The following is a 115,343-nucleotide window of genomic DNA, read 5'->3' as shown; positions in this document are numbered from 1 at the left end:
CCGGCTGATGCGCACCATGGCCGACAACGGCCGGACCGTGCTGGTGTCCAGCCACCTGCTCGCGGAAATGGCCCAGACCGCCGACGAGTTGATCGTCATCGGCCGCGGGCGTCTGATCGCGCAATGTTCCACCGCCCAATTCATCAGCGAGGCCACCGAGTCCACGGTGCGGGTTCGAACCGCGCAGGTGGAACGATTGCAGACGGCATTGGTCCACAAGGGCGCGACGGTGCGACACGAGCCTGGCGCACTTGTGGTGGTCGGCCTGGACGCCGCCCAGATCGGCGAGCTGGCCGCCGCCCACGGCGTGGTGCTGCACGAGTTGAGCCCGAAACGGGGATCGCTGGAGGACGCCTACCTCCACCATACTGGGGACGCGGTCGAGTACCAGGCCGGCTGATCAGCCATTTGGTCCAGACCATGTCGCGCCCAGTGGTTCGGCCGCGCGAATGGCGTAAGAACTGCATGAAGACCACGTGAACTCCCGCACAGGAAGGTGCGAAAACCCGCAAGAAGTGATCGGATCGAATTAACCCGTCAGGCAGCCCATGGAGGTGAGCGGTGGCGGTGACCGAATCGCACCCACGTCGAAACGTGAAGAAGCAAGTGCGAGTGGAGCCTCTGGCCACGCTGGAGTGGTCACAGGCAGTCGAGTTGGCCGGCGAGCTCTCCGCTGCCGCCGGACCCGAGGACATCCGCCGCGCCTGGATCCATCGAGCCCCGGAACGGCAGGTCGTCGGCCTGTACCGGGTGCTCAGCAAGTTCGAGCCCGACCTGCCCGCGCCCTGGTGGCTGCGCGCGCTGGCCGCCGGCGGACTGCCGACCCGCACGGCCGCCTTCCGGATGGAGGACGAGGTCGCCAAGCTGTTGGCCGACCGGCCGGGCTGGGTCTACGTGCCCTGGGAGGACGGCTACTGGGAATACGTGCCGTCCGAGGTGTACGCGGCCGGCGAGGCGCCGACCGTGCCCACCACCGTCATGTTCACCGCCCGCCACCGCGGCTGGCTGGACGTGCTGCCGGCGCACCGTGGCAGCGCCCCGAAGTTGATCTCCGTCCGCGGTCTGGAAGACCTCCGGAACAGGCTGGACGTGATCGAGGCGACCTGATCTGGAAGAGTCTGTCAACCGTGACACAGCCAGATCAGCGTCCAGCGCACCACCGCTCCATCGTCTCCTACGTCCAGCGCGGCGAGCGGATGACCGTCGGCCAGCAGCGTGCTTGGGACACCCGGTGGCCCGAACTGGGCCAGGACGTGAAGCAGCTGCCGCCCGGTCCGCTCGCGCTGGACGAGTGGTTCGGCCGTCACGCCCCGGTGCTGCTGGAGATCGGGTCGGGCATGGGCGAGACCACCTCGCAGCTGGCCGCCGCCCAGCCGGAGCTGAACTACCTCGCCGTCGAGGTCTACAAGCCGGGTCTGGCCCAGCTCATCCTGCGGGCTGACGCCCTGGAGGTCGACACCCTCCGGCTGCTGCGGGGCGACGCCGTGACCGTGCTGACCGAGCACGTCGAGCCGGACTCGCTGGCCGGCGTGCGGCTGTTCTTCCCGGACCCGTGGCCCAAGGCCCGCCACCACAAGCGGCGGATCGTGCAGCCCGACTTCGTCGCGCTGGTCGCGTCCCGGCTGACACCTGGCGGGGTGTTCCACATGGCCACCGACTGGGAGGAGTACGCGGACCAGATGATGACTGTGTGTAGCGGCGAGACTCGGTTGCGCAACGTGTACGCCGATCAGCCGGGCGGGTGGGCTCCCCGACCCGACTGGCGACCGGTCACCAAGTTCGAGAACCGGGCCGACAACGAGGGCCGCATCAGCCACGACCTGATGTTCGCCAAGGTCGGATAGGTCACCCGACCAGGTACTCAAGTCATCGCGGGACGCGGTCGAGTCGGCCACCCTGCGTCTAACACTCACCCGTTCGGGCGGAGATCCACTAGGCCGAACTGTGCCCCTTCTGGCAGTGACGCGTGAGGCCAGGCGGCGGATACGGTTGCCGACCGTGACGGCTCTGGCAACCCTCCCTGCACTCGACTGCGTGGACCTCGACGCCGCCGAGGAGTTCCTCCGCATGTTCCACGACGCGCACCCGGAGGCCGGGCCGGTGGGCCAACGGCTGACCGAGGTGCGGACCGAAATCGCCGACACCGGAACCTACCGACACACGCCACAGGAACTCGCGTACGGCGCGCGGGTGGCGTTGCGCGACAGCGGCTGGTGCACCAGTGGCGTGCCGTGGCGCCGGCTCAAGGTCCGGGACCTCCGCGGCCTGCGCAACTCGGCCGCGGTCGCCGCCGAATGCGTGCAGCACCTGCGGCTGTCCACCAACGGCGGCCAGATCCGGCCGCTGGTCACCGTGTTCGCGCCGGACACTCCGTCCACGCCCGGCCCGTGCATCTGGAACGAGCAGCTGGTGCGCTACGCCGGCTACCGCGACGCCACCGGCCGGGTCGTCGGCGATCCCCGCTACGCCGACTTCACCGAGGCGGTCATCAAGATGGGCTGGCGGCCGCCGACCCAGCGGGGCCGGTTCGACCACCTGCCGCTGGTGGTGGAGACCACGCACGAGGGGCCGCAGCTGTTCACCGTGCCGCGGGACGTAATCCAGGAGGTGCCGCTGGAGCACCCCGAGCTGCCGTGGTTCGTGGAGCTGGGGCTGCGCTGGCACGCCGTGCCCGTGATCAGCAACATGCGGCTGGCCATCGGCGGCATCACCTATCCGGCGGCCCCGTTCAACAGTTGGTTCGTGGGGGCCGAGATCGGCACCCGCAGCCTGGCCGACGAGGGCGCGTACGCCGTGGCCCGCGAGGTCGCCGTGCGGCTGGGGCTGGACACCCGCACCGAGCGGACCCTGTGGCGGGACCGGGCGACCGTCGAGCTCAACCGGGCCGTGCTGCATTCCTTCGACGCCGCCCAGGTGACCATCACCGACCACCATGCCGAGGCGCTGCACCGGCTGGCGTGGCTGCGGTCGCGGCAGCGGGCCGGCGGCAACCGACCGGCGTTCCGTATCGACTCGTTGACGGCGCAGCGGGCTCGTCAGGGCGCCCCGGCGCGGTTCGCCGACACCGAGCCGACCGAGCCGCACGGCGGGCGGCTGGCCGCCCTGCTGCGCAAGCAGTTGGGCTGAGAACTACCGCTGCTGCTCGCTGTCCACCAGCAGTCCGGTCACCACCATGACCGCCAGCACCAGCATGCCGACCACCGCGCCGCTCCACGTCATCACCATCGCGAACATCTTGTGCCCCTTCCTCCGACGTTGGCTCAAGCCTGGTCGGCGGAAGGGTCATCCGGCGTCGGCCCGGGGCATCGCTGTTGGCTACGCCGCAGGTCTGACAGGGCACCCTTCCACAGGTTGACGGCGGCGGCCGTGACTACGTCCTACGGTGTCCCGCGTGGAGAACGGGTACCTCGGCTGGCGGACGTTGGCCCGCCGGCAGTGGCCACTGGCCGGCGCGCTCGTCCTGATCATCGGGGCGCAGATGGTGTCGTGGCGCGGCCTGGAGCCGGGGCTGTGGTTGCTGCTGCCGGCTGATCTCATCATCGCGGTGCTGGCGGTGGTCTCTCCTCGCCGGCCGTTCGACGCCGCGCTGGCCTCGTCGATCGCCACTGCCGGCAGCTCGCTGGCGCTGCACGGCCTGCACCTGATCAGGATCGGCGGCGACTTCGTCCCCCTGGCCGCCGGCATGGCGATAACCGCGATCCTCGTCCGGCAGGCGCCGCGCGGTCGCGCCGTCATCGGCACCGTCCTGCTGATCGTGGCGTGGTCGACCACGCAGTTCCTCGACCGGCAGAACTACTCGGACGGTCAGGCCAATTTCGGCCTGCCCAACCTGATCTCGATCGCGGTCTTCTTCTTCGGCCTGGCCGTCGGCACCGGCCTGTACTTCCGGGCCCGCGACCGCGACCGACGCAAGAGTGAGGCCGCCTCGGTCGCCGCCGCCCAGCAGGCCGAGCGGCTGGCGCTGGCCCGGGAACTGCACGACGTCGTCGCGCACTACGTCACCGGGATCGTCGTGCACTCGCAGGCCGCGGAGGCCATCGTCGACCAGAACCCGGACGCCGCCCGGCAGGTGCTGCCGATCATCACCGCCAGCGGGCACGAGGCGTTGGCCGCGATGCGGCGGCTCGTCGGCACGCTGCGCGGCACCGAGGCCTCGCCGACCAGCCGGGACAATGACGAGCTTTCCGCGCAGATCAAGCGGACCGTCGAGCAGGTCGGCGGGCCGGTGCGGCTGGACGTGCAGCTTTCCGAGACCGTGCCGCCCGAGTTGGCGCAGTCGGTGATCAGGCTCGTGCAGGAGTCGCTGACCAACTCCCGCAAGCACGCCGCCGGCGTCAACCGGATCGATGTGGACGTCCGGACCATCGACGGTTCGGTGCGTGTGCAGGTCTCCGACGACGGAACCGGTCAGCACACCGCACCGGTCGGCGGGTCCGGCGGCTTCGGGCTCGTCGGCATGCGGGAGCGGGTCGAACTGCTCGGCGGCCAGTTCAGCGCCGGTCCCAACGGGGCCAGCGGCTGGACGGTGGTGGCCGAGCTGCCGCTGGGCGGATGACAGAATCCGGTCATGGATCAGGCTTTCCGGCTACACGCCCCGGTCATGCTGCCCTGCGACGCCAACTGCTCCGTCGTCCGCGACGCCGTGGTCGACGTCGGCGCCGACGGCCGGCTCGGCTACGTCGGGCCCGCCGCCAACGCCCCGGCGCTGTCCGATGGCGTGGCCGTGCGGGAGCTGTCCGGCATCCTGCTGCCCGGCCTGATCAACACGCACGCCCACAGCCCCATGACGGTGCTCCGTGGCATGGGCGGCGACCTGCCGCTGATGTCGTGGCTGCAGGACGTCATCTGGCCGGCCGAGGGCCGTCTGGACGGCGACGACGTGCGGGCCGGCATGCGGCTCGGGGCGTTGGAGATGCTCCGGCACGGCGTCACCACCAGCGTCGAGATGTACTTCTACGGCGAGCCGATGGTCGAGTCGGTGCTGGAAGTCGGCTCCCGCATGGTGCTCACCCCCGCCGTGATCGCCGCGCCCGGCTGGGACCGGCTCGGCAGCTGGCTGCACATGACCGACCAGATCAGCGCCTGGATCGACGCCGACGGGCTGCGGTTCGGGCCCGGGGAACGCATCGAGCTCGGCTACGGGCCGCACTCCGCCTACACCCTGCCGGCCGAAGCGCTGCCGGTCATCGCCGCCGAGGCCAGGCAGCGGTCCGCCCTGCTGCACATCCACGTCGCCGAGTCCCTGGCCGAGGACGCGCACCTGCGTGAGGAGCACGGCTCGGTTCCGCTGCTGCTCAACTCCCTCGGCGTGTTCGGTGGCCGGGTCATCACCGCCCACTCCGTTCATCTGTCCGATGTGGACATCCAGCTCTACGCGGCCAACCGGGTCGGCGTCGGCCACTGCCCTGGCTCCAACGCCAAGCTCGCCTCCGGCATCGCCCGCCTGAACGACCTGCGCCGCCACGGCGTCGCCGTCGGCCTCGGCACCGACGGCCCGGCCAGCAACGACGACCTCGACCTGTGGGAGGAGATCCAGCTCTCCGCCATGCTGGCCCGCCTCTCCTCGATGGACGCCGCCTCCCTCACCGCCGCCCAGGCCCTGTTGATGGCCACCCGCGACGGCGCCGCCGCCATCGGCCGCGACGACCTCGGCACCCTCGCCCCCGGCTACTGGGCCGACCTCGTCCACGTCGACCTGGACGACCCCGCCTTCGCCGCCGGCAGCGACGTGCCCGCTCCCCAGCTGCTGTCCAACCTGGTCTGGGCGGCCGGCTCTCGTCGCGTCCGCGACGTCTGGGTCGCCGGCGACCAGGTTGTCGCCGCCGGCGAGGCCACCCGGGTCGACCGGACCTCGGCCGCGGCCGAGGTTCACAAGGTCACCCACCGGCTACTGGCTGACGCCTGATTCGCAGACCTCAAGCTCGACCTGCTCGGCGGGCGCTTCGACCACCCTGGGCTTACGCCGGCTGATGGCCACGCCGGCCAGGCACAGGGCCCCGCCGAGCAGTCCCAGCGCGGTCGGCACCTCGCCGAGAGTCACCCAGGACACCAGCACGGCAATGCCCGGGACGCACAGCGTCGTGGCCGCCATGCGGCCGGCATCGGTCCGGGCCAGGGCATACGCCCAGGTGGTGAAGGCGATGGCGGTGGGCCCGACCCCCAGGAAAACGACGCCGGCGATCGCACTGCCGGGGGCGTGGGAGAGCTCGACCACCGCCTGCGGGGCGAACGGCAGCGTGGCCACCAGGCCGGCGGCGCAGCCGACCCAGGTCGCGGTGACCGCGTCCACCGAGCGCAGCGCCACCTTCTGCATCAGCACGCCTGCGGCGTAGAGCACGGCGGTGACCAGGCCCAACACGATGCCCAGCGTGTCCGCCACCCCGCCGCCGTCACCGCCGACGGCGATCACGACGACCCCGGCGAAGGCGACGAGCATGCCGATCACCACCGGCCGCGGGAAGCCCTCGCGGAACACGATGCCCGCGACCACAGCGACCAGGATCGGCGCCACGTTGACCAGCAGCGCGGCGGTGCCGGCGTCCAGGTGCCGCTCGGCCCAGTTGAGCACCACGGTGTAGCCGGCGAACCACAACACGCCGTAGCCGATCACGAAGGCGAGCGCCCGCCCGCGGGGCAGGGGCCGCCGGTAGCGAAGGGCTACGAGGGCCAGCGCGATCGTGCCGACGACCAATCGCGCGAAGGCCAGTGATCCGGGGGATAGGACTCCACCGACCGCCCGGATGACCACGAAGGCTGACGCCCAGAGCAGCACCGTTGTCACGACAGCGGCCAAGGCCCGGTATTTGAGTGGCATACCTCCGACGATGACCCGCCCGAAACGTAAGCACAAGCGAGAATCGGACGCCGTATTGTTCAGCCCGACTGTACTGTTGGGGGTGTGGACATTCACCGGCTCCGCGTGCTGCGCGCGGTCGTGGCGGACGGATCGATCCGCGGCGCCGCGACGAACCTCGGCTACACCCCGTCGGCGATCAGCCAGCACATCACCGCGCTCCAGAAGGAAACCGGGCTCACCCTGTTCCAGCGCGCCGGCCGGAGCATCGAGCCGACCGTCGCTGGCCGCACCGTGGCCGCCCATGCCGCGCGGGTCTTCGAACGGCTCGCCGAGCTGGAGTCGGTGGTCTCCGACCTGCGGGCCGGCCGCGTCGGCGCCCTCTCCGTGAGCTACTTCGCCTCCGCCGGGGCCGTCTGGATCCCGCCCGTCGTCGCCGCTCTGGCCCGCGAGTTCCCCGGCCTCCGCCTCGACCTGCGGCTGATCGAGCTCGTCGGCGCCGACGCCGGGCCACCCGACGTCGAGATCTTCGTCGCCGGCGCCGAGTTCGGCGAGACCAGGGGTTATCGGGTGCGCGAGCTGCTCACCGAGCCCTACCTCGCCGTCGTGCCCAGCAGCTCCGCGCTGGCCGCTCGTGACCAGGTGGACCTGGTCGAGCTGCGCGACGAGGCCTGGGTCGACAACGACGTCGCCCGCGGCCCCTGCCGGCAGGCGCTGCTCGACGCCTGCTCGACCGCCGGCTTCAGCCCCGCCTTCCACATCGAGACCCAGGACTACCCGACCGCCATCAGGTTCGTGGCTGAGGGCATGGGCATCACCGTGATCCCCCGTCTCGGCCTCGGCGCCCTGCCCGAGTCGACCGTCGCCGTGCCCATCGTGAACCCCACCCCGCGGCGGACCATCTCCCTCCGCGTCCGCCACGCCGTCGCCGACAACCCCGCCGTGATCAGGCTGCTCGACCTACTCGACACCCACGTCCACCGAACGGCCGCATCCAGGGATGTCGTCGGTTGATCGATCTTCGCCGGCGACGTGGCTGTTCGTCGCTGAATTTCGCGGATCGACAACTGGCGCCAACACGTCCCTCGCGCCAGCCCATTCGCTCGACTTGCCCGGCGACCTACACGCCCCCACCCACCCGGGGGCCGGCCCCGCTGCCAGCCTACTCAGCGGCGGGGGTCCCGAGGTGCGTGAAGATCCAGATGTGGACAAGTCGGGGGCTGTGGACAACTAGCGCGGGCGGGGGCGCACGTTGATCTCGTTGACGTGGGCGTCGGCCGGCGCGAGCAGGGCGAAGGCGACGGCCTGGGCCACCGTCTCGGGGGTCAGGTAGTCGTTCGGGGAGTAGGCGCTGCCCTCGCTCTCCCGGATCTCGCGCTGCATGTCGGTGGCGGTCCGGCCGGGGTAGACGCTGGTGACCCGCAGCGCGGGCTCCTCCGCACGCAGGACGTCGGCGAAGGCGCGGAGGGCGAACTTGCTGGCGGCGTAGGCGCCCCAGTTCGGGTTGGCGTTCAGGCCGGCGCCGGAGTTGATCAGGACGACCTGGCCGCCGGCGGCGCGCAGGGCGGGGAGCAGGTGGCGGGTGAGTTCGGCGACGGCGACGACGTTGATCTCCAGGGTGGACCGCCACACCTCGACGGGGGTCTCGGCCAGGGAGCCGAGAGTGGCCACGCCGGCGCTGTGCACGAGCACGTCCAGGCGGTCGACGGCGGAGGTGGCCTCGGCGAGGGCGTCGGGGTCGGTGAGCTCGACCGGCCAGGGGCTGGCCGACGGGAGCTGCGCGGCGACGGCCTTGAGCGCCTCGACGTCGCGGCCGCCGAGCAGCAGATGGTGGGTGGGGGCCAGGGCAGCGGCGACGGCGGCGCCGATGCCACGGGACGCGCCGGTGATCAGGGCGGTCGGTCGAGAGGTCATGATCCCCAAGCTAACTCGTTCGGGCGAACGGCTCTGCTTCGGATGGTCGTGCACAGGTGCGCATATGAGCATCTCTACATGACTACGGTGACCGAGCACAGGCAGGCTGAGCAGCACAGACACACTCACGGCCCGGGCTGCGGACACGAGGCCGTGGTCCACGCCGATCACGTGGACTACCTGCACGACGGCCACGTGCACCGCGAGCACAACGCCGGCGACGGCGTGCACTACGACGAGTGCACGACCTGCGCCTGCGCCAACTGCAGCGATTCCTGCGCGAACTGCACGTGCGCGGACTGCACCTGCGCCACGTGCAACCACGCCAGCTGCCAGTGCGGGAACTGCGCCGACTCGTGCGCGAACTGCACCTGCGCCGACTGCACCTGTTCCACCTGCGATCACGCGGCCTAACCAGCGCAAACCCACCCGAAGCGGTGAAATCGGCGGCCGTGCGCCGGTGGAATCCCGGCGGCGGTGCGAGGCTCGACAGAGAGCACAGGCGCGACCGGACGGGGGGTTTCCGTCATGGGCACCCGGACACTGGTCGTCGCGGCGGTCATCCTGCTCGCCACGACGTCGGCCGTCCCGGCCTGGGCCGATCCGGTCGCACCGCCGCCGGCCGTCTCCGGCGGCTCCAACTACGACTACTACTACCTCGACGGCTGCTACCGGCAGCCGTACCAGGTGGTCGACGCGTTCAACAAGGCACCGACGATCATCGCCTACCAGCTGGCCGGCATGAAGCACGCCGGCCAGAACCGGCTGTCCATCGGCATCTACCACCACCACGGCCCGGACGACGGCACCGCCATGGACTCGACCGACGGACGCCTGCCGCCGCAGGGCCAGGAGAACCTCGCCGGGCTGCTGGCCGACGTCAAGCAGGCCGGCTTCGCCGAGGTCACCGTCGTGCTGCATCCCTCCGACGGCAACGATCCGCGCACCTGGTCGTCCTGGCAGGAGTCGCTGTACGAGGAGAACTGGCAGCTGATCCAGTCGCTGCACCCGATCGTCGCGGCCGCCGGGCTGCCGTTCCACCTCGACCTCGGCGGCAAACTGACCGCCTCCGGCAACGAGCCCCTGGTGCTGCGCTACGACCAGCAGCTGTGGCAGGCGTACACGACGAAGTTCGGCCGCGCCGACACCGTCGGTTTCTCCATCGACGGCAACGATCCGGGCCAGGTGCTCAACGTGGGCAAGATGTACGGCGACAAGCCACCGTCCATTGTGGACCTGCACATCTACGGCGACGAGGCCAACCTGTTCACCTACAACGACCAGCAGCTGCGGCAGCAGGGTCTCACCACCCAGCCGGTCATCATCGGCGAGGCGTACTACAACGACCAGGACGCCGCCCGTGGCTTCGCCCAGGCGGCCCGCAAGACCGGCCGGCAGATCTACTACCTGACGCAGTGGCCCAAGACCCGGGCCGGCAACACCGAGTGCAGCCGGGTCGACGTCGCCCCGCCGACCGCCTACGCCGAGTACGCCTCCGCCGGCTTCTGACCCAGTTCCGCCGTCAGCAGCGGGGAGATCCGCTCGGCCAGCGACTGGTAGCCGTCCGGGCCGAGATGCAGGCCGTCCACCACCAGATCGGCGTAGACCAGGTCGCGCCCGTCGATCACGCTCACGCCGCTGGCCGCTTCGGCGACCAGGCCGCGAATGTCGGCCAGGGTCAGGCCGACCGCGTTGACCACCTGCTCGCGGGCCGGGGCCAGCGGTGGGGTGATCACCACGATCGGCTGGTCGGCCAGCACGTCCAGGAACGCCTCCAGCGCCGGGCCGAGCGTGCGCCGGCTGAAGCTCGCCGCGTGGTGGATGTCCAGGCCGACGCCCAGCGTGACCAGGTCGGGATGCTGTTCACGGATCGTGTGCGCGACGACCGGGTCGAGGTGGCATTCCCCGGAGAAGCCCAGGCAGGTCAGCCGCCAGCCGTGCCGGCGCGCCACCTCCGCGGTCCAGGTCTGGCTCGGGCCGTCCACCAGCCGGCACTGCGTGATCGCGCTGCCGTAGGCCACCCAGTGCGGGCCGGTGCGGCTGACCGGCCGGACCATGCTGTGCGCCGCCAGCCGCAGGCGGCCCACCCGGGTGCGGCCGTAGTTGGGCAGCCACACGTCGACGTTCGCCGGCTGGCCCGGCAACGCCACCGTCAGCACCTGCTCGCCCGGCTTGACCGCCATCCGGTGCGCCAACTGGCCGTCAACCAGCACGTCGACCGGCGAGGAGTAGTCCGGGTCGCCGAACAGCGGCATCGATAACAGGCGGGCGTCGGTGCGCATGCCCACCCGCACGCCCGCCGGCATCCGGGCCAGCTCGGCCAGCCGCGCCGTCGGGATCCGGCCGGCCCGCAGCCGCCACGGCTGCCACCACTCGCCGGCACGTCGAAGTTCGACCAGGCCGTCCCAGCTCAACTGGGCATCGTCCGGGTCGAGCCAGACCTCTCGCACGTCAGGTCGTCAACAGCTGATCGAACCGGCGCGCGAACAGGTAAGCGTCCCCCGGCCAGCGGGCCGAGAGGTAGTTACCGTCCTGCACGATGAAGGCCGGGCCGTCGTCGGTCGCCGTGCCTCTCGCCGTCGTGACCGGGCCTTTCTCGAACGTCGCGCCGGTCTCGCGCACCTCGTCCTCGACGTACGCCGGGTACGTCCGGTAGTAGCGGCCCAGCCGCCACGCCGTGGAGAAGTAGGCCATGCGCTCCATGTACTTCGGCAGGCACGTCGTGCGCCGGCCGGCCAGCACACCCGCCCGGGCCAGCACGATCACGCCGTGACAGATCGCCCCGACCGGCCGCTCCAGCCCCCAGAACTCCGCCACCTTCGCCTGCAGCAGCTCGCTGCCCAGGTACTGGCGCATGCCCGGGGCATGCCCCCCGGCCAGGATCAGCCCGTCGTAGTCCGCCGGCTCGATCGCCTCCCACGCGATCGGCGCCGCGAACCCCGGATCAGCCGTCAGCTCCTGGTAGAACCGCTTCGGCTCCGGCTCCGCCCCCAGCTGCCCGAAGATCACCCCGGTCAGCAGCCGCGGATCCGCCTCCGGTCTCACGCCGGCCCGCTCCGTGCTGAACACCACTTGGTGGCCCGCGTCGGTCAGCAGCCGCCACGGCACCGCCACCTCGGTGACGTCGAAGTCGTGATCCGGCAGGGGCATCAGGATCCGCACACGCCCATCCTGCCAGCACCCGATTGGGCGACACTAGTTACTGTGTACGGACGTCCGCACGAGCGGATCGAACTCGCGTTCGACTAGGATGAGCTGGTGGCGGACAACCTCGAGCAGGCGGCATTGCTGCTCGCACTACGGCACAGCGATCGTGGCTGGGCGGCAGTGACGGCTGCCGTCGAAGAAGCCGGTTCGGCGCTGGAAATCCTGGACGATCTCGTCGCCCCCGGCACCCCGACCCTGGACCATGTCGACCGTGACCTGGACGCGGGTTTGAGGCAAACGGCCGACGAGATCGACAGTTGGCTGGCAGAGGGCATCCGCGTGGCCACCGTCCTGGACCAGGACTACCCAGTGCAGTTGATGCTGGTGCACCAGCGCCCTCCGTTCCTGACCTACCACGGCATGCTCGATGCCGAGGACGTCACAGCGGTCTCGGTGGTCGGCAGCCGGCAGGCCAGCGCCGCCGGCCTGCGCCGTGCGAGGGCCGTGGCCAGCATCCTGGCGAACAACGGCTTCACGGTGATGAGCGGCCTCGCCGCCGGCATCGACACCGCTGCGCACCGCGCCGCGATCGACGCCGGCACCCGCACGGTCGCCGTCGTCGGTACCGGCCTGCGGCAGTGCTACCCAGCGGAGAACCGAGAACTCCAGAACGAGATCGCCCGGACCGGTGCGGTGCTGTCCCAGTTCTGGCCGGACGCCGGCCCGGCGAAACACCAGTTCCCGATGCGCAACGCGGTGATGAGTGGATGCAGCATCGCCACCGTCGTCGTCGAGGCCGGGGAGCACAGCGGCGCGCGGATCCAGGCCCGAATCGCCGTCGAGCACGGCCGGCATGTCTTCCTGCTGCCCGAGGTGCTGGTCAACGAGTGGGCGGTCGACCTGGCCAACCGGCCGAACACGACCGTGCTGGAAGGTCCTGAGCACCTGCTCCGTGTGCTCGGCGAACTGACCGCGGAGATGGTCCAGGTCTGAGTCCGTTGTCCTGGTTGGCTGAGAGTTACCGAAACATCCTTGTGCCCGTGCCGCCATCCAGCCCTGGCGTGTGCGCGACCTGCCATCGCGACGTGTCCGGGCCACACCGGCGGTGCTATCGATGCAACTCGCACCGCGAGACGACGGCCGATCCGCTGGCCGACATCGTCGTGCCGATATCGATGGCCTTCGCCGGCGAGCAGTTCGCCGATGACCTCCACCAGTACAAGCGCTCTCCCCGCGAGGCGGTGCGGAAAGAGAAGCAGCGCCGACTGGCTGCGGTGTTGGCGAACTACCTCCGCACCCATGAGCGGTGTGTCGCCGCAGCCTGCGGTGTGCCGCATTTCGACGTCGTGACCTCGGTGCCCAGCACCAGAGGACTCGATCCGCATCCACTGAGCACGATGCTCAGCCGGACCATCGGGCAAACCAGTCAGCGCTACCGCGATCTGCTTCGCGTCGGTGCGAACCGCGGGAACCGAGTTCTCGACCCGGACCGCTTCGACACCGACGACGACCTGACCGGTCTACAGGTGCTCTTGGTAGACGACACCTGGACAACCGGGGCGAACGCCCAGTCCGCGGCCGCCCGGCTACGGCTGGCCGGCGCCGAACGCGTCGCCGTGATCGTGCTCGGGCGATGGTTCGACGCCGACCATCCACCGGCGTCGTCGTACGTGTCCGAGGCACGCAGCGAACTGTTCGACTGGCTCACCTGCTGCCTGGACCGGTCACCGCATGGCGGCTTCTAGCGCTCCAGTTCGCCGCGGATGAACTTCTCCACGGCGTCGTGCGCCTCGGAGTCGGAGTACTGCTCCGGCGGCGACTTCATGAAGTAGGAGGAGGCGGACAGGATCGGGCCGCCGATGCCGCGGTCCATGGCGATCTTGGCGGCGCGGACGGCGTCGATGATGATGCCGGCGGAGTTGGGGGAGTCCCAGACCTCCAGCTTGTACTCCAGGTTGAGCGGCACGTCGCCGAAGGCCCGACCCTCCAGGCGGACGTAGGCCCACTTGCGGTCGTCCAGCCACTGCACGTAGTCGGAGGGGCCGATGTGCACGTTGCGGGCTCCCAGGTCGCGGTCGACCTGGGAGGTCACCGACTGGGTCTTGGAGATCTTCTTCGACTCCAGCCGGTCCCGCTCCAGCATGTTCTTGAAGTCCATGTTGCCGCCGACGTTGAGCTGCATGGTGCGGTCCAGCAGCACGCCCCGGTCCTCGAACAGCTTGGCCAGCACCCGGTGGGTGATGGTGGCCCCGACCTGGGACTTGATGTCGTCACCGACGATCGGCACGCCGGCCTCGGCGAACTTGGCCGCCCAGGCCGGGTCGGAGGCGATGAACACCGGCAGGGCGTTGACGAAGGCGACGCGGGCGTCGATGGCGCACTGCGCGTAGAAGCGGTCGGCCTCCTCGGAGCCCACCGGCAGGTAGGACACCAGCACGTCGACCTGGGCGTCCCGCAGCGCCTTGACCACGTCGACCGGCTCCAGGTCGGACTCGTCGATGGTCTCCCGGTAGTAGCGGCCCAGGCCGTCCAGGGTGTGCCCGCGCTGCACGGTCACCCCGAGCGGCGGCACGTCAGCGATCTTGATGGTGTTGTTCTCGCTGGTCACGATGGCCTCGGACAGGTCGAGGCCGACCTTCTTGGCGTCCACGTCGAAAGCCGCGACGAACTCCACGTCCCGCACGTGGTAGTCGCCGAACTGGACGTGCATCAGGCCGGGCACCCGGGTCCCCGGCTCGGCGTCCCGGTAGTAGTGCACCCCCTGAACCAGGGATGCCGCGCAGTTGCCGACACCCACGATGGCTACCCGCACACTCATCCGGACTCCTCCTCGGTGTGATTGGCAGTACCAGTGCCAACCGGTGCTGCGCGCGTGCTGTTCCATCGCTGGTCAGCCCGGCTTTTCACCTTCTCACGGCGACCTGTCGCGGACCTGCTCCTGTGGTGTGCGTGACACAGCGTGGCCGCCCGCTGCCCTGAACGGCCCATTGGGGCCTGGCAGGGGGCACGTACCCTGTTGCGTGTGCGGACCCAGAGGCAGGTGGTGGACTACGCGTTGCAGCGCCGTGCGCTGCTCGCGGAGGTCTACTCGGGCCGGGTCGGCACCATGGAGGTCTGTGACGCCAGTCCGTACCTGGTGCGGGCCGCCAAGTTCCACGGGCAGCCGACGGAGACGAGCTGCCCGGTGTGCCGCAAGGAGCAGCTGACCCTGGTGTCCTGGGTCTACGGCGACGAGCTCAAGCACGTGGCCGGCTCGGCGCGCACACCGGACGAACTGGACCGGATGAGCTCCCTGTACGAGGAGTTCACCGTCTACGTCGTCGAAGTTTGCCGCACATGTAGTTGGAACCACCTGGTGCAGTCATACGTCCTGGGAACGGGTGGCCTGCGCTCGCGCAAGCCACGTCGGCGTACCGCGGCGGAGTGAACAGGCTCCCGAGCAGCGGCGTCTAGATGTAGAGACGATGGACGAGCATGACTGGTTGCCTACCTGGTGGGTACCGATCTGGAAGGCCGTTTGGTGAGTGACGAGCGTGGTGACGAGGCCCAGTGGCCGAGCTTCGACGAGTCGGAGCAAGCCGGCCGCCGGGGCGGCGGTCAGCCGGCTTGGCCCGGTGAACAGCCGACGACCCGGGGGCCCGGCGGTCGACCGCCGGTGCCGCCTTCGCAGCAGCCGACCATGCGGGGTCCCAACACCCCGCCGCGGGGCTATCCGCCGCAGCCACCCCGCCGCCCGATGGGCCCCGGCGGACCGCCGCCGGGTGGTCGGGGCGGCCCTCCGGGACCGAACGGCATGGGCGGCCGGCCGCCCGGCCCCGGCCAGCGCGGCGGCCCGAACCAGCCGACCCAGCGCAGCCCGTTCAACCAGCCCACGGACATGCTGCCGCCGGTGCACGAGGAGTACCAGCGTGAACCGGAGCTGATGACGCACCGCGAGCACGACCTGCCGCCGGGCGCCCGGGACTACCTCGAGCCCGACGAGTACCTGGAGAACGAGGCCGACGAGGCGACGCTGCGCAAGAAGCGCATCTGGCGCCGGGTCCGCCGCAGCGCCTACGTGCTGTGCGCGGTCGGCTTCGTCGGCCCGATCGTCGCGTTCATCATCACCTACTTCATGGTCACGCCGCCGGACCCGCTGACGGTCCTCCATCAGCAGCAGACCATGACGATCTTCTATGCCGACGGCAGTGTGATGGCCACGCTCGGCCCGTCCGGCGGCGGCGACAAGACCATCCTGACCATCGACAAGATCCCGAAGGTGGTCCAGCACGCGGTCGAGGCGGCCGAGGACGAGACCTTCGAGACCAACAGCGGCTTCGATATCAAGGGCATCGGCCGAGCCGTGCTGTCCCAGCTGCGCGGCAACGGCGGCGGTGGCTCCGGCATCACGCAGCAGTACGTGAAGAAGGCCACCGGCAACGAGGACCACACGCTCACGCGTAAGTGGACCGAGCTGGTGCAGGCCATCAAGATGAGCCAGGTGCAGTCCAAGGACCAGATCCTGGACGCCTACCTGAACACCGTCTACTTCGGCCGCGGCGCCTACGGCATCCAGGCCGCCTCGCAGGCGTACTTCGGCAAGAACATCGACCAGCTCAACCCGTCCGAGGCCGCGTTCCTCGCCGGCTGTATCAACGTGCCGGCGTACAACGAGGATCCGACCTGGACCAATGGGCGCTGGACCTACACGATGGGCCGGATGGTCGCCAACGGCTGGCTCAGCCAGACCGACCGCGACCAGTACAAGGAGCAGCCCAAGCCGGTCGCGAACTCGAGCGACGGCGGCGGCGCCCTTGACGGCAAGACGACCTTCGCGGTGCGGCAGATCCTGGCCGAGGCTGGCGACCCCAACTTCGGCATCGGCAAGGGTCGCGACGACCTCCAGCAGCTCGGCGCGCAGATCCACACCACCATCGACAAGAAGGCGATGCAGCAGGCCGAGGACGCGGCCAACGCGGTGATGTCCAAGGACACTCCGCACAACCCGAACATCGCCAGCTCACTGGTGTCGATCGATCCGAAGACCGGTGGCATCGTCGCCTGGTACGGCGGCAGTGACACGAAGGCCTGGTCGCTGGACATGGCCGACACCGCCCAACAGCCGGGCTCGTCGTTCAAGCCCCTGGTCTTCCTGGCCGGTATGCGCGCGAACTCGCAGATCGGGCTCCAGTCGCTCTACAACGGCACCAGCGGCCAGACGATCGGCGGCCGCAAGGTGAACAACGCCGACGAGGAGAGCTGCGGCCAGCAGTGCACGGTGTGGAACGCCATGACGCAGTCCGTGAACACCGTGTTCTACAAGATGACCGACGACATCGGCCCGTCCGCGGTGCGCAAGGCCGCGTTCGACGCCGGCATCGCCACGACCCAGGTGCTGGTCGGCCAGCGCCAGCCGGCACTGCAGAACGCCGACGGCACCACCGCCGACGGTATCGGCATCGGCCAGTACGAGGTGCGTCCGCGCGACATGGCGCAGGCCTACGCCACGCTGGCCAACAACGGCGTGTACATCCCGTCGCACTTCATCACGTCGATCAAGGACAGCAGCGGCGGCAACGTGTACGACGCCTCGGCCAACGGGAAGCTGGTGCCGACGCAGGCGTTCGACAAGACCGACTCCCTCAAGAACGCCCAGCTGGCCCGCAACGTCACAGAGTCGATGACGAAGGTGGCGGCCTCGTCGTGCGCCGACCGGGCCAAGACCATCTGCGCCAATCTGCAGGGCAACCGGCCGGTGGCGGCCAAGACCGGCACCGCGCAGTACGAGGACACCGGGCACAACTCCAACGCGTGGATGGTGGGCTACACCCCGCAGGTCGTCACCGCGGTGTGGACCGGCACCCGCAACGGCCTGGCCCCGATCTACGGCTACTACCAGAACCACATCGGTCCCTCTCAGGACTACGACATCTACGGCCGTGAGGAACCGTCCTACATCTGGCAGAAGTTCATGAACACCTACTTGCAGGGCAAGCCGGTCGAGAACTTCACGCCGTTCAAGGACCTCGGCGGCAAGGGCAACTTCAGCGGGTTCACCACCACGACCACGCCCACCGACACCACGACGACGGGCAGCAGCACCACCACCGACACCACGACCCCGTCGGACGACCCGACATCGACCAACAAGCACCACCCGCCGACGAGCAGCACGTGTGCGCCGTTCATCGGCTGCCAGCCGACGGACACGTCGACAACAACCAAGACCAACGGCAACAGCGGCGGTCCACCGGGCGGCTTCGGCGGCAACGGCTGAGCAACTCCTTCGCCACGGTGGGCGTCTGACCTGATGTGGCGGAGGAGCAGCGGGACAACAAGCGGGACAACAGAAAACGGATATGGCGGCGGATCCGACGCACGTGCTACGTGCTCGTGTCCGCCGCCATTTTCGTGCCCGCGATCGCGTTCGTGATCACCTATTTCGTGGTCGACGTGCCCGATCCGGACGCGATCGCCGCGAAGGAGACGCAGACCGTCACGCTGTACTACGCCGACGGGTCGAAGATGGTGGACATCGCCCAGAACGGCATCCGGTCGAAGGTCAGCTACGCCCAACTCCCGGACGTGGTCAAGCACGCCGTTTTCGCCGCCGAGGACGCCACGTTCGAGGAGAACGCCGGCTTCGACGTGAAGTCGATCGTGCGGGCGGTGTGGATCCAGCTGTCCGGCGGGCACAGCGGCGGCTCCGGCATCACCCAGCAGTACGTCAAGCAGGCCACCGGCGACGACGCGCCGACGCTGTCCCGCAAGTGGCTGGAACTGGTGTCGGCGTTCAAGATGAACAACGAGACGTCCAAACAGGACATTCTCACCGCCTACCTGAACACCGTCTACTTCGGACGCGGAGCCTACGGGATCAAGGCCGGCGCACAGGCCTACTTCGGCAAGGATCTCGACCAGCTCGACCCGTCCGAGGCGGCGCAGCTGGCCGGCATGATCCAGGGGCCGAGCAAGAGCGAGGACGCGACCTACCGGACGTGGCGCTGGACCAACGTGATCGCGCAGATGGTCGACAAGGGCTGGATGACGGCCAGTGAGCGGGCCAAGTACACCGCCCCGCCGGCGCTGATCGACCGGGACAAGGCCCGGCCGACCACGCTGACCGGCGCCCGGCAGGCGATCGAGGACCAGGTGCTCGACGAGCTGACCCAGCAGCCGTTCGGCATCACCGTGGACCAGGCCGAACGCCAGGGCGTGAAGATCTACACGACCATCGACCCCAAGGCCCAGGACGCCGCCGAGCAGGCCGTCACGAGCGTGATGAACGGGCAGCCGCGTTCCTTGCGGCAGGCGCTGGTCGCGGTGAATCCCAAGACCGGCGGCGTCACCGCGTACTGGGGCAATGCCGACGCCGGCGTCCCGGACAACGCGCAGACCCTGCAACAGCCCGGCACCGCGTTCGAGCCGTTCGACCTCGTCGCCGCGCTCCAGCAGGGCATCAGCCCGACGTCGGTGTTCAACTCCGCCTCGCCGCAGACCTTCGACGCCCGGCAGATCGCCAACGCAGAGGACCACTACCCGTGCAAGGCGCAGTGCACGCTGGCCCAGGCGTTGCAGTACTCGATCAGCACCGAGCTGGCCAACCTGGTCTACAACCGGGTCAGCACCAAGTCGGTGGCCGACGCCGCGCACCAGGCCGGCGTGCCCGACCAGGTCGACGGGACCAAGCTGCTGGTCGGGGAGAACGGCGGCACCCCGGACATCAACATCGCCAACGGCGGCGGCTCCACCCAGGTGCGGCCCATCGACCTGGCCGCCGCCTACGCCACGCTGGCCGGCGACGGGCAGCGGCGGGCCCCGCACTTCATCAGCAAGATCACCTTCTCCGACGGCCGCAGCTTCGCCCGACCCGACGACGCCGTGGCCGCCTTCGGGCCCAACAGCCAACAGATCGCCGACGAGGTCACCTCGGCCCTGAGCGGCGGCGCCCAGCAGAACAACCTCGGCCTGACCGGGCCGTGGCCGACCGCCGTGAAGACCGGGGTCCAGCCGCTCGACGGCGGCAACAACGCCAAGGCCTGGACCATCGGCTACACCCGCTCGGTCGCCGCCTCGGTCTGGGTCGGCTCCGACAAGTACGAACCGATCCTCGACAAGGACTTCAACCCCATCGCCGGCAACGGCCTGCCCGGCAAGATCTGGCAGGCCTTCATGAACGGCTACCTCAAGGCCGTGAACGCGCAGCCGGAGTCGTTCCCGAGGTGACGGCAAAATAATGTGGCCCGGTTGGACAAATAGCCCAACCAGGCCATATTAGAAACGATTATCAACACGAAGGAGCGGAACCCGTGTTCCAGTCGACCAAATCATTCGACGCCCACCCGGTGACGCCGGTAGTATTGTCCGTCAAGTAGTCCCAGTTGCTCACATCACCACAGTAGACAGTTACGTTGTGCCCAATGTAACCAAGGCCCTTAGATGTGCAATCCGTGCCAGGCCCGGAGCGAATGTTCACACCGTTAGCAGCAAAGGTTTGGTTGGGCGAATCAAACGGCGTCGACGGAACCCAGCCGCAAGATGAAGCCGGTGTGGCGACCGTCGCAGAAGCTGGCACCGCCGCCGAAACAACTATCGCACCAGCCGCCGCAGCCACGGAAATGCCACGCAACAAGTACCGACCGATAGTCACGAATCCCCCTAGTCATCCCAGGTCACGCTGACAGAAATCGTCACCGCGACTTTCAGACTCGAAGCTACGACAGCAGCCAGCGGCACACATCCGCCGATCGCGTTAATTCCCCCCAACAATGATCACAATAAGTAATTGGTTGACAGTGCTGGTACTGACTCCACCAAGCGCTTCTCTGGGCGGACCACAGTCGGTTCGACGAACTCGCCGCGACCCGCCGCTGACTCCGCGCACACGCGGGTGCCCGTAGCATGCCCCGGGTGTCAGGTGAACCGGATGGGAACCAGTCCGTGCAGCCGACCGGCACCTCCCTGCTGGAGGACACCGAGTCGCTGGGGCCGGACGAGCGTGTCGCGCCCACCTGGACGGAGTCGCTGGTCAGGTCACTGAGCCGGCCGTTCGGGGGGCCGCTGGGGCGGCACGCGTCGGTGGGGCGGCAGTGGTTCTGGACCTCGGCCCGGGTGATCCTGCTGCTGGCGGTGGTGGTGCTGGCCCTGGGCTGGCTGCAGAAGTCGCCGTGCGTCCAGACGGTCAAGGACGACAAGGGCGTGCTGCAGCTGGACTGGAGCGGCAACCGGCAGTACGTGGCGATGTGCTACTCGGACGTGGTGCCGCTGTACACGGCGGAGCGGCTGGACCAGCCGGGCACGTTCCCGTACCGGACCTCGTGGATCGATGGGGAGGGCACGCCGCAGGCGCACATCCGGTACATGGAGTACCCGGTGTTGACGGGCCTGTTCCAGTGGTTCAACGCCAAGCTGGCGCAGGGCTACATCTCCATCGCGGCGAGCGGGATATTGCCGTTCACGATGACGGTGGTGGCCTACTTCGACTTCATCGCCTTCTTCCTGTCACTGGCCTGGCTGGTGGTGGTGTGGGCGGTGATGCGCATCGCCGGCAAGCGGATGTGGGACGCGGCCCTGGTGGCGGTGTCGCCGCTGGTCATCGTGCAGGCGTTCACCAACTTCGACACGATCGCGGTGGCGTTCGCGACGGCGGCGCTGCTGGCCTGGGCCCGTAAGAAGCCGATCCTGGCCGGCGTGCTGCTGGGCCTGGGCGGGGCGGCGAAGCTGTATCCGTTGTTCCTGCTGGGACCACTGCTCCTGCTGTGTTGGCGGGGCGGGCGGATGAAGCAGGGCCTGACCACGACGGCGTCGGCGCTGATCACCTGGGTGGTGGTGAACGCGCCGATCTACCTCCTGTACCGGCCGGGCTGGTGGGAGTTCTTCCGCCTGAACACCGAGCGCGGCGCGGACCCGGACTCGCTCTACAACGTGGTCTCGTACTTCACGGGCTGGCTCGGGTTCGACGGGGTGCTGGCCCAGAACCAGGTGCCGACGATCCTGAACACGGTCAGCGCGACGCTGTTCCTGCTGTGCTGCGCCGGCATCGCCTGGGTGACGATGTCCGCGCCGACCCGGCCGCGGCTGGCCCAGGTGTGCCTGCTGGTGATCGCGGCGTTCCTGCTGACCAACAAGGTGTGGAGCCCGCAGTACTCGCTGTGGCTGGTGCCGCTGGCCGTGCTGGCGATTCCCCGCTGGAAGCCGCTGCTGGCCTGGATGACCATCGACGCCCTGGTCTGGGTGCCCCGCATGTTCTTCTATCTGGGCACGGACAAGAAGGGCCTGCCGGCGGGCCCGTTCCTGACCTTCGTCTGCATTCGCGACCTCGCGGTCATCGGCCTGTGCGTGCTGGTGATCCGCGAGATCTACCGGCCGGAGCTGGACCTGGTGCGCCGAACCGGCGACGACGATCCGATGGGCGGCTTCCTGGATGGCGCCGCCGACAAGTTCACGTTCCGCCGGCGTCAGCGCTTGATGACGGCGTCAGTGAGCTGACCGGCGCCGACCGGGTCCAGCACGCGGTGCAGTGCGTCGAGGAAGTTCTCGGTGCGCAGCCACCACGTGTACAGCAGCACCGCCGTGACCAGACCGGCCAGCAGGGGCGTCTGGTTGTAGGTGGCCATCCCGACCACCAGGCCGACGATCACCGCCACCTCGCCGGTGAGCAGCCGGGCGAAGAACATGGACCGGGCCAGCTGCACCACCGCGGCCTTGTCCGGGCGCTTGGCCGGGGTCTTGCGCGGGTCCAGCACCTTCAGCACGAGCACCACGCCCAGCGCGCCGACCACCGGCGGGATCAGCCCGTACGGGGTGAGCGTCACCGGCGCGGACGGCAGCACGATCAGCAGCCCGACCACGACGAACAGCAGACAGGGCCAGAACACGGTCAGGGCCAGCCGCCGGAACGCGCCGAACGCCGAGGGCATCGGTTGGAACATGCCCTGATCCTCGCACCCGGCGGATTCCGGCGGCCGAACCGGGGCGTCAGAGCGAGTTGAGGTCGATGGCGGTGGCCATGGCCTGGTAGCCGGCGTCGCCGGGGTGCAGGTGGTCGCCGCAGTCGTAGGCCGGCAGCATGCGCTGCGGGTCGGCGGGGTCGCGGACGACCTGGTCGAAGTCGACGACGGCGTCGTAGACGTGGCTGGTGCGGATCCACTGGTTGACGGCCGCCCGCACGGTCTCCAGCTGCGGGGTCCACACGCCCCAGCCCTTGAACGGCAGGATGGTCGAGGCGATGGTGCGGATGCCCTTGGCCTTGGCCCGGGTGGCGATGTCCTGGAGCGCGCCCTCGATCTTGGTGGGGTCGAGCTGGTGCGGGTCCTGCTGGATGTCGTTGACGCCGAGCAGCACGATCATGCTGTGCACGTTGGTGCGGGACAGCACGTCCTCGTCGAGCCGTTTGACCGCGGCCTCGCCGCCGGCGCCGCCGTCGAGCAGCAGGCGGTTGGCGCTGATGCCGGCGTCGCTCACGCCGTAGCGCTGGCCGAGCCGTTCGGCCAGGTAGTTGGGCCAGCGGTGGTTGGCGTCGGGCGTGGAGCCGTAGCCGTCGGTGATGGAGTCGCCCAACGTGACGACGGTGCCCTTGGCCGGGCCGAGCACGTCGACGCCGGTCACGTAGTGCCACACGGTGGTGGTCTCGGTGAAGGCGGTGCCCCAGGTATCGGCGGTGTGGTCGCCGTTGCGGGTGAAGAACGAGGTCTGCATGGCCAGCGGGTGGTAGGTGACCGGCCCGGACGGTGTCGGCACGAAGGTGGTGACCAGCAGGTTGGAGTTGGACGGCACCTTCAGCGGCACCGCGTCGCTGACGATGTCGGCCCCGGCCGGCACGGTGGTGGAGGTGGCCCCGTGGAACTTCACGGTGGCCAGGGCGGCGGCGTCGGCGGTGCCGACCCGGGCCTGCACGCCGACGGTGACGTGACCGAAGGTGACGGGCGAGGTGCCGTAGCGGTTGCTGAGCCGGATCCGGGCCTCGCTGCCGCCGACGCTGGTGTGCACGACGTTGCGGATCGAGTAGTTGGGGTAGCCGTTGGGAGTGTTGTCGACCCCGCTGGCGGGGGCGGCCTCCCAGGTTCCGACCCAAGCGCTGCCGGCTCTGTCTAAAGTCCCCGCGGCGGCCAGGCCGCTCGTGAGGCCGGCTGCGAGCACGGCAACCAGGGCGATACGTCCGACTCGGGTTCGCATGGCACGCTCTCCCCTCCGCGGCGGCGGATCTCCACCTTCACTCGGGGAAAGGATCTCGGGTATCGCCCACTGGGGTGGTGCTGATCACAGCGAGCCCGGCGACGATCAGCTCGGCCGCGAACACCCACTGGTTCAGGAACGTCTGCTTGTTGACCAGGTTGAACGCCACGAGCACGACGCCGGCGCCGAGCAGGAAACCGGTCCTCGACCGGATGACGAGCCAGTAGGCCAGCGCGAGCACCGCCACCACGACCAGGGTGCCCAGCGGCGCCGGAATCAGCTGGTAGAACGACACCGAGCGGTTCTGCATCGGCGCGAACAGGAAGAAGTCGACGGTGCAGGTGCGGAAGCGGCCTGGGTCGGCGATCACCCATGGCAGACAGACGGCGGCCGCCGCGCCGAACGTGACCAGCACGCGCCGCCAGCCGAACTTCGGCCAGAACGCCAGCAGCGGCACCAGCACGACCATGTGCTGCTTGGTGGCCAGGGCCAGCGCGATGGGCACGATCGCCCAGTTGGCCCGGCCCCGCTCGATCAGCACGTAGCCGGCGACCAGCCCCAGCAGCAGCATCGGCTCGGTCCACGCCTGCTGCACCACATACAACGTCCCGGGCAGCGCGCCGACCAGCAGGGCCAGCGGCCAGCGGCGGGTGTGCCAGCCGAGCAGGGCGACCGCGCCGAACAGATACCCGGTCTCCAGCCACCGCACGTCGCCGAACAGCCACTGCGAGGGCGCGGTCAGCAGAAAGGTGGCCGGCAGGTAGTTGAAGCAGTTGCTGGTCTGCACGGGCGGCTCGGCCGGCACGTCCGGGAAGTGCATCTCGTACGGATTGAGTCCTCTCAGCAAGCCGAGGGCGGAGTCGTGCAGGATGACCCACACGTCGATCAGCGGCGGCCCGCCCAGGATGACCAGCACGTATCCGGCGGCGAGGACCAGCAGCACGACCCACCACCAGCGCTGCGGCACCCATGGCAGCATGGCGACCGCGGCGGCGGTCACGGCCCCGACGGCGATGCCGACGTTCAACCACGGCGTCGTGACGACGTTGCTCACGGGCGGTTCCCACACCAGCGCCACCAGCGCCAGCCCGCCGGCGACGCTGATCGCCCACCGCGGCACGTGGCCGTCACCGGGCAGGAAAGCCAGCAGCACCACCACAAGCGACGCCAAGGCCAGCACGGCGGTGAAGACGTAGGTCAGGTGCGTGACCGCCAGGTACGCGACCACCACCGCGCCGAGCAACACGACCGGGGCCCGCTCAGAGGACAGCCGCACTGGTCCGCTCCGTCGTCGAAGGCTTCAAGAACACAACGAACAGCGAGGTCAGCAGCGCGGCCCGCCCCCACACCCCGGCGACGACGGCCTGCGCGGCCACCGAATGGTAGATGTCGTCGGGCAGCCGGTTCTCGATGGCGTAGTACCAACGAAAAAGACCGAGGCCCAGCACGATGTCGAGGACGAAGTAACCGACCAGCCAGCCCCAGCGGACCGGCAGCAGCACCAGGAACGGCAGCAGCCACAACGTGTACTGCGGCGAATCCACCTTGTACAGCAACAGAAGTCCGCACAGCATGGCCGCGGAGACCTGGAGCAGCGGGTAATCGCCCTTGCGCCGCCAGCCGATCCACAGCGCCACCGCGAACGACAGCAGGACCAGCACCGGCGACAGCACGCCGACCACCGACTGGAACGCGGCGTTCGAAGGATCGGACAGCGGCCGGAACCACCAGAACCAGATCGAGTTGGCCGTGATGTCCACCGGCCTGGTCAGCTGGAACGTGATCGACGCGGCCCAGCCGTCCGGACCGGCCAGCACGAACGGCAGGTTCACCAGCAGCGCCACCACCGCCGCGACCAGCACCACCCGGGCCGCGTCCAGGGCGCCTCGCCGACGCAGCACGAACAGGGCCAGCGGCAGCACGAAGATCGCCGGATAGAACTTGACCGCGAAGCCCAGACCCAGCAGCGCCGCGGCGACCAGCGGACGGTCCTTGCGCAGCGCGAAGAAGAAGGCGGCGACGGTGCAGGCCACCGCCGGCAGATCCCAGTTGTGGAACGCGTACAGCACCAGCGGCGGGCCCAGCGCCCACAGCAGCGCCCGCCATCGGGCCAGCTTGCCGAGCAGGAACCCGGTCAGCAGCCCGAAGGGAGCCAGCAGCAACGCGGAGAAGAGCAGGTACTGGCCGTCGTTGTCGGCGAACCACGCGCCGGCCCACATCAGCAGCCCGGTCAGCACCGGGTACTCGACCGCGCCGCCGGTCAGGTCGCCGCGCTGGTCGATGCCGCCGGACACGTAGGGGAAGACATGGAGGTTGATGTCCCGCCCCAGCCACAGGTGCTGGATGTCGGAGTAGCAGACGTCCCGGTAGCGCCGCACCTCATAAGACGGGGTGGTGCGGCCGGCGGCGTCGTAGGTCGGCCCGGTGCAGCGCGCCTTGTCGGCGTAGCCGAGCACGAGGGTGGCGCCGCACAGCAGGACCAGCAGGGCCAGTCCGGCCCGCCTCACCCGCCGAGCTTGGCGCGCAGGAACTCGATGTCGGCGGCCTGGCCCTCGTCCGGCGTCTCGACCACGGCCGGCGCCCCGGCGGTGGCCAGCACCGCGACCAGTTGCTCCGGCTCGATGGTGCCGTCGGCGATGTTGGCGTGCCGGTCGCGGGCCGAGTTGAACTCGTCGCGCGAGCTGTTCAGGTGGACCAGGTCGATCCGGCCGGTGATCGCCTTGACCCGCTCGACGATGCCGACCAGGTCCTCGCCGGCGGCGAAGGCGTGGCAGGTGTCCAGGCAGAAGCCCGCGCCGAACTCGCCGACGGCGTCCCACAGCCGGGCCAGCGCGTCGAACCGGCGGGCCATCGCGTTGTCGCCGCCGGCGGTGTTCTCGATCAGGATCGGCACGTCGAAGCCGCCGGACTCGGCCTGCCGCTCGAACAGCTTGCGCCAGTTCTCGAAGCCGACGGCCGCGTCCTCACCCTTGGTCACGTGCCCGCCGTGCACGATCAGGCCCTGCGCGCCGACCTGCTTGGCCGCGGTGGCGTGCTGCTGGACCAGCTTGCGGGAGGGGATGCGGATCCGGTTGTTGGTCGACGCCACGTTGATGATGTACGGCGAGTGCACGAACACCGTGATGTCGCAAGCCTGCAGCTCAGCGGTCTGCGGATGCGGCTTCGGCGCCTTCCAGCCCTGCGGGTCGGCCAGGAAGAACTGCACCACCTCGGCGCCGCGCTCCTGGGCGGCGCCGATCGGGTCGTCGTCGCGGACGTGGGCTCCGATGCGCATGACCGGCAAGGGTAGTCCAAGATCGAACACGAATTGGGTATGGCACCGCGTCACCAATTGGACGTACCGTCGTTGTCTCTACATAAGTTACCGACGGGTTCACGGCTGGACGGGGTGGGCATGCGACGGCGAATCGGCACGCTGGGAACGGCCGCTGCGCTTGTGTTCGCCACCAGTTCACTGGGCCTGGTCGCGTCCGCCGGCACGGCCAGCGCCGCCGCGACCCCGATCGTCATCGGCAGCTGCGCCACCTCCGTGCAGGGCGAACCCGGCCAACCGGTGTCGCTGAGCCCGGGCGCGGTCGTGCAGCCGGTCACCAACGTGCTCAACGCCATCCCGCTGCTCGGCCCGCCGCTGGCCCAGCCGTTCCAGAAGGCGTTCACCGCGCTGCCGCCGATCCCGATCGGCGCGCTGCCCACCGGCAACGGCTACATCAGCGGCGGCACCATCGCCACCCAGGTGGTCGCCCAGCTCAAGAACATCCCGCTGCTCGGCCCGGTGCTCGGGCTGCTGGTCGGCGGCGTGCAGCAGGCCCTGACCAGCGGCTGCGGCGTTGTCGTCAACGGCGTGAACGCGGTCGCCGCGCCCATCCAGACCGGCACCGGCGCGCTCGGCGGCGGTAACGGCGGCGGTGGTTCGACCGGCGGCGGCACCACGGGCGGCGGCGGTTCCACCGGCGGGACCGGTGGCGGCACGACCGGCGGCGGTGGCTCCACCGGCGGCGGCACCAGCACCGGCGGCTCCGGCGGCGGCGTGAACTTCCCCACCTCCGGCGGCGTGTCCAACAGCGGCGTGCAGCTCTACCAGTTCGACGGCGGCAACAACTACGACTACGGCCGGGTGCCGCTGTTCTCGTACACCAACCTGCCGTTCGCGGTGCCCGGCGACTTCGCCCCGTCGCCCGGCGTGCTCTACGGCGGCAACGTCTCCGGCTACGCCCCGCAGGTCGGCACGCTCAGCGGCATCAGCTCGGAGGCCGACGGCGTGCAGACCGCCGGCCGCGCGCAGGCCCTGCCCGGCAGCGGCACCGGCTCCGGCGTGGCCGCCCCGGTGCTGATCGCCGTGCTGGCGCTGGCCGGCGTGACCGCCGCCCTGGTGCGCACCTGGGTGCTGCGCCGGCTCTCCGCCATCTGAGGCGATTTCGGCCGACCGGACCCAGGCTGTTACCCTCTTCGGGTTGCTGACGCAACAGGCCCTCCTGCCACGGAACGACCGTGGCCGCCGAGTCCACAGGAGGTGAGTGGTCTTCATGCGTCATTACGAAGTGATGGTCATCCTGGACCCCAGTCTCGACGAGCGCACCGTCGCCCCGACCCTGGACACCTTTCTCAACGTGATCCGCACGTCCGGCGGCAACGTGGAGAAGGTCGACGTCTGGGGCCGTCGCCGGCTCTCGTACGAGATCAAGAAGCAGCCCGAGGGCATCTACGCCCTGCTCGACGTGAACGCCGAGCCGGCCGCCGTCAAGGAGCTGGACCGCCAGCTGTCGCTCCAGGACACGGTGCTGCGCACCAAGGTCCTGCGTCGCGACGCCGCCAGGGCCTGATCCCATGGCGGGCGAGACGACGATCACCGTGGTCGGGAACCTGACCGCCGATCCCGAGCTCCGCTTCACCCCGTCCGGCGCGGCCGTGGCCAGCTTCACCGTGGCCGCCACGCCCCGCACGCTCGACCGGCAGTCGGGCGAGTGGAAGGACGGCGACGCGCTGTTCATGCGCTGCAACATCTGGCGCCAGGCCGCCGAGAACGTTGCCGAGTCCCTCACCCGGGGCGCTCGCGTGATCGTGACCGGCCGGCTGCGCCAGCGGTCCTACGAGACCAAGGAAGGCGAGAAGCGCACGGTTGTCGAGCTCGAGGTCGACGAGGTCGGCCCGTCTCTGCGCTACGCCAACGCCAAGGTCAACAAGGTCCAGCGCGCGGGCGGTGGCGGTGGCGGCGGTGGAGGGTTCGGCGGCGGTGGGGGCGGCAACAGCGCCCCGGTCGACGACCCGTGGGGCTCCGCGCCCCCGGCGAGCTCCGGCGGTTTCGCCGACGAGCCGCCGTTCTAGATCGCGGCCCTCAGACCTCATTTCACGTAGAAGTATCCAGGAGAAGACCTCATGGCGAAGCCGCCTGTGCGCAAGCCCAAGAAGAAGGTTTGCGTTTTCTGCAAGGACAAGGCCAGCGCGAACCTGATCGACTACAAGGACACCACGCTGCTGCGCAAGTACATCTCCGACCGCGGCAAGATCCGCGCGCGTCGGGTGACCGGCAACTGCTCGCAGCACCAGCGTGACATCGCCATCGCCGTGAAGAACTCGCGCGAGATGGCGCTGCTGCCCTACACCTCGACCGCTCGCTGACGAAGGGAGTCAGGCGATGAAGCTCATCCTCACCACCGATGTCAGCGGCCTCGGCGCCCCCGGGGACCTGGTCGAGGTCAAGGACGGCTACGGCCGCAACTACCTGCTGCCCCGTGGCTTCGCGATCCTCGCGACCCGCGGCGCGCAGAAGCAGGTGGCCACGATCCGCCGGGCCCAGGAGACGCGCCGCGTGCGCGACCTGGACCACGCCAAGGAGATCAAGTCCGCGATCGACAACCTCGGTCCGATCACCTTGACCGCCAAGGCCGCCGCCAACGCCAAGAAGCTGTTCGGCTCGGTCACCACCGCCGACATCGTCGCCGCCGTGAAGTCCGCGGGCGGCCCGGTGCTCGACAAGCGGTCCGTGGACACCGCCGGTCACATCAAGACCACCGGCAAGCACACGGTCAACGTCCGGCTGCACCCGGACGTGACGGTCGCGCTGACCCTCTCGGTCGTGCCGACCGCCTGATTCACCCGAAAGCTCCGCCCGGGTCGCCTCGGGCGGAGCTTTCGCTCGTTTGCAGCAACGTCGACCCGAACGGCTGTGGACAGTCCCCGCCGGCCCGAGCGCCGCGACACGCCGAACACCCGGTCGATCGCGACACGCCGTGTCGGCCCGAGGTGAGTTTTTCCACAACTTACCCACAGCCTCTGACCTGCGGTTCTTTCGGCACCCCGGCCGGTTGTCCACAACTTGTCCCCAGCCGCTCGACGGCCTGTGCCCCATGCCCGCGCGACGGTCCACAAGTTGTCCACAGCTGCGTGCACAGGCTGGTTTGCCTGCTCCGGTCGGGGGACCTAGCGTGCACGCCCGGAACTGTCAGGGGTGCCAGGTACAAACGAGCACGACAACCTTCGACTTGGGGAGTTCGCGGTGGCGTTGGTGGACGACCGTGGCATGAGCGAGCCCGGGTTCGAACGGCAGCCGCCGCAGGATCTCGCCGCCGAACAGTCCGTGCTCGGCGGCATGCTGCTGAGCAAGGACGCCATCGCCGACGTCGTCGAGGTGCTCGCCCCCAACGACTTCTACCGGCCTGCGCACCAGGCCGTGTACGACTGCGTGCTCGACCTCTACGGCCGGGGCGAGCCCGCCGACCCCATCACCGTCTCCGCCGAGCTCGAACGTCGCGGCGAGCTGATGCGCGTCGGCGGCGCACCGTACCTGCACACCCTCATCGCCACCGTGCCCACCGCGGCCAACGCCTCGTACTACGCCGAGATCGTCGCCGAGAAGGCCGTCCTGCGCCGCCTGGTCGAGGCCGGCACCCGCGTCGTGCAGCTCGGCTACAACGGCGCCGACGGGGCCGACGTCGACGAGGTGGTCGACCGCGCCCAGGCCGCCATCTACGAGGTGACCGAGCGCCGCACGTCCGAGGACTACTCCGTGCTGGAGGACATGCTCCAGCCGACCATGGACGAGATCGACGCCATCGCCTCCCGCGGCGGCCAGTCCCTGGGCATCCCCACCGGCTTCACCGACCTCGACGCCGTCACCAACGGCCTGCACCCGGGCCAGATGATCATCGTCGCGGCCCGACCTGGCGTTGGCAAGGCGTTGGCCCTTGACACCCCGCTGCCCACCCCGACCGGCTGGACCACCATGGGCGAGGTCCGCGTCGGTGACCAGCTGGTCGACGCCGATGGCCAGCCGACCCTGGTCGTCGCGGCGACCGAGGTGATGCGCGGCCGGCCGTGCTACGAGGTCGAGTTCTCCGACGGCAGCGTGCTCGTCGCGGACGCCCAGCACCAGTGGCTGACCGAGACCAGGGCGTCCCGCCGGTCGGCCCAGCAGGCCGCGACTGGCTACAACCGCTACCGCAGCCAGCAGACCTTTGCCGCGATCCGGACGACCGAGGAGATCGCCGCCACGCTGCGGTGCGCCACCGCGGACAACCGGCTGAACCACTCGGTGACCAACGCGAAGCCGCTCGACCTCGCCGAGCGGGAGTTGCTACTGCCCCCGTACACGCTGGGCGTCTGGCTCGGCGACGGTCATTCGGGCTCGTCCCGGTTCACCACCGCTGACCCGGAGATCGCGTGGCACGTCGAGGCCGAGGGCATCGACGTGATCCCGCGTGAAAACCTCCTGCACAGCTTGCGCCTGCCAGCACGTGAGGGCATCCCGGCTCGGGCGTGCGTGGTGTGCGGCGACGTGTTTCAGCCGCAGACCAGCCAGGTCCGCACCTGCGGCCGGTCGTGCGGCGGCAAGGCCAGGTTCGTCTCGGCCCCAGTTCCGTCGCCGATCTGCGTGGACTGCGGCGCTCCGTCATGCGGCCTTGCGCAGTGCCAGCAGTGCCGCAACCACCACGGCACCGTCCAGGCGATTCTCCGCACGCTCGGAGTCCTTGGCGACAAGCACATCCCCGCCGAGTACCTGCGGTCCTCGGTGGCGCAGCGACGGGCACTGCTGGCCGGCCTGCTCGACACGGACGGCACCGTGACGGCCGGCGGCAGCGTCCAGTTCGCCGTCACCAACAAGCGGCTGGCCGAAGACGTCCGCGAGCTGATCACGAGCCTCGGCTACCGCAGCACCATGACCACGAAGCAGGTGCGCGGGCGGAGCGTCGAGTCGTCGATCTCGTACGCGATCACCTTCGGCACCGAGGACGACGTGTTCCGGCTGGAGCGCAAGCGGCTGGCGCACAAGGAACGACGTCGGGCGACGAGCACGGTCCGGACCGGTTCCCGGTACATCGTCGACGTGCGGCCGGTGGCGAGTGTGCCGGTGCGGTGTGTCGAGGTGGACAACCCGGAGCACCTGTACCTGGCCAGCCGGTCGATGATCCCGACCCACAATTCGACGTTGGGACTGGACTTCGCCCGGTCATGCTCGATTCGGCACGGGTTGACCAGCTGCATCTTCTCGCTGGAAATGAGCAAGACCGAGATCGTCATGCGTATGTTGTCGGCCGAGGCGAAGATCCGGCTGGGGGACATGCGCGGTGGGCGGATGACCGATGACGACTGGACGCGGCTGGCCCGGCGAATGAGTGAGATCAGCGAGGCGCCGCTGTTCGTGGACGACTCGCCGAACCTGACGATGATGGAGATCCGGGCCAAGGCGCGGCGGTTGAAGCAACGCAACGACCTGCGGCTGATCGTGGTGGACTACCTGCAGCTGATGACCTCGGGCAAGCGGACCGAGTCCCGGCAGCAGGAAGTCTCGGAGTTCTCCCGGCACCTGAAGCTGATGGCCAAGGAGCTGGAGGTGCCGGTGATCGCGATCAGTCAGCTCAACCGTGGTCCCGAACAGCGAACCGACAAGCGGCCGATGCTGTCCGACCTGCGTGAGTCCGGCTCGCTGGAGCAGGACGCGGACGCGGTCATCCTGATCAACCGGCCGGACGCCTGGGAGCGGGACGACCCGCGGGCCGGCGAGGCGGACCTGATCCTGGCCAAGCACCGTGCCGGCCCGACGGCGACGATCACGGTGGCTCACCAGCTGCACTACAGCCGCTTCGCCGACCTGGCCCAGGGCTGAGCCGATGGCCGACGCCGTCTACCTCGTGTGCTGCCCCGAGCACTGTCATCCGGCCGCGGCCTGGCCGATGCAGAACTAGCGGCTGGCGGCGAGGACCGCGGCGGCGACGTCCGCGGCCGGCAGTCGGCCGTCGATCATCGTCGCGCCGAGACGGCGGTAGGTGGACTCGACACGGGTGTTGTGGTCGAGGGCCGCGGCCAGCTCCTCCGGGTGCTGGCCGAAGGCGTTGGTCGTGCGGTTCAGCAGACGGTCGCGAAGCGTCTCGTTGTCGACGACAACACAGACCACGAGGTCGAACAGATCCCGCACGTCCGCCTCGTTCTCGACAGTTCCGCACAGGAACGCGGTCTGGTCATGCGTTCTCGCCACCAGGCCCTCGACCTCCGCACGGCTGATCCGCCACCCGAAGCGATCGAGCCAGCCGGCCGGCGCCGGATAGGGCGGGTCGACGACGACCTGGCCGCTCGTCCGGTCCACCCAGTGGTTGTAGCCCTCCCAGTCGGCGTCGACCGCCAGCTCTCCCCGGTCCTTCAGGAGTGCGCAGACCGTCGACTTGCCGACCCCCGAGGTGCCGGTCACCCACACCAGTGGCACCGGCGAAGCATCTCACGGACTAATCCGTTCCCAGAAAGGCTTTCAGGACCTGGACCATCTCGGTCGGGGCTTCGAAGGGCCAGAAGTGGCCGGCGTCGAACAGGTGGACGTCGCTGCCGGCGGGAAGCCGGGCCAGCACGTCGGGGTCGGTGTAGAACTCGTGCGGCTGGTTGGGGTCGTCGCGGCCCTGGAGCAGCAGCACCGGGCACTGCCAGGCGTCGATCAGCGTGGTGCGGCGGTCGATCCACTCCTGCCGGAACGACGACGAGTGGAAGTAGCGCGGCACGGCCGAGGCGATGCCCTCGTGCGAGAACTCGGTGACGGTGCGGACGAGGTCGGCGTCGGTGACGGGCCGGCTGGTCAACATCGTGTAGCCCAGGGCGACGAAAACGCGCGGGTCGGCCAGCAGGACGGGCGCGGTCGGCGCGGTGAACATCTGTTCCTGCGGGTGCAGCGACGGGTGCAGATGCCACAGGTGCTGCTGCCCGCGCCCGTACCGGATGACACGTTCGCCGAGCGCGGCGACGAGGTGGTCGCCGGGCGGGGTGCCGCGGTCGTGGGTGACGAGACTGAAGCGGTCGACGCCGAGCTGGTCGAGCAGGGCCCGCAGCTGCTCTGCGACGCCCTGCTGTCGGTAGTCGCCGGTCCGCTTGTCGGACTGGCCGTACCCCTTCAGGTCGATGGCGATGCACCGGTGTGTCGTGGCCAGCGCCTCGATCGCGTAGTGCCACTGGAACCAGGAGTCCGGGACACCGTGCAGAAACACCACGACTTCGCCGTCGGCGGGCCCGCTCTCGACCAGGTGCCAGCGGACCAGCTCGCTGTCGCCCGGCGCCTCGACGAACCGGTGCGTGACCTGGACGCCGCCCAGCTGCTCGACTTCGCCGTCGACCGACGGGACGGCCGGCGGCGCCGCCGGCAGGGTGCACAGCCGCTCGGCCAGCGCCCCGACCGGCCCTTCCTCGTAGCGGTAGGTGGCCGGATCAGTCATCAGACCGGGAAGCGCCTCCGGCAGCCGCGCCCAGGTCGGTGCCAGGTCACGCGGCCGGGGCGGGTTCGTGTAGGTGTTCATGACGAAATCGTCACTCACGAGTTAATCGTCAGTCAAGGGCTGACTGACGAAAAACTCAGGACTGAGGACCGGCGCTAGACTGGCCGGGCCGGGGAAGGGGAGGCGTGCCTGAGCGGACCGCGGAACGACCGAACCGGGTGGACCGACCGAAGGCGAGAGGCGTGCCCGAGCAGACCACAGAGCAGCCGAACCGGTTGGACCGGCGGAAGGCCCGCACCCGCGCGGCGCTGATCCGAGCGGCGCGGGCCTGCATCGCCGCCGGTCGGACGAACGTGCCGATCCTGGAGATCACCCAGTCCGCCGACGTGGGCATGGGGTCGTTCTACAACCACTTCGACACCAAGGAAGACCTGTTCCACGCGGCCGTGGAGGACGCGCTCGACGCCATCGGCGACATGCTCGACGCGCTCACGGCGACCATGGACGACCCGGCGGAGGTCGTCGCGCAGAGCTTCCGGCTACTCGGCCGGATCCACCGCCGCGAGCCGGAACTCAGCAAGGTCCTGCTGCACCACGGCCTGTCGCTGACCGGATTCGACCGGGGCGTCGCCCGGCGGGCCCGCCGCGACCTCGAAGCCGCGGCCCACGCCGGTCGCTTCCCCCGCGTCACCGACGCGGAGGCGACCACGGCCATCGTGGCCGGCGCGGTCCTGGCCATCGGCCAACTGCTGCACGACCAGCCCGAACGCGACGACGCCGAGACCACCGACCAGATCACCGAAGATCTGCTGCGCATGTTCGGTGTCCCGGCCGACGAAGCGCGTGACATCAGCCGCCGACCGCTGCCCGACCTCGACGAGTTGCCGCGGAGCGCCCCATGACGGAGCTGATCACCGATCGGCTCGTGCTGCGACCGTGGACCCCGGCTGAGGTCGCCGCGGTCGTCGGCGACACCAGGTCGGCCGAGTGGGCGGACGACTTCCCCGCGGAGGGCGACCGTGTCATCGCCGGCCTGCTGGACCAGAACCGGGCCTGGCTCGGTGAGCACGGCCATCGCCTGATCATCGAACGCGACGGCGGACGGGTGGTGGGGGCGATCGGCCTGTTCTGGCCGCCCCATGAGGGAATCCTGGAAATCGGCTACGGCGTCGTGGCCTCCCGCCGGGGCCGGGGCTACGCCACCGAGGCGGCCCGGGCTCTCGCCGCGTTCGCCCTGGCTGCCCCCGGCGTCGACACCGTGTTCGCCGACGTGGAGCTGTCGAACCCGGCTTCCATGCGCGTGCTGGAGAAGGCCGGCTTCCAGCAGTGGAGCACCGTGGAGAACCGGGCCCGCTTCCGGATGAGGGGCGGCGATCCGCTGGGAGCGGGACTGCGTTCCTGATGTCACCGCCGAGTAGACTGGTAGTCGTTAGTCGGAACGCACGAAAAATCTGCCGGTGAATGGTGTTTCCCGGCGGGGCACGCGCAGGCGTGCCTCATCCCGATGGGGATCCGGTGCTTCCTTCGTGACCGAGGCGAAGGCAGTGGACCGTGGATTTTCGTGTGGTGGTCATCGGCGCGGGCCTGAGTGGGCTGGCGTGTGCGCAGGGCCTGTCCCGGCTGGGCGCGGAAGTTGTTGTCTACGAACGTGATCAGGCGGTGGACGCGCGGCCGCAGGGCTATCGCATCCAGCTCGACCCGCCGGGGTTGACGGGCCTGCGGCAGTGCCTGCCGGCGGAGCTGTTCGAGTTGTGTCTGGCCACGGCCGGCGGACCGCTGGCGCCGCCGCGGGTGGTGGACGAAGGTCTGTGCCCGAGGGCCGAGCAAGCGTATATGCCGCAGGCATATACGCCGTGGACGCAGGCGTATCCGTTCAACCGGGGCACGTTGCGGGAGATCCTGCTCACGGGCCTGAATGTCTGTTACGGCAAGGAGTTCACGGCGTTCGAGCGGATCGACGGCCGGGTCGGGGTGCGCTTCGCCGACGGCCATTGGGACAGCGCGGACCTGGTGGTCGGGGCCGATGGCGTGGGCTCGGCGGTGCGCCGCCAGCTGCTGCCACAGGCCAAGGTCGGCGACGCCGGTCTGCGCCTGATCTACGGGAAGATCCCGCTGCGGCAACGGGAATCGCTGCCGGAGTGGGTCTTCGAGCACATCTTCACCGTGGCCACCGGGACGAATCGGGCCCACGTGGGTCTGGGGCCGGTGGTGCTGCGCAACCGCCCGTCGGGCCGGATCTCGCCGGTGGACGACTACATCGCCTGCATGGTGGGCGCGCCGGCCGATCTCCTGCCGCCGTTCGAGGAGCTGCGAAAGTACGGCCGGCGGGATCTGCGCAGCCTGGCCGGCGACCTGATCGGCGACGGCTGGCATCCGGACATCCACCGCCTGCTCGACCACTGGGACACCAAGTCGCTGTTCCCGCTGCGCATCTCCAGTGCGAGCGCGGTCGAGCCGTGGAGCACTCCGGGCGTCACCCTGCTCGGGGACGCGGTGCACGCGATGAGCCCGGTGCTGGCGATGGGCGTCAACACGGCCCTGCGCGACAGCGGCGAACTGATCAGAGCCATCACGACCGGTGCCACCCTGCCTGACGCGGTCGCCACCTATCAGGAGCGGATGCTCGGCTACGCCCTGCCGCTGGTGGAGGCGTCGCGACGGATCGGGCAGCACCGAGTCGGCCAGCACTGATGGCACCGGATGGCACCACCTGAGCCAAGGCTGACACACGCCTCTGAGCAGCTGGTTTACCCAGCGAGACACCACCGGCGATAGAAGCTGAGCCAACTTGGCATTGCAGTGGTGCCATCTGCGTGTCATAGTTGTGCCATGGACTTGACCTCGTATGTGAGCAACCTCGGCCGCGAGTTCGCCACGCTGGCCGAAGCCGGCGGCGAGGAGTCGCGTGCGCTGGTCGAGCGCCTCACCGGCCCACTCGAGTCGGCGATTCGCATGACGCTGCTGGACGCGCTCTCCGCCGCTACCGACGAGATCACCCGGGACCTGGCCCCGGGGTCGGTGGAGCTGCGGCTGCGTGGGCGTGACCCGCAGTTCGTGGTGACGACGCCGCCGGCCGACCGGGCCCCGGACGCCGCCGCTGAGGAGCCGTCGGAGATCGGCACACCGGAGGGGAGCGTGCCGATCTCCGACGACGGCCCCAGCTCGCGCATCAACGTGCGGCTGCCGGAAGCGCTCAAGACGCAGATCGAGGAAGCGGCCGCCAAGGAGGGCCGCTCGGTCAACGCCTGGCTGGTCCGGGCGGCCGCGACGACGCTGAACCGCGGCGATCGGGACAAGCGCCCGGAGCCGCCGAGCGGCACCCGCAAGAGCAAGCAGAGCCTCACCGGCTGGGTCCGCTGACCCAGCTCCGCTCTCCACCCACACGTCCCTGACCTGCGGGGACGCCTCACCTACCCATTCTGAGGGGACAGCCATGCCTTCTTTCGAGACCTCCGAGCCCATCTCCGTCATCGTCGAGCTCGGCGTCGGCAACGTGCGGGTGGTCGCGAGCGACCGCGCCGACACCGTCGTCGACGTCCGGCCGACCGACCCGACCGACGAGTCGGACGCGCAGGCCGCGCAGAAGATCACCGTGGACTACGCCAACGGCGTGCTCAACGTGACCGGCCAGAAGATCCGCATGTTCGACTTCTCCAAGAAGACCCGGTCGGTGGACGTGTCCATCGAGCTGCCGAGCGGGTCGAAGGTGTCGGTCGAGAACCAGATCGGCGACTTCCAGACCGCGGGCCGGCTCGGCGAGTGCGGCTTCAAGTCCTCGACCGGCAACGCCCGGCTGGAGCGGACCGCCGCGCTGCGGCTGCACACCTCGGCCGGCCACGTGACCGTGGAGGACGTGGAGGGCAACGCCGAGATCCACACCAGCACGGGCCGGGTGCACGTCGGCGCGGTCGAGGGCTCGCTGGTGGTGAAGAACTCCAACGGCGAGACCGAGATCGGCTCGGTCGGCGGCGACACCCGGGTGCGCGCGGCCAACGGCGGCATCGCGGTGGAGCGGGCCGGCGCGAGCGTGGACGCGAAGACCTCCAACGGCAGCATCCGGCTCGGCGAGGTGGCCCGCGGCTCGGTGACGGCGGCCACGTCGATGGGTGACCTGGAGATCGGCATCGCGGCCGGCACGGCAGCCTGGCTGGAGGTGCACACCGGCTTCGGCCAGGTGCGCAACGAGCTGACCGACGCCGCCCGGCCCGAGCAGTCCGACGAGACCGTCGAGGTGCGGGCCAACACCTCCTTCGGCGCCATCACGATCCGCCGGGCCTGAGCCATGTCGGCGATCACTGTCTCCGGCCTGCGCAAGGCGTACGGCGACCACGTCGTGCTCGACGGCCTCGACCTGGACGTGCCCAGCGGCACCGTGTTCTCGCTGCTGGGCGCGAACGGCGCCGGCAAGACCACCACGGTCCGGATCCTGTCCACGCTGATCAGCGCCGACGGCGGCGAGGCCCGGGTGGACGGCCACGACATCCGCCGCGAGCCGGACGCGGTGCGGGCCGCCATCGGCGTCACCGGTCAGTTCTCGGCGGTGGACAACCTGCTCACCGGCGAGGAGAACCTGCGGCTGATGGCCGACCTGCACCATCTGCCCCGGCGGGCCGGCCGGCAGCGGGCGGCCGAGCTGCTGGAGCAGTTCGACCTGGTCGAGGCGGCCGGCAAGCCCGCCTCGACGTACTCCGGGGGCATGCGCCGCCGGCTGGACCTGGCCATGACGCTGGTCGGCAGCCCGCGGGTGATCTTCCTGGACGAGCCGACCACCGGCCTGGACCCGCGCAGCCGCCGAGGCATGTGGCAGATCGTGCGGGACCTGGTGGCCGGCGGCGTGACGATCTTCCTGACCACGCAGTACCTGGAGGAGGCCGACGAGCTGGCCGACCGGATCGGCGTGCTCGACCAGGGTCGGCTGGTGGCCGAGGGGACCGCGGACGAGCTCAAGCGCCGCATCCCCGGCGGGCACGTGCGGCTGCGCTTCGCCGACGCGAGCGGCCTGGACGCGGCGATGAACCTGCTGGTCGACGCCGCCCGCGACAACGACGCCCTGGCCCTGCGGGTGCCCAGCGACGGCAGCCTGCACTCGTTGAAGGCGCTCATCGACCGGCTCGACGGCCGGGTCCACGTCGAGGAGCTGTCCGTGCACACCCCCGATCTCGACGACGTCTTCCTGGCCCTGACCGGGCCGGACAAGGTGAGTGCCCGATGAGCACCGTGGACCTGCGGTTCCATCCGCTGCGCGACTCGGCGACGATGCTGCGCCGCAACCTCAAGCACATGCTTCGGTACCCGTCGATGACGTTCATGCTGGTCGGGATGCCGATCGTGTTCATGCTGCTGTTCGTCTACGTGCTCGGCGGCACGCTCGGGGCGGGCATGGGCGGGGACCGCTCCGTGTACGCCAACTACATCACGCCGGCGATCATCCTGATGACCATCACCTCGGCCGTGCAGGGGACCGCGATCTCCATCGCGATGGACATGACCGAGGGCGTGATCGCCCGGTTCCGGACCATGCACATCGCCCGCGTCTCGGTGCTGACCGGGCACGTGCTGGGCAGCGTGATCCAGACGGCGATCAGCCTGGTCATCGTGATCGGCGTGGCCCTGCTGGTCGGTTTCCGGCCGGCCGCGAGCTTCGGCGGCTGGCTGGCCCTGGCCGGTTTCCTGCTGCTGGTGACGTTCGCGCTGGTCTGGCTGGCCGTCGCGCTCGGCCAGGTGTCCAAGAGCGTGGAGACAGCCAGCAACCTGCCGATGCCGTTGGTGCTGCTGCCGTTCCTGGGCAGTGGTTTCGTGCCCACCGACTCGATGCCGGCCGGGCTGCGCTGGTTCGCCGAGTACCAGCCGTTCACGCCGATCATCGAGACGATGCGCGGCCTGGTGACGGACAAGCCGATCGGCGACAACGGCTGGATCGCGCTGGCCTGGTGCGCCGTCATCGCGCTCGGCGGCTACCTGTGGTCCAAGCGCCTGTTCAACCGCGAATACGCCCACTGAGAGGAACTGAGAATGTCTCACCTCGACAAGCTGCCGCTGGCCCGGGCGACGGGCTGCCCGTTCGACCCGCCCGCCGAGTTGGGGGCGATCCGGGAGCAGAACCCGCTGGTGCGCATGACTTATCCCGACGGGCACCGGGGCTGGCTGGCCACCGGTTACGCCGAGACCCGCGCGGTGCTGGCCGACCAGCGCTTCAGCTCCCGGTACGAGCTGGCCCACTTCCCGATGCCCGGTGCGGAGGACATGGGCGAGTTCCCGCCGGCGCCGCCCGGCGACATGACCGGGATCGACGCCCCGGAGCACACCCGCTACCGCAAGCAGCTCGTCGGCAAGTTCACGGTGCGCCGGATGCAGCAGCTGACCGATCGGGTCGAGCAGGTCACCGCCGAGCACCTGGCGGCCATGGCCCAGCGCGGTCCGGAGGCGGATCTGGTGCGGGACTTCGCCTACCCCGTGCCGGCGGTGATGATCTGCGAGCTGTTGGGCGTGCCGTACGAGGACCGGGAAACCTTCCAGCGGCTCGTCGAGGGGGTCCTCAACTCGAACGGCACGCCGGAGGACGTGTACACCGCGTACGGCGCGGTGATGGAGTACATCGGCACTCTGATCGAGGCCAAGCGTTCCGCGCCGACCGACGACCTGCTCAGCGACCTGACCACCGGCAGCGACTTCAATGCCGAGGAGCTGGCCGGCATCGGCGCGTTCCTGCTGGGCGCCGGCCTGGACACCACCGCCAACCAGCTCGCGCTGGGAACCTTTGCCCTGCTGCGGAATCCGGACCAGGTCGCGGGATTGCTGGCCGATCCGGACAGGGCCGTCGAGGAGCTGATGCGCTACCTGACCATCACCCCCATCGGGGTGCGGGCCGCGCTGGAGGACGTCGAGCTGGGCGGGCAGCTGATCAAGGCCGGGGAGTCGGTCACGTTCTCGATGGCGGCCGCCAACCGCGATCCCGAGCGGTTCCCCGACCCGGACCGGCTCGACCTGAGCCGGGACGCCGTCGGACATCTCGGCTTCGGGCACGGCATCCACCAGTGCCTCGGCCAACAGCTGGCCCGGGTCGAGATGCGGGTCGCCTTCCCGGCGCTGTTCCGGAAGTTCCCGACGCTGCGGCTGGCCGGCGAGGTCGAGCTGCGGCCCGACCACCAGAACATCTACGGCGTGCGGCGGCTGCCGGTCTCCTGGGACCGTGACTAGCCGGGAAAATCGTTGGGCCACAATGACGGTGGAGCCGGACACTGCCGCGTGTGACCACTAGCGAGGGGTTCGCCGACGACCGCTTTGCCGCGGTGCGTCAGGCGTTTGAGGACAACGATGAAGTAGGCGCCTCGGTCTGCGTGACGGTCGAGGGTGAGACGGTTGTCGATCTGTGGGGCGGATTCGCCGACGAGGCCCGCACCCGGCCGTGGCAGCGGGACACGATCGTCAACGTCTATTCGGTGACCAAGACCATGACCGCGCTGACCGCCCTGTTGCTGGCCGACCGCGGTGAGCTGGAGTTCGAGGCGCCGGTGGCGCGCTACTGGCCGGAGTTCGCGGCGGCCGGCAAGGAATCGATCACGGTGGCGCAGCTGATGAGCCACTCGTCGGGCCTGTCCGGCTGGCGGGAGCCGATCACCGTCGAAGACCTGTACGACTGGGAGAAGGCGACTTCCCTGCTGGCTGCCCAGGAACCGTTCTGGGAACCGGGCACGGCCGGCGGGTACCACGCGGTGACCCAGGGATATCTGGTCGGCGAGGTGGTTCGCCGGATCACCGGGCGCTCGCTGGGCACGGTGTTCCGGGAGGAGATCGCCGAGCCGCTGGACGCGGATTTCCACATCGGGTTGCCGGCCTCGGAGGACGGCCGGGTGGCGGACCTGATCCCGCCGCCGGAGGGCTCGCCGTTCGGCCCGGACAGCAGCGAACTTCAGCTCAACGCGGCCAACAATCCCGAGGTGCACCCGTCGGTCACCCGGACCAGGGCCTGGCGGGGCGCGGAGATCCCGGCCGGTGGCGGCACGGGCAATGCCCGGTCGGTGGCGGAGATCCACGCCCTGCTGGCCAACGGCGGCGTGGCCAAGGGCAAGCGGCTGCTGTCCGAGGCCGGTTGCCGGCGGGCGTTGGAGGTGCAGGTCGAGGGCAAGGACCTGGTGCTGGGCATGTCGATCCGCTGGGGCCTGGGCTTCGCCGTGAACGGCGGCATGATGCCCAACCCGAACACCATCTACTGGGGTGGCGCCGGCGGTTCGCTGGCCCTGATCGACATGGACGCCCGGCTCACGATCGCCTACACGATGAACAGGATGGGCGGCGGGACCACCGGCGACGAAAGGGGACTCGGCCTGGTGATGGCTACTATGCTAGCATCCTAGCGTGGGCGAGGACGTCAAGCAGTTCAACGTGTACCTGCCGATCGAACTGATCAAGCAGGTCAAGCACCACGCGGTCGAGGAGGGCCTGTCGCTCTCGGCGCTGGTCGCCGACGCGCTGCGGGCCTACCTCGACTCCCACGGCCAGCACGAGCAAGGGGAGGGACCGGCATGACGACGGACGGCATCGGGGCGGTCTACCTGACCACCCACAACTGGGGCAGGACCGCGAAGTTCTTCCAGGCCCTGGGGTTCCGGCTCGACTTCGAGACCGACCACAGCTCGGGGCAGCTGGTGGCCGACGACGGGCCGCCGCTGTTCGTGGCCGAGGTGCCCGACCAGGAGCCGAGCCTGCAACTCGTGCTCAAGGTGGCCGACGAGAGCAAGGTCCAGCTGGACCCGAGTGTCGAGGTCGTCACGCCGTTCGAGGACACCCATTACGGCACCAGGGAAATGGTCGTCCGCGACCCGGACGGCCGGACCTGGACGCTCCAGGCTCCGGCGAAATGACCGGGCCCGACAGCACGGCGCTGCGGGTGGCGCTGTGGCGTGCCATGCACGTGGACGTCGACCAGGCGCCGCACGTCTTCGTGGACCGGATCGGCCTCGAACTGGTCGACCCGGACGACGGCTGGCGGCACCGGCCGGACATGGATCCCCAGGCCACTGCCGGATTCCGGGGCTCGATCATCGGACGGGCCCGGTTCGTGGAGGACCTGGTCGCCGGCCATCCGGCCGACCAGTACGTGATCCTCGGCGCCGGCTTGGACACCTTCGCCCAGCGCCGGCCGGGAAAACGGCAGGTGTTCGAGATCGACCAGCCAGCGACGCAGGCGTGGAAGCGCCAGCGGCTGCTGGACACCGGCCATCCGCTGCCGATCCTGGTCCCGGTGGACTTCGAGGCCGGCGACGACTGGCTGCAACAGTTGGTGGCCAGCGGTTTCGACCCGAGCAAGCCGGCCGTCGTGGCGTCCACGGGCGTGTCGATGTACCTGACGAAGGAGGCGACCGCGGCCACCCTGGCCAAGGTCGCCACCCTCGCGCCGGGGTCGACGCTGGTGATGACCTACCTGCTGGAGGCCGACCTGATCGACGAGCAGGACCAGCCGGGGCGGGCCATGTCGTTCAACGGCGCGCGGTCCTCCAATACCCCGTTCGTCAGCTTCTACCGGCCGACGGAGATGCTGGCCATGGCCCGGGACGCCGGCTTCGCCGAGGTCGAGAACGTGTCCGGCCCGCAGCTCGTCGACCGCTACTTCGCCGGCCGGACCGACGGATTCAGGCCGTCGACTGGAGAAGATATTTTGGTTGCCACCACCGGTTAGAGTGAACACGTGATCACCGGACCGGCCTCGCGCCACTCACGGAAGGGCGATCCGGTGGATCGCTGACCGGGCGCTCGCGTGGACCTCCGGATCGGGGACGACAACCCCGATCCGTTGAGACCACAACCGAAAGCGAGCATCCGCAATGCCAGTCACGTTCAACCACACCATCATCCCGTGCAAGGACCGCGAGGAGTCGGCGCGGTTCTACCGGGAGCTGTTCGAGCTGCCCGAGGCGCCGTCCTGGGGCCCGTTCACCAACATCCAGATGAGCGACGGGGTGCTGATCCAGTTCGCCGCCCCGCCGCTGGACGAGATCCAGATGCACCACTACGCCTTCCTCGTCGATGACGAGCTGTTCGACCGGGCCTACCAACGGCTGGTCGACGGCGGCATCGAGCACTGGGCCGACCACGCCGGCAAGCGGCCCGGTGAGACCAACACCGAGCACGGCGGGCGTGGGGTGTACTTCCGCGACCCGGCCGGGCACGGCCTGGAGATGATCACCCGGCCGTACCTGTAAACCGGTAGACGACGCTGGTCAGGCGCTCCGACTTCTCCCAGAGTCGGCGCGCCGCCCCAGCGTCCAGGGCCCGGGGTGACGCGGCGGTGCGCACGGGATGGCCCTTGAAGCCGTTCAGGCCGTCGGGTCCGTAGTAGTCGCCGCCGCGCACCGCCGGATCGGTCGCGGCCCGCAGCGTGGGCAGCGCCGCCTGCTCGCTGTCCTGCACCATCCACGACATCAGCGGCGAACCCAGCAGCCACCGCACCACGCGGGGGCTGTCCCGCGCGAGGTCGGTCCGGGCCGAGCCGGGGTGCACGCCCACCGAGATGGGCTGGGCCTTGGCGGCGGCCAGCCGGCGCTGCAACTCGTACGCGAACAGCAGGTTGGCCAGCTTGGACTGGGCATAGGCGGCGATCGGCCGGTAGCGGTCGCGGGAGTTCAGGTCGTCGAAGTTGATCTCGCCGGTGCGGTGCGCGTTGCTGGACACGGTGACGATCCGCGAGCCGGTGACCGGCAGCATCGCCGGCAGCAGCAGGCCGGTGAGGGCGAAGTGGCCGAGGTGGTTGATGCCGATCTGGAGCTCGAACCCGTCCTGGGTGCGGCCGCGCGGCGTCATCATCACGCCGGCGTTGTTGATCAGCAGGTCGATCCGCGGGTGCTCGGCGACGATGCGTTCCGCACCGGCCCGCACCGAGGCCAGCGAGCCCAGGTCCAGCAGCACCGGCTCGCCGCCGACCTCGGCCGCCGCGGCGTCGGCCCGGTCCTGGTCCCGGCAGGCCAGCACCACGGTGGCGCCGGCCTTGGCCAGGGCCCGGGCAGTGGCCAGCCCGACCCCGGTGTTGGCCCCGGTGACCACGGCGACCCGGCCCGTCTGATCGGGCAGGTCAGCCGTGGTCCATTTGCGCATGCCCCAACACTACGAGCCGATCAGCTCGCCCAGCAGCTTCGGATGATCGGCGAGTCCCGCCGCCAGCCACTCGTCGACCATCGGCTTGCGGCCGACGATGTCCACCTCGTCCCACTCGATGCCGCCCAGCGGCGGCTGCGGGTCGTACTCGATGACCAGCTGCACCTGGCGGGCGACGTCCTCGCCGGCCAGCTCCTGCACCAGGTAGAGGGCCATGTCGATGCCGGCCGCGACGCCGGCGGCGGTCAGCATCTTGCCGTCGCGCACCCAGCGCTGGGCGACCGGCGCGGCCCCGAACTTGGGCAGCAGGTGCCGGCACATCCAGTGCGTGGTGGCGCGATGGCCTTCGAGCAGGCCGGCGGCGCCGAGGATGAGCGAGCCGGTGCACACCGAGCCGACGATCTCCGCCTGCTCGGCCATCGAGCGGACGTGCCCGAGCAGCTTCTCGTCGCCCAGCGCCCGCATGGTCGGCACGCCACCGCCGGGCACGAACACGGCGTAGGGAGTGGGCACCTCGTCGAAGGTGTGGCTGGCGGCCACGCTCAGCGGGGTGTCGGTGGCCACCGGCTGCTTGTCCGCGCCGACCACCACGACCCGGTACTCCGGGACGAACGCGGGCAGCGCGCTGAGCACCTGGAGCGGTCCGACCATGTCCAGGATCGTCAGGCCCGGGTACAGCACAAAGGCGATGTCCTTCATCGCCTTCGACGGTCTTCCGCCCGGCCGCCGCGGGCAACGAAGCCAGGCGTCGATGTCCTGAATCCTGGCATACCTGTCTTTCGGACAGGTATCGTCCGTCCCATGAGGCGGGTGGTGATCGTCGGCTATCCGGACGTGGAGCTGCTGGACGTGGCCTGTGTCTCGGACACCTTCGACGCGGCCAACCGGCACGGCGCGAATCCGCCGTACTCCATCGAGTTCGCGACCCTCGGCGCGCGGCCGGCGGCCAGCGGCTCCGGGCTGGTGCTGGCCGGGCAGCACGCGCTGGAACGCATCACCGGCCCGCTGGACACGCTGGTCGTGTCCGGTGGCCCCGGGCACGAGCAGGCCGCCGCCGACCCGGTGCTGGTGGCCCACGTCCGCCGGCTGGCCCGGGAGACCCGCCGGGTGTCATCGGTGTGCACGGGCACCAGCGTGCTGGCCGCCGCCGGCCTGCTCGACGGCCGCCGCTGCACCACGCACTGGTTCGTCGCGGCGAGCCTGGCGCAGCGGTATCCACACATCGAGGTGGACGCGAAACCCTTGTACATCAAGGACGGCAACGTCTACACGGCCGCCGGCGTGACCAGCGCGCTGGACCTGTCGCTGGCGTTCGTGGAGGAGGACAGCGGCGCCGAGATGGCCCGCGCCGTCGCCCGCGGGCTGGTGACCTACCTGCAACGGCCGGGAAACCAGGCCCAGGTGAGCATGTACCTGCGGGCCCCTGCGCCGGAGAACTCGGTGGTGCGCAAGCTGGTCACGCACATCGCCGCCAATCTCGGCGAGGACCTCGGCACCGTCGCGCTGGCCGATCGGGCCGGCGTCAGCGAACGCCACCTGACCCGGCTGTTCCTCGACCACATCGGCCGGCCGCCGGCGAAGTACGTGCGGGAGACCAGGACCGAGGCCGCGGCCCAGCTGCTGACCTCGACCCCGCTGCCGCTGTCGGCGATCGCCCGCCGCTGCGGTTTCGGCTCGGCGGAGACGATGCGCCAGGCCTTCGTCGGCCAGTACGGAATTCCGCCGTCCCGCTACCGGAACCTGACATGATCTGTCAGGTATGGCTGGCACTGTACGGGCCATGAGCACGTTCCGATACACCCGGTGGGATGAGAAGACCGTCGCCGAGGCCGAGGGCGGACCCAAGGTCGCGCACGCCGACGTGGACTTCGTCTACGAGGGACCGCTGACCGGCGAGAGCCGGGCCCAGCTACTGCTGCACTACCGGCCCGACGGCACCGGCACGTTCGTCGGCTACGAGCTGCTGACCGGCTCCTTCGACGGCGAACCGGGCAGCTTCGTGTTGGCGCACAACGGAACCTTCGACGCCGACGGCATCGAATCGACCTTCGAGATCCGTTCCGGCACCGAGGTCAGGGGCGCCGGCGGCTACAAGTCCGGCCCCAGCCAGGAGGTGCCGTACACCATCACTTCCCGGTGAGCAGGTGCACGATCACGATGCCGATCACCGGTCCGGTGGCCAGCGCGCCGATGCTGAACAGCACCCGGGTGACGATGTGGTTCTGCTCGCGGACCAGGTCCCGACCGCAGTTGCCGCAGGCCTTCAGCCCGTTCCACGGCGTGCCGCAGTAGGGGCAGCCCTTGCTCTCCAGGGCGGCCCTCTCACGGGAGCGGATCAGCAGGAACTCGAAGAGCCCGGCCGCCACCCATGCCACGATCACCGCGATCAGCCACGGCGTGGACGCTTCGAGCCACCTCACGCGGGCCATCGTGGCACAGCTTGTAACTTTCAGGTGTGTCGGATGGCTATGCGGTCGTTGATGTCGAGACGACGGGATTCGCGGCCGCCGGCCGTGATCGGGTGGTCGAGGTGGCCGTGGTGGGGGTCGACCGGACCGGCGTGATCACCGACGAGTGGTGCACCCTGGTCAATCCCGGCCGTGATCTCGGACCGCAGCACATCCACCGGATCAGCGCCGGCGACGCCCGCCGCGCTCCGTCGTTCGCGCAGGTGGCGGGGGCGTTGGCGGCACGGCTGGCCGGACGGGTGCTGGTGGCCCACAACCTGGCCTTCGACGCCCGCTTCCTGGCCGCCGAGTTCGACCGGCTCGGACTGCCGGTGCCGGTGTCGGCGGAGGCGGGCCTGTGCACGATGGCGCTCGGCTCGGCGTACCTGCCGCACCGAAGTAGCCGTTCGCTCAAGGCAAGTTGCGACGCGGCCGGCGTCGTATTGCGGGATGCACACTCGGCACTGGACGACGCGCATGCCGCGGCCGGACTGCTGACCCACTACCTGGCCCGCGCCGGCCGACCCGAGCCGTGGACGGATCTGCTTGCCGCGGCGTCGACCTGGGCCTGGCCGCCGCTGCCGACGGACGAGGTCGCCGAGTACCGGCGGGGCAGCTACGTGCCGCCGGCGCCCACAGGTGAGGTTCCCTCACTGCGCATCGGGGACCTCGTCGTGTTCACCGGACAGGCCGAACTTCCCCGCTCCGAGCTGGTCGAACGGGCACTCGCGGCGGGCCTGCGGGTCAATGCGGGCTATGTCACAAGGCAGACCGCGCTGCTGGTCGCCGCCGACCCGGAAACCATGTCCACCAAGGCCCGCGCGGCCCGGCGGTACGGCGTGCCCATCGTGTCGGCGACCCAGTTCGAGTCCCTGATCACCTGAAACACGGCAAAGATCACCGGTACGGGTGGACCGGGCCCCTTGTTATTCACGCCGCCTCGGGGGCAGGCTCGACAACGCGAAGCCTCCCCGCTGAGGAAGGTGCCAACTCCGATGAGTGCCGTGGACACGGCGGCACCGGTCACCACCGGGACGGTCTGGGACGAGCTGGTGTCCGAGCTGCCCGTTGGGGTGCTGCTGCAAGACGAACATGGGGCAGTGCTGGCGGCCAACAGTCTGGCCGGGCACCTGCTCGGGCTCAGCCGGGCCGATCTGCTGCGCAACCACCAGCCGGTCGGCTGGCAGTTGTGCGACGACTCCGGCGCTGCGCTGCCCCAGGGCGCGGAACTGGCCGCGCAGGTGTTGCGGGGCAACGGCCGGCTCGCCGTGCCGATGGTGGTGGTGCGCGACGGCATCGCCAGCTCGCGGCTGTGGGCCGACTTCCACGCCGTCAGCCATCGGGGCCGGCCGAGCGTGCTGACCGTGCTGCAACCGGTGCAGACCGACGTCCCGCACAGCCGGGGTCTGATCGATCCGCTGACCACGCTGCCCAGCCGCGCGCTGCTGCTGGACCGCCTGGAGCAGTCGCTGACCCGGTCCCGGACCAACGGCTCGCTGAGCACGTTCGTGCTGGTCGACGTGCGGAAGCTGGGCGAGGTCAACGCCGAGCACGGCTTCGCCGTCGGCGACGGGCTGCTCACCGTGCTGGCCGGTCGGCTGCGGGCGGGGCTGCGTGACGACCACACCGTCGCCCGGTACGGCGGCGACGAGTTCGCGGTGGTGGCCGAGCATCCGTGCGGCACCGGCGAGCCGATCGCCGCCCGGGTCCGGGAGCTGTGCGAGCGGACGGTGTCGGTGGGCAAGGTGCGGCTGCATCCCAAGGTCCGGGTGTGCTGGGCGACCAGCGACGGCTCCGCCCCCGTGCACACCGTGATCGGGCACGTCGAGAAGAGACTGCGAGCAACCTAGACGAGTCCCCGCACAGCAGATTCGCGAGGTCGCGCCGGTGCCTGGAGCCGCAGGCTGGGAAAATCGCGTCTTTCCAGCGATTTTCCCAGACAAGGCGAAGGCATCGGCTTAGGAGCGACCTCGCCCGCCGCGGAACGCGGCGGAAAAGCACAGAACCCCCGAGGCTGGCTGCCCCGGGGGTTCTTCGTCAGCTACTCAACCTCAGGCGATGTGCAGGCCCTCGGTCATCGAGCCCAGGTCGCCCAGCAGCTCCTGACCCGGCAGGTCGCGGGCGCCACCGGCCACGTTCGGCGTCACGCGGACGCCGTCCAGGGTCGGCAGCTGCGCCAGGTGCGCACCCGGAACCAGGTTGTCGGTCGGCAGCACGCCGGACAGCGACGGCAGGTCGCGCTCCTGAGCCGGCATGCCCGGCAGCGCACCGGCGGGCAGCAGCTTCAGCAGGCCCATGACGCTGTCCACGCCCAGGCCGGCCAGCGGCAGGCTGGCGGCGGAGGGCAGGTCGCGCTGCGTCGGCAGCTCGGCCGCGCCCAGCAGGCGGCTGCTGACCGGCAGGTCCAGCAGCGGGTGCTCCTCGCCGACCACGGCCGAGGTGATGTTCTGGCCGTTGGCCAGCGCGGTGCCGAAGACCTCCAGCGGCACGTCGAAGACCTGCACCAGCGCGCCGACGGGCAGGTGCCCGTTCAGGCCGGACAGGGTCTTCATCGCGCCGGCCGTGGCCTGGCTGCCGCCCGAGGCGAAGTCGGTGACGTTCGTGCCCTTGGTGGCCGAGATGCCGCCGACGGTCGCGGCGTCGGTGAACACGCCGGCCACCGCGCCGGCCGGGACCTGCAGCAGGTCGCCGGAGATGGAGCCGCCCGTGCCGTTGGTGGCGACGTCGCCACCGGCCAGGTCGACGACCTTGTTCGCGCCGGCGTGGAACGCCTGGCCGGCCGCGGACAGGGCGTCCTGGTTGACCTGGCCGTCGGCGCCGACCGGCACCGAGAGCAGGTTGCCGGCCACCGAGCCGAGCACACCCGAGGTGGTGGACTCGCCGCCGGCGGTGTTGATCGCCGAGGTCGAGCTCTTGTCGAACGCCAGGCCGCCGGCGCCGACGGCGTCGTCCAGCACCTGGGCGTTGCCCACGAGCGGCGCCTGGGCCAGGTTGCCCGAGATGGCGCCGAACATGCCGGAGGTGTGCGTGTTGCCGCCGGCGAAGTTGCCGGTCCACGCCGTGGTGTCGTTGGCGGCGTTGCCGAGCGCGCCCACCGAGTCGCTGAGCACCTGCGCGTTGGCGGCGGCGGGCACCTGCGCGACGTTGCCGGCCACCGAGCCCAGCTTGCCGGTCGTGGTGGTGTCGCCACCGGCCGACGGGTCGGTGTAGCTGTGCGCGAGGGCGTTGGCGATGCCACCCGCGGTCACCGCGTCGCCGAGCACGTCGGCGGTCGCGGCGGCGGGCACCTTGGCCACGTTGCCGGAGATGGCGCCGGCCAGGCCGTCGGTCACCACGTCCTTGCCGGCGGTGTCGAACACCTTGTTGTCGGCGGCCGAGTTGCCCACGCCGGCGGCGGTGACGGTGTCACCGAGCACGCCGACGACCGGGGCCAGCGGCACCTGCGCGACGTTGCCGGCCACCGAGCCGGCGGTGCCGCTGGTGGTGTCGCTGCCACCGGCCATCGAGCTGGTCAGGTTGGTGGCGGTGGCGTTGTCCACGCCGGCGCCGGCGATGGCCGCGCCGAAGCCCTGGATCGCGCCGGCCACCGGCACGTCCGCGATGTTGCCCGTGATCGAGCCGCCCTTGCCGGACGCGTCGACGTCGCCGCCCGCGGTGGAGCTGGTGACGCCCTTGGCGATGGCGTCGCCGTTGCCGACCAGGGTGGCGGTGTCGCCGAACAGCTGCGTGGGCAGCGCGACCGGGACCTGCGCGGCGTTGCCGGACGCGCTGCCCTTGTCGCCGTTGGCCTGCACGTCGTGGCCGGCCGTGGTGGTGGTCGTGGACTGCGAGCCGCCGGTGACGTTGGCGACCAGGCCGGCCGCGTCGCCGAACAGCTGCACCGGCGCGGTGACCGGCACCGACGCGACGTTGCTGCTGACCGTGCCGCGGTCGTCGTTGGTGTTGGCCTTGTCGCCGGCCTCGACGTCCTTGACCTCCTTGGCCAGACCGTCGGCGTTGCCGGTCAGCGACGCGCCCGCGCCGAAGACCTCGGCCGGCAGGGCCACCGGCACGGAGGCGATGTTGCCGCCGCCGACCGCGCCGTTGCCCAGCGTGCCGTTGTAGCCGCCGTCGTTGACCGAGGAGATGTTGCCCGCGGTGCCGCTGGCGTTGCCGATCCACGACGCGGCCGAGCCGAACACGTCGACCGCGCCGGCGACCGGCGCGACCACGTCGTTGCCGCCCAGCGTGGACTTGTCGCCGTCGGTGTAGGTGTTGCCGCCGGCCAGCGCGGTGACCTTGTTCAGGTCGGCCGCCTCGGCGGTGCCGATCCAGGTGACGCCGTCGCCGAAGACCTCGACGGGCAGCGCGACCTCGGGGTCGATGATGTTGCCGGAGCCGGTCGACTTCACGCCGTTGGTGCCGGCCTTGCCGCCGGAGACCAGCTCGTTCTCGGTGACGCCCAGCGCGTTGGCGTTGCCGATCCAGGACACCGCGTTCCCGGCCACCAGCGCCTTGCTGACGATCGGGGCCTGCACGATGTTGCCGGACACGGTGCTCGGGTCACCGGCGGTGAGGGCGTAGAAGCCGTCCTCGTTGATGTCGCCGGCCTGGACCGCGCCCTCGCTGTGGTTCTTGGCGTCGGCGTTGCCGACCCAGGAGATCGAGTTGCCGTTGGCCTCGACCGGCAGGCCCAGCGGCACGCCGATCAGGTTGCCGGCCAGCGTGCCGCCGTTGCCGCTGCTCTGCAGCAGGCCGCCGGTGACGACGTTCGTGGTCGCCTTGGAGGCGGTCTCCGAGTTGCCGCCGACGCCGATGGCGTTGCCGGTCACCTGGACCGGGGTGCCCAGGGCGGCGTCGACGATGTTGCCGGCCAGCGTGCCCTTGTCGCCGTTGGTGAGGAACGGCGTGGTGCCGGTGGCGGTGGCCGCGTCGGCGGTGCCCGCGGCGGCCGCGTTGCCGGCGGCGGCGATCGCGTTGTTGTCCAGCTGGATCGGCAGGCCGTAGTCGACGCCGATGATGTTGCCGGCGATCGAGCCCTTGTAGCCGTCGGTCGCGGTGACCGACTGCGCGTCGCAGCCGACCTTCGAGTGGTTGACCGTGGCCGCGTCGCCGGTGGCGCCGATGGCGTTGCCGGAGATGTCGACGGGCACGCACAGGTCGACCGGGATGGTGTTGCCGCGGCTGATGTTCTGCGGCACGGCGACGGGGATGTTCTTGCCCTGCGGCGTGGCCAGCGGGTGCGGGGCCAGCTTGCCGGTGAGCTCACGCGTGCTCACGGTGTGGCTCACGGCGGGCAGGTTCGTCTTGCCCAGCACGGTGCCCAGCTGGTTGTTCTGCTCGCTGAGCGGCACCTTGACGTTGACGTCGACCAGGTCCGTGGCGGGGACACCCAGCGGGTGGGCCGGCTGGGCCTCGGAGGCGTTGGCGACGCCGGTGCCGACGGCAATCAAGCCACCGGTGAGGAGCGCGGCCTGTAGTCCGCGCTTCGCCCACGTCTGCATTACTTCTCCTTCGGGTTAGTCCCTTGCGGGGCTGACGGGTGACCGGGGGCAACGGCCACCCGGGGGAAGTGGGATGCACCTAGCTGAGGGGGGTGGGTGCATCCCGGGTCGTCAGCGCGGCTGGAACGGCGCAGAAGAATGCGCACGGACCGGAAAACGGTGCGGGCTCGAGCCCTGCGACCGCCAGCCGCGCGCAGAAATCAGTCGGGCGTGATACCGGCTTGCTTGCCGGTCAGCATCGACACCGACTGCGAGGTGGCCACAACGGACCGGTACGCGGCGGCGCCGAAGGTGTTGCCGAACGGAAGCTGCTCGGGGTTGGGGACGCCGGCAGCGCCGACTCCACCGTTTCCGAAGCAGCACGGGGCCGACGGCGCCTGGGCGGGCGCGGCCGGCGTCGGCATGGAGTTCCTCGGGCCGGACGGGTCCGAGCTCCGGTGCGGCGGCAGCGAGTGCCGCGCAGTGGGCGCGGTGGCGGCGGGCGCGTCGGCGACGGCCTCGGACATGGCGCCGGCGGTCGCGTCGGCCGGGTTCGACCCGGTCGACGAGACGGACTGGGGCGTGCCGTCGGTCGTCGTGGACACGCCGGAGAGCTCGCCGATCACCGGGATCGGCAGCCGCACCGGCAGCGTGGCCAGCGGGAACTGGGCCACGTGGCGCACCAGGGTGACCGAGTCCCCCACCAGAGCGGCCGGGGCCGGAGTGGCCACGTGCCGCCCGACCTGGACGAAGTCGTCCTGGACCTGGTGGGCGAACCGGTCGAAGTCGGCGGCCGAGGGCAGGTTCGCCCCGGTCGCCAGGGTCTGGTGCTCGTCGACGAGCGAGCTCACGGTCGGCTTGCTCGCGGTCGCGACCGCGCGGGCCATCTCGTGCACCCCGTCGTCCGCTGATGCGGTTTCCGGCGAGTGGCCCTGCGTCACGACCGCGTGGCTGCCGTGATCGACCACCTGGAGGTGGTCGCCGAGCGTGCCCGCGGACGCGCAGGCGGTGGAGAGGCACCACGCGGCGGCCGTCAGGCCCGCCGCGCCGCCGACGGTCAGCAGCGCACGGGTGAGCGCGCGGCGCAGCCGCCGGCCCCCCGTGATCACGTGCCCGTCCGTCGACAAAACGAAGATCCTCTTCCACTCGCCCTGGGGAAACGCCGACATCCAAGATCGCCACGGTGATGGCGGCGATGTCGACGCCGAGAGATTGTCAGTTTCCGAGGGGCGGCGCAGCCTTCACACCACAAGATCCCCTGAAGGTGTGAACAGTGCGGATAGGATTTTCGACGACTACGGTGATCGTGTGACTTCGCCCCGGCCCGGCCGTCCCGAGGACGTCAGCCAGTCCGTTCCCAAGGTCCTGCGGGTCAGCGCCGCGCTGAGTTGGCGGCTGCTGGCCGTCGCCGGCGCGGTCTGGCTCATCTCGTGGGTCGTCGGCTACCTGGCGGTGGTGATCATCCCGGTCGCCATCGCGATGCTGCTCTCGGCGCTACTCGCGCCGGCGGTCGGCCAGCTGGTGCGCTGGCGGGTGCCGCGCGGGCTGGCCACCGCGATCGTGCTGATCGGCGGCATCGCGCTGGTCGGCGGCGTGCTCTACGGCGTGATCACCGCGTTCATCGGCGGCCTGCCCGACCTGCAGAAGCAGGTGGTCAGCTCGGTCAACCAGATCACCGACTGGCTGGAGGGGCCGCCGCTGCACCTGGCCCGGAGCCAGCTGCTGGACCTGCCCAACCAGATCATCAAGCTGATCCAGGACAACCAGCTGACCATCACCAGCAGCGCGCTGAGCACCGCCGCCACCCTCGGCGAGCTGCTCACCGGCCTGCTGCTGATGCTGTTCACCACCATCTTCTTCCTGCACGACGGCGGCGGTATCTGGTCGTTCCTGATCAAGATCATCCCGGCCGACGTGCGGCCCCGGGTGGACGTGGCCGGCCGCCGCGGCTTCGCCTCGCTGGTCCGCTACGTGCGGGCCACCGCCGCGGTGGCGGTGGTGGACGCGGTCGGCATCGGCGTCGGCATCGGGATCGTCGGCGTGCCGCTGGCCGTGCCGCTGGCCGCCCTGGTGTTCCTCGGCGCGTTCATCCCGATCATCGGCGCGGTGATCGCCGGCACCGTTGCGGTGCTGGTGGCGCTGGTGGCCAACGGCTTCGTGTCGGCGCTGATCGTGCTGGCCATCGTGATCGCCGTGATGCAGCTGGAGAGCCACATCCTGCAGCCGCTGCTGCTGGGCCGGGCGGTGCAGCTGCACCCGCTCTCGGTGGTGCTGGTCATCGCGGCCGGCTTCACCTTCGGCGGCATCGCCGGCGCGCTGATGTCGGTGCCGATCCTGGCCGTGCTCAACTCCGGCATCCGGTCGCTGCTGCACGACCAGGGCGTCGATCCGTCCGAAGTGGACCCGACCCGGCCGCCAAAGGTCGAACCCGGACACAACGGCAAGTAGCTACGCCATGGCCACGACGTTGCGGCCGTAGCCCTTGGCCGACAACAGGGCCGAGTCGGCGGCCACCAGCAACGCCGAGACGTCGTAGCCGTAGCGGTCCGAAGTGGACACTCCGATGCTGACCGTGAGCCCGGTCAGCAGGTGCGCGTGGCCGTCGGCGGCGGTGGTCGCCACCCGCAGCAGCGAGATGGCCAGCCGGACCCGCTCGGCCACCGACTCGGCCACGCCGGGGCCGGTGTCGGGCAGCAGCACCACGAACTCCTCGCCGCCGAACCGCCCGACCACGTCACCGTGCCGAACCGCGCCGCGCAGCTCGCGGGCCACCGCGGCCAGCGCGGCGTCCCCAGCGAGGTGGCCGACCTTGTCGTTGACCCGCTTGAAGTGGTCGAGGTCCAGCAGCAGCATCGCCACCGGCCGCTGCCGGGAGGACGCCTTGGCCAGCTCGTCGCGGGCCCGCAGGTCCCAGTGCACCGCGTTGGACAGCCCGGTCTTGGCGTCCCGCTGCGCCGAGCGCCGCCACTGCGGCAGCTGCGCGGCCCGTTCCAGCAGGAACATCGGCGGGCCGGCCAGCAGCGCCTTGACCGGGTCGGTGAGCACCGCGATCGCCACCAGGCCGCCGGTGCTCGCCGCCACGATGCCCAGCACCACGTCGATCGGCTCGCCGAACACCTCGTCCGCGCCGGCGGCCGGGGCCCGCAGCCGCAGGCCGATCGCCACCAGCACGGCCCGGGTCATCAACAGCACCAGGCCGCCGAGCACCAGCACGCCGAAGTCCCAGCTCGGGTGCTCCCAGCCGACCGTGAGGCGGGCGGCGAACACCGACAGCGTGGTGGCGGCCAGGGTGAACAGCCAGCGGTGGGCCTGCGGGCCGGCGCCGAGCACGCCGTAGAGGGCGGGTCCGAGCAGGAGCAGCAGCACCAGGTTCGGCGGCAGCGCGAGCAGGCCGGCCGCCAGGTAGCAGATGTGCAGCGCCCACGGGTTGCGCCGGGTCTCGTTGGACAGCTGGGTGGCGACCGCCGTGATCACGATGACCACCAGGCCCGTGCAGGCGATCACGCCGAACCGCCCGAGCTCTTCCAGGTTGGGCGGGGCGGTCGCGGCCAGGACGTAGCCGCCGACGGCCAGCGCGGCCAGGTCCACAACGAGCCAGTAGACCAGCGCGGGCCTCGGCAGGGTCCACATCGACCAGTCGCGCACGAGGAAGTCCGTTCCCGACAACGTCACCCGACGCCCGCAAGGCTCGCATACTCCGTGACGTGTGCATAAGTCCACCGGTCAGGGATACCGGGAACCACCCGGTCACGGCAGGATGACCGCGGGGAGGGAGCACGTGGTGAACCGCAGGCCAACCATTCCGGGGATCAGGCCCGACGACGATCCGGCCACGCCGTACTGGCGGGGGTTGATCGTGCTACGCATCGTGACCTGGGTCTTCGCCCTGGTCAGTATCTGGCTCAACGTGCACACGTTCCAGCTGGAGTGGGCCGGCTGGGTTGTCGCCGGCGTGATGACCGTGTGGACCGCGGTGCTCACCTACTTCTACCTGACACCCGCCGGCCGGCGGCCCCAGCTCGTGATCGCCGACCTGGTGCTGAACACCGTGCTGATGCTGAGCTCGGTGCCGATCGTTGGCGCGCCGTTGATGCAGTCCGGGGCGCAGACGGTCACCACGCTGTGGTCCAGCGGTCCGCCGGTCGGCGGCGCGATCTACGGCGGCCGGTACTGGGGGCTGCTGTTCGGCGGCATCACCGCCGTGGCCAACGTGCTGCCGCGCGGCTACTTCAACATCTACCTGGCCGAGGACACGGTCCTGCTGATCGGCGTGAGCTTCGTGGTCGGTGTGGCCTCGGAGACGACCCGCAACTCGGTCGAGCGGGTGCGGCAGGCGCTGCGCACCGAGGCGGCGACCGCCGAGCGCGAGCGGCTGGCCCGGTCCATCCACGACGGCGTGCTCCAGGTGCTGGCCCGGGTGCGCCGACGCGGGCTGGAGGTCGGCGGTGAGGCCGCGGAGATCGCCGAGCTGGCCGGTCAGCAGGAGATCGCCCTGCGGTCGCTGATCGCCTCGGGCCCACTTGAGTCCACTGTGGACGGTGACACCGATCTGCGGCAGTGGGTGCAGCTGATGGCCACCCCCACCATCACCGTGGCCGCGCCGGCGACTCCGGTGCTGGTGCCGCAGGTGACCGCCGGCGAGCTGACCGCGGCCGCCCGCGAGGCACTGTCCAATGTGGATAAACATGCCGGCGCGGAGGCGCGGGCCTGGGTGCTGCTGGAGGACCTCGGCGGCGAGGTGGTGCTCAGCATCCGTGACGACGGCGTGGGCATCGCCGAGGGCCGGCTGGCCGTCGCCGAGGCCGAGGGCCACCTGGGCGTTTCGCAGTCGATCCGGGGACGCATCGCCGACCTGGGTGGGACCGTGGTGCTGACGACGGCGCCCGGTGAGGGCACCGAGTGGGAGATGCACGTGCCGACAGGGGGAGCAGCGTGAGCGTGTCGGTGATGGTTGTCGACGACCATCCGATGTGGCGGGCCGGCGTGGCCCGCGACCTGGAGGAACGCGGCTTCGAGGTGGTCGCGACGGCCAGCGACGCGGCCTCCGCGGTGCGCATCGCCGGCACCGTCCGGCCGGACGTCGTGCTGATGGACCTCAACCTGGGCAAGCAGACCGGGGTGGAGGCGACCCAGCAGATCGTCGCCGCGCTGCCCGAGACCCGGGTGCTGGTGTTGTCGGCCAGCGGTGAGCACAGCGACGTGCTGGAGGCGGTGAAGGCCGGCGCGTCCGGCTACCTGCTGAAGTCGGCGTCCGCCGAGGAGTTGGTCGCAGCGGTCAACCGCACTGCCGAGGGCGCGGCCGTGTTCACCGCCGGGCTGGCCGGGCTGGTGCTCGGCGAGTACCGGCGGATGGCCGCGGAGCCGGCCGGCCCGGCGCCCGCGCCGGAGCTGACCGGGCGGGAGACCGAGGTGCTGCGGCTGGTGGCCAAGGGCCTGAAGTCCAAGCAGATCGCCGACCGGCTGCACATCTCACCGCGGACCGTGGAGAACCACGTGCAGTCCACGCTGCGCAAACTCCAGCTGCACAACCGCGTCGAACTGGCCCGCTACGCCATCGAGCACGGCCTCGACGCCGACCACCACTGAGGTATGCGTGTCTCCAAGACCTACAAACCCCTCTCCGGCACATCGCTGACCGCCCCAAACCCGGGCGGGTTTGGGGCGGTCAGCGGTGCCGAATTCGGGGGTTTGGTGGTCTTGGAGACACCCAAACGTTGTCAGTGTTGGCGGCGGGGGGTGAGTGCGGCGCGGGCCGCCAACCGAGCGTGCTCGGGGTCGTGCGTGGCCAGCGCCGCCTTGGCGGCCAGCTGGCACTGGTCGAAGTGCACCTCGGCCAGGCCGGCGCCGACCCGGTTGAGCGCGCCGGCGTTCATCGAGAGGCTGGTCACGCCCAGGCCGACCAGCACCGCCGCCAGGTGCGGGTCCGCCGCCGCCTCGCCGCACACGCCGGCCGGCTTGCCGGTCTCCCCGGCGGCCTTGCCGACCAGGGCGATCAGCCGCAGCAGGGCCGGCTGCCACGGGTCGTTGAGCGCGGCGACCGCGCCGACCTGCCGGTCCGCGGCGAAGGTGTACTGGGCCAGGTCGTTGGTGCCGAGGCTGACGAAGTCGACGACGTCGAAGATCTCCCGGGCGGTCAGCGCGGCCGCCGGCACCTCGATCATCACGCCGACCTTGCCGATGCCGGCGGCGCGGGCTCGCTCGGCGAACCAGTGCGCCTCCTCAGCGGTGGCCACCATCGGGGCCATCACCTGCACCAGCGCGCCGGTCTCGGCCGCCGCTGCGGCGATCGCCGCCAGCTGCCGGTCCAGCACGCCGGTGTTGGTGAACGCGACCCGCAGGCCGCGCACGCCCAGCGCCGGGTTGGGCTCCGGCTCGGGAGCGAGGAAGGCCAGCGGCTTGTCCGCGCCGGCGTCCAGCGTGCGGACGGTGACCGGCTTGCCGGCGAACGGCTTGAGCACCGCGCTGTAGGCGGCGGTCTGCTCGGCCACGGTCGGCTCGTCGGTCGCCGACAGGTAACAGAACTCGGTGCGGAACAGGCCGACGCCCTCGGCCCCGTTGGCCGCCGCGGTGGTCGCGTCGGCGGCCGAGCCGACGTTGGCCAGCACCTTGATCCGGTTGCCGTCGAACGTGATGCCGACGCCGTCCCAGTGCACTTCCTTGGCCGCGGACGCGGCCTTGGTCTCGACCCGGCCGGCCGGCACCTCGACCACGCCGGTGTCGCCGTCGACGATCAGGCCGTGGATCTCGCCCAGGGCCAGCAGGCCGGTGGTGGCCACCACCGCCGGGATGCCCAGCGAGCGGGCCAGGATGGCGGTGTGGCTGGTCGGGCCGCCCTCCTCGGTGACCAGGGCCAGCACCTTGCTCGGGTCGAGGCCGGCGGTGTCGGCCGGGGCCAGGTCGCGGGCGACCAGCACCGACGGCTCGGTCAGGGTCGGCACGCCGGGCGGCTCGACGCCCATCAGCTCGGCCACGATGCGGTCGCGCACGTCCCGGATGTCCCGGACCCGCTCGGCCATGTAGCCGCCGGCCGCGGCCAGCGCCGACGCGAAGGTCTCGGCCGCCTCGAACACGGCCCGGGTCGCGGGCAGCGACTTGGCCGTCACCAGCTTCTCAGCCGAGCTGGCCAGCGACGGGTCGGCGGCCATCGCCGCGGTCGTCTCCAGCACCGCCTGGGCCTCGCCGGTCGCCGCCTCGGCGCGCTCGTTCAGCCGGGCCGCGACCGCCTGGGCCGCCGGCTTGATCCGGGCCGCCTCGGCCGCCGCATCGGCGGGGGCCGGTGTCGCCGCCGGCTCCGGCAGCGGGTCCGCGACCCGCACGACCGGGCCGGAGGACCGGCCCGCACTCACCCCGACACCCTTGAGTCGCGCGCTCGACATGGTCTAGACCATACCCCTCACTGAATCGACTTCACCACGGGTCGGGTAGGAAGCCTGCGCGCCCGGACGAGTCACCGACACCGCCGCCACCCGCGCCGCCCGCCGCGCCGCAGCGGCCAGGTCGTCCCCGGCAGCCAACTGCGTGACCAGCGCACCCACGAAGGCGTCCCCGGCCCCGGTCGTGTCCACCGCCGTCACCTCTGGCGAGCTCACCTCGCTCGTCCCAGACGACTCGATGACCAGCGCACCCTTGCTGCCCAGCGTCACCACCGCCGACTTCGGGCCCAGCTCCAGCAGCTTGTTCAGGTCGGTCTCGCCGTCCATCAGCCACTGCGCCTCATGCTCGTTGACCACCAGCGGGTCCAGCGCCGCAAGCGTTTGCGACGACAGCTTCGCCACCGGCGACAGGTTCAGGACCGCCCGGGTGCCGGCCTCCTCGGCCAGCGCCACCGCCCGCTCCACCGCCGGCAGCGGCACCTCCAGCGAAGCCAGCAGCACCTTGGCGTCGGCGATCGTTCGGCGGGCCGCCTCCACCTGCTCGACGTCCACCGCCGCGTTCGCGCCGGGGGATACCACGATCGTGTTCTCCCCGTCCGGCGTGACCGTGATGTAGGCGGCTCCGGTCGGGCGGTTCGTGGTCCGGACCAGGTCGAGTCCGACCCCCGCCCGGCTCATCGAGTCCCTCAGCAGCTCCCCGTGCTGGTCGTCGCCCAATGCCCCCAGCAGCGCCACCCGGGCTTCCTGCAAGGCCGCCGCCACCGCCGCGTTCGCCCCCTTGCCGCCCGCCGCCAGCACCGTGTCCGACCCCAGCACCGTCTCTCCCGGCCCCGGCCGCCGCTCCACCCGCACCACCACGTCGGCGTTGGCCGACCCGATCACCACCACCTCAACAGTCACATCACAACCCTGCCACGTGAGTAGTGCTACGGATCCCTTCGCCGAGCTCAGACCCCATCCTGACGCCATGACCACCTCGGAACCGCTGGCCCGACTGGCCGCCGAGCTGGACTTCATCGGCCGGCGGCTCCAGGTCGTCAGCCAGGAGTTGCAGCACGCCCAGGCCGCGCCGGTGCTCGCCCCGCCGCCGATACACCCACCAATGCCGGCACCAGTGCTGCCCCATATGCAGCCACCCGTCCAGCTGCCGCCGCCGATGCCCGCCTACACACCTCCGCCTCCCATCCCCGAACGCCTCAGCCGGGAGGGCGCCGGCAGCAAGGTCGTGGCCTGGGTCGGCGGCTCCGTCACCCTGCTCGGGATCGTGCTGCTGATGGTGCTGGCCGTGCAGCGCGGCTGGCTCGGGCCGATGCCACGGGTGTTCGTCGGCGGCGGGCTCGGGCTGGCCCTGATCGCCGGCGGGCTGTGGGTGCACCGCAACCCGGCTGGCCGCAGCGGCGCCTACGCGTTGGCTGCGACCGGCGTCGCGGTGCTCTACCTCGACGTCGCCGCCGCGACCTCGCTGTACCAGCTGATGCCGCAGTGGGCCGGTCTGTTGGTGGCCTTGCTGGTCGCGGGCGGCGGGCTGCTGCTGGCCGCCCGCTGGAACGCCCAGTTCATCGCCATCTGGGTGATCCTCGGCTGTGCCCTGTGCGACCCGTTCCTCACCGGCGGCTTCACGCCGCTGCTGGTGTCGTTCCTGGTCGTGCTCCAGATCGGCGCGATGCCGGTGCAGCTGCTGCGGAGTTGGCCGTCCCTGGCCCTGGTCGCCGGCGTGCCGCCGGTGCTGGCCAGCCTCGCGGCCACGGTGTTCGCCCTGCGGTTCGGCGATCCGCACCAAGCCGCGGGCGCGGCGCTGGCGGCCACGGTGGTCGGCATCGCTGTCGCCGTGGTCGTGACGCTGCGGGGCCGTTCCGACGACCCCACCCCGGTGATCCTGCTGGCCAGTTCGCCGGCTGCCGCGCTGGTCGCCGGCATCGGACTGACCCGGCCCGAGGCGGCGTGGCTGGCGGCGATCGTGGCGGCGCTGATGCTCGGGGTCGCGGTGTGCGACCGCTGGCTGAGCACTCCGCTCACCGTGACCGCCGCCGTCGTCGGCGTGATCGCCATCGTCGACGCCACCGTGAACACTCTGACCGGCCCCACCCAGGCGATCACCCTTCTGGGTGAAACTCTGATATTGGTTCTGGCCGCCGACCTCGTTCGACACCGGGCCGCGCTGCTCGCCTCGCTGCTCTCGGCCGTGGTTGGGCTGGTGCGGGGGCTGACCGTGGTGACGCGGGGGCCGCTGTTCGACTACCGACCGGGCATCGAGTCCAGCGTCAGCGTGTTGCTGACCGCGCTGCTCATGACCGCCGTGGCGATCGCAATTCCGCTGGTCGCGTACCGGATGCGGGTCATCGGCCCGCCCACCCGCAACGCCGCGCCGTGGGTCGTCGCCGGCGTCGTGACGCTCTATGGCGCCGCTGCCACCGTGATGTCCGCGGCCCTGCTCGTCTCGCCCGACCGGTCCGGATTCCTGTTCGGACACACCGTGATCACGGTTTCGTGGACCGTCGCCGCCATCGCCCTGCTGCTGCGCGGGATCCACTCCGCGGTGCTGCGCTCGATCGGGTTGGTGCTGGTCGGGGCGGCCGTGGTGAAGCTGATCCTGTTCGACCTGGCCACCCTGGACGGGCTGGCTCGGGTGATCGCCTTCCTGGCCGCTGGCCTGTTACTGCTCCTGGCCGGCACCCGATACGCCCGTCTGGTCGCACGTGAAGGAGTCATAACGGATGAGTCGCGAGGTGTAACGAATCAGGTGCCGGACTGATACACAGGGATGTACCGGCTGACTCGTCCGCCGGAAAGGTGCCCTGGCGCCGGTCGCGTAGCCCCCCGAGCGACCCGGCACCAGGGCACTTACGTTTTCCCGGCCGGGCGGAAACGTTCACCCGTACCGGGTGCTTGAGTGGCCGGGGGCATGGTCAAAATGCTCCCATGCGGCTTGTGACCACCACGCGCTGCCAGCGTCACTTCGGCGCTCGGCGACTGCGAGCACTGGTGGCGGCCGGAGTCGCGACGGCGCTGCTGGCCGCCGGGGTGGTTGCCGAGCAACCCTTGGTGATCCGGCCAGCGGTGAACGTCGCCGCCGTGCACGCCTTTGTCGCCGGGGACTCCGGCGAGCTCCGGATTGTCGACGTCGCCGCCGCCGCGGTCACCGACGTCGTCGACACCGGCGCCACCGTCACCGGCCTGGCCGTCAGCCCCGACGGCCGGACCGTGTTCGTCGTCAACGGCTGGTCCGGCTCCGTCGCCGTGGTCGATGTGGCCACCGCCAGGGTGGTCCGGCGCATCCGGGTCAAAGCCGAGCTCGACTCGGCCGTGGTGCGGCCCGACGGTCAGCGGCTCTACCTCACCGGCACTGCCAACGGGCAGGGCGTCGTCCTCGGCTTCGACCTCGCCAGCGACTCGCTGGCCGCCGTCATCCAGGTCGGCAGCACTCCCACCGGTCTCGCCGTCAGTCCCGACGGCAGCCGCCTCTACGTCGCCAACAACCAGGGCGCCAGCGTCAGCGTGATCGACACCCGGGACGCCAGCGTCACCCGGACCGTGCCCGTCGACGTGCTTCCGCAGTACGTCGCCGTCAGTCCCGACGGCGCCACCACCTACGTCAGCCACACCAGCCGGCTGGCCAACACCAATGGTTCGGTCACCGTCATCGACAACCGGACCGGCAAGGTCGTCGCCCACATCCCGGTCGGCGTCGGCGCCTCCGAGCTCGCCGCCGGCGGGGATCGGCTCTATGTCGCCAATCTCCAGGACGGCACCGTGTCCGTTGTGGACACTGCCACCCGCCGGCTGGTCTCAACGCTCGTGCTGGCCGCCCGGGGCATCACCTTCTCGCCTCGGGACCACAGCGCCTACCTGGCCACCGGCCGCACCGCCACCATCGTCGACGACGGCACCGGCCAGGTCATCTCCACCATCGACCTCGCCAGCAACCACGGGCCCGCGACCGTCATCGCCGTCACCGGCTAGGTCACTTCTGCGGCAGCAACTCCGGCGCCTCCGCCTTGACCGCCGCCAGCACCTGGTGGATCGAGGGATTCACCATCCACGTGTTGCCCACGTTCACCGTCGGCACCGTCTCGTTGCCGTTGGCTGCCTTCCGCACCGCCGCCGCCGCATCCGGGTCCTGCCAAATGTCCAGCTCCCGGTACTTCAGGCCGCTCCGCTTGAGGTTCGAGCGCAGCATGTCGCAGAACGGGCACCCCGGCCGCACGTGCACGAGCACTTCAGTGGTCACCTGACGGCCAACCTCTCGCTCAACGGCGGTATTCCCGCGCCCACACACACCCCCACCCAACCCGGGGGGTCGTCCCAGGCCCAGCCTACCCAGCGAGGGACGGCGCGGAGGTGGCGGAGATCCAGCTGTGGACAACTCCGCCCCCTGTGGACAAGTCAGTGCACGAGCTCGGGTTCCCGGGCCAGCTCCACGTCCTCGTCGGGCTCGTCGGTTTCCTGGATGCCGACGCGCTCCTGGAGGCGGCGCAGGGGACCTGGGGCCCACCACGCCGCGTTGCCCAGCAGGCGGAGGACCGCGGGCACGAGGAGGAGGCGGACAACGGTGGCGTCGAGAATGAGGGCGATGATCATGCCCACGCCGATGAACCGCATGATGACGATGCTGGACAGGCCGAAGGCGCCGGTGACCAGGATCAGAAGCAGGGCGGCGGCGCTGATCATGCGGCCGGTGCGGACGAGGCCGGTGCGGACGGCCTCCTGGGTGGACAGGCCCCGGTTGCGGGCCTCCACCATGCGGGACAGCAGAAACGTCTCGTAGTCGGTGGACAGGCCGAACACCACGGCGCCGATGAGGACCATGACGCCGACCTGCATGGGCTGGGGTGTCACGTCGAGCCAGCCGGCGCCGTGGCCCTCCTGGAACACGAAGGTCAGCACGCCGAAGGTGGCGGACAGGCTCAGGGCGCTCATCAGCACGGCCTTGACCGGCAGCAACACGGAGCCGAAGGCCAGGAACATCAGCAGCAGGGTGGCGCCGACGAGGATCAGGGCCATCCACGGCAGCCGGTCGAAGATGGCCTGGGTGCTGTCGGCGAGCTTGGCGGTAAAGCCGCCGACGAGGATCTCGGTGCCGGCGGGGTGGGGCAGCGCCCGCAGCGAATCGACCGCGTTCTTGGCCTGGTCGCCGAGGGGGTCGCCGGGCAGGTTGCCGTTGAAGACGTACACGTCGCCCTTGGCGCCGACGGGATGCACGTCGGAGGCGATCTTGCCGGCGTCCGAGACGAAGGCGCCGATGGCGGCCTGGTCCAGGGTCTTGCCGCGAAGGACGATGGCGGCCACAGAGTTGCCGGTGGAGGGGAACGCGGCGGTGATGGCCTCGATGGCCTGCCGGCCGGGGTCGCTGGGCGGCAGCTGCTTCTCGTCGGCGGCGCCGAACCGGACGTTGAGGAACGGCCCGCCGAGCACGAGCAGCACGGCGACGATGGGCACGACGAACAGGGCGGGCCGCTTCATCACGGTGCCGGCGACGCGGTTGAGCCACCGCGGCTCGGGGTTGGCGGTCTTGCCCCGCCGCCACGGCACGGCCAGCCGGTCGATACGGGGACCGAGCACAGCCAGCAGCGCTGGCAGCAGGGTCAGCGACACGATGGCGGCGATGGCGACGGCGGACATGCCGCCGTAGGCGACGGCCTTGAGGAAGTCGAGCGGGAACACCATCAGCCCGGCCAGGGCGATCACCAGCAGCGTCGCCGAGAAGGCCACGGTGCGGCCGGCGGTGGCGACGGTGCGGCGCACGGCGTCGGCGGTGTCCCGGCCGGCGGCGAGCTCCTCACGGAAGCGGCCGACGGTGAACAGGCCGTAGTCGATGGCCAGCCCGAGTCCCAGCAGCGAGGCCACGTTCACGGCGAAGGTGTTCACGTCGAGGCCGAGGGAGATCAGCCGCAGCACGCCCAGGGCGCCGAGAATGGACAGGCCGCCGACCAGCACGGGCATCAGCGCGGCGACAACGCTGCCGAAGATCACCACGAGCAGCAGGAGCACGATCGGCAGCGACACCAGCTCGGCGAACTCGACGTCGGCCATGGACTTGTCGGTGATGGTCTTCTGCAGCGGGGCCTGGCCGCCGATCTGGGTCTGCACGCCGTCGACCGCGAGCTTGTCGGCGATGGCCGCGTACTGCGCGCTCTGCTTGGTCTGGTCGGCGGAGGCCAGCGTGATGGTGGCCAGGCCGTGGGTCTTGCTCGCGTCGGCCAGCGCCGGCACGTGGGTGTTCCAGTAGGAGACGACCTTGCTGACGTCCGAGGACGGCAGGGCGGCCAGCTTGTCGTTGATCTTGCGAGCCAGCGCGGGGTCGTCGACGGTGGTGCCGGCCGGCGCGGTGTACAGCACGACAACGTCGCCGCCCTGCTTGCCGATGGAGTCCTCGATGATCTTGTCGACCTGCGCGGCCTGGCTGCCGGGGTCGTCGTAGCCGCCCTGGGTGAGCTTGTCGCTCACGCCGGCCCCCCACGCCCCGCCGATCACGGTCAGCAACAGCACCGCGATGATCACGATCCAGCGGCGTCGGAACGCCACCCTTCCCCAGGACGCGAACATCCACCCCTCCGTCGTTGTACCGTTCCCCTAGGACAGCCACCTGTAAACACTGTTAACGCGGTCGCCGGCACCGCGAAGTTAACAGTGTTTACAACACGATGGGGTGAACTATGACGGAGACCACGCGACGTGATCGGCCCCGGGCCGACACCGAGCGGGAAATCCGCCAGCAGGCGCGCAGGCTACTGGTGGAGCAGGGCCGCGAGGCCGTCACGCTGCGCGCGATCGCCCGGGAACTGGGCATCACCGCGCCGGCGCTGTACCGGTACTACGACTCGCGCGAGGACCTGCTGCGCCGCGTGATCGACGACATCTGCGTCGACCTGGGAGCCGAGCTGACCGCCGACCTCAGCCAGATCGACGAGCAGGACGCGGTCGGCGGCGTGCTGGCGGTCTGCCGCGGCTTCCGGCGCTGGGCGCTGAACCACCCGCAGGAGTTCACCCTGGTGTTCGCCTCCCCGGCCGACTCCGCCGCCTGCGAGTTCGACGCGTCCGGCGGCCCCACGATGCGCCCGGCCAAGGACCAGTTCGGCCGGATCTTCCTGAACATGGCCGGCAAGCTGCTGGCCACCCACAAGCTGCTGGTGCCGGACGAGGAGCGGGTGCCGGAGGAGCTGCGCCGCGACCTGGTCGCCTTCCGCACCCACCTGCTGGCCCAGATCGAGCAGGAGGGCATCGCGCTGCCCGAGGAGTCGCTCAACCTGTCCGTGGTCTACACGATGCTCCAGTTCTGGGTCCGCCTGTACGGCCAGGTGGCGCTGGAGGTGTTCGAGCGCTTCCCGTTCGCGGTGTCCAACGCGGAGCCGCTGTTCGAGTCCATGCTGACCGAGCTCTTCGAGGACATCGGCCTGGCCAACGCCTCTTGAGGGGTTCCCCGGCGGGGAACCCCTCAAGAGGTCACGCCACGATGTTGACCAGCCGGCCCGGCACCACGATGACCTTGCGCGGCTCCTTGCCGCCCAGCAGCTCGGCCACCTTCGCGTCGGCCAGCGCGACCGCCTTGACCTGCTCCTGGTCGGCGTCGGCGGGCACGGTGACCCGGGCCTTCACCTTGCCGTTGACCTGGATCGGGTACTCGACGGTGTCGGCGACCAGGTAGCGCTCGTCGGCCACCGGGAACGGCCCGTGGGCCAGCGACGCGCCGTGGCCCAGCCGCTGCCACAGCTCCTCGGCGATGTGCGGGCACAGCGGCGCCAGCATCAGCACCAGCGGCTCGGCCACCGACCGCGGCGTGGCCCCGGCCTTGGTCAGGAAGTTGTTCAGCTCGATCAGCTTCGCGCCGGCGGTGTTGTAGCGCATCTCCGCGTAGTCCTCGCGGACGCCGGCGATGGCCTTGTGCAGCGCCCGCAGGGTGTCCTCGTCCGGCTCGGCCTCGGTGACCCGCAGCTGCCCGGTCTCCTCGTCGACCAGGTTGCGCCACAGCCGCTGCAGGAAGCGCTGCGCGCCGACGACGTCCTTGGTCGCCCACGGCCGGGAGACCTCCATCGGCCCCATGGACATCTCGTACAGCCGGAAGGTGTCGGCCCCGTAGGTGTCGCACATCTCGTCCGGGGTGACGACGTTCTTCAGGCTCTTGCCCATCTTGCCGTACTCGCGGTTGACCTCCTGGTCCTGCCAGAAGTACTTGCCGTCCCGCTCGACCACCTCGTCGGCCGGCACGTACACGCCGCGCGCGTCGGTGTAGGCGTAGGCCTGGATGTAGCCCTGGTTGAACAGCCGGCGGTACGGCTCGTCCGAGCTGACCTCGCCCAGGTCGAACAGGACCTTCTGCCAGAACCGGGAGTACAGCAGGTGCAGCACGGCGTGCTCGACGCCGCCGATGTACAGGTCGACGCCGCCCGGGTCGGCCGCGCCGTGGATCTCCGGGCGCGGGCCCAGCCAGTACCGCTCGTTCTCCGCGTCGACGAACCGCTCGCTGTTGTCCGGGTCCACGTAGCGCAGCTGATACCAGCAGGAGCCGGCCCAGTTGGGCATGGTGTTGGCGTCGCGGCGGTACATCTTCGGGCCGTCGCCCAGGTCCAGCTCGACGTTGATCCAGTCGGTGGCCCGGGACAGCGGCGGCGACGGCTCGGTGTTCGGGTCGTCCGGGTCGAAGGTCCGCGGCGAGTAGTCGTCCACCTCGGGCAGCTCGACCGGCAGCTGGTCGACCGGGATGTCGTGGGCCACGCCGTGCTCGTCGTAGACGATCGGGAACGGCTCGCCCCAGTAGCGCTGCCGGGAGAACAGCCAGTCGCGCAGCTTGTACTGCACGGTGCCCTCGCCGGAGCCCTGCTCGGTCAGCCACTCGGTGATGGTCTTCTTGGCCTCGACGACGTCCATGCCGTCCAGGAACCCGGAATTGATGGCGGGCCCGTCGCCGGTGAACGCCTTGCCGTCGAAGCCTTCCGTCGGCTGCACGGTCCGGATGATCGGCAGCCCGAACACCTCGGCGAAGTCCCAGTCACGGGTGTCCTGGCCGGGCACCGCCATGATCGCGCCGGTGCCGTAGCCCATCAGCACGTAGTCGGCGACGAACACCGGGATGCTGGTGCCGTTGACCGGGTTGACCGCGTACGCGCCGGTGAACACACCGGTCTTGTCCTTGTTCTCCTGGCGGTCCAGTTCGGACTTGCGGGAGGCGGCCAGCCGGTACGCCGCAACGGCTTCCGCCGGCGTCGCCGCACCGCCGGTCCAGCGGGAGTCCACATCGGACGGCCAGGCGTCGGTGGTCAGCGAGTCGACCAGCGGGTGCTCCGGGGCCAGCACCAGGTACGTCGCGCCGAACAGGGTGTCCGGCCGCGTGGTGAAGACCTCGATCGACTCCGAGCCGGCGGCGAACCGGACCCGGGCGCCGTAGGAGCGGCCGATCCAGTTGCGCTGCATGGACTTGACCTTCTCCGGCCAGTCCAGCCGCTCCAGGTCGTCGACCAGGCGGTCCGAGTACGCGGTGATGCGCATCATCCACTGGCGCAGGTTGCGCCGGAACACCGGGAAGTTGCCGCGCTCGCTGCGGCCGTCGGCGGTGACCTCCTCGTTGGACAGCACGGTGCCCAGACCCGGACACCAGTTCACCGGCGCCTCGGACAGGTAGGCCAGCCGGCGGGAGTCGATCTTCGCGCGGCGCTCGCCGGCCGACAGCGTCGCCCAGGAGGGGTCCTTGGCGTACTCGGCCGCCAGCTCGGCGATCGGGCGGGCCTTGCCGGCCGTCTCGTCGTACCAGGAGTTGTAGATGCGCAGGAAGATCCACTGCGTCCAGCGGTAGTAGCCCGGGTCGATGGTGGAGATCCGGCGGCGCTCGTCGTGGCCCAGCCCCACCCGGCGGATCTGCCGCAGGTAGGTGGCGATGTTGTCCTCGGTGGTCTTGCGCGGGTGCTGCCCGGTCTGCACGGCGTACTGCTCGGCCGGCAGGCCGAACGCGTCGAAACCCATGGTGTGCAGCACGTTGCGGCCGTTCATCCGGTGGAACCGGGCGAACACGTCGGTGCCGATGAAACCCAGGGGGTGGCCGACGTGCAGGCCCGCGCCCGACGGGTACGGGAACATGTCCTGCACGAACATCTTGTCGGCGGGCAGCGGCGCGTCGGAGCTCAGCTCGCCGACCGGGTTGGGCGCGTGGAAGGTGCCGTGCTCCTCCCAGTACTGCTGCCAGCGTCGCTCGAACTCGCCGGCCATCGTCGCGGTGTAGCGGTGGGCCGGCGCCGCCTCAGCGGTCTGCTCGGTCATCGAAGTCCCTCTCGTCATACCTGCCCCTGACAACACAAAACCCTCCAGCCCCGATGGGCATGGAGGGCTAGCCGCGTCGGCCGCTTCGTCAGAAGGCCAACGCGGCTAAATAAGGAGCAGGCGGACCGTGCTCATGACGTGCAGTTTAGCGCACACTCTGTAGGTCATGCGCTGGGTTTGGATCGGCCTGGTTCTGCTGGTCGCGGCCTGTACCGCGACGCCTCCGCCCCCTGCCCCGACCACCACGAGCAGCACCGTGTTGGCCCCGGTGTCGGCCGGCGACTGGCCCACCTTCCACCTCAACAACGAGCGGACCGGGGCGCAGCCCGATCTCGCCCCGCCGGGCCCGCTGTCACTGGCCTGGCACGCCAAGCTGGACGGCGCGGTCTACGGCCAGCCGCTGGTCGTCGGCGACCGGATCCTGGCCGCCACCGAGAACAACACCGTCTACGACCTGGACCGGGCCACCGGGAACGTCCGCTGGCAGACGCGTCTGGGCACGCCGCAGCCGCAGAAGGGCTTGCCCTGCGGCGACATCGACCCGCTGGGCGTCACCAGCACGATGGCCTACGACCGGTTCACCAACCGGCTGTTCGCGGTGGCCGAGACCGCCGGCGGCAGCCACACGCTGATCGGCATGGACCTGGACACCGGCACCGTCGAGGTGCAGACCATGGTGGATCCGCCGAAGGGGGACGCGATCGCGCACCAGCAGCGCGCCGCCCTGTCGATCGTCGACAACCGGGTCTACATCGCCTACGGCGGCTTGTTCGGCGACTGCGGCAACTACCGGGGCACCGTCCTGTCGGTACGCACCGACGGCACCGATCCGCACAGCTATGTGGTCCCGACCAGGCGGGAGGCCGGCATCTGGGCCCCGGGCGGCGCCGCCCTGGACGGCACGCGGCTGCTGTACGCGGTGGGCAACGGCGACGCGACCGGCGGCCAGTACGACGACAGCGACTCGGTGGTCGCGCTGACCACGGACAACCTGAGCCGGGTCGACATCTTCACGCCGGAGACCTGGGCCGACGACAACGCGCACGATCTGGATCTCGGCTCGTCGAACCCGGTGTCGCTCGGGGCGCACGTGCTGGTGACGGGCAAGCGCGGCATCAGCTACGTGCTGGACCGCAATGACCTGTCCCACGCGTCCTCGCAGCTGGCCACCTGCCCGTCGCTGGGCTCGCCGGCCGTGCAGGACAACATCGTGGTGATCCCGTGCCAGGCCGGCCCGAAGGCGATGAGCTTCGACAACAGCGGCCAGCTGACGCCGCTGTGGAGCTCCTCAGCCCCAGCCGCCGGCTCGCCGGCCATCGGCGGCGGCGCGGTCTGGGTCGTCGATGTCGGCGGCGGCGTGCTCTACGCCCTGGATCTCAGGACCGGGGCGGTGCGGGGCCAGCTCCAGATCGGCCCCGCACCGCACTTCGCGTCCCCGACGCTGTCCGTCGACCACGCCTACGTCGGCACGATGGACGGCGTCGTGTCGGTGGCCGGCGCCTAGCGCACCGCGAGGGCGACCACCTGGGTGATCTGGCCGGAGCTGAAGTTGTTGTCGCTGACCAGCAACAGCGTCCGCTCACCGGTGGACAGCGTCGGCCCCCAGGTGATCCCCTCGATGTTGTCGACCTTGGGCAGCCCAAGCGTGTCCAGGTCGACCAGCAGCTTCTTGCTCACCGGCTTGATCTTCTGGCCGGCCAGCGAGGCCACGTCCTTGACGTTGGTCGCGCCCTTGGTGTCGATCTCGTACACCCGCACCTTGTTGCCGACACCGGTGACGAAGGCCCGCTCCACCATCAGGTAGCGGGTCGGGTCGATCGGGTTGTAGGCCACCATGCTGGACACGCCGTTGGTGTCGTTGGCGCTGGGGGAGGGCGCGAACAGCGGGTCGATCGGGTACGCATACTGGGCCAGCACCGGGCCGAACCGGCTCTGCACGGTGATCCGGGTCAGCGCGCCGGCGGTGGCCGTCGGGTTCGGGCCGTCCTGCAGCAGCGGGTCCTCCAGCTCGCTGACCAGCAGCGTGCCGGCGGCCGCGTAGGTGATGCCCTCCAGCGTCTGGTTCTGCCGCGGGCCGGTGTTGCCGGTGGTCATCCGCTCGTCGGCCGGCAGCGGGTACTGGCCGGCGTAGCTGCCGTCCGGTCGGGCCTGGCGGATCGACGGGTCGAGCAGGGTGGTCTGCGGGGTCAGGATCCGCTCGCCCTCCTGGCTCCAGGTGACATCCCCGGTCCACGGGTCGACCCGGGCCTCCTCCGGGTCGACGGTGCCGTCGCGGTCGCAGACCTGCTGCGCGGCGGTGCACGGCGTCGCGGTCCAGTCCTTGATCGTCGGGTACGTCTTGCCGTCCGGCCGCAGGAACGGGTGCGTGCCGGTGAAGTCGACGGAGTGGATGCCCTTGGCGTCCACGTCGATCTTGGCGGTGTAGAACCGGGCCGGGTTGACCGCCGACCGGTCGTCGCTGATGAACACGTACTGGCCGGTGCGCGGGTCGCGGTCGATGGAGGACAGGCCGCCCACCGTGGTGCCCTGGAACGGCAGGTTGAGCGGCACGATCTGCTCGCCGAGCAGGCGGACCCGGGACGGGCTCGCGGCGGCGGCGCCCGCGGTCAGTCCGGTCGCCAGCAGGGCCACGGAGGCGATGGTGAGGCTGCGTCTGAACATGGCGTGCAGCACATACGACCGGGGTGAAGTCCTGGTGGACATCGGATAACGCCTACCCTCCACGGTGTGAACCTCGCAGTCACGACGGTATCGGTGGTTGTCCTGCTCGTCGGCGTGTCCTTCGGCGTGATCGGCGGGCTCGGCCTGCGCGGCACGCTGCGCCGCAACCGGTTCTTCGGCGTGCGCACCGAAGCGGCCATGCGCAGCGACGAGGCGTTCACCCTGGCCAACAAGGTCGCCGGGCTGCCGACCGCGGTCGCCGGCCTGGTGGGCCTGGTCGGCGCGGTCACCTCGCTGGCCATGCACGACTCGATCGTGCCGCTGGGTGTCGGCATCGTCGGCATGCTGGCGATCGTGGTCGCCGGCGCGGCCACCGGCACCAAGGCCGCCGAGGCCATGCCGGAACCGGAGCCGACGCTACCGGCGGGCTGCGCCGGCTGCGCCTGCGGCGGCTGCAGCCTGGTCAAGCGCTGACCAGGTCTGCCTGATCGGTCAGTTCCGCAGCACGTCGCCCGGGTGGCTGGCCTGCAGCGCCAGCGGCATGCCCTGCCGGCGCAGCACCCGACCCCACAGGTCGACGCCCGGCGGAGTGAGCACGTCACCGGGCAGCCCGGCCACCACGAACCAGTCGCCGCGCTCGATCTCGCCGGCGAGCTGGTTGACGTCCCAGCCTGCGTAGCCGGCGAACACTCGTAATCCGCGCACCTTCGAGACCAGGGACTCCGGGTCGGAGTCCAGGTCCACCATGGCCACCGGGCCGCGCACCGCGATCACCCCGTCGGTGCTGCCGACGTCCTCGCCGGTGTTCAGCGCGGCCAGGCACAGGGCGGTCTTCTGGTCGACCGGGCCGCCGACGAACACGGCCTGCGGGCGGCTGACGTACGGGCCCCAGGCCGGCAGCACGTCGTGCACGGCGACCTCGCTCGGCCGGTTCAGCACCACGCCCAGCGTGCCCTCGCCCCGGTGGTCGATGATGTAGACCACGGTGCGGCGGAAGTTCGAGTCGAGCAGTTTCGGCGAGGCCACCAGGAGTGACCCGGGCTCGACGTCGCGGTCGGGGCGCACCTGGCCATGATCCCACTAAGCGGGAGTGCGATACCGGGGACCGGGCCGATGTCGGGCACGTAGTCTGCTGCCGTGGTCGCAGACGGACACGCCGTGCGCAGAATGCTGGGTGATCCGGGCTTCCGGCGGCTGCTGTTCTGCCGGCTGGCCTCGCAGTGGGCTGACGGCCTGTTCCAGGCCGGCCTGGCCGGCGCGGTGTTGTTCAACCCCGAACGACAGGCCGATCCGCTGGCCATCGCCGGCGGCTTCGCGGTGATCCTCATCCCGTACTCGGTGGTCGGCCCGTTCGCCGGCGCGCTGCTGGACCGGTGGGACCGCCGGCGGCTGCTGATCGTGGCCAACTTCGTCCGGGTCGCGCTGGTGCTGCTGACCGCCGTGGCCGACGGCTTCGGCCTGAGCAACGGGCCGCTGTACGCCGCCGCGCTGCTGGTGATGGGCGCGAGCCGGTTCATCGGCGCCGGCCTGTCGGCGGCCCTGCCACACGTGGTGGAGTCCCGCGACCTGGTCACCGGCAACTCGATGGTGGCCACGCTGGCCTCGGCGGCCGCGGCGATCGGCGGCGCGACCGCGTTCGGGCTGCGCGACGTGCTCGGCTCGGGCAACGTCGGCTCGGCCCAGGTGACCTCGGTGGCCATCGTCGGCGCCCTGGTCTCGGCCCTGTTCGCGGCTCAGTTCGCCGCCGGAGTGCTCGGCCCGGACGAGGTGGACGAGCCTCATGCGGCGTTCGTCGCCGTGGCCAAGGGCATGGTCGACGGCGGCCGGGCGGCGCTGCGGGTGCCGAGCGTGGCCGCCGGTTTCATCGCCCTGACCGCGCACCGCATCGCGTACGGCGCGTCCCTGCTGGTGATCGTGCTGCTGATGAAGTACACGCTGCACAGCGACGGCGTCTTCCGGGCCGGCGCGGGCGGCCTCACCGAGGCGGTCGCGGCCGGCGCGGCCGGACTGGTCCTGTCCGGCGTCGTGACGCCGGGGCTGGTTCGCCGCCTCGGCCGGCCGCTCGCGGTGTCCGGGGCCCTGGTCGTGGCGGCCGTCGGCCTGGTCGCGCTCGGCCTGCCGATGACCGTGCCGACGCTGCTCGGCGCCGCGTTCGTGGTCTCGTTCTGCGGGCAGACCGTGAAGCTGAACGTGGACGCGGCGATCCAGCGCGACGTGCCCGACCAGTCCCGGGGCCGGGTGTTCTCGGTCTCCGACACGGTGTTCAACGTGGCGATGGTGCTCGGTGTCACGGTGGTGGCCACCATCGTGCCGATGAACGGCCAGTCGCCGAGTGTGGTGCTCGGCACCGCCGCGGTCTACCTGATCGGCCTGGTCGGCTACGTCCTCGTGCTGCGGGCGCACCCCAACAGCCCACGCTGACGTTTCACATGAAACATCAGCCGATGCCCTGGTCCCGGGCCCACTGGCGCAGTTCCGCGACCGCCTCGTCGTGCTCCAGCGGGCCGCGGTCCAGCCGCAGGTCCTTGAGGAACTTCCAGGCCTGGCCGACGATCGGGCCCGGCGGCACGTCGAGCAGCCGCATGATCTCGTTGCCGTCCAGGTCCGGCCGCACGCGGGCCAGATCCTCCTCGGCGGCGATGCGGGTGATGCGTTCCTCGAGCTCGTCGTAGGTGCGCTGCAGGTTCTGCGCCTTGCGCTTGTTCCGGGTCGTGCAGTCGGCCCGGACCAGCTTGTGCAGCCGGCTCAGCAGGGGACCGGCGTCGGTGACGTAGCGGCGCACCGCCGAGTCGGTCCACTCGCCCTTGCCGTAGCCGTGGAAGCGCAGGTGCAGGAACACCAGCTGGGCCACGTCGCTGACGATCTCCTTGCTGTACTTCAGCTCCCGCAACCGCTTGCGGACCATCTTCGCGCCGACCACCTCGTGGTGGTGGAAGCTGACGCCGCCGCCCTCCTCGAACCGACGGGTCGCCGGCTTGCCGATGTCGTGCAGCAGCGCGGCCAGCCGCAGGATCAGGTCCGGGCCGTCCTCCTCCTGGGCGATCGCCTGGTCCAGCACCACCAGCGAGTGGTGGTAGACGTCCTTGTGCTGGTGGTGCTCGTCGATCTCCAGCCGCATCGCCGGCAGCTCCGGCAGCACGTGCGCGGCCAGGCCGGTGTCGACCAGCAGCTCGATGCCCAGCTTGGGGTACGCCCCGCAGAGCAGCTTGGACAGCTCGGCCTGCACCCGCTCGGCGGTGATCCGGGTGATCTCGCCGGCCATCGACGTCATGGCCTCGACCACGCGCGGCGCGGGCGTGAAGCCGAGTTGGCTGACGAACCGGGCCGCGCGCAGCATGCGCAGCGGGTCGTCAGCGAAGGACTCCTGCGGAGTGGCCGGCGTGTCCAGCACCTTGTCGGCCAGCGCCTGCATGCCGCCGTAGGGGTCGACGAAGCGCCGCTGGCTGACCTCCACCGCCATCGCGTTCACGGTGAAGTCGCGGCGCAGCAGGTCGGCCTCGATGGAGTCGCCGAAGGTCACCTCGGGGTTGCGGGTGACCCGGTCGTAGCTGTCGGCCCGGAAGGTGGTGATCTCCAGCTGCTGGCCGTGCTTGGCCAGACCGACCGTGCCGAAGGCGATGCCGGTCTCCCAGACCGCGTCGGCCCACGGCCGGACCAGGGCCAACACCTGCTGCGGCCGGGCGTCGGTGGTGAAGTCCAGGTCGTTGCCCAGCCGCCCCAGCATGGTGTCCCTGACTGGTCCCCCGACCAGGTAGAGCTGATGGCCGGCGGCCGCGAAGCGGGCGGCCAGCTCCTCGGCCACGGGGGCGACGCGCAGCAGTTCCACCACGGCATTCTCACGCACAGCTTCGGACAGGACGGGTGATTTCGAACCGGGCACGGCAAGGCAGCGTATCGGTATCGGCCGACGGTGCCGGAGTGCGATCGCCCTGCAACGGCCAGCACACGGGACTGACCACTACCATCACGTGCATGTCCCCGTCGACCGGTCGTTCCGGCGGAACCAGGCCGGGGCGCCGCAACCGGCGCCGGGGCCGGCGGCTGCGAACCGTCGACGAGACCTCGGCCGGTGGCCTGGTCCTCGACGAGGCGCACGGGGCCGCTGCGATCATTGGCCGGCTGGACCGACGGGGCCGGCTGCTGTGGTCGCTGCCCAAGGGACACATCGAGGCCGGGGAGACCTCCGAGCAGACCGCGATTCGCGAGGTCAGCGAGGAGACCGGCATCGAGAGCAAGGTCCTGCGCACCCTCGGCACGATCGACTACTGGTTCGTGGCCGAGGACCGCCGGGTGCACAAGACGGTCCACCACTTCCTGCTCGAAGCGGTGGGCGGAGAACTGTCAGACGAGGACGTGGAGGTCACCGAGGTGGCATGGGTGCCGCTGGGCGAGTTGGACGACTTGCTCGCCTACGCCGACGAGCGCCGCCTGGTGCGGCTGGCGCTCGACCTGCTCTCCGACGGGTCAGCCTCCAGCGAGCGTTCCGGGGCGGAGTCAGCGTGAGCGAGCTTGCGAGCTCACCATTGAGCACAGGGAATCTCTTCATGTGCCGGCCGAGCGCTAGCGAGGCAGGGTCATGAACAAGGTGCTGGCCGTGTTCGCGGCCGCCGGCATCGCGGTGCTGACGCTCGCCCCGTCGAACGCCACCGCACAGGAGTCCGACCAGCAGAACCGCATCAAGGTCGACATCACCCAGGTGACACCGGAACCCGTCACCTCCAACCAGCCGGACACGGTCACCGTGCACGGCCACCTGACCAATGTCGGCGACCGCCGGGTGTCCAAGCCCGAGATCCGCCTGGAGCGCGGGGACAAGCTGGACGAGAACGGCCTGCGCGCCGCGCTGGCCAAGCCGCAGACCGGCGTGAAGTTCAGCGACTTCCAGCCGGCCGCACCGGCCCTGGCCCCCGGCCAGGGGGTGGACTTCGTGATCAACGTGACGCTGCACGGGGCCAGCGCGAACAGCCTGGAGATCAACGATCCGGGCGTGTACCCGCTGATGGTCAACGTCAACGGCGTGCCGGACTTCGGCGGGCTGGCCAAGGTCGGCCAGGCCACCACCGTGCTGCCGGTGCTGTCGCTGCCCGGCGGCGCCACGCTGACCAGGCCGGCGACCCCGGCCAAGGTCACCGTGCTGTGGCCGCTGTCCGACCAGCCGCGGCTGGTCACCGCCGACACCAAGGGCAAAGCCGTGCTCGGCGACGACACCCTGGCCACCTCGCTGGCCCAGGGCGGCCGGCTGGACGCGCTGCTCAGCGCCTACGAGATGGCGCCGCCCGGGTTGTCCCAGTCCCTCTGCCTGGCCATCGACCCGGACCTGGTCGAGACCGTGCAGTCAATGGCCGCCGGCTACAGCGTGCAGACCCCAGGCGCGACGGTGGCCGGCAACGGGCAGGGCTCGGCCCAGGCCTGGCTGGACCGGCTCAAGCGGGATGTCACTGGTCGCTGTGTGTTCGCACTGCCCGCCGCCGACGCCGACCTGAACGCGCTGGCCCGCGCCGGAGCCACCCCGCTCGTGCAGTACGCGGTGGCCGGCACCGTGTTGCAGCAGGTGCTGGGGGCGGCCCCGCTGACCGGCCTGACCTGGCCGATCGACGGCCAGCTGGACCCGAAGACGCTGGCCGCCTTCACCGACAACTCCCAGCAGACGCTGGACACCGGCCTGCTGCGTGGCACCAAGGTGAGCAGTGTGCTGCTGTCGGCGGCGACCGTGCCCGGCTCGGATCCGACGCAGCTGGGGGACAAGGGCCCCCGGGTGATCCGCCTGGACGACCTGGTGTCGGCCGCGCTGGCCAACGGCTCGGCGGCGGCGCTGTCCGCGTTGCAGCTGCACGCCGGCTCGGCGATCCCGCTGGTCGTGGCCCCGCCGCACCAGTGGAGCCCGTCCGAGCAGGATGCCACCGCGCTGCTCAACGGCGTGCAGACGCTGGCCGACCAGCAGTATCTGGCCCCGGCCGGGCTGGCCACGCTGGCCTCCGGCCCGACTCCGACCCGCAACGTCGCCCCCGGCTACTCCGAGCAGGGCGCGGAGCTGTCGCCCGAGGCCGCCGGCCGGCTGGCCGAGACCAGCGCTCGCGCCTGGGACTTCTACACCTCCATGGAGCAGGACCTGACCTCGCCGGTGACGCCCGCGCAGGTGATGTCGCCGGTGTTCGACGGCCTGCTGCGCGCCGGCTCCGGCGTGTGGCGTGGCGACGACCGCGGCGCGGCCGGCGCGCTGGTCCCACCCCACGCGGCGCTCACCGACCTGGAGAACCAGGTCGGGGTGAAGCAGCCGGGCAGCCCGATCACGCTGGCCTCCGAGGACAGCCCGCTGCCAGTGCGCGTCTACAACAACCTGCCGGTCGTGGTGAAGGTCGGCGTCAAGCTCCAGTCGTTGAGCGGGGTCACCGCCCAGCCGACGATCCAGCGCATCCCCGCCGGCATCCCGCGGGACGTGCTGATCACCTCGACCGTGGTGCGCAGCGGCCGGTTCACCGTGACCGTCTCGCTGACCACCACCTCCGGCCGGACCTCGCTGGGCGCGCCGGCTCGGATCGAGCTGTCGTCCACCGCGTTCGGCACCGTCAACCTGGTGATCACCGGCGTCGCCGCCGCGGCGCTGTTCGGCCTGTCCGGCCGGCGCGTCTACCGCCGGATCACCGCGTCCCGCAAGCGCAAGAGGGAGCAGCAGCAGGCGCAGGAGACCACCGCCGAGGTCACCGCGCCGATGCACGCTCCGGTCCCCGAGAAGCTGACCGCCGGCGTGCCCGGCGACGAGAGGTCGAGCGAGAGTTGAGCGAGCCGGCGACGATCGTCATCAGAGCGGCGGACTTACAGGCGGCCGAGCAGACGCCGTCGCTGGCCAAGGCGAGCGGCTCGATGGCCATCGCCACGCTGATCAGCCGGGTCACCGGCTTCGGCTGGCGACTGGCCCTGACCGTGCTGCTGGGCATCACCGCCACCCAGGACGCCTACAACGCGGCCAACACCTTCCCGAACATGATCTACGAGCTGTTCGTCGGCAACGTGCTGACCAGCGTGATGATCCCGGTGCTGATCAAGGCGCGGCACGACGACGAGGACAAGGGCGTCGCCTACACCCAGCGCCTGGTCACCATGGGCACCGTCATGCTGCTGGCCGTCACCGTGCTCGCGGTGGCCTGCGCACCCCTGCTGACCAGCATCTTCGTCGACAGCTCGACCGGCCAGTCGCGGCCGGAGGTGGTCACCGCGTTCGGCTATCTGGTGCTGCCGGAGATCCTGTTCTACGGCATCAGCGCCCTGTTCAGCGCGATCCTCAACGCGCAGAACATCTTCAAGGCGCCGGCCTGGGCCCCGGTGGCCAACAACCTGATCATGTTCGCCACCTTGGCCGCGTACATGATCGTGCCGGGTGACCAGGACCTGAACCCGTTCCACATCACCGACGCGAAGTTCCTGGTCCTGGGCATCGGCAGCTCGCTGGGCGTGGCCGCGCAGGCCGCCGTGCTGGTGCCGGCGCTGCTGCGCAGCGGCTTCAAGCTGCGCCCGCGGTGGGGCTGGGACAAGCGGATCGGCCAGTTCGGCGGCCTGATGGGCTGGGCCTTCGGCTACGTGCTGGTCAGCCAGGTGACGGTGTGGGCGATCACCCGGGTCGCCACCGGCGCGGCCGGCGGCGGGCTGTCGATCTACCTGCAGTCCTGGAACCTGCTCCAGGTGCCCTACGGCGTGCTCGGTGTGTCGCTGCTCACGGCGATCATGCCGAAGATGAGCCAGGCCGCCGCCGAGGGCGACGTCCCCGGGGTGCTGGACTACCTGTCGCAGGGCAGCCGGCTGACCGCCGTGATGCTGGTGCCGATCAGCGCCCTGATGACCGTGCTCGGGCCGGCCATGGGCGTGGCCCTGTTCTCCATCAAGTCCTCGGAGTCGTCGGGCGCATTCGAGCTCGGTCTGGGCGTGACGGCCTCGGCCTTCCTGCTGCTGCCCTACTCCGTCACCCTGCTCCAGTTGCGGGTGTTCTACGCCTTCAACGACTCGCGCACGCCGACCGTGCTGCGCGCGCTGATGGTGGCCTTCCAGGTGCCGCTCACCTTCGCCTGCCCGTTCGTGCTGCCCAGCCAGGACGTGGTCTACGGCATCGCCTTCGTCAACGGCCTGACCTTCGTGGTCGGCATGGCGATGGGCGAGATCTGGCTGCGCCGGCGGTTCGGCAAGCTGGGCAGCCGCCGGGTGGTCCGGACCTACGTCAAGACCGGGGTCAGCGCGGTGTGGGGCGCGGCCGCCGCGCTGGCCGTGGCTCTGCTGGTTACCCGCTACATTCCCGGGGGTATCCACCGTGCGGGCGGGGCGTGGCTGACTCTGGTCGGCGGCGGGCTGCTCGGCCTGGTCTGCGCATTCGGCATGATGACATTGCTCAGAGTGCACGAGCTCACGCCGGCACTGAGCCGAATCACCCGATTCGTGCGACGGACCTGAGGGTTCACCCAGGGCCCGACCGACCGGTTTCACGTACCCTCGACCCCAGCGGGACGGGAGAGAGCACGCGGTGAGCAGCTGGCCGACCGAGATGGCCCCGCCTGGCAGAGGCACTGCCGGGCCGCCCAGCCATGCCCTCCTACCGGGCGGCATGGTCGGCCAGGGCCGCTACCGGCTGCTGAGCTACGCCGGCGCCGACGCCCGGTGCAACGCCCAGCTGTGGCGGGCCCGCGACGGCCAGCTCGGCCGGGACGTGGCGCTGACTCTTCTCCTCGGCAATCAAACTGACGCACGCGCGGCGGCAAGGGTTCGACGGACCGTCGAACGGGCCATGCACGGCGCCAGCTACGCCCACCCCGGCGTGGCCCGGATCCTGGACGTGCTCAGCCCCGGCAACGGCATCGCGCCGCAGGAGCAGATCCTGGGCATCGTCGTGGCCGAGTGGACCAACGGCACCGACCTGATCGACCTCATCGCCGACGGACCGCTGCCCGCCGCCACCGCGTCCCGGCTGCTGGAGCCGCTGGCCGCCGCCGTCGAGGGCGCGCACCACGCCGGCCTGGTGCTCGGCACCGAGCACCCGCAGCGGATCCGCGTCACGCCCGAGGGCCAGCTGCGGCTGGCCTTCCCCGGGCCGCGGGCCGAAGCGGCCTCCCGCGACGACGTGAAGGGCCTCGGCGCGATCCTGTACCTGCTGCTGACCGGCCGTTGGGCGCTGCCCGGCGGGCCGGAGGGGCTGCCGGTCGCGCCGGTCGGCCCCAACGGCAGCGTGGTCGCCCCGCGCAGCCTGCACCCGATGGTGCCGCACTCGCTGTCCACGGTGGCCGTGCGCAGCCTGGAGGACACCAGCGTCGGCGGCATCCGCACCGGCGCCGCCATCCTCCAGGTGCTCGACGAGATCGCCGAGGCGGAGGCCGAGACCGGGCTGATCCCGGCGGTGGCCGAGGAGCCCGAGGACGACGTCGTCTGGACGACACAGCGGCCGGTCAAGGACTCCAAGCGCAGCCGCAAGCTGGCCATCGGCGTGACCGCGCTGGCCGTGGCCACGCTGCTGGTGCTGGGCTGGATCGCCATGCAGGTGGTCGGCTTCTTCAACGAGAACAACACCAAGGGCGACAGCGGCCCGCCGCTGGTGATCAGCCAGGTGGCGCCGACCAGCGACAACAAGCAGTCGGCCAACAACGCGCCCACCCAGACCACCGGCCCGGTCAAGCCGGCCAGCATCAGCGTGTTCAACGTGGCCAGCGACCCGGACAGCCCCAAGAACGGCGGGCTGGCCATCGACGGCGACCCGAACACCTCCTGGCGCACCGACAAGTACCTGTCCAACTTCCCGGCCCTCAAGCCCGGCATCGGGCTGATGGCCAGCTTCGGCCAGCCGGTGAAGCTGGCCCAGGTCGTGATCACCTCGCCCAGCGCCGGCACGAAGATCGAGATCCGCACCGCCCCCAGCGACAACCCGCAGCTGCAGCAGACGCTGGTGGTCGGCAGCGCCACGCTGGCCGCCGGCGACACCACCATCCCGGTGAAGATGACCTCGCCCAGCCAGCGCGTCATCGTGTGGATCACCAGCATGAGCCCGAGCGGCAAGCTGTTCGCCTCCCAGCTGTCCGAGCTGAAGTTCATCGGCGCGCGGTGAGTGGATCACCCGTTCGGCCGCGTCAAGGGGCCTGAAAGCAGGACCGATATCCTCATCGGGTGACCGCAGCCGCCAGCTCGGACGCCGACCTGATAGCGGCTCATGCCGCCGGCGATCCGCACGCTTTCGGGGAGCTGGTCAGGCGACATCGGGACCGGATGTGGGCGGTGGCCCTTCGCACCCTGCGGGACCCCGACGAGGCGGCTGACGCGCTCCAAGAGGCCTTCATCTCCGCGTTCCGCGCCGCGGGATCGTTTCGGGCCGAGTCCCAGGTGACCACCTGGATGCACCGCATCGTGGTGAACGCCTGCCTGGACCGGATCCGCCGCCGGCAGGCCCGGCCGACCGTGCCACTGCCCGAGACCGGCGGCCAGGAGCCGAGCGTGCCCCGCGACGCCGTGTCCGAGCTGCAGACCCGGATGGTCGTCCAGGAGGCGTTGCACGAGCTGCCCGACGAGCAGCGCGTGCCGATCGTGATGGTCGACGTCGAGGGATACTCGGTGGCGGAGACCGCCAAGATGCTGGGCATCGCCGAGGGCACCGTGAAGAGCCGCTGCGCACGCGGTCGTACGAAGCTGGCGAAACTTCTCGGGCACCTGCGGAACCCAAGTGCAGATGCGAACGTCCCAGGTAGTGCACCGGGTTCGCATCCGCAACGCCACTGGGAGGGCCGATGAACGGGGATTCGCCCCACGGGCAGCCGTGGTCCGTTGACCTGCTCGCCGACCTGCACGCCGACGGTGGCGACCGGTCCCGGCTCGACGCCGACGCCCTGGCCGTGCTGGCCGCTCTCGACGCCACCCAGGCCGAGCTGGCCGACCTGCCGCCGATGCGGATGCCCGACAACGTCGCCGCCCGCCTCGACGCCGTCATCGCCGCGGAGGCCGCCGCCCGCGCGGCTGTGCCGCCGCAGCAGCGCCCGGTTCCGACAGTCGGCACGCCCGCCGCCGGCCGGCCCACCGTGAGCCCACCGCCGGTGATCCCCGCCGCGCCGCCACCGCCGTCCGCCCCGGTGGTCGATCTGGCCGAGGCCCGACGCCGCCGCAACCGTCGGCTCGGCATCGCCGGCGGCCTGCTCGCCGCCGCTGCCGTCGCCGTGGGCGTGGTCTTCGTGACCCTGCCGTCCAACACCACCGGCGGCATGCCGCAGGCCGTCCCCGGCTCCACCAGCATCCAGACCGACCCGCCGAACGGCGGCGTGCTGGCCCTCAAACGCGGCGACCTGCCCGGGGCCGGCTTCAAGGCCTACGGCAGCACCAACTACGGCCCGTACGCCGACACCGCCAAGCTCAAGGCCTGCCTGGCCGCCAACAACCTCAGCGGCAAGCCCATGGCCGGCCGGCTGGTCACCGTGGACGGCCAGCCCGGCGTGATGATGCTGCTGCCCGGTGGGGCGCTGGGCAAGGTCCGGCTGCTGGTGGTCGGCGACAACTGCGCCGCCGGCAACCCCGACACGATCATCAACACCACAATCGGCGGCTGACGGCAGTGTCGTCTTTGTTTGGGTGAACGGCTGGCCTGGTGCCGGCCGTCACCCTCCGGTGTGGAATGCCGGCCACCTACCATCGCGTTCAACGGTATGTCTGGCGAGCGCGATACGGAGGTCGTGTCAGTGGCGGCGGAATCAGAAGTCCGGAACCTGATCATCGTCGGGTCCGGCCCCGCGGGCTACACCGCGGCGGTGTACGCGGCCAGGGCGCAGTTGGAGCCGCTGGTGTTCGAGGGCACCCAGTTCGGCGGCGCCCTGATGACCACCACCGAGGTCGAGAACTACCCCGGTTTCCGCGACGGCATCATGGGCCCCGAGCTGATGGAGCAGATGCGGGCGCAGGCCGAGCGGTTCGGCGCGCAGCTGCGCACCGAGGACGTGGAGCAGGTCGAGCTGGCCGGGGACATCAAGTACGTCACCGCCAACGGCGTGCGCTACGCGGCCCGCGCGGTCATCCTCGCGATGGGCGCGGCGGCCCGCTACCTGGACATCCCCGGTGAGCAGAAGCTGCTCGGCCGCGGCGTGTCGGCCTGTGCGACCTGTGACGGCTTCTTCTTCCGCGACCAGGACATCGCGGTGGTCGGCGGCGGCGACTCGGCGATGGAGGAGGCCACCTTCCTCACCCGCTTCGCCCGCAGCGTCACGATCATCCACCGGCGCGAGGAGTTCCGCGCCTCCCGGATCATGCTGGAGCGGGCCCGGGCCAACGAGAAGATCAAGTGGCAGCTGAACACCGAGGTCCTCGAGGTGCTCGGCGACACCACCGTGGCCGGCGTCAGGGTCCGGGACACGCGCACCGGCGAGGAGTCGGAGCTGGCCGTGACGGGCCTGTTCATGGCCATCGGCCACGACCCGCGCAGCGAGCTGGTCAAGGGCCAGGTCGACCTGGACGAGGACGGTTACGTGCGGGTGCTCGCGCCGTCCACCTACACCAAGCTCGACGGCGTGTTCGCGGCCGGCGACCTGGTGGACCACACCTACCGGCAGGCGATCACCGCGTCCGGCTCCGGTTGCGCGGCGGCCATCGACGCAGAACGCTGGCTGGCCGAGCACGCCGAGGCTGCCCCCGAACCCGAGGCGACGGCCGTCCCCGTCAACTGACCTCGTCCCTTCCACCCACGTAGGAGAGAAATCATGGCCGGCAACACCGTGATCGTCACGGACAAGTCCTTCGACCAGGACGTGCTCAAGAGCGACAAGCCCGTGCTGGTCGACTTCTGGGCGACCTGGTGCGGCCCGTGCAAGATGGTCGCGCCGGTGCTGGAGGAGATCGCCGCCGAGCACGCCGACAAGATCACCATTGCCAAGCTGGACATCGACGCCAACCCGGCGATCGCCCGGCAGTACCAGATCATGTCGGTGCCGACCATGATGCTGTTCCAGGGCGGCGAGAAGGTGAAGGAGATCATCGGCGCCAAGCCCAAGGCGGCGATGCTCTCGGAGCTGTCCGAGGTGCTGTGACACGCCGCGAGGCAACCCTTTGACATGGCCCGTGCGTCTTACTCTTCGACGCACGGGCCACTGCCTGTTCTGGGCCGTTCGGACCAGTTCCGTAGTGGGCCGAATGCTCTGCGTAGGCCCGTTCTGAGCATTGTCACGGGCAGGGCACAATAAGGCGTCACACACCGCGCCGGAGGTATCCGGCGCCCTAGACGAGCGAGGGTGTATGCAGGTTCTCCGTCGCGGTGACGTCGGGCCGGCTGTTGCCGAGATCAGGTCGACTCTCATCGCGCTGGGGCTGCTGTCGGGAAACCCGCAGGACGGCGAGGTCGTCTTCGACGCCGATGTGGAGCACGCGGTGCGTGCCTTCCAGCAGCAGCGCGGCCTGATCACCGACGGTCTGGTCGGCCCGGCCACCTACGCGTCCCTGCGTGCCGCCACCTACCAGCTCGGCGACCGACCACTGACCTACCTGGTCTCGCACCCCATGACCGGCGACGACGTGGCCGCCTTGCAGGAGCGCCTGCTGGAGCTGGGCTTCGACGCCGGCCGCCACACCGGTGTGTTCGACCACATGACCGAGCAGGCGCTGCGCAGCTTCCAGCGCGAGTACGGCCTGATCGCCGACGGCATCTGCGGCGCCGAGACCGTGCGGGCGCTGCGCCAGCTGACGCCCAAGGTCCGCGGTGGCCGTCCGGTGCTGCTGCGTGAGCAGGAGCAGGTTCGCCGGGCCGGGCCCCGGCTGCGCGGCAAGCGCATCGTGATCGACCCGGGCCACGGCGGCCGGGACCGGGGCGTGGTCGTCGGCACGAACAGCGAGGCCGACCTCGTGTGGGACCTGGCCCGCCGGCTGGAGGGCCGCATGCAGGCCACCGGCATGGAGGCGCTGCTGTCCCGGGGCACCGACCAGTGCCCACCGGAGCGGGAGCGGGCCCGGTTCGCCAACGAGGCGGGCGCGGACCTGATCCTCTCGCTGCACGTCGACGCCAACGCGTCCCCGCAGGCCACCGGCGTCGCCACGTTCCACTACGGCACCGGCAACGGCACCACGACCTCCACCGTCGGCGAGACCCTGGCCGGCTTCATCCAGCGCGAGCTGGTGGCCCGCACCGGGTTGTCGGACTGCCGCACGCACGGCCGCACCTGGGACATCCTGGTCGGCACCCGCTGCCCGGCGGTGCGGGTCGAGGTGGGCTACCTGACCAACGCCTCGGACCGGGCCAAGCTGACCGATCCGGCGTTCCGCGACACGGTGGCCGAGGGCATCCTGGTCGCGGTGAAGCGGCTCTACCTGCTGGGCGAGAACGACCAGCCGACCGGCACCTTCACCTTCGCCGACCTGATCCGGCACGAGCTGGCCAAGGCCGAGTAAGCGCTTAATCGACAAATCGCCCCGTGCTCTGCGCACGGGGCGATTTGTCGTGCTGGGATCTTGCGGCCGGTCAGGCCGGTCGCAGGCTGGGCTCGGCGCTGCCGACACCGGCGATCGTCACGGTGCCCAGCAGGCGCTCCAGCGCCGCCTCCACGTCTTCCTTCCATGACAGCGCCGTCCGCAGCTCCAGCCGCAGCCGGGGCCAGCGGGGATGTGGCCGGACCGTCTTGAAGCCGACGGAGAGCAAGAAGTTGGCCGGGATGACACAGCTGGACTCGTCGTCGATGGACGCGTCGCTGAACGCCTCGATCGCCTTCACACCGCGGCGGGTGAGGTCCTTGGCCACCGCCTGCACCAGCACCCGGCCCAGGCCGCCCCGCTCGAACTCGGGCAGCACCCGCAGCGCGGTCAGCAGCACCGCGTCGGCCGACACCGGGGCGGTGGGGAAGGCGACAGCCCTGGGCACCGCGCTCGGCGGCGCGTAGAGCGCGTAGCCGGCCGGCACGTTGTCCACGTAGATGATCCGACCGCAGGAGCCCCACTCCAGCAGCACGCTGGAGACCCAGGCCTCCTTCTCGAAGTCGGTCTGGCCGTACTCCTCGGCCTGCTCCTTCAAGTGCGGGGCGAGCTCCCAGAACACGCATTTGCGGCACCGCTTAGGAAGGTGCTCCAGGTTGTCCAGAGTGACGCCCACAACGCGCCGCGACACCCGACCTCCCACGCGCAGACCTGAACCCCGCGTGACCCACGGGAACCCGAACCAGCATAGGCCGGTGTGACGAGCGTCGGAAGGACTCAGCCCCGATCGGGACGCCCGTTACACTCGACCGATCTACCCACGCCGCATTGGACGTCAGGGAGGCAGGCGTGAGCGAAACCGGATCTCAGCCGGCGCACCAGGCCGGACGCAGTCTCGACCCGCACCTGGGGCGCTACGCAGCGCGCACGGCGGGCATGACCGCATCTGAGATCCGAGCTCTCTTCGCGGTGGCGAGCCGCCCCGAAGTTGTCTCCCTCGCCGGCGGCATGCCCTATCTTTCCGCACTTCCGCTGGAGTCGCTGGCCGCCGACGTCGGCCAGATGGTGGCCACTGAGGGGCTGACCGCCCTCCAGTACGGCTCGGCCCAGGGCACCGTCGAACTGCGCGAGCAGATCTGCGAGGTGATGGCGCTCGAGGGCATCAGCGCGCACCCCGACGACGTGGTGGTCACAGTCGGCTCCCAGATGGGGCTGGACATGGTCACCCGGGTCTTCTGCGACCCGGGTGACGTCGTTCTGGCCGAGGCCCCGTCCTACGTGGGCGCGCTGGGCACCTTCTCCGCCTACCAGGCCCAGGTCGTGCACGTGGAGATGGACGACGCCGGCCTGGTGCCCGAGGCGCTGCGCCAGGCGCTGGCCGCCGTGCGGGCCAGCGGCCGCCGGGTGAAGTTCCTCTACACCATTCCGAACTTCCAGAACCCGGCCGGCGTGACCCTGGCCGTGCAGCGGCGCGGCGAGATCCTGGACATCTGCGCCCAGCACGACGTGCTCGTGGTCGAGGACAACCCGTACGGCCTGCTCGGCTTCGACGGCCAGACCTATCCGGCGCTGCGCTCCGCCGACGCCACCAACGTCGTCTACCTCGGCTCGTTCTCCAAGACCTTCGCCCCCGGCCTGCGGGTCGGCTGGGTGCTGGCGCCACACGCCGTGCGGGAGAAGCTGGTGCTGGCCGCCGAGTCGGCCACCCTGTGCCCGCCGGCCTTCACCCAGGCCGTGGTCAGCCGGTACCTGTCCCAGCACGACTGGAAGGGCCAGATCAAGACGTATCGGGAGGAGTACCGGGAGCGCCGGGACGCCACCCTGGCCGCCATGGACCAGTACCTGCCGGCCGGCTGCGCCTGGACCAAGCCCGCCGGTGGGTTCTACGTGTGGCTGACCGTGCCGGAGGGGCTGGACACCAAGGCGATGCTGCCTCGGGCCGTCACCCAGCGCGTGGCCTACGTGCCCGGCACCGCCTTCTACGCCGACAGCTTCGGCAGCCGTCAGATGCGCCTCTCGTACTGCTATCCGACCCCGGAGCGCATCCGCGAGGGCGTTCGGCGGCTGGCGGCCGTGCTGGAGGGGGAGATGGACCTCCTGCACACCTTCGGCACCGTGCGGCGGCGGACCCTGTCCGGCGCCCAGACGCCGACTCCGGACACTGCCTGACCGTCAACTACGGTTGCTGCCATGTCGGATCGTTGGGTGGCCGTGCTGTCGGGTGGGTTGTCGCACGAGCGGGACATTTCGTTGCGCTCGGGCCGCCGGTTGTCGGCCGCTCTCCGGTCGGTCGGGTTGACCGTCGACGAGTGGGACACCGACAGCGGGCTGCTCGAGCGCCTTCGCTCCAGCGCCAACCGCCCCGAGGCCGTTGTTGTCGCCCTGCACGGCGGTGAGGGCGAGAACGGCTCCATCCAGTCAATCCTGGAGATGTTCGGCGTGCCCTACGTCGGCACCGACTCGCGGGCCTGCCGGTGGGCCTGGGACCGGCCCATCGCCAAGGCCGAGCTCGCCCGGGTCGGCCTGGCCACCCCCGACTGGGTCGTGCTGCCGCACAGCACCTTCCGCGACCTCGGTGCCCAGGCCGTCCTGGACGCCCTCGTCGACCGCATCGGGCTGCCTCTCGTGCTCAAGCCGGAGCAGGGCGGCTCCGCCCTCGGCACCCAGGTCGTCCGGGAGGCTTCCGAGCTGCCCTCCGCCATGGTCGGCTGTCTCGCCTACGGCGACACCGTCATGGCCGAGCAGTACGTCGACGGCGTCGAGGTCGCCATCGGCGTCCTGGAGGGCCCCTTCGGGCCCGAGGCCCTGCCCGCTGTGGAGATCAGCCCCACCACCGGCATCTACGACTACACCGCCCGGTACACCGCCGGCCTCACGGAGTTCCACACTCCCGCGCGCCTCACCCCCGCCGCCACCACCGAGGTCGCCGAGCTGGCCGTCGCCGCGCACCGCCTGCTCGGCCTCCGGGACGTCTCCCGCACCACCGCCATCGTCACCCCCGACGGCACCGTGAACTTCCTCCAGGTCAACGTCTCGCCCGGCCTCACCGAGACCTCCCTGCTCCCCATGGCCATCGAGGCCGCCGGCCGCTCCCTGGGCGACACCTTCGCCGCCCTCATCGAGCAAGCTGTGGCCCGCGGCCCCCGCTGACCACAGCGCCCTCCTCAGCGGCCCCGCGTCCGCCTCGCCCGCCCTCCGGGCACAGCGCTCATCTCAGCCACCGGCCCAACCCAACAGCCTGTCGTTTCCGGCCTGTCGGCGAGGCTCGCCTTCGCCAAGCAGTCACCCGTCCCGACTGCTTGCCTCCGCCGGCTGACATCTATCGGCCGCGCGTTGATCGCATCTCACCCGGCCGCCTGATCCGCTCGCGCTACCCGCTTCGTCTTCCGCTTGGTCGTTCCACGTGAAACGTCGCTCGGCTGTCACTGCTGACTGCCGAACCACTCCATCCGTCCGGCGGAGGCGGGGAATCGCCGCCCCGGGTGGTCGGTCGCCGCCGCGCGCCTTGTCACCACCCGGAGCCGCACATCATGCCGCCGAACCACTTCGTCACCGTGACGTAAGTGGTCAAGGTGACGGGATGTCCCCGATCTGTGTCCGATTTGCCGCATCTGGCGAGATGAGTCCGACGATGCGTTCGAGGTCGTCGACCGAGCCGAACTCGACGACGATGCGGCCCTTGCGGCGACCGAGTTCGACCTTGACGCGGGTGTCGAAGGAGTCGGACAGGCGGTCGGCGAGGTCCTGGAGACCGGGGGCGTGGATGGGCTTGCGGGGAGCGGGCTTCGGCTTGGCCGGGGCCTCGTTCTTGGCCAGCGTGACCATTTCCTCGGTGGCCCGGACGGACAGCCCCTCGGCGACGATGCGCGCGGCGAGGTCCTCCTGAGCGCCGTTGTCCTCCAGCCCGAGCAGCGCCCGGGCGTGGCCGGCGGAGAGCACGCCGGCGGCGACGCGGCGCTGCACGGGCAGGGGGAGCTTCAGCAGCCGGATGGTGTTGGTGATGACCGGCCGGCTGCGGCCGATTCGGGCGGCCAACTCCTCGTGGGTGACCTCGAACTCGTCCAGCAGCTGCTGGTAGGCCGCCGCCTCTTCGAGCGGGTTCAGCTGGGCCCGGTGGATGTTCTCCAGCAGCGCGTCACGGAGCATGGCGGCGTCCGCGGTCTGGCGCACGATGGCCGGGATGGCGTCCAGGCCGGCCCGCTGGGAGGCACGCCAGCGGCGCTCGCCCATCACCAGCTCGTAGGAGCCACGGCCGAGCTCGCGGACGACGATCGGCTGCATCAAGCCGAACTCGCGGATGGAGTGCTCCAGTTCCGCGAGCGCCTCCTCGTCGAACACCTGCCGGGGCTGCTTCGGGTTCGGCGTGATCTCGGTGATCGGCACCTCGCGGTAGACCGCGCCGGCCACTGTGTTGCCGCCGACCACCGCCGGGGGAGCGCTGTCCGGCAGGGTGGCGACCGGGCCGGCAGCGCCGTTCGTGCCGCTGGTCTCGCCGGCGGGCGGTCCCTGGGGGATCAGCGCCGCGAGGCCGCGGCCGAGGCCGCCCTTGCGTTCCGGCGGTGTCATGCGTGCTCCATCTCAGTGCCGCGGTCGGCGATCTCACGGGCGGCGTCCAGGTAGCTCATCGCACCGCGCGAGCCCGGGTCGTAGGCGAGCACCGTCTGGCCGTAGCCGGGTGCCTCGGAGACCTTCACGCTCCGGGGGATGACCGTCTGCAGGCAGGTGTCGCCGAAGTGGCCGCGCACCTCGCTGGTCACCTGGTCGGCCAGCTTGGTACGGCCGTCGTACATGGTGAGCAGGATGGTGGAGACGTCCAGCGCCGGGTTCAGGTGCGCCTTGACGAGGTCGATGTTGCGGAGCAGCTGACCCAGTCCCTCCAGGGCGTAGTACTCGCACTGGATGGGGATCAGCACCTCCTTGGCTGCGACGAGGGCGTTGACCGTGAGCAGGCCGAGCGAGGGCGGGCAGTCGATGAAGACGTAGTCGATGCCGAGCGCGTCGAGCGCCTCGCTGGACAGCGCCTCCTTGAGGCGGGACTCGCGGGCAACCATCGAGACGAGCTCGATCTCGGCGCCAGCCAGGTCGATGGTGGCGGGCACGCAATAGAGGTTCTCGGACTGCTCGCTCACCGCCGCCGCGTCGGCGATGGAGATCTCACCGATCAGCACCTCGTACACCGACGGCGTCCCGGACCGGTGCTCGATGGCCAAGGCGGTGCTGGCGTTGCCCTGGGGGTCGAGGTCGATCACGAGCGTCTTCAGGCCGTGCAGGGCGAGGGCGGCGGCCAGGTTGACCGTGCTGGTCGTCTTGCCGACGCCGCCCTTCTGATTGGCCACCGTCAGGATGCGACGCTGGGCCGGGCGGGGAAGCTTCAACGAATCCGGGTGCAGCACCTTGGCGGCGCGCTGAGCCTCGGCTTCGATCGGAGTCCAGGTCGCGCCTTCGCCGGCCATGACCGACTCGCTCATTGCTGGATTCATCGGGCGTAGTACCTCTCCGGCTCCGACGGGCCCGTCGTGTGCCTCTGCGAGTCTCGCTGTTTCACGTGGAACATGCGGTGCTCCGATCTGAGGATCCGAGTACACGCTCACCCATCCTTCCGTCTCCGACGCCCGCCGTCACGACGCCCCACCTGTTCGTCTCGCTCCACCACGACGACGGTCGTAGGCACCTCAAGGACCTCGGCCCCACAGCTGGCCACCCGCTGCCGGGAGCCACCCATCTTTGCCACCGCTGCCGTATCGCGTTGCAGTTCCTCGGCCGCACTGGCGCCCTTGAGCGCCAGCATCTGGCCGCCGGGACGTAGGAGCGGCAGGCACCACTTCGCCAGTCGCTCCAGTGGGGCGACCGCGCGGGCGGTGACGATGTCGCTGCCACCGAGCCGACGCCGAACCTCGGGCTCCTCTGCCCGGCCACGCACCACCTCGACGTCGAGGCCGAGGGTGTCCACGACTTCCTGCAACCAGGCGACGCGGCGGGCCATCGGTTCCAACAAGGTGAGCCGGAGGTCCGGTCGAGCGATCGCCAGTGGGATGCCGGGAAGTCCTGCCCCCGAGCCTACGTCCACCGCCCGGCAATTCTGCGGCACCAACTCGGCGAGTACACCCGAGTTGAACACATGCCGGTCCCAGAGGCGTTCGACTTCCCGCGGACCGATCAGTCCGCGCTCCACTCCATGGTCGGCCAGGAGCGCGGCGAACTTGATGGCCACCGATGCCCCGTCGCCGAATACCCGCTCCACGACGTCCCCTGGCGGCGACAACAACTCGCTCATACGCTCCCGATCCGTCCGCGCGTTTCACGTGAAACCATGACCGACCCATCTTCCCCGACGATCCCGTTTCACGTGAAACACGGCGGCCAACAAACACCCCGCGTCGCCGACCGGCACCCGTTCGCAGGGCATGCCACCCACCGACCGTCACTCCGACCGCTCGCCGTCACCCGGAGGAGCGGCAGTCACGCCCGTCCGATCCCGGGCACAAAAAAGCGCGGCCCGTTTCACGTGAAACGGGCCGCGCTGGTCGGGGCGTCCGACTTACTGCTCCTTGAACACCACCACGCGACGCTGGGGCTCCTCGCCCTCGCTCTCGCTGTAGGTGCCCTTCACCGCGGCCACGGCGTCGTGCACCACCTTGCGCTCGAACGGGGTCATCGGCTGGAGCCGAACCTTCTCGCCGGTGGAGAGCGCCTTCTCCGCCGCCGAGCGACCAAGCTCGCGAAGCTCGCTCCGCCGGCCCTCCCGCCACTGGGCGATGTCCAGCATCAGCCGGCTGCGCACGCCGGTCTCCTGCTGCACGGCCAACCGGGTCAGCTCCTGCAGCGCCTCCAACACGGTGCCGCGGGGACCGACCAGCTTCTCCAGTTCCTCGCCGCCGTCGATGCTCACGATCGCGCGGCCGGCCTCCACGTCCAGGTCGATGTCGCCGTCGTAGTCGAGCACGTCCAGCAGCTGCTCCAGGTAGTCACCGGCGATGTCGCCCTCCTGGACGAGCAGATCCTCGGTGCTGCCCGACGACCGCTCCTCGGTCGCGGGCTCCTGGTCGGCGTCGGCCGCCTGCAACGTCTCCGACACGTTCTCTCCTCTCCAGAACAGTTCGGCGTCAGCGACGCTTACGGCTCTGCTTCTTTCGGGCTTGGGTCGGCGCCAGGCCGGGCACCTTGGTGGCATCGCTGGTGCCGTTGACGGCGCTACCGTTGGACGGCGAGCTCGATCCGTTGGCACTCGACGACGCGCTCTTGTCCGCCGCCTTCTCGCTCGCCGGCTCCGCGGCCTTCTCGGCGGCGTCGGTGGCGTCGGCCGCGTCGCCCGGCTTCACCGGCTTGCGCACCTGCTGCATCGGCTTCTGCCCGGGCTTGGGCGCGAGGTTGTTGCGCTGCTCGACCTTCTTCGCCTTGGCCTCGGCCTCTTCCCGGTCGATCCGGTGATAGACGAAGTACTGCTGTCCGAGCGTCCAGGCGTTGTTGCTCAGCCAGTAGAAGAGCAGACCGATCTGCAGGAAGGCGCCGAAGGCGAGCACACCGAGCGGGAACAAGTAGAGGGTCAGCTTGTTCATCATCGCGGTCTGCGGGTTCGCGGTCACCGCTGCGGTCTGCCGGGCCACGTTGTGCCGGGCGGTCAGGTGCGTCGCGATGCTGGCCACGATCATCAGCGGGATCGACACCAGGATCACGTCGAGCCGGCCAACGTGCGGCACGAACGCGTTCAGCTCGTTGTCGGCCATCGCGATGTACGAGGACAGCGGGGCGCCGAACAGACGGGCCTGCAGGAAGGACTGGACGTCCTCGGTGGGGATCCAGTAGTTCGGGATCTTGATGTTCTGCTCGTAGCTGAGCCCAGGGCGGTTGAACGACCGCAGCACGTGGTTGAGGCCGATGAAGACGGGCGCCTGGAGCAGGATCGGCAGACAGCCGGCCAACGGGTTCACGCCGTGCTCGGACTGGAGTTTCTGCATCTCCGCCGCGAGCTTCTGCTTGTCGTTGGCGTACTTCTTCTGCAGCTTCTTGATCTCGGGCTGGAACTCGGCCATCTTGCGCATCGACTTGACCTGCGCGACGAACGGCTTGAACAGAATCACTCGCAGGGTGAACACCAGGAACACCACCGAGAGCGCCCAGCTGGCCGCGCCGCCGAAGGACCCGTCACCGAAGATGAAGCCGAAGACCTTGTGCCATACCCACAAGATCCCCGACACGGGGTAGTAAATGAAGTTGAGCACTGAGCTACTCCTCGGCAGCCGTGTTGGAACTGGCGCCGGCCCGCGGCTGCCGTGGCGGCACCGGGTCCAAGCCTCCAGGATGCCAGGGCCCGCAGCGCAGCAGCCGACGAATTGTCAGCCAGCTGCCACGCACCGCGCCATGGACGGTCAGCGCCTCCACCGCGTAAGCACTGCAGCTCGGGTAGAAGCGACAGCTCGGGGGGAACAGAGGGGAGATCCACCTCTGGTACACCCTGATCGGCGCCACCAGCACCTTCGCGGCCGCGGTCACGGGGCGCCGCCCGTCAGGCCGAGGCGACGCAGCGCGGCGTCCAGGTCGCGACCGAGCTCGGCGCTGGACGAGGCCGCGGCGGGCGGCAGCGCCCGGACGACGATCGCCGTGCCGGCCGGCAGCGACCCGAGCCGCTCCGCCATCTGGTGCCGCAAGCGCCGGCTCACCCCGTGGCGAACCACCGAGTTGCCGACGGCCTTGCTCACGACGAAACCCACCCTGGTCCGAGCGGGCTCGGTCCGGGTGGGCGACGTCGGTGCTGATGTGTCCGCCGAGCTCGTCAGGGCATGCATGACGAGCCGGGGTCTGCCGGCTCGGCGACCCCGGCGGACGACCAGGCCGAAGTCCTGGCTACTGGTCAGCCGGGCGGCCGCGGGGAGCACGGCGCGTCAGGGTCAGGCCGAGAGGCGGGCGCGGCCCTTGCCCCGGCGGGCAGCCAGGATCGCGCGGCCCGCGCGAGTCCGCATCCGCAGCCGGAACCCGTGGGTCTTGGCGCGACGACGGTTGTTGGGCTGGAAGGTGCGCTTTCCCTTGCTCACTTCTGGGTCTCCCGGTGCTCACTGCAAGCAGGTCTGGTGGTGTCCCCAGCCGCACTCACACGGTTACCGCACTACACGGCCGCACCGGACGAGAGTCGTGGGCGCCGGTCATGTTCCGGCGCTCATTGGCACAGGCGCGCGAAGACGCCCGCTACCAGCGGGAGACCATTCGAGAGTACGCAGCCGAGCGCCGGTTCTCAAATCGGCTGCGCAGCGCAGCCGACCAGCACCCCATCAGGCGACAGACGGGCCACTGTGGGGGAGTGACCGGCCGGTTCGGCTTGTGGCGGCTGCCACGCCTTGTTAGCGTGCTCCCCCGCGGTTTCACCTCGGGACCGGCCCGAGGCTCCCCACACGTGGCGCCGAACCGTTCGCGCGGAACCCGGACTTCGCCGCTGGCCGACCCAGTGCGAGGCGCCGATGTGTCCCGGCGTACCTTCGTGCACAGTTGTGGACAACCTGTGGACTACGTGTCCCGTTGTCCACAGCACCACCGGACGTGACGAACTGGGGTTGGAGCGCATCCGCGCGTCGACCCCGGCGTCGGCGAATCAGGCGAGGGGAGGGGAGCAGGGACGTGTCCGACGACCAGACCAACCTCGGTCAGGTATGGGACCAGGTCGTCCAGGAACTGCTCGCCGCGGGGGCCCTGTCCTCGTTGCAGCGCGCCTGGATGCGGGTGACCCGGCCGATCGGGCTGCTGGACGGCACGGTCCTGCTCGGCGCGCCGAGCGACTTCGCCAAGGAGGCGATCGAGCGCGCCCTGCGCGATCCGATCACCGCCGCGCTCTCCCGCCGGCTCGGCCGCCCGGTGTCGCTGGCCGTCAAGGTCGACACCGTCGTGCCGCGGGCCACCCCTGGTCCGCCGCCCGTGCCGACGCCCCCGCCGCTGATCACCACGCCCGCCCCGCGCCCGCCGGCCGTCGCGCCCGCGGAGCAGACCGCGCCGATGCCGGCGATCACCCTGTCCGACGACGGCGACTCGGCCGAGGACGAGGTGGACGAGGAGCGCGAGGCGCTGGCCACCGTGCACGAGATCTGGCCGACCTTCAGCGGGCCGCCGGCCGCGGCCACCCAGCCGAGCCAGGGCACCAACTCGCAGACCAGGCTGAACGAGAAGTACACCTTCGACACCTTTGTCATCGGCGCGTCCAACCGGTTCGCGCACGCAGCCGCGGTCGCGGTGGCCGAGGCGCCGGCCCGGGCGTACAACCCGCTGTTCATCTGGGGCGAGTCCGGCCTGGGCAAGACCCACCTGCTGCACGCCGTCGGGCACTACGCCCAGCGGCTGTTCCCGGGGATGCGCGTGCGCTACGTGTCCACCGAGGAGTTCACCAACGACTTCATCAACTCCCTGCGGGACGACCGCAAGATCGCCTTCCAGCGCCGCTACCGGGACATCGACGTGCTGCTCGTCGACGACATCCAGTTCCTGGAGGGCAAGGAAGGCACGCAGGAGGAGTTCTTCCACACGTTCAACACGCTGCACAACTCGAACAAGCAGATCGTGGTGTCCTCGGACCGGCCGCCCAAGCGGCTGGAGACCCTGGAGGACCGGCTGCGCACGCGGTTCGAGTGGGGCCTGATCACCGACATCCAGCCGCCCGAGCTGGAGACCCGGATCGCCATCCTGCGCAAGAAGGCCGCCCAGGACCGGCTGGCCGCGCCGGCCGAGGTGCTGGAGTTCATCGCCGCCCGCATCGAGCGCAACATCCGGGAGCTGGAGGGCGCGCTGATCCGGGTCACCGCGTTCGCCTCGCTCAACCGGCAGCCGGTGGACGTGCAGCTGGCCGAGATCGTGTTGCGGGACCTGATCCCCGACTCGCACGCCCCGGAGATCACCGCTCCGACGATCATGGCCGTGACCGCGGAGTTCTTCGGCGTCTCCATCGACGACCTGTGCGGTCCCGGCAAGACCAAGGCGCTGGCCCAGGCCCGGCAGATCTCCATGTATCTGTGCCGGGAGCTCACCGACCTGTCGCTGCCCAAGATCGGCCAGACCTTCGGCGGCCGTGACCACACCACGGTCATGCACGCCGACAAGAAGATCCGCAAGGAGATGGCCGAGCGCCGGCGGATCTACGACCAGGTGCAGGAGCTCACCTCCCGCATCAAGCAGCGCGCCCGCGCCTGACCCCGTTTCGCCCCTGAGCGGCCCCCCGATCCCGGCGGGCCGCTCTCCACTGTCCTGCCCAGGGCCGCTGACGCCCACACCTTTCTCGCCGACCACCTCGGTCGGCCGCCGGCCTCAGTGAGAAAGGTGCCACCAACTGCCCAACCTTTCTCACCGCGAGCTCGGCTCGACCAGCCACCCCAGTGAGAAAGGGCCTGCCGACATGAGTGGGTGCCCGGCCCACCGCAGCGCGGAAGCTCCGCCCCAGCGGGCGGCTGGGTGGCTCGCAAGCGCATCGGGACCACTGGGCACCGCGCCTTCTTTCTGGCCGGCCGACCGCCAGCGGCCCACAGGTCGGTGAGAAACCGCCCGCCGACTCCGCCGTACAGCCGCCACCCCTGCCGCCCGACGCACCAGCCACTCGACCGCTCGCCAAAATCTTTCTGACCGACGTGCTGGTCGCGGCCGGTGGTGGTCATCAGAAAGGTCCGGACTGCCCGGTCCCCGCACTCCATCTTTCTGGTCAGCCCCTCGGCCCAACCAGCAGCCGCCGGGGAACGGCTCCGCCCACACCCGGGTCGGCCGCACCTTTCCGAGCGGCCGCTCAGGCTCGGCCAAGCCACCTCGTGGAAAAGTCGCCGGCCGGTCCGGCCACCCGCCAAGCGAAGGGCGTTCGCCCTGGTCCGGCCCGTGTCTGCGGCGCACCCCATGGATCCACCAGCGGGCTCCGACCAGCGGAACCGCAACCGGCGGCTGGTGGCTCGGCTGGGCCAGGTCTCGGGCATAGGCGGGCTGGCCGCCACTGACCAGGGAAAACGCGTCCGACTGCTGGCTGCCTGGCGCGAACCAGGTCGCCATCCTCACGCGTGTCGAGGCACCGACCAGGGAAAACGTCGCCGCCGTCGGCCATCCACAGCCGGCCCATGTGGTCCGACCAGCGGATACGTGCCCGGCCAGCAGTTGCACGGCCCGGTCGCCGGCTGCGGCCGCGCCGGCCTGGTCCACCGGCGAACGAGCCGCCGGCCCGCCGCCCAGGCCGGACACGCCGGGAACCTTTCTGCTCGCCCCCTTGGCCGGACCGGCTGCCGCGTGGAAAAGGTGCTGGTCGCACCTGGGTCGGACGGCCGCCGCCGGCCGAGTCCAGAGTCTTATTGGGCGGGGGCCTGGGCCGGTCGGCACGGCGGTGAGAAACTCTGCGCCGGCGGCTCTGCGCCCGCCCGCCGCGCCGGCCCAATCCCGGCCGCGCCCCGGATCCGCCTGTCCACCTGGGCTGAGATCCGTGATCTTTCTGACGAGCGCCCCCGGTCGCGGCCCGGCCGCCCCCAGAAATCCGGCCGCCCGCAACCCCCGCCCGGTGAACTTTTCTGGCGAGTCGGAGGGGTCGGCGGGCCCCCGATCCCAGAAAAGTTGTCCACAGTCACCCACATCGGGGAGACCTGGGCCACTTTCACCCTGTGCAACACCTGGGGACGGACCAGCCCACATCTGGGGATGGAAGTGTGGACAACTCGACCGATCTGTGGACCGTTCGGAGCAGTCGAGAAGTTGTCCACGGGGTGCCCGAGTTGTCCACCGGTCACCCGGGGTACTTGCCCACACCCCCAGCCATCACCTGAACAGCGCAAACCCCGGTTGTCCACACAATCCACAACCCTTACTGCTGTTACTGGTGATCTCTTTGAAGAGATGAAAAGAAGAAAAACAGGGGGTGGCCGAAGCTGGGGACACCTCGCCTCGGGCGGACCTCGCGTCGAGCCGCCCCGACATGACGAAGCGACCTCGCACGCTCTACCGTTGGGCTCCCCTAGGACCCGGTCGTGTGCCGAGCCCGGACGACACGGGGACGATCACGGTCGTGCCGAAGGAAAGGACGCCCTCATGAAGATCCGCGTCGAGCGCGACGGTCTAGCCGACGCCGTGGCCTGGGTCGCACGGAGCCTGCCGTCGCGGCCGCCGGTCCCGGTCCTCGGCGGTGTCCTGCTGGACGCCGGCTCCGACGAGGGCGACACCGGCGACGCGCTGACCGTCTCCGGCTTCGACTACGAGGTCTCGGCCCAGGTGGGTGTCCCGGCGACGATCGCGGCCGGCGGCAAGACCCTGGTCTCCGGCCGGCTACTCGCCGACATCACCAAGGCGCTGCCCAACCACCCGGTGGAGATCGCCGTGGACGGGGCCCGCGTCTCGATCACGTGCGGCAGCGCCAAGTTCAGCCTGCCGACCATGCCGGTCGAGGACTACCCGGCACTGCCGGCGATGCCGCAGCGGGCGGGTGCGCTGGCCGGCGAGGTGTTCGCCGAGGCGGTCGGCCAGGTCGCGGTCGCGGCCGGCAAGGACGACACGCTGCCGATGCTCACCGGCGTCCGGGTCGAGTTCAACGGCGGCAAGCTGACCCTGGTCGCCACCGACCGGTTCCGGCTGGCCATGCGCGAGTTCGACTGGGAGCCGGCCGACGAGGTCGAGACCGCAGTGCTGGTCCCGGCCCGCAACCTGGCCGACGCGGCCAAGACGCTCGGCGGCGCCGGCTCCACGGTCGAGCTGTCGCTGGCCTCCGGCGACGGCCTGCTCGGCCTGTCCGGCACCGGGCGGCGGACCACCAGCCGACTGCTGGACGCCGAGTTCCCGAAGTACCGGCAGCTGCTGCCGGCCGAGCACAACGCCGCCGCGATCATCGAGGTGTCCTCGCTGCAGGACGCGATCAAGCGAGTGTCGCTGGTCGCCGAGCGCGGCACCCAGGTCCGGCTGGAGTTCAGCGAGGGCGGCCTGCGGCTGACCGCCGGCGGCGACGACGAGGGCAGCGCCGAGGAGGAGCTGCCGGTCGAGTTCACCGGCGACCCGGTGACCATCGCGTTCAACCCGGGATACCTGCTCGACGGCCTGGCCGCGGTGCGCACCGATCGTGCCCACTTGTCGTTCACCACACCCAGCAGGCCCGCGTTGATCAAGCCGGTGGGCGAGGATGGAAGCGTGGTGGAGGGCTACCTCTACCTGCTGATGCCGGTGCGTCTGCCCGGCTGACCAGCTGGCTGCCTGTAACACGGAGAGGACCGCGATCGTGCAGCTCGGACTCATCGGCCTTGGCAAGATGGGCTTCAACATGCGGGAGCGGTTGCGCAAGGCCGGCCACGAGGTGGTGGGCTACGACCGCAACCCGGACGTCACCGACGTCGCCAGCCTGGCCGACCTGGTCGGCGCGCTGGCGGCGCCGCGGACTGTGTGGATCATGGTTCCGGCGGGCGACCCGACCCGCCAGACCGTGCAGGAGCTGGGCGAGCTGCTGTCCGAGGGCGACCTCGTGATCGACGGCGGCAACTCGCGGTTCACCGACGACTCCGCCAACGCCACGCACCTGGACAGCAAGGGCATCGGCTACCTGGACTGCGGCGTCTCCGGCGGCGTGTGGGGTCTGGACGTCGGCTACGGCCTGATGGTCGGCGGCGACAAGAAGCACGTCGAGCAGGCGATGCCGATCTTCGACGCGCTGCGTCCGGAGGGTCCGCGCGAGGAGGGCTTCGCGCACGCCGGCCCGGTCGGCGCCGGCCACTTCTCCAAGATGGTGCACAACGGCATCGAGTACGGCCTGATGCAGGCCTACGCCGAGGGCTTCGAGCTGCTCGAGGCGTCCGAGCTGGTCACGGACGTGCCGGCGACGATCAAGGCCTGGCAGCGTGGCACCGTGGTCCGGTCCTGGCTGCTGGACCTGCTGGTCCGGGCCCTGGACTCGGACCCCGAGCTGGACGACCTGCGTGGCTACGTCGAGGACTCCGGCGAGGGCCGGTGGACCGTGGAGGAGGCGATCAACCACTCGGTGCCGGCGCCGGTGATCTCCGCCGCGCTGTTCGCCCGGTTCGCCTCCCGCCAGGACGACTCGCCGGCGATGCGCGCCGTCGCGGCGCTGCGCAACCAGTTCGGCGGCCACGCGGTCCAGAAAGCCTGATGTACGTCAGACACCTCCAGGTCGTCGACTTCCGCTCCTGGGCGCACGCCGACCTGGCGTTCGACCCCGGCGTGAGCGTGTTCGTCGGCTCCAACGGCCAGGGCAAGACCAACCTGGTCGAGGCGATCGGCTACGTGGCCACCCTGGGTTCGCACCGGGTGGCCTCGGATGCCCCGCTCGTGCGGTCCGGCAGCCCACGGGCGGTGATCCGGACCGCCGTGGTCAACGCCGGCCGCGAGCTGCTGGTCGAACTGGAGATCACGCCGGGCAAGGCCAACCGGGCGCGGATCAACCGCGGCCCGGTGCCTCGCCCGCGCGAGGTGCTGGGCATCCTGCGCACTGTGTTGTTCGCGCCGGAGGACCTGGCGCTGGTCCGCGGCGATCCCGGCGAGCGCCGCAAGTTCATGGACGACCTGCTGGTCGCGCGGGCACCTCGGTATGCCGGCATCCGCTCCGACTACGAGCGTGTGCTCAAGCAGCGCAGTGCTCTGTTGAAGTCGGCGGGTGCGGCGCGCCGGGCCGGCGGTCGTGGCGACCTCAGCACGTTGGAGGTGTGGGACGGCCACCTGGCCGCGCAGGGCGCGCAGCTGCTGGCCGGCCGGCTCGACCTGATCGACGACCTCGCGCCGCTGGTCGCGGCCAACTACGCGGGGGTCGCGCCGGAGTCGCGGCCGGTCTCCATCCGGTACCGGTCGACGTTGGGCGACGCGCTGCCGCAGCGGGAACGGGCGGATGTCGCGGAGCTGGAGGCGGCGCTGCTCACGGAGATCGCCCGGGTCCGTCCGCAGGAGGTGGAGCGGGGCGTCTGCCTGGTCGGCCCGCACCGGGACGAGTTGGAGCTGGCTCTCGGCGACAACCCGGCCAAGGGCTACGCGAGTCACGGAGAGTCATGGTCCTTCGCGCTGGCGTTGCGGCTGGGCGCGTACGACCTGCTGCGCGATGATGGGGCCGAGCCGGTGCTGGTGCTCGACGACGTGTTCGCCGAGCTGGACCGCAGGCGGCGGCAGCAGCTGGCGAAGGTGGCGGCGAACGCGGAGCAGGTGCTCGTGACCGCGGCGGTCGCCGAGGACGTGCCGGAGGAGTTGGCCGGCGCCCGGTACGAGGTCCGCGACGGCGAGGTGAACCGTGTCTGATGAGCTCGCGGGCAATCCGCCACTAGGGGTACGCATGGATGGCTCGGCGTACCCCACATCTGGGGATAAACCTGTGGATGGTGTGGATAACTCGGTGACTCGGGGGCATCGATCGCCAGCCACACCGGCCGAAAATGCGGCAAATGGAGCAAACCGGGCGGTATCTACCCCCAACCCGTCACCTGATGGTGGACAACCCGAACGAGTGAACGACCGGCTGCCCGAGGGACTGAAGGGGTCGGATCTGGCCCGTGCGGCGCTGGCCGCGGCCCGCGAGGCGTCGAAGGCCCGCAAGCCGTCGAAGCGCACGATGCCCGCGGTCAAGCGCGGCCGCCGGCGGCGCTGGTCGGGGTCCGGGGCCGACGACCGGGACCCGCAGCCGCTCGGCCGGCTGGTGTCCCGGTTGGCCATGGACCGCGGCTGGAGCGATCAGCTCTCCGGCGGCCAGGTGTTCGCCAAGTGGCCGCACCTGGTCGGCGCCGAGGTGGCCCAGCACGCGAAGCCGGTGACGTTGCGTGAGGGGGAGCTGGTGGTGCAGGCCGAGTCGACGGCCTGGGCGACCCAGCTCCGGCTGCTCCAGCGCCAGCTGCTGCAGCAGATCGCCAAGGGCGTCGGCCCGAACGTGGTCAAGCGGCTCAAGGTGCAGGGCCCGTCGGCCCCCAACTGGCGATTCGGCCCGCTACATGCCCCAGGTCGCGGACCACGCGACACCTACGGCTGACACACCATGTTTCACGGGAAACACGGCAGCGGGGAAATCACGGCTCACGGAGACGAACGTAGCCGGACCGAGTGACATCCGCAGCCCCGCGGACCTTCGTTCACTCACTTCCGGGCTTCTGTGACGTTCTCAGGCGGGTCCTAGCGGCCTTTTCGGCAGGCTCTCCCGGTATACTTTCGGGAGGATGTGAGCACGGCAGCGCTGGACGGTCGTCCGCGCAGGCTCGCAAACCAGTCCTGCGTGGCGTCCCAGAGGGAGACAGCAAAACTCGTGGCTGCCAACACCAACGCTGAGTACAGCGCCAAGTCCATCACCGTCCTCGAGGGTCTCGAGGCGGTCCGCAAGCGGCCGGGCATGTACATCGGCTCCACCGGCGAGCGCGGCCTGCACCACCTCATCTGGGAGGTCGTCGACAACTCGGTCGACGAGGCCATGGCCGGCTACGCCACCAAGGTCGTGCTGGTGCTGCGGGCCGACGGCGGCATCGAGTGCATCGACGACGGCCGTGGCATCCCGGTCGACGAGCACCCGGTGGAGAAGAAGCCGGCCGTCGAGCTGGTGCTGACCACGCTGCACGCCGGCGGCAAGTTCGACAGCGACTCCTACGCGGTCTCCGGCGGTCTGCACGGCGTCGGCGTCTCCGTGGTCAACGCGCTGGCCACCCGGCTCGAGGTGAAGATCAAGCGCGACGGCTTCGTGTGGACCCAGTCCTATCTGAACTCGGTGCCGACCGGCCCGCTGAACAAGGGCGAGGCGACCACCGAGACCGGCACCACCATCACCTACTGGGCCGACCCGGAGATCTTCGAGACCACCGAGTACAACCTGGAGACGGTGGCCCGCCGCCTGCAGGAGATGGCCTTCCTGAACAAGGGCCTGACCATCGTGCTGCGCGACGAGCGGGTCTCCGAGGAGGAGGCCGAGGCCGACGCGGACGGCCAGGTGGCGCGGGTCAAGGAGCAGACCTTCCACTACCCGGGCGGTCTCGAGGACTTCGTCCGGCACATCAACCGGTCCCGCGAGGCGCTGCACGAGAAGGTCGTGGCCTTCGACGCCAAGGGCGACGACCTCGAGGTCGAGATCGCCATGCAGTGGAACACCGGCTACTCGGAGTCGGTCTACACCTTCGCCAACACGATCAACACCCACGAGGGCGGCACCCACGAGGAGGGCTTCCGAGCCGCGCTCACCCGAGTGGTGAACGAGTACGCCAAGGACAAGAAGCTGGTCAAGGAGAAGGACGGCAACCTCTCCGGCGAGGACATTCGCGAGGGCCTGGCCGCCATCGTCTCGGTCAAGCTCAAGGAGCCCCAGTTCGAGGGCCAGACCAAGACCAAGCTCGGCAACACCTCGGCCAAGTCCTTCGTGCAGAAGGCCTGCAACGAGTGGATCGCCGACTGGTTCGACCGGCACCCGGCCGAGGCCAAGATCATCATCAACAAGGCGGTGTCCTCGGCGCAGGCCCGGCTGGCCGCCCGCAAGGCCCGCGAGCTGGTCCGCCGCAAGGGCGCGCTGGACATCGGCGGCCTGCCCGGCAAGCTCAAGGACTGCCGGTCCACCGACCCGGAAGAGTGCGAGATCTACATCGTCGAGGGTGACTCGGCGGGCGGCTCGGCCAAGGAGGGCCGGGACTCCATGTACCAGGCGATCCTGCCGATCCGGGGCAAGATCATCAACGTGGAGAAGGCGCGCATCGACCGTGTGCTGAAGAACACCGAGGTGCAGAGCATGATCACTGCCTTCGGCACCGGCATCCACGACGACTTCGACCTGACCAAGCTCAAGTACCACAAGATCGTGCTGATGGCCGACGCCGACGTCGACGGCCAGCACATTCGGACCCTGCTGCTCACGCTGCTGTTCCGGTTCATGCGGCCGCTCATCGAGCACGGGCACGTCTACCTGGCCCAGCCGCCGCTCTACAAGATCAAGTGGCAGCGCGGCGTGGAGCCGGAGTACGCCTACTCCGACCGCGAGCGCGACGGCCTGATCGAGGCCGGGCTGGCCGCCGGCAAGAGGATCGGCAAGGACGACAGCGTCCAGCGCTACAAGGGCCTCGGCGAGATGAACGCCCAGGAGCTGTGGGAGACCACCATGGACCCGGGCAACCGCGTGCTGCTCCAGGTCACCATGGACGACGCGGCCACCGCCGACGAGCTGTTCAGCGTGCTGATGGGCGAGGACGTCGAGGCCCGGCGGTCCTTCATCACCCGCAACGCCAAGGACGTCAAGTTCCTCGACGTGTGACGTCCCGGCCCCACCGCCTCCTCCTCGCCTTGTGTGAAAGGAACTCCCAGTCGTGACCGAAACCTTGCCGCCCGACAACCACGGGCGGACCGAGCCGGTCGACATCCAGCAGGAGATGCAGAACTCCTACATCGCGTACGCGATGAGCGTGATCGTCGGTCGCGCGCTGCCCAACGTGTACGACGGCCTCAAGCCGGTGCACGTGCGGGTGCTGTACTCGATGTACGACTCGGGCTTCCGGCCGGACCGCGGCTACAACAAGTGCGCCCGCGTCGTCGGCGACGTGATGGGCAACTACCACCCGCACGGCGACTCGTCGATCTACGACGCGCTGGTGCGCCTGGCCCAGCCGTGGGCGTTGCGCTACCCGCTGGTCGACGGCCAGGGCAACTTCGGCTCGCCCGGCAACGACCCGGCCGCCGCCATGCGGTACACCGAGTGCCGGCTCACCCCGTTGGCCATGCACATGCTGCAGGACATCGAGGAAGAGACCGTCGACTTCCGGGACAACTACGACGGTCGCATCCAGGAGCCGATCGTCCTGCCCTCCCGGGTGCCCAACCTGCTGATCAACGGCAGCGCCGGCATCGCGGTCGGCATGGCCACCAACATCCCGCCGCACAACCTGCGCGAGGTCGCGGACGCGGTGGTGTGGGCGCTGGAGAACCCGGACGCGCCGGACGAGGAGACGCTGGAAGCGGTGATGGCCCGGATCAAGGGCCCCGACTTCCCGACCCACGGCCTGATCCTGGGCACCCGCGGCATCGAGGACGCCTACCGCACCGGCCGCGGCTCGGTGCGCATGCGCGCCGTCGTCGAGGTGGAGGAGGACAGCAAGGGGCGCGTCATCCTGGTCGCCACCGAGCTGCCCTTCCAGGTCAACCCGGACAACCTGGTGGAGAACATCGCCACCCTGGTCCGTGACGGCAAGCTCACCGGCATCGCCAACATCGCCGACGAGTCCAACAGCCGGACCGGCATGCGCATCGTCGTCACGCTCAAACGGGACGCGGTGGCCAAGGTCGTGCTGAACAACCTCTACAAGCACACCCAGCTGCAGTACACGTTCGGCGTGAACATGGTGTCCCTGGTCGACGGCGTGCCGCGCACGCTGCGCCTGGACCAGATGATCCGGCTCTACGTGAAGCACCAGATCGAGGTCATCGTCCGGCGGACCCGGTTCCGGCTGCGCAAGGCCGAGGAACGGGCCCACATCCTGCGCGGCCTGGTCAAGGCGCTGGACCAGCTGGACGCGGTGATCGCGTTGATCCGCCGGTCACCCACCGTCGAGGACGCCCGGGTCGGCCTGATCGAGCTGCTCACCGTCGACGAGATCCAGGCCAACGCCATCCTCGAGATGCAGCTGCGCCGGCTGGCCGCCCTGGAGCGGCAGAAGATCGTCGACCAGCTGGCCGAGATCGAGATCGAGATCGCTGACCTGCAGGACATCCTGGCCAAGCCGGAGCGGCAGCGCGCCATCGTCCGCGACGAGCTGATGGAGATCGTCGGCAAGTACGGCGACGACCGGCGCACCCGGATCCTGCCGTTCGACGGCGAGGTCTCCATGGAGGACCTCATCGCCGTCGAGGACGTGGTTGTCACGATCACTCGAACGGGTTATGCGAAGCGGACGAAGACCGACCTGTACCGCTCGCAGAAGCGCGGCGGCAAGGGCGTCCAGGGTGCGGCGCTGAAGCAGGACGACATCATCGCCCACTTCTTCGTCTGCTCCACCCACGACTGGATCCTGTTCTTCACCAACATGGGCCGGGTCTACCGGGCCAAGGCGTACGAGCTGCCCGAGGCCAACCGCAACGCCCGCGGCCAGCACGTGGCCAACCTGTTGGCGTTCCAGCCGGGCGAGGAGATCGCCCAGGTCATCGAGATCCCCAACTACGAGGTCGCGCCCTACCTGGTGCTGGCCACCAAGACCGGCCTGGTCAAGAAGTCGCGCCTGGCCGACTTCGACTCCAACCGGTCCGGCGGCCTGATCGGCATCAACCTCAAGGAGGACGACGAGCTGGTCGGCGCCGTGCTCTGCGCGGCCGAGGACGACCTGCTGCTGGTCTCCGCCGACGGGCAGTCGATCCGGTTCCACGCCACCGACGAGACGCTGCGGCCGATGGGCCGGGCCACCTCCGGCGTGCTGGGCATGCGCTTCAACTCCGGCGACGAGCTGCTGTCGATGGGCGTCGTGCAGCCGGACAAGTTCGTGCTTGTCGCCACCGATGGTGGGTACGCCAAGAGGACGCCGATCGACGACTATCCGATCCAGGGTCGCGGCGGCAAGGGCGTGCTGACCATCCAGTACGACCGAAAGCGTGGCAGGCTGGTCGGTGCGCTGATCGTCGACGAGGACGACGAGTTGTACGCCATCACGTCATCTGGTGGAGTGATTCGCACCAGCGTCGAACAGGTGCGCAAGGCTGGCCGGCAGACGAAGGGGGTGCGGCTGATGAACCTCGACGAAGGGGGCACCCTGATGGGTGTCGCACGCAACGCCGACGAGCCCACGGACGTCTCCGAAGAGGACGACCAGACCTCCGCACCGGACGTGGCCGAGTAGGCAGCGCCACCGGGAAGACAACGACAAGCTGACTGAGGACCTCTCGTGACAACTCCGGAGAACCCGGAACAGCCGGACGCCAAGACCGAGCACGACCAGGTCGAGAAGAAGTCGGTCGCGACCGAGGAAGCCCCGGCCCAGCCGGCGCAGCCCGCGGCCGCGGCCGCGCCGGCGACCAACGGCGCCGCCAGTCACGAGCAGGAAACCGCCAAGTTCCGTGCCGGGGACGCCGCCGCGGCCGAGCCGGCGGCCTCCTCGGCGCCGCCGCCCTGGCAGCGGGTCACCGCCGACACGGCGGCGGCCGCCGCGAGCACCACCATCGCGTCCACCGCGTACGAGCACGAACCGGTCGACACCAGCTCGCAGGCCACCACCAACTTCCGGCCGGTCGCACCGTCCGTGCCGCCCGCGCCGGTCGCCAGCCCGCTGGACTCGCCCACCGTGTCCACCCGGACCTCGGTCAACCTCGGCGGCCCCACCGCCACCCCGCCTCGAGGCACCGCCGCGCCCACCGCGCTGCGCCGCCCCGGCCGGGGACCGCGGCGGGCCAGCCTCCAGATCAAGCGCGTCGACCCGTGGTCGGTGCTCAAACTGGCGCTGGTGCTCGGCTTCGCCATGTTCCTGGTCTGGATGGTCGCCGTCGGCGTGCTGTACAGCGTGCTCGGTGGCATGAACGTGTGGACCAAGCTCAACGGCACCTACAACGACCTCGTGCAGGGCGGCGACAACAGCGGCGGCGACCTGATCAGCGCCGGCCGCGTCTTCGGCGTCGCCGCCGTCGTCGGACTCGTGAACGTGATCCTGTTCACGGCGATGGCCACCGTCAGCTCCTTCATCTACAACGTGTGCGCTGACCTGGCCGGAGGCGTCGAGGTGACCCTCTCCGAGCGGGAGTAGACCCGGTTTGGATCAGGGGAGAGGAGTGCGGTAATCTCTTCTCCCGTAAGGGCCCATAGCTCAGGCGGTTAGAGCGCTTCGCTGATAACGAAGAGGTCGGAGGTTCAAGTCCTCCTGGGCCCACCGAACCGATTGGGTGAGGTGTGCCTGGAAGCTTCGCTTCCAGGCATTTATCGTTTCTGGCTTCTTGTGGGGCTCGCGCCCCATGCCCCCAGGCATGGGCGGGCTCCGCCCCCCTGCACCCCCGCTCCGATGTGACAGCGACAGTGGGGCCGAGGGTGAGCCGGCGGCGGGAGTCATCCCAGCGGGGCGACGTGTATGTTGGGACTACCTGTCCTGTCTTATGGGGTGGCAAGCGCCAAGGAGGCGACCAGACGTGAAGAAGCTCATCGCGCTCGTGGCTGTGGCCGGGGTCGTGCTGTTCATCGTGCGGAAGCAGCGCTCCGCCAAGGCCGAGGCCGACCTGTGGCGCGAGGCTACGGCTCCGACCGACTGAGGTTGGACGATCATCGGGGTAGCGCGGTCTGAGCCCGCGGGCCCCTCGGGGACATAGCTCAATTGGCAGAGCACCGCCTTTGCAAGGCGGGGGTTAGGGGTTCGATTCCCCTTGTCTCCACTCGCTCGTGGCGAGCTGTGCTGGACGCTTCGCGTCCTAGCCTCGCTCGCTCGTCATCACACTGGGGCTCTCGCCCCAGACCCCAAGGCAGGGCGGGCTTCGCCCCCCTGCACCCCCGTTCGGGCTCGGCTCGCTGCGCTCGCCATCGCCTGTCGATCAGGCTTCGCTTCGCTCGCCCCCGGGGTAGGCCGGTTGGTGTCTTGTTGGGGGGAAGCGGTGGAACTAGCGTCTGGTCGCGCGTGACTTTGTGGGTCCGCGTACAGGGGGGAAGACCAGATGAGACGTGTGGTGGTGGCGGCTGCCGTTGTGACGGTGGTCGTGGGTGGAGCTGGAGTGGCGGCGGCGCAGGATGTGCCGGCGGGGGTGGTGCCGGACAGCAACGGGTATACGGCGGTGGCGCCGACGCGGGTGTTGGACACCCGGGATGGCGGCGGGGCGGTCGGAGCGGACCAGTCGCGGGTGCTGGATCTTTCCGGTGCGGTGCCCGCGGACGCGACGGCCGTGGTGCTCAATCTGACGGGCACCGACGTGACCGCGTCGACCAACGTGACGGCGTGGCCGGATGGGGTGCCGAGGCCGATCAGCTCGAACCTGAACCTGGTGGCAGGACAGACCTCCGCAAATCTGGTGACGGTGCAGCTGGGGGCCGGGGCCAAGGTCGATCTGTACAACCACACGGGGTCGGTGGACCTGGTTGCCGATCTTGCTGGCTACTACTCGCCGAGCGCCGGGGTCGGGTACACCGCGCTGACTCCCGTGCGGGCGTTGGACACCCGCGACAGCGGTGGCGCGCTGGGGCCGAACTCCACCCGGGTGCTGGACCTGTCGGGCAAAGTACCGAGCACGGCGTCGGCTGTGGTGCTGAATCTGACCGGGACCGACACGACCACAGACACGTTCGTGTCGGTGTGGCCGGACGGTCAGCCCCAGCCGGCGTCGTCGGCGCTGAACCTGGCAGCCGGCGAGACGCGGCCGAACCTGGTGACCGTGCAGTTGGGGGCCGGGGCGAAGGTCGATCTGTACAACCACTCTGGGTCGGTGGACCTGATCGCCGACGTGGCGGGCTACTACTCCAGCGACTCGACGGCGACGTTCAGCCCGCTGAGCCCGGCCCGAGTGCTGGACACGCGGTACGGGATCAGCGCCGATCGAAGCGACATCGGCACGCTGGGATCGGACGTGACGGCGAAGCTCGATCTGTCGAGTCGGGTGCCGATGAGTGCGACGGCGATCGTCGCGAACCTGACCGGGACCAACCCGACCGCGAACACGTATGTGGCGGCGTATCCGGACGGGGCCGGACGGGACGCGAACGGTCCGTCGAACCTGAACCTGGTGGGCGGACAGACCTCGCCGAACCTGGCGGTGGTGGCGGTCAGCGCCGACCGGAAGCTGGATCTGTACAGCCACGGCGGATCGGTGGACCTGGTCCTGGACATCGCCGGCTACTTCGCGCCGCGCACCACGCACTGCACCGCCGGCTGCGTCTACACCTGGGGCAGCAACGAGTACGGCCAACTCGGCAACCGAACCTACGGCGCGAGGACGGATGTGCCCGCCGGGGTGTTCGGTCTGACCGACGTCACGTCTATCGCCAGCCTCGGTGACACCTCGCTCGCCTTGCGCGGCGACGGCACGCTTTGGGCTGCGGGCAGCAACTACGGCGACAAGTCGCGGGGCAACACGCCGCAGTGCTCCAACGCCGCGACGAGCAACACGAGCGTGTGCGCGCAGAACGTGCCGGTACGAGTGCCGGGGCTGACCGGTGTTCGGGCGGTGGCCAACAGCCCCACGAACTTCTCGAGGGCGATCGTGCTGATGACCGATGGCACGGTGCAGACGGTCTACCCCATCATCAACGCGTCGGATGGCCAGTTCGCCTTGACCGGCAACCACATCCAAGGCCTCTCCGACATCACCGCCATAGCCAGTGGAGCCGTTGACAGCTACGCGCTGAAGTCCGACGGCACCGTCTGGGCCTGGGGCGACGACCAGCATGGCGGGTTCGGTGACGGGCCGTGCACGAGTGGCTTTTGCGCCAACTTCCTGGCCGCGACGCAAGTTCCGGAGCTGACCGGCGTGACCGGGATCGCCGGCGGCGACGGGCAGGGATACGCGGTCAAGTCGGACGGCACGGTGTGGGTGTGGGGTAAGGGTGCGAACGGGTTGAATACCGGCAGTGCCAGCGGTGACGCAACGTCCCCGGTGCAGATCCCCGGTCTCACCAACATCGTTTCCGTTGCCGCGCAGCAGGACTTCGGCCTGGCCGTGAAATCGGACGGCACGGTCTGGGGCTGGGGCAACACCCGGTACGGGCGGCTGGACAACGGGAAGTTCGATGACAGCTGGCAGTACACGGTCACGCAGGCGCAGGACGTCTCGGGTATCACGTCCATCGCCATCGCCATCGCCATCGCCATCGCCATCGCCGTCGCTGTCGACGCCGGCTACGGCCTGAAGTCCGATGGAACCGTGTGGTTCTGGGGTGAGCGGGCGTCGTCCAACGGGCGGGCGCGTCAGATTCAAGGACTGACCGGAGTGTCCGCGATCACCAGCAGCATGGCCCTGGTGCCGCACCAGGGCTGAGGTGGGGAGCGGGACTCTGGTTGACTGTCGGCCCTATGAGGAACGCCGCGCTGTACACCGGAGTCCTGCTCGCCGCTGTTGCGCTCGCCGGCTGCTCGTCGCAGCCGCAGGCGGCGCCGACCACAACCACGCCGTCGCCGACGACGAGTAGTGCGCCGACGTCGACCAGCGCGGCGGCGCCGGGGGATCCGGTGGCGGCCACGACGGCGCAGTGCCCGTACCTGAGCTCGGACTTTGTGGCCGACGCCAACGGGGAGAAGGTCACCAAGGTGATGATCTCCGCGGACAAGCCGCATCCGGCGTGCTTCTTCTACAGCTTCGGCAACGACAAGCAGCTTGTGGTGCAGGTGTACGTGGGGGACGCGGGGGCGGCGACGGCGCTGGTGAACAAGGCGGCGCCGATCAGCAGCTCCGACAAGGCGGACCTGCCGGGAGGCTGGAGCGGCGGGTCGGAGGCGACGTCGACGGGCGCGGTGTACGCGGTGTCCAAGGCCGGCGCGGCGGTGGTGGCGTACACCGACCAGAAGCAGACGATCAAGGCCAAGCAGGTGGTGAAGCAGGCGATCGCCGCCCTCGGACTGTGAGGACGGCGATCGCCCGCGGTGGTTCAGTAACCGCCGAAACTCAGTGCTGCACGGCCTTTTCGGCGTGGGCGCCGGTGAGGGAGCGGACCTCCATCTCCGCGTACTTGGTCTCGTCGGCCTTGTCCTTGCCCAGCACGGTGCCGAGGTAGCCGAGCAGGAACGACAGCGGGATCGAGACCAGGCCCGGGTTGCTCAGCGGGAACCAGTCGAAGTGCGCGGCCGGGAAGATCGAGGTCTTCTCCCCGGACACCACCGGCGAGAAGATGATCAGGCCGATGGTGATCGCCAGGCCGCCGTAGATGCTCCACAGCGAGCCGGTGGTGGTGAACCGCTTCCAGAACAGCGAGTACAGGATCGTCGGCAGGTTGGCGGCGGCGGCGATGGCGAAGGCCAGCGCCACCAGGAAGGCCACGTTCTGGCCGTTGGTGGCGATGCCGCCGACGATGGCCAGCAGGCCGATCACCACGGCCGACCAGCGGGCCACCTTGACCTCGGCCTTGGCGCTCTCCCGGTCGCCCTTCTTGATCACGTTGACGTAGATGTCGTGCGCGAACG

At 70.3% G+C, this 115,343-nt stretch carries 105 protein-coding genes, 2 tRNA genes and 1 pseudogene (2 of these 108 running past the window's edge); 70 read left to right on the top strand and 38 right to left on the bottom strand.

Translation table 11 applies throughout. The features are described from left to right. The 6 genes from JJ691_RS39300 to JJ691_RS39275 all read left to right on the top strand — a co-directional run. On the top strand, positions 1 to 400 hold the 3' portion of the coding sequence (locus JJ691_RS39300; protein WP_211764560.1) for an ATP-binding cassette domain-containing protein. 500 nt of this gene lie to the left of the window's left edge; 400 of the gene's 900 nt are visible here — the last part of the coding sequence; the start codon falls outside the window, past its left edge; its stop codon occupies positions 398 to 400. A 206-nt stretch (positions 401 to 606) separates the two neighbouring features. Then, on the top strand, positions 607 to 1,107 hold the full coding sequence (locus JJ691_RS39295) for a hypothetical protein (RefSeq protein WP_249227297.1): 501 nt from the start codon (positions 607 to 609) through the stop codon (positions 1,105 to 1,107). An 89-nt stretch (positions 1,108 to 1,196) separates the two neighbouring features. Continuing rightward, positions 1,197 to 1,844 (top strand): tRNA (guanosine(46)-N7)-methyltransferase TrmB, encoded by a 648-nt coding sequence (gene trmB / locus JJ691_RS39290; protein ID WP_249228332.1) that lies wholly within the window; start codon positions 1,197 to 1,199, stop codon positions 1,842 to 1,844. A gap of 154 nt (positions 1,845 to 1,998) precedes the next feature. Beyond that, positions 1,999 to 3,126 carry a nitric oxide synthase oxygenase gene (locus JJ691_RS39285; protein WP_306291334.1) on the top strand — a complete coding sequence of 376 codons (1,128 nt, stop codon included), beginning with the start codon at positions 1,999 to 2,001 and terminating at the stop codon, positions 3,124 to 3,126. Between the two features lie 265 nt (positions 3,127 to 3,391). After that, positions 3,392 to 4,555: a sensor histidine kinase gene (locus JJ691_RS39280; RefSeq protein WP_211764557.1), complete on the top strand. Its 1,164-nt coding sequence runs from the start codon at positions 3,392 to 3,394 to the stop codon at positions 4,553 to 4,555. Positions 4,556 to 4,567: 12 nt separating this feature from the next. Continuing rightward, positions 4,568 to 5,905, top strand: a complete 1,338-nt coding sequence (locus JJ691_RS39275) for an amidohydrolase family protein (protein WP_211764556.1) — start codon at positions 4,568 to 4,570, stop codon at positions 5,903 to 5,905. On the opposite strand, the gene JJ691_RS39270 is transcribed toward JJ691_RS39275, so the two are convergent. Further along, the gene (locus JJ691_RS39270) at positions 5,888 to 6,814 is read right to left on the bottom strand and encodes a DMT family transporter (protein WP_211764555.1); all 927 of its coding nucleotides are present in this window, start codon (positions 6,812 to 6,814) and stop codon (positions 5,888 to 5,890) included. The two genes, JJ691_RS39275 and JJ691_RS39270, sit on opposite strands and share 18 nt — an antisense overlap. 84 nt (positions 6,815 to 6,898) lie before the next feature. On the opposite strand from JJ691_RS39270, the gene JJ691_RS39265 reads away from it, so the two are divergent. Continuing rightward, on the top strand, positions 6,899 to 7,807 hold the full coding sequence (locus JJ691_RS39265) for a LysR family transcriptional regulator (RefSeq protein ID WP_249227295.1): 909 nt from the start codon (positions 6,899 to 6,901) through the stop codon (positions 7,805 to 7,807). A gap of 216 nt (positions 7,808 to 8,023) precedes the next feature. On the opposite strand, the gene JJ691_RS39260 is transcribed toward JJ691_RS39265, so the two are convergent. Together JJ691_RS39260 and JJ691_RS53210 are read right to left on the bottom strand one after the other, a co-directional pair. After that, a complete protein-coding gene (locus JJ691_RS39260; protein ID WP_211764554.1) occupies positions 8,024 to 8,707 on the bottom strand; it encodes an SDR family oxidoreductase in 684 nt (227 codons plus the stop codon). A 230-nt stretch (positions 8,708 to 8,937) separates the two neighbouring features. Next, the gene (locus JJ691_RS53210; protein WP_211764553.1) at positions 8,938 to 9,093 is read right to left on the bottom strand and encodes a hypothetical protein; all 156 of its coding nucleotides are present in this window, start codon (positions 9,091 to 9,093) and stop codon (positions 8,938 to 8,940) included. Positions 9,094 to 9,235: 142 nt separating this feature from the next. On the opposite strand from JJ691_RS53210, the gene JJ691_RS39250 reads away from it, so the two are divergent. Next, a complete protein-coding gene (locus JJ691_RS39250; RefSeq protein ID WP_211764552.1) occupies positions 9,236 to 10,216 on the top strand; it encodes a hypothetical protein in 981 nt (326 codons plus the stop codon). Here JJ691_RS39250 and JJ691_RS39245 read toward each other — a convergent pair. Both JJ691_RS39245 and JJ691_RS39240 read right to left on the bottom strand, forming a co-directional pair. Beyond that, complete coding sequence (locus JJ691_RS39245; RefSeq protein WP_211764551.1) at positions 10,186 to 11,157, bottom strand: SGNH/GDSL hydrolase family protein; 972 nt, start codon at positions 11,155 to 11,157, stop codon at positions 10,186 to 10,188. The two genes, JJ691_RS39250 and JJ691_RS39245, sit on opposite strands and share 31 nt — an antisense overlap. Position 11,158: 1 nt before the next feature. Further along, positions 11,159 to 11,869 (bottom strand): type 1 glutamine amidotransferase domain-containing protein, encoded by a 711-nt coding sequence (locus JJ691_RS39240; protein WP_211764550.1) that lies wholly within the window; start codon positions 11,867 to 11,869, stop codon positions 11,159 to 11,161. A 96-nt stretch (positions 11,870 to 11,965) separates the two neighbouring features. Here JJ691_RS39240 and JJ691_RS39235 point away from each other — a divergent pair, with 96 nt between their 5' ends. Beyond that, positions 11,966 to 12,847 (top strand): DNA-processing protein DprA, encoded by an 882-nt coding sequence (locus JJ691_RS39235; protein ID WP_211764549.1) that lies wholly within the window; start codon positions 11,966 to 11,968, stop codon positions 12,845 to 12,847. Between the two features lie 92 nt (positions 12,848 to 12,939). After that, complete coding sequence (locus tag JJ691_RS39230) at positions 12,940 to 13,599, top strand: hypothetical protein (RefSeq protein ID WP_211764548.1); 660 nt, start codon at positions 12,940 to 12,942, stop codon at positions 13,597 to 13,599. Here the strand turns inward: JJ691_RS39230 and JJ691_RS39225 are convergent. Then, complete coding sequence (locus tag JJ691_RS39225; protein ID WP_211764547.1) at positions 13,596 to 14,672, bottom strand: inositol-3-phosphate synthase; 1,077 nt, start codon at positions 14,670 to 14,672, stop codon at positions 13,596 to 13,598. The two genes, JJ691_RS39230 and JJ691_RS39225, sit on opposite strands and share 4 nt — an antisense overlap. 204 nt (positions 14,673 to 14,876) lie before the next feature. Here JJ691_RS39225 and JJ691_RS39220 point away from each other — a divergent pair, with 204 nt between their 5' ends. The 3 genes from JJ691_RS39220 to JJ691_RS39210 all read left to right on the top strand — a co-directional run bounded on the left by JJ691_RS39220 (position 14,877) and on the right by JJ691_RS39210 (position 20,059). Beyond that, positions 14,877 to 15,281: a DUF5318 domain-containing protein gene (locus JJ691_RS39220; RefSeq protein WP_211764546.1), complete on the top strand. Its 405-nt coding sequence runs from the start codon at positions 14,877 to 14,879 to the stop codon at positions 15,279 to 15,281. Between the two features lie 93 nt (positions 15,282 to 15,374). Then, on the top strand, positions 15,375 to 18,110 hold the full coding sequence (locus JJ691_RS39215) for a transglycosylase domain-containing protein (protein ID WP_211764545.1): 2,736 nt from the start codon (positions 15,375 to 15,377) through the stop codon (positions 18,108 to 18,110). A gap of 116 nt (positions 18,111 to 18,226) precedes the next feature. Next, a complete protein-coding gene (locus JJ691_RS39210; protein WP_211764544.1) occupies positions 18,227 to 20,059 on the top strand; it encodes a transglycosylase domain-containing protein in 1,833 nt (610 codons plus the stop codon). A 61-nt stretch (positions 20,060 to 20,120) separates the two neighbouring features. On the opposite strand, the gene JJ691_RS53475 is transcribed toward JJ691_RS39210, so the two are convergent. Then, positions 20,121 to 20,309: an SH3 domain-containing protein gene (locus JJ691_RS53475; protein ID WP_442912797.1), complete on the bottom strand. Its 189-nt coding sequence runs from the start codon at positions 20,307 to 20,309 to the stop codon at positions 20,121 to 20,123. Between the two features lie 434 nt (positions 20,310 to 20,743). Between JJ691_RS53475 and JJ691_RS39205 the strand changes: the two genes are divergently transcribed. Further along, entirely contained in the window at positions 20,744 to 22,321 is a 1,578-nt protein-coding gene (locus tag JJ691_RS39205) for a glycosyltransferase family 87 protein (protein WP_249227293.1), read from the top strand. Here the strand turns inward: JJ691_RS39205 and JJ691_RS39200 are convergent. The 5 genes from JJ691_RS39200 to JJ691_RS39180 are packed head-to-tail and all read right to left on the bottom strand — an operon-like array spanning position 22,291 to position 27,281. Beyond that, positions 22,291 to 22,764, bottom strand: a complete 474-nt coding sequence (locus JJ691_RS39200) for a hypothetical protein (protein ID WP_211764542.1) — start codon at positions 22,762 to 22,764, stop codon at positions 22,291 to 22,293. The two genes, JJ691_RS39205 and JJ691_RS39200, sit on opposite strands and share 31 nt — an antisense overlap. 46 nt (positions 22,765 to 22,810) lie before the next feature. After that, on the bottom strand, positions 22,811 to 24,007 hold the full coding sequence (locus JJ691_RS39195; protein ID WP_211764541.1) for an SGNH/GDSL hydrolase family protein: 1,197 nt from the start codon (positions 24,005 to 24,007) through the stop codon (positions 22,811 to 22,813). 37 nt (positions 24,008 to 24,044) lie between these two features. Continuing rightward, positions 24,045 to 25,283: a hypothetical protein gene (locus JJ691_RS39190; RefSeq protein ID WP_211764540.1), complete on the bottom strand. Its 1,239-nt coding sequence runs from the start codon at positions 25,281 to 25,283 to the stop codon at positions 24,045 to 24,047. Next, complete coding sequence (locus tag JJ691_RS39185) at positions 25,267 to 26,514, bottom strand: glycosyltransferase 87 family protein (RefSeq protein ID WP_211764539.1); 1,248 nt, start codon at positions 26,512 to 26,514, stop codon at positions 25,267 to 25,269. The genes JJ691_RS39190 and JJ691_RS39185 overlap by 17 nt, the downstream gene beginning before the upstream one ends. Then, positions 26,511 to 27,281, bottom strand: a complete 771-nt coding sequence (locus JJ691_RS39180; protein ID WP_211764538.1) for a deoxyribonuclease IV — start codon at positions 27,279 to 27,281, stop codon at positions 26,511 to 26,513. The genes JJ691_RS39185 and JJ691_RS39180 overlap by 4 nt, the downstream gene beginning before the upstream one ends. A gap of 120 nt (positions 27,282 to 27,401) precedes the next feature. Here JJ691_RS39180 and JJ691_RS39175 point away from each other — a divergent pair, with 120 nt between their 5' ends. The 6 genes from JJ691_RS39175 to dnaB all read left to right on the top strand — a co-directional run bounded on the left by JJ691_RS39175 (position 27,402) and on the right by dnaB (position 33,107). Beyond that, the gene (locus JJ691_RS39175) at positions 27,402 to 28,415 is read left to right on the top strand and encodes a hypothetical protein (RefSeq protein ID WP_211764537.1); all 1,014 of its coding nucleotides are present in this window, start codon (positions 27,402 to 27,404) and stop codon (positions 28,413 to 28,415) included. 115 nt (positions 28,416 to 28,530) lie between these two features. After that, a complete protein-coding gene (rpsF, locus tag JJ691_RS39170) occupies positions 28,531 to 28,827 on the top strand; it encodes a 30S ribosomal protein S6 (RefSeq protein ID WP_211764536.1) in 297 nt (98 codons plus the stop codon). 4 nt (positions 28,828 to 28,831) lie between these two features. Then, a complete protein-coding gene (locus JJ691_RS39165) occupies positions 28,832 to 29,329 on the top strand; it encodes a single-stranded DNA-binding protein (RefSeq protein WP_211764535.1) in 498 nt (165 codons plus the stop codon). Positions 29,330 to 29,380: 51 nt separating this feature from the next. Next, a complete protein-coding gene (gene rpsR / locus JJ691_RS39160) occupies positions 29,381 to 29,623 on the top strand; it encodes a 30S ribosomal protein S18 (RefSeq protein ID WP_211764534.1) in 243 nt (80 codons plus the stop codon). Positions 29,624 to 29,639: 16 nt separating this feature from the next. After that, entirely contained in the window at positions 29,640 to 30,095 is a 456-nt protein-coding gene (rplI, locus tag JJ691_RS39155; protein ID WP_211764533.1) for a 50S ribosomal protein L9, read from the top strand. A gap of 429 nt (positions 30,096 to 30,524) precedes the next feature. Further along, positions 30,525 to 33,107 carry a replicative DNA helicase gene (gene dnaB, locus JJ691_RS39150; protein ID WP_211771993.1) on the top strand — a complete coding sequence of 861 codons (2,583 nt, stop codon included), beginning with the start codon at positions 30,525 to 30,527 and terminating at the stop codon, positions 33,105 to 33,107. Positions 33,108 to 33,182: 75 nt separating this feature from the next. On the opposite strand, the gene JJ691_RS39145 is transcribed toward dnaB, so the two are convergent. Further along, on the bottom strand, positions 33,183 to 33,701 hold the full coding sequence (locus JJ691_RS39145) for an AAA family ATPase (protein ID WP_211764532.1): 519 nt from the start codon (positions 33,699 to 33,701) through the stop codon (positions 33,183 to 33,185). A gap of 19 nt (positions 33,702 to 33,720) precedes the next feature. Beyond that, the gene (locus tag JJ691_RS39140) at positions 33,721 to 34,773 is read right to left on the bottom strand and encodes an alpha/beta fold hydrolase (RefSeq protein ID WP_211764531.1); all 1,053 of its coding nucleotides are present in this window, start codon (positions 34,771 to 34,773) and stop codon (positions 33,721 to 33,723) included. 161 nt (positions 34,774 to 34,934) lie between these two features. Here JJ691_RS39140 and JJ691_RS39135 point away from each other — a divergent pair, with 161 nt between their 5' ends. From JJ691_RS39135 to JJ691_RS39075, 13 genes are all read left to right on the top strand, one after another. Beyond that, the gene (locus tag JJ691_RS39135) at positions 34,935 to 35,594 is read left to right on the top strand and encodes a TetR/AcrR family transcriptional regulator (protein WP_211764530.1); all 660 of its coding nucleotides are present in this window, start codon (positions 34,935 to 34,937) and stop codon (positions 35,592 to 35,594) included. Then, positions 35,591 to 36,094: a GNAT family N-acetyltransferase gene (locus tag JJ691_RS39130; RefSeq protein ID WP_211764529.1), complete on the top strand. Its 504-nt coding sequence runs from the start codon at positions 35,591 to 35,593 to the stop codon at positions 36,092 to 36,094. The genes JJ691_RS39135 and JJ691_RS39130 overlap by 4 nt, the downstream gene beginning before the upstream one ends. 149 nt (positions 36,095 to 36,243) lie before the next feature. Further along, positions 36,244 to 37,383, top strand: coding sequence for an FAD-dependent oxidoreductase (locus tag JJ691_RS39125; RefSeq protein ID WP_211764528.1), 1,140 nt, complete (start codon positions 36,244 to 36,246; stop codon positions 37,381 to 37,383). A gap of 138 nt (positions 37,384 to 37,521) precedes the next feature. Beyond that, a complete protein-coding gene (locus tag JJ691_RS39120; RefSeq protein WP_211764527.1) occupies positions 37,522 to 38,052 on the top strand; it encodes a YlcI/YnfO family protein in 531 nt (176 codons plus the stop codon). Positions 38,053 to 38,125: 73 nt separating this feature from the next. Beyond that, positions 38,126 to 38,971, top strand: coding sequence for a DUF4097 family beta strand repeat-containing protein (locus tag JJ691_RS39115; RefSeq protein WP_211764526.1), 846 nt, complete (start codon positions 38,126 to 38,128; stop codon positions 38,969 to 38,971). Between the two features lie 3 nt (positions 38,972 to 38,974). Further along, a complete protein-coding gene (locus JJ691_RS39110; RefSeq protein ID WP_211764525.1) occupies positions 38,975 to 39,904 on the top strand; it encodes an ATP-binding cassette domain-containing protein in 930 nt (309 codons plus the stop codon). Then, positions 39,901 to 40,692: an ABC transporter permease gene (locus tag JJ691_RS39105; protein ID WP_211764524.1), complete on the top strand. Its 792-nt coding sequence runs from the start codon at positions 39,901 to 39,903 to the stop codon at positions 40,690 to 40,692. The genes JJ691_RS39110 and JJ691_RS39105 overlap by 4 nt, the downstream gene beginning before the upstream one ends. A 12-nt stretch (positions 40,693 to 40,704) precedes the next feature. Continuing rightward, positions 40,705 to 41,889 (top strand): cytochrome P450, encoded by a 1,185-nt coding sequence (locus JJ691_RS39100; protein ID WP_211764523.1) that lies wholly within the window; start codon positions 40,705 to 40,707, stop codon positions 41,887 to 41,889. 50 nt (positions 41,890 to 41,939) lie between these two features. Further along, positions 41,940 to 43,046: a serine hydrolase domain-containing protein gene (locus JJ691_RS39095; protein ID WP_211764522.1), complete on the top strand. Its 1,107-nt coding sequence runs from the start codon at positions 41,940 to 41,942 to the stop codon at positions 43,044 to 43,046. A gap of 1 nt (position 43,047) precedes the next feature. Further along, complete coding sequence (locus tag JJ691_RS39090; protein ID WP_211764521.1) at positions 43,048 to 43,218, top strand: ribbon-helix-helix protein, CopG family; 171 nt, start codon at positions 43,048 to 43,050, stop codon at positions 43,216 to 43,218. Continuing rightward, positions 43,215 to 43,553, top strand: a complete 339-nt coding sequence (locus tag JJ691_RS39085) for a VOC family protein (protein ID WP_211764520.1) — start codon at positions 43,215 to 43,217, stop codon at positions 43,551 to 43,553. Before JJ691_RS39090 ends, JJ691_RS39085 begins: the two co-directional genes overlap by 4 nt. Next, entirely contained in the window at positions 43,550 to 44,368 is an 819-nt protein-coding gene (locus JJ691_RS39080) for a class I SAM-dependent methyltransferase (protein WP_211764519.1), read from the top strand. The genes JJ691_RS39085 and JJ691_RS39080 overlap by 4 nt, the downstream gene beginning before the upstream one ends. A 145-nt stretch (positions 44,369 to 44,513) precedes the next feature. Beyond that, complete coding sequence (locus JJ691_RS39075) at positions 44,514 to 44,891, top strand: VOC family protein (RefSeq protein WP_211764518.1); 378 nt, start codon at positions 44,514 to 44,516, stop codon at positions 44,889 to 44,891. Here JJ691_RS39075 and JJ691_RS39070 read toward each other — a convergent pair. Together JJ691_RS39070 and JJ691_RS39065 are read right to left on the bottom strand one after the other, a co-directional pair. Beyond that, positions 44,872 to 45,780: an oxidoreductase gene (locus JJ691_RS39070; protein ID WP_211764517.1), complete on the bottom strand. Its 909-nt coding sequence runs from the start codon at positions 45,778 to 45,780 to the stop codon at positions 44,872 to 44,874. The two genes, JJ691_RS39075 and JJ691_RS39070, sit on opposite strands and share 20 nt — an antisense overlap. Before the next feature lie 9 nt (positions 45,781 to 45,789). Then, positions 45,790 to 46,479 carry a DJ-1/PfpI family protein gene (locus tag JJ691_RS39065; protein WP_211764516.1) on the bottom strand — a complete coding sequence of 230 codons (690 nt, stop codon included), beginning with the start codon at positions 46,477 to 46,479 and terminating at the stop codon, positions 45,790 to 45,792. Positions 46,480 to 46,581: 102 nt separating this feature from the next. Here JJ691_RS39065 and JJ691_RS39060 point away from each other — a divergent pair, with 102 nt between their 5' ends. Together JJ691_RS39060 and JJ691_RS39055 are read left to right on the top strand one after the other, a co-directional pair. Beyond that, positions 46,582 to 47,529: a GlxA family transcriptional regulator gene (locus JJ691_RS39060; RefSeq protein WP_211764515.1), complete on the top strand. Its 948-nt coding sequence runs from the start codon at positions 46,582 to 46,584 to the stop codon at positions 47,527 to 47,529. A 31-nt stretch (positions 47,530 to 47,560) separates the two neighbouring features. Beyond that, the gene (locus tag JJ691_RS39055; protein ID WP_211764514.1) at positions 47,561 to 47,920 is read left to right on the top strand and encodes a DUF3224 domain-containing protein; all 360 of its coding nucleotides are present in this window, start codon (positions 47,561 to 47,563) and stop codon (positions 47,918 to 47,920) included. On the opposite strand, the gene JJ691_RS39050 is transcribed toward JJ691_RS39055, so the two are convergent. After that, positions 47,907 to 48,200, bottom strand: coding sequence for a hypothetical protein (locus JJ691_RS39050; RefSeq protein WP_211764513.1), 294 nt, complete (start codon positions 48,198 to 48,200; stop codon positions 47,907 to 47,909). The two genes, JJ691_RS39055 and JJ691_RS39050, sit on opposite strands and share 14 nt — an antisense overlap. Positions 48,201 to 48,235: 35 nt before the next feature. Between JJ691_RS39050 and JJ691_RS39045 the strand changes: the two genes are divergently transcribed. Further along, positions 48,236 to 49,111: an exonuclease domain-containing protein gene (locus JJ691_RS39045; RefSeq protein ID WP_211764512.1), complete on the top strand. Its 876-nt coding sequence runs from the start codon at positions 48,236 to 48,238 to the stop codon at positions 49,109 to 49,111. 111 nt (positions 49,112 to 49,222) lie between these two features. Further along, complete coding sequence (locus tag JJ691_RS39040) at positions 49,223 to 50,077, top strand: GGDEF domain-containing protein (protein ID WP_211764511.1); 855 nt, start codon at positions 49,223 to 49,225, stop codon at positions 50,075 to 50,077. 201 nt (positions 50,078 to 50,278) lie between these two features. Here JJ691_RS39040 and JJ691_RS39035 read toward each other — a convergent pair whose 3' ends face one another. Together JJ691_RS39035 and JJ691_RS39030 are read right to left on the bottom strand one after the other, a co-directional pair. Further along, positions 50,279 to 53,710, bottom strand: coding sequence for a beta strand repeat-containing protein (locus JJ691_RS39035; protein WP_211764510.1), 3,432 nt, complete (start codon positions 53,708 to 53,710; stop codon positions 50,279 to 50,281). A 200-nt stretch (positions 53,711 to 53,910) separates the two neighbouring features. Continuing rightward, on the bottom strand, positions 53,911 to 54,798 hold the full coding sequence (locus JJ691_RS39030; RefSeq protein WP_211764509.1) for a hypothetical protein: 888 nt from the start codon (positions 54,796 to 54,798) through the stop codon (positions 53,911 to 53,913). 199 nt (positions 54,799 to 54,997) lie between these two features. On the opposite strand from JJ691_RS39030, the gene JJ691_RS39025 reads away from it, so the two are divergent. Further along, entirely contained in the window at positions 54,998 to 56,137 is a 1,140-nt protein-coding gene (locus JJ691_RS39025; protein ID WP_211764508.1) for an AI-2E family transporter, read from the top strand. Here the strand turns inward: JJ691_RS39025 and JJ691_RS39020 are convergent, their stop codons facing one another. Further along, the gene (locus tag JJ691_RS39020; protein WP_306291333.1) at positions 56,138 to 57,361 is read right to left on the bottom strand and encodes a GGDEF domain-containing protein; all 1,224 of its coding nucleotides are present in this window, start codon (positions 57,359 to 57,361) and stop codon (positions 56,138 to 56,140) included. 106 nt (positions 57,362 to 57,467) lie between these two features. On the opposite strand from JJ691_RS39020, the gene macS reads away from it, so the two are divergent. Further along, complete coding sequence (gene macS, locus JJ691_RS39015; RefSeq protein WP_306291332.1) at positions 57,468 to 58,625, top strand: MacS family sensor histidine kinase; 1,158 nt, start codon at positions 57,468 to 57,470, stop codon at positions 58,623 to 58,625. Between the two features lie 11 nt (positions 58,626 to 58,636). Then, complete coding sequence (locus JJ691_RS39010; protein ID WP_211771991.1) at positions 58,637 to 59,275, top strand: response regulator; 639 nt, start codon at positions 58,637 to 58,639, stop codon at positions 59,273 to 59,275. 131 nt (positions 59,276 to 59,406) lie between these two features. Here the strand turns inward: JJ691_RS39010 and ptsP are convergent, their stop codons facing one another. Together ptsP and JJ691_RS39000 are read right to left on the bottom strand one after the other, a co-directional pair. Next, positions 59,407 to 61,065 (bottom strand): phosphoenolpyruvate--protein phosphotransferase, encoded by a 1,659-nt coding sequence (ptsP, locus tag JJ691_RS39005; protein ID WP_211764506.1) that lies wholly within the window; start codon positions 61,063 to 61,065, stop codon positions 59,407 to 59,409. A gap of 3 nt (positions 61,066 to 61,068) precedes the next feature. Further along, positions 61,069 to 61,962 carry a ribokinase gene (locus tag JJ691_RS39000; protein ID WP_249227292.1) on the bottom strand — a complete coding sequence of 298 codons (894 nt, stop codon included), beginning with the start codon at positions 61,960 to 61,962 and terminating at the stop codon, positions 61,069 to 61,071. 67 nt (positions 61,963 to 62,029) lie between these two features. Between JJ691_RS39000 and JJ691_RS38995 the strand changes: the two genes are divergently transcribed. Together JJ691_RS38995 and JJ691_RS38990 are read left to right on the top strand one after the other, a co-directional pair. Then, on the top strand, positions 62,030 to 63,814 hold the full coding sequence (locus JJ691_RS38995) for a DUF2339 domain-containing protein (RefSeq protein WP_211764504.1): 1,785 nt from the start codon (positions 62,030 to 62,032) through the stop codon (positions 63,812 to 63,814). Between the two features lie 167 nt (positions 63,815 to 63,981). Beyond that, the gene (locus JJ691_RS38990; protein ID WP_211764503.1) at positions 63,982 to 65,022 is read left to right on the top strand and encodes a YncE family protein; all 1,041 of its coding nucleotides are present in this window, start codon (positions 63,982 to 63,984) and stop codon (positions 65,020 to 65,022) included. 1 nt (position 65,023) lies between these two features. Here JJ691_RS38990 and JJ691_RS38985 read toward each other — a convergent pair whose 3' ends face one another. Together JJ691_RS38985 and JJ691_RS38980 are read right to left on the bottom strand one after the other, a co-directional pair. Then, on the bottom strand, positions 65,024 to 65,290 hold the full coding sequence (locus JJ691_RS38985) for a glutaredoxin domain-containing protein (protein ID WP_211764502.1): 267 nt from the start codon (positions 65,288 to 65,290) through the stop codon (positions 65,024 to 65,026). Positions 65,291 to 65,445: 155 nt separating this feature from the next. Beyond that, entirely contained in the window at positions 65,446 to 67,605 is a 2,160-nt protein-coding gene (locus tag JJ691_RS38980) for an MMPL family transporter (RefSeq protein ID WP_211764501.1), read from the bottom strand. Positions 67,606 to 67,715: 110 nt separating this feature from the next. Here JJ691_RS38980 and JJ691_RS38975 point away from each other — a divergent pair, with 110 nt between their 5' ends. Beyond that, a complete protein-coding gene (locus JJ691_RS38975) occupies positions 67,716 to 68,471 on the top strand; it encodes a TetR/AcrR family transcriptional regulator (protein WP_211764500.1) in 756 nt (251 codons plus the stop codon). A 31-nt stretch (positions 68,472 to 68,502) separates the two neighbouring features. On the opposite strand, the gene leuS is transcribed toward JJ691_RS38975, so the two are convergent. Beyond that, positions 68,503 to 71,307: a leucine--tRNA ligase gene (leuS, locus tag JJ691_RS38970; protein ID WP_211764499.1), complete on the bottom strand. Its 2,805-nt coding sequence runs from the start codon at positions 71,305 to 71,307 to the stop codon at positions 68,503 to 68,505. A gap of 166 nt (positions 71,308 to 71,473) precedes the next feature. Between leuS and JJ691_RS38965 the strand changes: the two genes are divergently transcribed. Next, on the top strand, positions 71,474 to 72,811 hold the full coding sequence (locus JJ691_RS38965) for an outer membrane protein assembly factor BamB family protein (protein WP_211764498.1): 1,338 nt from the start codon (positions 71,474 to 71,476) through the stop codon (positions 72,809 to 72,811). Here JJ691_RS38965 and JJ691_RS38960 read toward each other — a convergent pair. Further along, entirely contained in the window at positions 72,808 to 73,968 is a 1,161-nt protein-coding gene (locus tag JJ691_RS38960) for an esterase-like activity of phytase family protein (RefSeq protein WP_211764497.1), read from the bottom strand. The two genes, JJ691_RS38965 and JJ691_RS38960, sit on opposite strands and share 4 nt — an antisense overlap. 66 nt (positions 73,969 to 74,034) lie before the next feature. On the opposite strand from JJ691_RS38960, the gene JJ691_RS38955 reads away from it, so the two are divergent. Next, positions 74,035 to 74,442, top strand: a complete 408-nt coding sequence (locus JJ691_RS38955) for an SdpI family protein (protein ID WP_249227291.1) — start codon at positions 74,035 to 74,037, stop codon at positions 74,440 to 74,442. Between the two features lie 18 nt (positions 74,443 to 74,460). On the opposite strand, the gene JJ691_RS38950 is transcribed toward JJ691_RS38955, so the two are convergent. Continuing rightward, positions 74,461 to 75,033 carry a YqgE/AlgH family protein gene (locus JJ691_RS38950; RefSeq protein WP_211764496.1) on the bottom strand — a complete coding sequence of 191 codons (573 nt, stop codon included), beginning with the start codon at positions 75,031 to 75,033 and terminating at the stop codon, positions 74,461 to 74,463. A gap of 72 nt (positions 75,034 to 75,105) precedes the next feature. Between JJ691_RS38950 and JJ691_RS38945 the strand changes: the two genes are divergently transcribed. Then, positions 75,106 to 76,389, top strand: a complete 1,284-nt coding sequence (locus JJ691_RS38945) for an MFS transporter (protein WP_249227290.1) — start codon at positions 75,106 to 75,108, stop codon at positions 76,387 to 76,389. Positions 76,390 to 76,405: 16 nt separating this feature from the next. Here the strand turns inward: JJ691_RS38945 and JJ691_RS38940 are convergent, their stop codons facing one another. Then, positions 76,406 to 77,869 carry a CCA tRNA nucleotidyltransferase gene (locus JJ691_RS38940; RefSeq protein WP_442912796.1) on the bottom strand — a complete coding sequence of 488 codons (1,464 nt, stop codon included), beginning with the start codon at positions 77,867 to 77,869 and terminating at the stop codon, positions 76,406 to 76,408. 71 nt (positions 77,870 to 77,940) lie between these two features. On the opposite strand from JJ691_RS38940, the gene JJ691_RS38935 reads away from it, so the two are divergent. The 9 genes from JJ691_RS38935 (at position 77,941) to JJ691_RS38895 (ending at position 88,344) form a co-directional block, all read left to right on the top strand. Then, on the top strand, positions 77,941 to 78,471 hold the full coding sequence (locus tag JJ691_RS38935) for an NUDIX hydrolase (protein ID WP_211764495.1): 531 nt from the start codon (positions 77,941 to 77,943) through the stop codon (positions 78,469 to 78,471). 73 nt (positions 78,472 to 78,544) lie between these two features. Then, complete coding sequence (locus JJ691_RS38930; protein ID WP_211764494.1) at positions 78,545 to 80,746, top strand: DUF6049 family protein; 2,202 nt, start codon at positions 78,545 to 78,547, stop codon at positions 80,744 to 80,746. Continuing rightward, positions 80,743 to 82,404 carry a murein biosynthesis integral membrane protein MurJ gene (murJ, locus tag JJ691_RS38925; protein WP_249227289.1) on the top strand — a complete coding sequence of 554 codons (1,662 nt, stop codon included), beginning with the start codon at positions 80,743 to 80,745 and terminating at the stop codon, positions 82,402 to 82,404. Before JJ691_RS38930 ends, murJ begins: the two co-directional genes overlap by 4 nt. 70 nt (positions 82,405 to 82,474) lie before the next feature. Then, complete coding sequence (locus JJ691_RS38920) at positions 82,475 to 84,043, top strand: protein kinase family protein (RefSeq protein ID WP_306291331.1); 1,569 nt, start codon at positions 82,475 to 82,477, stop codon at positions 84,041 to 84,043. A 59-nt stretch (positions 84,044 to 84,102) separates the two neighbouring features. Next, positions 84,103 to 84,720 carry an RNA polymerase sigma factor SigM gene (gene sigM / locus JJ691_RS38915; RefSeq protein ID WP_211764493.1) on the top strand — a complete coding sequence of 206 codons (618 nt, stop codon included), beginning with the start codon at positions 84,103 to 84,105 and terminating at the stop codon, positions 84,718 to 84,720. Then, positions 84,717 to 85,526, top strand: a complete 810-nt coding sequence (locus tag JJ691_RS38910; RefSeq protein ID WP_211764492.1) for a hypothetical protein — start codon at positions 84,717 to 84,719, stop codon at positions 85,524 to 85,526. Before sigM ends, JJ691_RS38910 begins: the two co-directional genes overlap by 4 nt. Before the next feature lie 129 nt (positions 85,527 to 85,655). Continuing rightward, positions 85,656 to 86,633 (top strand): thioredoxin-disulfide reductase, encoded by a 978-nt coding sequence (gene trxB, locus JJ691_RS38905; protein WP_211764491.1) that lies wholly within the window; start codon positions 85,656 to 85,658, stop codon positions 86,631 to 86,633. A 33-nt stretch (positions 86,634 to 86,666) separates the two neighbouring features. Further along, positions 86,667 to 86,993 carry a thioredoxin gene (trxA, locus tag JJ691_RS38900; protein WP_211764490.1) on the top strand — a complete coding sequence of 109 codons (327 nt, stop codon included), beginning with the start codon at positions 86,667 to 86,669 and terminating at the stop codon, positions 86,991 to 86,993. A 205-nt stretch (positions 86,994 to 87,198) separates the two neighbouring features. Further along, positions 87,199 to 88,344 carry an N-acetylmuramoyl-L-alanine amidase gene (locus JJ691_RS38895; protein ID WP_211764489.1) on the top strand — a complete coding sequence of 382 codons (1,146 nt, stop codon included), beginning with the start codon at positions 87,199 to 87,201 and terminating at the stop codon, positions 88,342 to 88,344. A 70-nt stretch (positions 88,345 to 88,414) separates the two neighbouring features. Here JJ691_RS38895 and JJ691_RS38890 read toward each other — a convergent pair whose 3' ends face one another. Then, on the bottom strand, positions 88,415 to 89,053 hold the full coding sequence (locus tag JJ691_RS38890) for a GNAT family N-acetyltransferase (RefSeq protein ID WP_211764488.1): 639 nt from the start codon (positions 89,051 to 89,053) through the stop codon (positions 88,415 to 88,417). 158 nt (positions 89,054 to 89,211) lie between these two features. Here JJ691_RS38890 and JJ691_RS38885 point away from each other — a divergent pair, with 158 nt between their 5' ends. Together JJ691_RS38885 and JJ691_RS38880 are read left to right on the top strand one after the other, a co-directional pair. Continuing rightward, positions 89,212 to 90,531: an aminotransferase-like domain-containing protein gene (locus JJ691_RS38885; protein WP_249227288.1), complete on the top strand. Its 1,320-nt coding sequence runs from the start codon at positions 89,212 to 89,214 to the stop codon at positions 90,529 to 90,531. Positions 90,532 to 90,552: 21 nt separating this feature from the next. After that, positions 90,553 to 91,512, top strand: a complete 960-nt coding sequence (locus JJ691_RS38880) for a D-alanine--D-alanine ligase family protein (protein WP_211764487.1) — start codon at positions 90,553 to 90,555, stop codon at positions 91,510 to 91,512. Between the two features lie 417 nt (positions 91,513 to 91,929). Here the strand turns inward: JJ691_RS38880 and JJ691_RS38875 are convergent, their stop codons facing one another. The 8 genes from JJ691_RS38875 to rpmH form a co-directional block, all read right to left on the bottom strand. Beyond that, positions 91,930 to 92,928, bottom strand: a complete 999-nt coding sequence (locus JJ691_RS38875) for a ParB/RepB/Spo0J family partition protein (RefSeq protein ID WP_211764486.1) — start codon at positions 92,926 to 92,928, stop codon at positions 91,930 to 91,932. After that, positions 92,925 to 93,842, bottom strand: a complete 918-nt coding sequence (locus JJ691_RS38870) for a ParA family protein (RefSeq protein WP_211764485.1) — start codon at positions 93,840 to 93,842, stop codon at positions 92,925 to 92,927. The genes JJ691_RS38875 and JJ691_RS38870 overlap by 4 nt, the downstream gene beginning before the upstream one ends. Positions 93,843 to 93,949: 107 nt before the next feature. Next, positions 93,950 to 94,636, bottom strand: a complete 687-nt coding sequence (rsmG, locus tag JJ691_RS38865) for a 16S rRNA (guanine(527)-N(7))-methyltransferase RsmG (protein ID WP_211764484.1) — start codon at positions 94,634 to 94,636, stop codon at positions 93,950 to 93,952. Positions 94,637 to 94,900: 264 nt separating this feature from the next. After that, positions 94,901 to 95,437 (bottom strand): Jag family protein, encoded by a 537-nt coding sequence (locus JJ691_RS38860; RefSeq protein ID WP_211764483.1) that lies wholly within the window; start codon positions 95,435 to 95,437, stop codon positions 94,901 to 94,903. A gap of 28 nt (positions 95,438 to 95,465) precedes the next feature. Beyond that, positions 95,466 to 96,581, bottom strand: coding sequence for a membrane protein insertase YidC (gene yidC / locus JJ691_RS38855; protein ID WP_211764482.1), 1,116 nt, complete (start codon positions 96,579 to 96,581; stop codon positions 95,466 to 95,468). 4 nt (positions 96,582 to 96,585) lie between these two features. Further along, positions 96,586 to 96,828 carry a membrane protein insertion efficiency factor YidD gene (yidD, locus tag JJ691_RS38850; protein ID WP_442912508.1) on the bottom strand — a complete coding sequence of 81 codons (243 nt, stop codon included), beginning with the start codon at positions 96,826 to 96,828 and terminating at the stop codon, positions 96,586 to 96,588. 20 nt (positions 96,829 to 96,848) lie between these two features. Beyond that, positions 96,849 to 97,235, bottom strand: a complete 387-nt coding sequence (rnpA, locus tag JJ691_RS38845) for a ribonuclease P protein component (RefSeq protein ID WP_211764481.1) — start codon at positions 97,233 to 97,235, stop codon at positions 96,849 to 96,851. A 12-nt stretch (positions 97,236 to 97,247) separates the two neighbouring features. Beyond that, positions 97,248 to 97,391 carry a 50S ribosomal protein L34 gene (gene rpmH / locus JJ691_RS38840; RefSeq protein ID WP_084579815.1) on the bottom strand — a complete coding sequence of 48 codons (144 nt, stop codon included), beginning with the start codon at positions 97,389 to 97,391 and terminating at the stop codon, positions 97,248 to 97,250. 577 nt (positions 97,392 to 97,968) lie between these two features. Here rpmH and dnaA point away from each other — a divergent pair. The 13 genes and pseudogenes from dnaA (at position 97,969) to JJ691_RS38775 (ending at position 114,788) form a co-directional block, all read left to right on the top strand. Next, positions 97,969 to 99,525, top strand: coding sequence for a chromosomal replication initiator protein DnaA (dnaA, locus tag JJ691_RS38835; protein ID WP_211764480.1), 1,557 nt, complete (start codon positions 97,969 to 97,971; stop codon positions 99,523 to 99,525). A gap of 1,857 nt (positions 99,526 to 101,382) precedes the next feature. Continuing rightward, positions 101,383 to 102,519 carry a DNA polymerase III subunit beta gene (dnaN, locus tag JJ691_RS38830; RefSeq protein WP_211764479.1) on the top strand — a complete coding sequence of 379 codons (1,137 nt, stop codon included), beginning with the start codon at positions 101,383 to 101,385 and terminating at the stop codon, positions 102,517 to 102,519. Positions 102,520 to 102,553: 34 nt separating this feature from the next. Next, the gene (gnd, locus tag JJ691_RS38825) at positions 102,554 to 103,438 is read left to right on the top strand and encodes a phosphogluconate dehydrogenase (NAD(+)-dependent, decarboxylating) (RefSeq protein WP_211771983.1); all 885 of its coding nucleotides are present in this window, start codon (positions 102,554 to 102,556) and stop codon (positions 103,436 to 103,438) included. Beyond that, a complete protein-coding gene (gene recF / locus JJ691_RS38820; RefSeq protein WP_211764478.1) occupies positions 103,438 to 104,571 on the top strand; it encodes a DNA replication/repair protein RecF in 1,134 nt (377 codons plus the stop codon). The genes gnd and recF overlap by 1 nt, the downstream gene beginning before the upstream one ends. A gap of 205 nt (positions 104,572 to 104,776) precedes the next feature. Then, the gene (locus tag JJ691_RS38815; RefSeq protein WP_249227286.1) at positions 104,777 to 105,292 is read left to right on the top strand and encodes a DUF721 domain-containing protein; all 516 of its coding nucleotides are present in this window, start codon (positions 104,777 to 104,779) and stop codon (positions 105,290 to 105,292) included. A 270-nt stretch (positions 105,293 to 105,562) separates the two neighbouring features. Next, positions 105,563 to 107,539 (top strand): DNA topoisomerase (ATP-hydrolyzing) subunit B, encoded by a 1,977-nt coding sequence (gene gyrB / locus JJ691_RS38810; RefSeq protein ID WP_211764477.1) that lies wholly within the window; start codon positions 105,563 to 105,565, stop codon positions 107,537 to 107,539. A 52-nt stretch (positions 107,540 to 107,591) separates the two neighbouring features. Further along, a complete protein-coding gene (gyrA, locus tag JJ691_RS38805) occupies positions 107,592 to 110,105 on the top strand; it encodes a DNA gyrase subunit A (protein ID WP_211764476.1) in 2,514 nt (837 codons plus the stop codon). Positions 110,106 to 110,150: 45 nt separating this feature from the next. After that, a complete protein-coding gene (locus JJ691_RS38800; protein ID WP_211764475.1) occupies positions 110,151 to 111,002 on the top strand; it encodes a DUF3566 domain-containing protein in 852 nt (283 codons plus the stop codon). A gap of 49 nt (positions 111,003 to 111,051) precedes the next feature. Continuing rightward, a tRNA-Ile gene (locus JJ691_RS38795) sits at positions 111,052 to 111,125 on the top strand. Positions 111,126 to 111,378: 253 nt separating this feature from the next. Then, positions 111,379 to 111,495, top strand: a pseudogene (locus tag JJ691_RS38790) (DLW-39 family protein); the annotation flags it as partial. A gap of 50 nt (positions 111,496 to 111,545) precedes the next feature. Continuing rightward, positions 111,546 to 111,618 (top strand) — tRNA-Ala (locus JJ691_RS38785). Between the two features lie 276 nt (positions 111,619 to 111,894). Next, positions 111,895 to 114,204 (top strand): RCC1 domain-containing protein, encoded by a 2,310-nt coding sequence (locus JJ691_RS38780; RefSeq protein ID WP_211764473.1) that lies wholly within the window; start codon positions 111,895 to 111,897, stop codon positions 114,202 to 114,204. A 35-nt stretch (positions 114,205 to 114,239) separates the two neighbouring features. Beyond that, entirely contained in the window at positions 114,240 to 114,788 is a 549-nt protein-coding gene (locus JJ691_RS38775) for a DUF2020 domain-containing protein (RefSeq protein ID WP_211764472.1), read from the top strand. Positions 114,789 to 114,828: 40 nt separating this feature from the next. Here JJ691_RS38775 and JJ691_RS38770 read toward each other — a convergent pair whose 3' ends face one another. Further along, a protein-coding gene (locus JJ691_RS38770; RefSeq protein WP_211764471.1) for a solute symporter family protein crosses the window boundary here: on the bottom strand, positions 114,829 to 115,343 show its 3' end. It continues 1,105 nt past the right edge of the window; the window shows 515 of its 1,620 coding nt (coding positions 1,106-1,620); its start codon lies beyond the right edge, outside the window; the stop codon is at positions 114,829 to 114,831.

This window comes from Kutzneria sp. CA-103260 (genome assembly GCF_018263855.1).
In the GTDB taxonomy this organism is placed as follows: Bacteria; Actinomycetota; Actinomycetes; order Mycobacteriales; family Pseudonocardiaceae; genus Kutzneria.
This window is presented reverse-complemented; position numbering and strand designations above follow the sequence as displayed.

What these genes read in the sequence shown, in the direction of transcription:
- trmB (WP_249228332.1), top strand. Translation starts at nt 1,197, where the DNA reads ATGACCGTCGGCCAGCAGCGTGCTTGGGACACCCGGTGGCCCGAACTG.
- JJ691_RS39275 (WP_211764556.1), top strand. Translation starts at nt 4,568, where the DNA reads ATGGATCAGGCTTTCCGGCTACACGCCCCGGTCATGCTGCCCTGCGAC.
- JJ691_RS39270 (WP_211764555.1), bottom strand. Translation starts at nt 6,814, where the DNA reads ATGCCACTCAAATACCGGGCCTTGGCCGCTGTCGTGACAACGGTGCTG.
- JJ691_RS39260 (WP_211764554.1), bottom strand. Translation starts at nt 8,707, where the DNA reads ATGACCTCTCGACCGACCGCCCTGATCACCGGCGCGTCCCGTGGCATC.
- JJ691_RS39250 (WP_211764552.1), top strand. Translation starts at nt 9,236, where the DNA reads ATGGGCACCCGGACACTGGTCGTCGCGGCGGTCATCCTGCTCGCCACG.
- JJ691_RS39225 (WP_211764547.1), bottom strand. Translation starts at nt 14,672, where the DNA reads ATGAGTGTGCGGGTAGCCATCGTGGGTGTCGGCAACTGCGCGGCATCC.
- JJ691_RS39200 (WP_211764542.1), bottom strand. Translation starts at nt 22,764, where the DNA reads ATGTTCCAACCGATGCCCTCGGCGTTCGGCGCGTTCCGGCGGCTGGCC.
- JJ691_RS39195 (WP_211764541.1), bottom strand. Translation starts at nt 24,007, where the DNA reads ATGCGAACCCGAGTCGGACGTATCGCCCTGGTTGCCGTGCTCGCAGCC.
- JJ691_RS39180 (WP_211764538.1), bottom strand. Translation starts at nt 27,281, where the DNA reads ATGCGCATCGGAGCCCACGTCCGCGACGACGACCCGATCGGCGCCGCC.
- JJ691_RS39175 (WP_211764537.1), top strand. Translation starts at nt 27,402, where the DNA reads ATGCGACGGCGAATCGGCACGCTGGGAACGGCCGCTGCGCTTGTGTTC.
- rpsF (WP_211764536.1), top strand. Translation starts at nt 28,531, where the DNA reads ATGCGTCATTACGAAGTGATGGTCATCCTGGACCCCAGTCTCGACGAG.
- JJ691_RS39165 (WP_211764535.1), top strand. Translation starts at nt 28,832, where the DNA reads ATGGCGGGCGAGACGACGATCACCGTGGTCGGGAACCTGACCGCCGAT.
- rpsR (WP_211764534.1), top strand. Translation starts at nt 29,381, where the DNA reads ATGGCGAAGCCGCCTGTGCGCAAGCCCAAGAAGAAGGTTTGCGTTTTC.
- rplI (WP_211764533.1), top strand. Translation starts at nt 29,640, where the DNA reads ATGAAGCTCATCCTCACCACCGATGTCAGCGGCCTCGGCGCCCCCGGG.
- dnaB (WP_211771993.1), top strand. Translation starts at nt 30,525, where the DNA reads ATGAGCGAGCCCGGGTTCGAACGGCAGCCGCCGCAGGATCTCGCCGCC.
- JJ691_RS39140 (WP_211764531.1), bottom strand. Translation starts at nt 34,773, where the DNA reads ATGAACACCTACACGAACCCGCCCCGGCCGCGTGACCTGGCACCGACC.
- JJ691_RS39130 (WP_211764529.1), top strand. Translation starts at nt 35,591, where the DNA reads ATGACGGAGCTGATCACCGATCGGCTCGTGCTGCGACCGTGGACCCCG.
- JJ691_RS39120 (WP_211764527.1), top strand. Translation starts at nt 37,522, where the DNA reads ATGGACTTGACCTCGTATGTGAGCAACCTCGGCCGCGAGTTCGCCACG.
- JJ691_RS39115 (WP_211764526.1), top strand. Translation starts at nt 38,126, where the DNA reads ATGCCTTCTTTCGAGACCTCCGAGCCCATCTCCGTCATCGTCGAGCTC.
- JJ691_RS39110 (WP_211764525.1), top strand. Translation starts at nt 38,975, where the DNA reads ATGTCGGCGATCACTGTCTCCGGCCTGCGCAAGGCGTACGGCGACCAC.
- JJ691_RS39105 (WP_211764524.1), top strand. Translation starts at nt 39,901, where the DNA reads ATGAGCACCGTGGACCTGCGGTTCCATCCGCTGCGCGACTCGGCGACG.
- JJ691_RS39100 (WP_211764523.1), top strand. Translation starts at nt 40,705, where the DNA reads ATGTCTCACCTCGACAAGCTGCCGCTGGCCCGGGCGACGGGCTGCCCG.
- JJ691_RS39085 (WP_211764520.1), top strand. Translation starts at nt 43,215, where the DNA reads ATGACGACGGACGGCATCGGGGCGGTCTACCTGACCACCCACAACTGG.
- JJ691_RS39080 (WP_211764519.1), top strand. Translation starts at nt 43,550, where the DNA reads ATGACCGGGCCCGACAGCACGGCGCTGCGGGTGGCGCTGTGGCGTGCC.
- JJ691_RS39075 (WP_211764518.1), top strand. Translation starts at nt 44,514, where the DNA reads ATGCCAGTCACGTTCAACCACACCATCATCCCGTGCAAGGACCGCGAG.
- JJ691_RS39070 (WP_211764517.1), bottom strand. Translation starts at nt 45,780, where the DNA reads ATGCGCAAATGGACCACGGCTGACCTGCCCGATCAGACGGGCCGGGTC.
- JJ691_RS39065 (WP_211764516.1), bottom strand. Translation starts at nt 46,479, where the DNA reads ATGAAGGACATCGCCTTTGTGCTGTACCCGGGCCTGACGATCCTGGAC.
- JJ691_RS39060 (WP_211764515.1), top strand. Translation starts at nt 46,582, where the DNA reads ATGAGGCGGGTGGTGATCGTCGGCTATCCGGACGTGGAGCTGCTGGAC.
- JJ691_RS39055 (WP_211764514.1), top strand. Translation starts at nt 47,561, where the DNA reads ATGAGCACGTTCCGATACACCCGGTGGGATGAGAAGACCGTCGCCGAG.
- JJ691_RS39040 (WP_211764511.1), top strand. Translation starts at nt 49,223, where the DNA reads ATGAGTGCCGTGGACACGGCGGCACCGGTCACCACCGGGACGGTCTGG.
- JJ691_RS39035 (WP_211764510.1), bottom strand. Translation starts at nt 53,710, where the DNA reads ATGCAGACGTGGGCGAAGCGCGGACTACAGGCCGCGCTCCTCACCGGT.
- JJ691_RS39010 (WP_211771991.1), top strand. Translation starts at nt 58,637, where the DNA reads ATGGTTGTCGACGACCATCCGATGTGGCGGGCCGGCGTGGCCCGCGAC.
- ptsP (WP_211764506.1), bottom strand. Translation starts at nt 61,065, where the DNA reads ATGTCGAGCGCGCGACTCAAGGGTGTCGGGGTGAGTGCGGGCCGGTCC.
- JJ691_RS38995 (WP_211764504.1), top strand. Translation starts at nt 62,030, where the DNA reads ATGACCACCTCGGAACCGCTGGCCCGACTGGCCGCCGAGCTGGACTTC.
- JJ691_RS38990 (WP_211764503.1), top strand. Translation starts at nt 63,982, where the DNA reads ATGCGGCTTGTGACCACCACGCGCTGCCAGCGTCACTTCGGCGCTCGG.
- JJ691_RS38980 (WP_211764501.1), bottom strand. Translation starts at nt 67,605, where the DNA reads ATGTTCGCGTCCTGGGGAAGGGTGGCGTTCCGACGCCGCTGGATCGTG.
- JJ691_RS38975 (WP_211764500.1), top strand. Translation starts at nt 67,716, where the DNA reads ATGACGGAGACCACGCGACGTGATCGGCCCCGGGCCGACACCGAGCGG.
- leuS (WP_211764499.1), bottom strand. Translation starts at nt 71,307, where the DNA reads ATGACCGAGCAGACCGCTGAGGCGGCGCCGGCCCACCGCTACACCGCG.
- JJ691_RS38965 (WP_211764498.1), top strand. Translation starts at nt 71,474, where the DNA reads ATGCGCTGGGTTTGGATCGGCCTGGTTCTGCTGGTCGCGGCCTGTACC.
- JJ691_RS38960 (WP_211764497.1), bottom strand. Translation starts at nt 73,968, where the DNA reads ATGTTCAGACGCAGCCTCACCATCGCCTCCGTGGCCCTGCTGGCGACC.
- JJ691_RS38935 (WP_211764495.1), top strand. Translation starts at nt 77,941, where the DNA reads ATGTCCCCGTCGACCGGTCGTTCCGGCGGAACCAGGCCGGGGCGCCGC.
- JJ691_RS38930 (WP_211764494.1), top strand. Translation starts at nt 78,545, where the DNA reads ATGAACAAGGTGCTGGCCGTGTTCGCGGCCGCCGGCATCGCGGTGCTG.
- JJ691_RS38910 (WP_211764492.1), top strand. Translation starts at nt 84,717, where the DNA reads ATGAACGGGGATTCGCCCCACGGGCAGCCGTGGTCCGTTGACCTGCTC.
- trxA (WP_211764490.1), top strand. Translation starts at nt 86,667, where the DNA reads ATGGCCGGCAACACCGTGATCGTCACGGACAAGTCCTTCGACCAGGAC.
- JJ691_RS38895 (WP_211764489.1), top strand. Translation starts at nt 87,199, where the DNA reads ATGCAGGTTCTCCGTCGCGGTGACGTCGGGCCGGCTGTTGCCGAGATC.
- JJ691_RS38880 (WP_211764487.1), top strand. Translation starts at nt 90,553, where the DNA reads ATGTCGGATCGTTGGGTGGCCGTGCTGTCGGGTGGGTTGTCGCACGAG.
- JJ691_RS38875 (WP_211764486.1), bottom strand. Translation starts at nt 92,928, where the DNA reads ATGACACCGCCGGAACGCAAGGGCGGCCTCGGCCGCGGCCTCGCGGCG.
- JJ691_RS38870 (WP_211764485.1), bottom strand. Translation starts at nt 93,842, where the DNA reads ATGAATCCAGCAATGAGCGAGTCGGTCATGGCCGGCGAAGGCGCGACC.
- rsmG (WP_211764484.1), bottom strand. Translation starts at nt 94,636, where the DNA reads ATGAGCGAGTTGTTGTCGCCGCCAGGGGACGTCGTGGAGCGGGTATTC.
- dnaN (WP_211764479.1), top strand. Translation starts at nt 101,383, where the DNA reads ATGAAGATCCGCGTCGAGCGCGACGGTCTAGCCGACGCCGTGGCCTGG.
- recF (WP_211764478.1), top strand. Translation starts at nt 103,438, where the DNA reads ATGTACGTCAGACACCTCCAGGTCGTCGACTTCCGCTCCTGGGCGCAC.
- JJ691_RS38780 (WP_211764473.1), top strand. Translation starts at nt 111,895, where the DNA reads ATGAGACGTGTGGTGGTGGCGGCTGCCGTTGTGACGGTGGTCGTGGGT.
- JJ691_RS38775 (WP_211764472.1), top strand. Translation starts at nt 114,240, where the DNA reads ATGAGGAACGCCGCGCTGTACACCGGAGTCCTGCTCGCCGCTGTTGCG.